110 protein-coding genes (1 of these 110 cut by a window edge) are annotated in these 113,932 nt (G+C 67.4%); 64 read left to right on the plus strand and 46 right to left on the minus strand.

Annotation, left to right across the window (positions count from 1 at the left end; genetic code table 11):
- The 4 genes from E1263_RS01355 to E1263_RS01370 all read right to left on the minus strand — a co-directional run.
- Positions 1–692, minus strand: a 692-nt coding sequence (locus tag E1263_RS01355) for an ABC transporter ATP-binding protein (RefSeq protein WP_132164444.1), incomplete at its 3' end; no start/stop codon positions are given.
- Entirely contained in the window at positions 689–1,495 is an 807-nt protein-coding gene (gene modB / locus E1263_RS01360) for a molybdate ABC transporter permease subunit (RefSeq protein ID WP_165956425.1), read from the minus strand. The genes modB and E1263_RS01355, both read right to left, overlap by 4 nt.
- Positions 1,492–2,259, minus strand: coding sequence for a molybdate ABC transporter substrate-binding protein (modA, locus tag E1263_RS01365; protein WP_132164446.1), 768 nt, complete (start codon positions 2,257–2,259; stop codon positions 1,492–1,494). The genes modB and modA overlap by 4 nt, the downstream gene beginning before the upstream one ends.
- The gene (locus E1263_RS01370) at positions 2,259–2,666 is read right to left on the minus strand and encodes a TOBE domain-containing protein (RefSeq protein WP_238161020.1); all 408 of its coding nucleotides are present in this window, start codon (positions 2,664–2,666) and stop codon (positions 2,259–2,261) included. The genes modA and E1263_RS01370 overlap by 1 nt, the downstream gene beginning before the upstream one ends.
- A 96-nt stretch (positions 2,667–2,762) precedes the next feature.
- Between E1263_RS01370 and E1263_RS01375 the strand changes: the two genes are divergently transcribed.
- Both E1263_RS01375 and E1263_RS01380 read left to right on the plus strand, forming a co-directional pair.
- Positions 2,763–4,685 (plus strand): acyl-CoA dehydrogenase family protein, encoded by a 1,923-nt coding sequence (locus E1263_RS01375; protein WP_132164450.1) that lies wholly within the window; start codon positions 2,763–2,765, stop codon positions 4,683–4,685.
- Entirely contained in the window at positions 4,678–5,295 is a 618-nt protein-coding gene (locus E1263_RS01380) for a hypothetical protein (RefSeq protein ID WP_132164452.1), read from the plus strand. Before E1263_RS01375 ends, E1263_RS01380 begins: the two co-directional genes overlap by 8 nt.
- 16 nt (positions 5,296–5,311) lie before the next feature.
- On the opposite strand, the gene E1263_RS01385 is transcribed toward E1263_RS01380, so the two are convergent.
- Positions 5,312–5,515, minus strand: coding sequence for a hypothetical protein (locus E1263_RS01385; RefSeq protein ID WP_132164454.1), 204 nt, complete (start codon positions 5,513–5,515; stop codon positions 5,312–5,314).
- Between the two features lie 463 nt (positions 5,516–5,978).
- On the minus strand, positions 5,979–8,540 hold the full coding sequence (locus tag E1263_RS01390) for a bifunctional FO biosynthesis protein CofGH (RefSeq protein WP_272949634.1): 2,562 nt from the start codon (positions 8,538–8,540) through the stop codon (positions 5,979–5,981).
- Between the two features lie 91 nt (positions 8,541–8,631).
- On the opposite strand from E1263_RS01390, the gene E1263_RS01395 reads away from it, so the two are divergent.
- Positions 8,632–9,174 (plus strand): TetR/AcrR family transcriptional regulator, encoded by a 543-nt coding sequence (locus tag E1263_RS01395; protein WP_132164456.1) that lies wholly within the window; start codon positions 8,632–8,634, stop codon positions 9,172–9,174.
- 94 nt (positions 9,175–9,268) lie between these two features.
- Positions 9,269–11,110 (plus strand): ABC transporter permease, encoded by a 1,842-nt coding sequence (locus E1263_RS01400; RefSeq protein WP_238161021.1) that lies wholly within the window; start codon positions 9,269–9,271, stop codon positions 11,108–11,110.
- Here the strand turns inward: E1263_RS01400 and E1263_RS01405 are convergent.
- The 6 genes from E1263_RS01405 to E1263_RS01430 all read right to left on the minus strand — a co-directional run bounded on the left by E1263_RS01405 (position 11,093) and on the right by E1263_RS01430 (position 17,153).
- On the minus strand, positions 11,093–11,608 hold the full coding sequence (locus E1263_RS01405) for a DUF2867 domain-containing protein (RefSeq protein WP_132164460.1): 516 nt from the start codon (positions 11,606–11,608) through the stop codon (positions 11,093–11,095). The genes E1263_RS01400 and E1263_RS01405 overlap by 18 nt on opposite strands.
- Positions 11,605–12,150, minus strand: coding sequence for a TetR/AcrR family transcriptional regulator (locus tag E1263_RS01410; RefSeq protein ID WP_132164462.1), 546 nt, complete (start codon positions 12,148–12,150; stop codon positions 11,605–11,607). The genes E1263_RS01405 and E1263_RS01410 overlap by 4 nt, the downstream gene beginning before the upstream one ends.
- 32 nt (positions 12,151–12,182) lie before the next feature.
- Entirely contained in the window at positions 12,183–14,636 is a 2,454-nt protein-coding gene (locus E1263_RS01415) for a GH116 family glycosyl-hydrolase (protein ID WP_132164464.1), read from the minus strand.
- Positions 14,637–14,702: 66 nt separating this feature from the next.
- Positions 14,703–15,911, minus strand: a complete 1,209-nt coding sequence (locus tag E1263_RS01420) for an MFS transporter (RefSeq protein WP_238161022.1) — start codon at positions 15,909–15,911, stop codon at positions 14,703–14,705.
- Complete coding sequence (locus tag E1263_RS43455) at positions 15,908–16,345, minus strand: MarR family winged helix-turn-helix transcriptional regulator (RefSeq protein WP_132164468.1); 438 nt, start codon at positions 16,343–16,345, stop codon at positions 15,908–15,910. Before E1263_RS43455 ends, E1263_RS01420 begins: the two co-directional genes overlap by 4 nt.
- A gap of 49 nt (positions 16,346–16,394) precedes the next feature.
- The gene (locus tag E1263_RS01430) at positions 16,395–17,153 is read right to left on the minus strand and encodes a nuclear transport factor 2 family protein (protein ID WP_132164470.1); all 759 of its coding nucleotides are present in this window, start codon (positions 17,151–17,153) and stop codon (positions 16,395–16,397) included.
- Positions 17,154–17,249: 96 nt separating this feature from the next.
- On the opposite strand from E1263_RS01430, the gene E1263_RS01435 reads away from it, so the two are divergent.
- The 6 genes from E1263_RS01435 to E1263_RS01460 all read left to right on the plus strand — a co-directional run bounded on the left by E1263_RS01435 (position 17,250) and on the right by E1263_RS01460 (position 21,906).
- Positions 17,250–18,122 carry a helix-turn-helix domain-containing protein gene (locus E1263_RS01435; RefSeq protein WP_132164472.1) on the plus strand — a complete coding sequence of 291 codons (873 nt, stop codon included), beginning with the start codon at positions 17,250–17,252 and terminating at the stop codon, positions 18,120–18,122.
- 133 nt (positions 18,123–18,255) lie between these two features.
- Positions 18,256–18,384, plus strand: a complete 129-nt coding sequence (locus E1263_RS01440) for a lasso RiPP family leader peptide-containing protein (protein ID WP_132164474.1) — start codon at positions 18,256–18,258, stop codon at positions 18,382–18,384.
- A gap of 71 nt (positions 18,385–18,455) precedes the next feature.
- Positions 18,456–20,075, plus strand: a complete 1,620-nt coding sequence (locus E1263_RS01445; protein ID WP_165956426.1) for an asparagine synthase-related protein — start codon at positions 18,456–18,458, stop codon at positions 20,073–20,075.
- Positions 20,072–20,323 (plus strand): lasso peptide biosynthesis PqqD family chaperone, encoded by a 252-nt coding sequence (locus E1263_RS01450; RefSeq protein ID WP_132164478.1) that lies wholly within the window; start codon positions 20,072–20,074, stop codon positions 20,321–20,323. Before E1263_RS01445 ends, E1263_RS01450 begins: the two co-directional genes overlap by 4 nt.
- Positions 20,320–20,751, plus strand: a complete 432-nt coding sequence (locus E1263_RS01455; protein ID WP_132164480.1) for a lasso peptide biosynthesis B2 protein — start codon at positions 20,320–20,322, stop codon at positions 20,749–20,751. Before E1263_RS01450 ends, E1263_RS01455 begins: the two co-directional genes overlap by 4 nt.
- 21 nt (positions 20,752–20,772) lie before the next feature.
- Positions 20,773–21,906 carry a hypothetical protein gene (locus E1263_RS01460; RefSeq protein WP_132164482.1) on the plus strand — a complete coding sequence of 378 codons (1,134 nt, stop codon included), beginning with the start codon at positions 20,773–20,775 and terminating at the stop codon, positions 21,904–21,906.
- Between the two features lie 61 nt (positions 21,907–21,967).
- Here E1263_RS01460 and E1263_RS01465 read toward each other — a convergent pair whose 3' ends face one another.
- Positions 21,968–22,921 carry an SDR family NAD(P)-dependent oxidoreductase gene (locus tag E1263_RS01465; RefSeq protein ID WP_132164483.1) on the minus strand — a complete coding sequence of 318 codons (954 nt, stop codon included), beginning with the start codon at positions 22,919–22,921 and terminating at the stop codon, positions 21,968–21,970.
- A gap of 214 nt (positions 22,922–23,135) precedes the next feature.
- Here E1263_RS01465 and E1263_RS01470 point away from each other — a divergent pair, with 214 nt between their 5' ends.
- Both E1263_RS01470 and E1263_RS01475 read left to right on the plus strand, forming a co-directional pair.
- A complete protein-coding gene (locus E1263_RS01470; protein ID WP_132164485.1) occupies positions 23,136–24,341 on the plus strand; it encodes a sensor histidine kinase in 1,206 nt (401 codons plus the stop codon).
- Positions 24,328–24,996: a response regulator transcription factor gene (locus tag E1263_RS01475; protein WP_132164487.1), complete on the plus strand. Its 669-nt coding sequence runs from the start codon at positions 24,328–24,330 to the stop codon at positions 24,994–24,996. Before E1263_RS01470 ends, E1263_RS01475 begins: the two co-directional genes overlap by 14 nt.
- A 14-nt stretch (positions 24,997–25,010) precedes the next feature.
- On the opposite strand, the gene E1263_RS01480 is transcribed toward E1263_RS01475, so the two are convergent.
- Positions 25,011–26,642 (minus strand): GMC oxidoreductase, encoded by a 1,632-nt coding sequence (locus tag E1263_RS01480; RefSeq protein WP_238161023.1) that lies wholly within the window; start codon positions 26,640–26,642, stop codon positions 25,011–25,013.
- A 146-nt stretch (positions 26,643–26,788) separates the two neighbouring features.
- Here E1263_RS01480 and E1263_RS01485 point away from each other — a divergent pair, with 146 nt between their 5' ends.
- The 5 genes from E1263_RS01485 to E1263_RS01505 are packed head-to-tail and all read left to right on the plus strand — an operon-like array spanning position 26,789 to position 30,612.
- Entirely contained in the window at positions 26,789–27,391 is a 603-nt protein-coding gene (locus tag E1263_RS01485) for a TetR family transcriptional regulator (RefSeq protein WP_132164489.1), read from the plus strand.
- Positions 27,388–28,941: an MFS transporter gene (locus E1263_RS01490; RefSeq protein WP_132164491.1), complete on the plus strand. Its 1,554-nt coding sequence runs from the start codon at positions 27,388–27,390 to the stop codon at positions 28,939–28,941. The genes E1263_RS01485 and E1263_RS01490 overlap by 4 nt, the downstream gene beginning before the upstream one ends.
- Before the next feature lie 27 nt (positions 28,942–28,968).
- The gene (locus tag E1263_RS01495; protein ID WP_132164493.1) at positions 28,969–29,499 is read left to right on the plus strand and encodes a barstar family protein; all 531 of its coding nucleotides are present in this window, start codon (positions 28,969–28,971) and stop codon (positions 29,497–29,499) included.
- Positions 29,496–30,305, plus strand: coding sequence for a DUF6578 domain-containing protein (locus E1263_RS01500; protein WP_132164495.1), 810 nt, complete (start codon positions 29,496–29,498; stop codon positions 30,303–30,305). Before E1263_RS01495 ends, E1263_RS01500 begins: the two co-directional genes overlap by 4 nt.
- Before the next feature lie 4 nt (positions 30,306–30,309).
- On the plus strand, positions 30,310–30,612 hold the full coding sequence (locus E1263_RS01505; RefSeq protein ID WP_132164497.1) for a thiamine-binding protein: 303 nt from the start codon (positions 30,310–30,312) through the stop codon (positions 30,610–30,612).
- A gap of 286 nt (positions 30,613–30,898) precedes the next feature.
- Here the strand turns inward: E1263_RS01505 and E1263_RS01510 are convergent, their stop codons facing one another.
- Positions 30,899–31,639 carry an SDR family oxidoreductase gene (locus E1263_RS01510; RefSeq protein WP_132164499.1) on the minus strand — a complete coding sequence of 247 codons (741 nt, stop codon included), beginning with the start codon at positions 31,637–31,639 and terminating at the stop codon, positions 30,899–30,901.
- 99 nt (positions 31,640–31,738) lie between these two features.
- Here E1263_RS01510 and E1263_RS01515 point away from each other — a divergent pair, with 99 nt between their 5' ends.
- The 6 genes from E1263_RS01515 (at position 31,739) to E1263_RS01540 (ending at position 37,637) form a co-directional block, all read left to right on the plus strand.
- Positions 31,739–32,605: a helix-turn-helix transcriptional regulator gene (locus tag E1263_RS01515; protein ID WP_132164501.1), complete on the plus strand. Its 867-nt coding sequence runs from the start codon at positions 31,739–31,741 to the stop codon at positions 32,603–32,605.
- A 54-nt stretch (positions 32,606–32,659) separates the two neighbouring features.
- Positions 32,660–33,937, plus strand: a complete 1,278-nt coding sequence (locus E1263_RS01520; RefSeq protein WP_132164503.1) for a ThuA domain-containing protein — start codon at positions 32,660–32,662, stop codon at positions 33,935–33,937.
- A 21-nt stretch (positions 33,938–33,958) separates the two neighbouring features.
- On the plus strand, positions 33,959–35,047 hold the full coding sequence (locus E1263_RS01525; RefSeq protein WP_132164505.1) for a WD40/YVTN/BNR-like repeat-containing protein: 1,089 nt from the start codon (positions 33,959–33,961) through the stop codon (positions 35,045–35,047).
- Complete coding sequence (locus E1263_RS01530; RefSeq protein WP_132164507.1) at positions 35,044–35,862, plus strand: endonuclease/exonuclease/phosphatase family protein; 819 nt, start codon at positions 35,044–35,046, stop codon at positions 35,860–35,862. The genes E1263_RS01525 and E1263_RS01530 overlap by 4 nt, the downstream gene beginning before the upstream one ends.
- Before the next feature lie 229 nt (positions 35,863–36,091).
- Positions 36,092–37,414 (plus strand): C40 family peptidase, encoded by a 1,323-nt coding sequence (locus E1263_RS01535; protein WP_132164509.1) that lies wholly within the window; start codon positions 36,092–36,094, stop codon positions 37,412–37,414.
- 34 nt (positions 37,415–37,448) lie between these two features.
- Positions 37,449–37,637: a hypothetical protein gene (locus tag E1263_RS01540; protein ID WP_132164511.1), complete on the plus strand. Its 189-nt coding sequence runs from the start codon at positions 37,449–37,451 to the stop codon at positions 37,635–37,637.
- A 7-nt stretch (positions 37,638–37,644) separates the two neighbouring features.
- Here the strand turns inward: E1263_RS01540 and E1263_RS01545 are convergent, their stop codons facing one another.
- Positions 37,645–38,610 (minus strand): quinone oxidoreductase family protein, encoded by a 966-nt coding sequence (locus tag E1263_RS01545; protein WP_132164513.1) that lies wholly within the window; start codon positions 38,608–38,610, stop codon positions 37,645–37,647.
- 74 nt (positions 38,611–38,684) lie between these two features.
- Between E1263_RS01545 and E1263_RS01550 the strand changes: the two genes are divergently transcribed.
- Entirely contained in the window at positions 38,685–39,116 is a 432-nt protein-coding gene (locus E1263_RS01550) for a MarR family winged helix-turn-helix transcriptional regulator (protein ID WP_132164515.1), read from the plus strand.
- Between the two features lie 46 nt (positions 39,117–39,162).
- Here the strand turns inward: E1263_RS01550 and E1263_RS01555 are convergent, their stop codons facing one another.
- Positions 39,163–39,651: an inorganic diphosphatase gene (locus tag E1263_RS01555; RefSeq protein ID WP_132164517.1), complete on the minus strand. Its 489-nt coding sequence runs from the start codon at positions 39,649–39,651 to the stop codon at positions 39,163–39,165.
- 50 nt (positions 39,652–39,701) lie between these two features.
- Here E1263_RS01555 and dacB point away from each other — a divergent pair, with 50 nt between their 5' ends.
- The 15 genes from dacB (at position 39,702) to E1263_RS01630 (ending at position 52,771) form a co-directional block, all read left to right on the plus strand.
- The gene (gene dacB, locus E1263_RS01560) at positions 39,702–41,045 is read left to right on the plus strand and encodes a D-alanyl-D-alanine carboxypeptidase/D-alanyl-D-alanine endopeptidase (RefSeq protein ID WP_132164519.1); all 1,344 of its coding nucleotides are present in this window, start codon (positions 39,702–39,704) and stop codon (positions 41,043–41,045) included.
- Positions 41,046–41,094: 49 nt separating this feature from the next.
- Positions 41,095–42,186, plus strand: coding sequence for a zinc-dependent metalloprotease (locus E1263_RS01565; RefSeq protein WP_132164521.1), 1,092 nt, complete (start codon positions 41,095–41,097; stop codon positions 42,184–42,186).
- 49 nt (positions 42,187–42,235) lie between these two features.
- Positions 42,236–43,186, plus strand: coding sequence for a tRNA lysidine(34) synthetase TilS (gene tilS, locus E1263_RS01570; protein ID WP_337590265.1), 951 nt, complete (start codon positions 42,236–42,238; stop codon positions 43,184–43,186).
- A 5-nt stretch (positions 43,187–43,191) separates the two neighbouring features.
- Positions 43,192–43,743, plus strand: a complete 552-nt coding sequence (gene hpt, locus E1263_RS01575) for a hypoxanthine phosphoribosyltransferase (protein ID WP_132164525.1) — start codon at positions 43,192–43,194, stop codon at positions 43,741–43,743.
- A 157-nt stretch (positions 43,744–43,900) separates the two neighbouring features.
- Positions 43,901–45,943: an ATP-dependent zinc metalloprotease FtsH gene (ftsH, locus tag E1263_RS01580; RefSeq protein WP_132164527.1), complete on the plus strand. Its 2,043-nt coding sequence runs from the start codon at positions 43,901–43,903 to the stop codon at positions 45,941–45,943.
- An 81-nt stretch (positions 45,944–46,024) separates the two neighbouring features.
- Positions 46,025–46,597 (plus strand): GTP cyclohydrolase I FolE, encoded by a 573-nt coding sequence (gene folE / locus E1263_RS01585; RefSeq protein ID WP_132164529.1) that lies wholly within the window; start codon positions 46,025–46,027, stop codon positions 46,595–46,597.
- A gap of 164 nt (positions 46,598–46,761) precedes the next feature.
- On the plus strand, positions 46,762–47,910 hold the full coding sequence (locus tag E1263_RS01590; RefSeq protein WP_132164531.1) for a S1 family peptidase: 1,149 nt from the start codon (positions 46,762–46,764) through the stop codon (positions 47,908–47,910).
- 97 nt (positions 47,911–48,007) lie between these two features.
- Complete coding sequence (folP, locus tag E1263_RS01595; protein ID WP_132164684.1) at positions 48,008–48,805, plus strand: dihydropteroate synthase; 798 nt, start codon at positions 48,008–48,010, stop codon at positions 48,803–48,805.
- Positions 48,802–49,269 (plus strand): nuclear transport factor 2 family protein, encoded by a 468-nt coding sequence (locus E1263_RS01600; protein WP_132164533.1) that lies wholly within the window; start codon positions 48,802–48,804, stop codon positions 49,267–49,269. Before folP ends, E1263_RS01600 begins: the two co-directional genes overlap by 4 nt.
- Entirely contained in the window at positions 49,266–49,655 is a 390-nt protein-coding gene (gene folB, locus E1263_RS01605) for a dihydroneopterin aldolase (RefSeq protein ID WP_132164535.1), read from the plus strand. The genes E1263_RS01600 and folB overlap by 4 nt, the downstream gene beginning before the upstream one ends.
- The gene (folK, locus tag E1263_RS01610) at positions 49,652–50,209 is read left to right on the plus strand and encodes a 2-amino-4-hydroxy-6-hydroxymethyldihydropteridine diphosphokinase (RefSeq protein ID WP_132164537.1); all 558 of its coding nucleotides are present in this window, start codon (positions 49,652–49,654) and stop codon (positions 50,207–50,209) included. Before folB ends, folK begins: the two co-directional genes overlap by 4 nt.
- Positions 50,209–50,730, plus strand: coding sequence for a DUF3180 domain-containing protein (locus tag E1263_RS01615; protein WP_132164539.1), 522 nt, complete (start codon positions 50,209–50,211; stop codon positions 50,728–50,730). Before folK ends, E1263_RS01615 begins: the two co-directional genes overlap by 1 nt.
- Before the next feature lie 11 nt (positions 50,731–50,741).
- Positions 50,742–51,182, plus strand: coding sequence for a hypothetical protein (locus tag E1263_RS01620; RefSeq protein WP_132164541.1), 441 nt, complete (start codon positions 50,742–50,744; stop codon positions 51,180–51,182).
- A gap of 42 nt (positions 51,183–51,224) precedes the next feature.
- Positions 51,225–52,025, plus strand: coding sequence for an inositol monophosphatase family protein (locus E1263_RS43460; RefSeq protein WP_132164543.1), 801 nt, complete (start codon positions 51,225–51,227; stop codon positions 52,023–52,025).
- On the plus strand, positions 52,022–52,771 hold the full coding sequence (locus E1263_RS01630) for an NADPH-dependent F420 reductase (RefSeq protein ID WP_238161034.1): 750 nt from the start codon (positions 52,022–52,024) through the stop codon (positions 52,769–52,771). Before E1263_RS43460 ends, E1263_RS01630 begins: the two co-directional genes overlap by 4 nt.
- 111 nt (positions 52,772–52,882) lie before the next feature.
- Here the strand turns inward: E1263_RS01630 and E1263_RS01635 are convergent, their stop codons facing one another.
- A complete protein-coding gene (locus tag E1263_RS01635) occupies positions 52,883–54,082 on the minus strand; it encodes an NADH-quinone oxidoreductase subunit D (RefSeq protein ID WP_132164547.1) in 1,200 nt (399 codons plus the stop codon).
- A 26-nt stretch (positions 54,083–54,108) separates the two neighbouring features.
- Between E1263_RS01635 and E1263_RS01640 the strand changes: the two genes are divergently transcribed.
- Both E1263_RS01640 and E1263_RS01645 read left to right on the plus strand, forming a co-directional pair.
- Positions 54,109–54,597 carry a PH domain-containing protein gene (locus tag E1263_RS01640; RefSeq protein WP_132164549.1) on the plus strand — a complete coding sequence of 163 codons (489 nt, stop codon included), beginning with the start codon at positions 54,109–54,111 and terminating at the stop codon, positions 54,595–54,597.
- Positions 54,594–55,940: a PH domain-containing protein gene (locus E1263_RS01645; RefSeq protein WP_165956427.1), complete on the plus strand. Its 1,347-nt coding sequence runs from the start codon at positions 54,594–54,596 to the stop codon at positions 55,938–55,940. The genes E1263_RS01640 and E1263_RS01645 overlap by 4 nt, the downstream gene beginning before the upstream one ends.
- On the opposite strand, the gene E1263_RS01650 is transcribed toward E1263_RS01645, so the two are convergent.
- Positions 55,937–56,806, minus strand: coding sequence for an SAM-dependent methyltransferase (locus E1263_RS01650; protein WP_238161024.1), 870 nt, complete (start codon positions 56,804–56,806; stop codon positions 55,937–55,939). The two genes, E1263_RS01645 and E1263_RS01650, sit on opposite strands and share 4 nt — an antisense overlap.
- A complete protein-coding gene (locus E1263_RS01655; RefSeq protein ID WP_238161025.1) occupies positions 56,770–57,315 on the minus strand; it encodes a 2'-5' RNA ligase family protein in 546 nt (181 codons plus the stop codon). Before E1263_RS01655 ends, E1263_RS01650 begins: the two co-directional genes overlap by 37 nt.
- Before the next feature lie 83 nt (positions 57,316–57,398).
- On the opposite strand from E1263_RS01655, the gene E1263_RS01660 reads away from it, so the two are divergent.
- The 5 genes from E1263_RS01660 to E1263_RS01680 are packed head-to-tail and all read left to right on the plus strand — an operon-like array spanning position 57,399 to position 62,366.
- Positions 57,399–58,244: a Rossmann-like and DUF2520 domain-containing protein gene (locus E1263_RS01660; protein WP_132164553.1), complete on the plus strand. Its 846-nt coding sequence runs from the start codon at positions 57,399–57,401 to the stop codon at positions 58,242–58,244.
- Positions 58,241–59,068 carry a pantoate--beta-alanine ligase gene (gene panC, locus E1263_RS01665; RefSeq protein WP_132164555.1) on the plus strand — a complete coding sequence of 276 codons (828 nt, stop codon included), beginning with the start codon at positions 58,241–58,243 and terminating at the stop codon, positions 59,066–59,068. Before E1263_RS01660 ends, panC begins: the two co-directional genes overlap by 4 nt.
- Positions 59,069–59,090: 22 nt before the next feature.
- Positions 59,091–60,755 carry an L-aspartate oxidase gene (locus E1263_RS01670; protein ID WP_132164557.1) on the plus strand — a complete coding sequence of 555 codons (1,665 nt, stop codon included), beginning with the start codon at positions 59,091–59,093 and terminating at the stop codon, positions 60,753–60,755.
- Positions 60,748–61,602: a carboxylating nicotinate-nucleotide diphosphorylase gene (gene nadC, locus E1263_RS01675; protein WP_132164559.1), complete on the plus strand. Its 855-nt coding sequence runs from the start codon at positions 60,748–60,750 to the stop codon at positions 61,600–61,602. Before E1263_RS01670 ends, nadC begins: the two co-directional genes overlap by 8 nt.
- Entirely contained in the window at positions 61,602–62,366 is a 765-nt protein-coding gene (locus E1263_RS01680) for a type III pantothenate kinase (RefSeq protein ID WP_132164561.1), read from the plus strand. Before nadC ends, E1263_RS01680 begins: the two co-directional genes overlap by 1 nt.
- Here the strand turns inward: E1263_RS01680 and E1263_RS01685 are convergent.
- Positions 62,363–62,920, minus strand: a complete 558-nt coding sequence (locus tag E1263_RS01685; protein WP_202868670.1) for a carboxymuconolactone decarboxylase family protein — start codon at positions 62,918–62,920, stop codon at positions 62,363–62,365. The two genes, E1263_RS01680 and E1263_RS01685, sit on opposite strands and share 4 nt — an antisense overlap.
- A gap of 93 nt (positions 62,921–63,013) precedes the next feature.
- Between E1263_RS01685 and E1263_RS01690 the strand changes: the two genes are divergently transcribed.
- Entirely contained in the window at positions 63,014–64,312 is a 1,299-nt protein-coding gene (locus E1263_RS01690; RefSeq protein ID WP_132164563.1) for a hypothetical protein, read from the plus strand.
- A gap of 106 nt (positions 64,313–64,418) precedes the next feature.
- Here the strand turns inward: E1263_RS01690 and E1263_RS01695 are convergent, their stop codons facing one another.
- Both E1263_RS01695 and E1263_RS01700 read right to left on the minus strand, forming a co-directional pair.
- A complete protein-coding gene (locus E1263_RS01695) occupies positions 64,419–65,063 on the minus strand; it encodes a DedA family protein (RefSeq protein ID WP_132164565.1) in 645 nt (214 codons plus the stop codon).
- A gap of 62 nt (positions 65,064–65,125) precedes the next feature.
- Entirely contained in the window at positions 65,126–65,683 is a 558-nt protein-coding gene (locus E1263_RS01700; RefSeq protein WP_132164567.1) for an ArsR/SmtB family transcription factor, read from the minus strand.
- Between the two features lie 193 nt (positions 65,684–65,876).
- Here E1263_RS01700 and E1263_RS01705 point away from each other — a divergent pair, with 193 nt between their 5' ends.
- The 4 genes from E1263_RS01705 to E1263_RS01720 all read left to right on the plus strand — a co-directional run bounded on the left by E1263_RS01705 (position 65,877) and on the right by E1263_RS01720 (position 72,064).
- On the plus strand, positions 65,877–67,088 hold the full coding sequence (locus E1263_RS01705) for an MFS transporter (RefSeq protein ID WP_132164569.1): 1,212 nt from the start codon (positions 65,877–65,879) through the stop codon (positions 67,086–67,088).
- Between the two features lie 10 nt (positions 67,089–67,098).
- Complete coding sequence (gene lysS / locus E1263_RS01710; RefSeq protein ID WP_132164571.1) at positions 67,099–68,619, plus strand: lysine--tRNA ligase; 1,521 nt, start codon at positions 67,099–67,101, stop codon at positions 68,617–68,619.
- A gap of 228 nt (positions 68,620–68,847) precedes the next feature.
- Complete coding sequence (locus E1263_RS01715) at positions 68,848–69,177, plus strand: histone-like nucleoid-structuring protein Lsr2 (protein WP_132164573.1); 330 nt, start codon at positions 68,848–68,850, stop codon at positions 69,175–69,177.
- 349 nt (positions 69,178–69,526) lie between these two features.
- Positions 69,527–72,064, plus strand: coding sequence for an ATP-dependent Clp protease ATP-binding subunit (locus tag E1263_RS01720; RefSeq protein ID WP_132164575.1), 2,538 nt, complete (start codon positions 69,527–69,529; stop codon positions 72,062–72,064).
- Positions 72,065–72,149: 85 nt separating this feature from the next.
- Here E1263_RS01720 and E1263_RS01725 read toward each other — a convergent pair whose 3' ends face one another.
- Positions 72,150–73,109, minus strand: a complete 960-nt coding sequence (locus E1263_RS01725; RefSeq protein WP_132164577.1) for a zinc-binding dehydrogenase — start codon at positions 73,107–73,109, stop codon at positions 72,150–72,152.
- Between the two features lie 54 nt (positions 73,110–73,163).
- Here E1263_RS01725 and E1263_RS01730 point away from each other — a divergent pair, with 54 nt between their 5' ends.
- Both E1263_RS01730 and E1263_RS01735 read left to right on the plus strand, forming a co-directional pair.
- Positions 73,164–73,937: a helix-turn-helix transcriptional regulator gene (locus E1263_RS01730; RefSeq protein WP_132164579.1), complete on the plus strand. Its 774-nt coding sequence runs from the start codon at positions 73,164–73,166 to the stop codon at positions 73,935–73,937.
- A 73-nt stretch (positions 73,938–74,010) separates the two neighbouring features.
- Positions 74,011–76,857 (plus strand): AfsR/SARP family transcriptional regulator, encoded by a 2,847-nt coding sequence (locus E1263_RS01735; RefSeq protein ID WP_132164581.1) that lies wholly within the window; start codon positions 74,011–74,013, stop codon positions 76,855–76,857.
- Here the strand turns inward: E1263_RS01735 and E1263_RS01740 are convergent, their stop codons facing one another.
- Together E1263_RS01740 and E1263_RS01745 are read right to left on the minus strand one after the other, a co-directional pair.
- Entirely contained in the window at positions 76,858–77,373 is a 516-nt protein-coding gene (locus tag E1263_RS01740) for a hypothetical protein (RefSeq protein ID WP_132164583.1), read from the minus strand. It lies immediately after the preceding gene.
- Positions 77,370–80,075: a hypothetical protein gene (locus E1263_RS01745; protein ID WP_132164585.1), complete on the minus strand. Its 2,706-nt coding sequence runs from the start codon at positions 80,073–80,075 to the stop codon at positions 77,370–77,372. The genes E1263_RS01740 and E1263_RS01745 overlap by 4 nt, the downstream gene beginning before the upstream one ends.
- Positions 80,076–80,181: 106 nt before the next feature.
- Between E1263_RS01745 and E1263_RS01750 the strand changes: the two genes are divergently transcribed.
- Together E1263_RS01750 and E1263_RS01755 are read left to right on the plus strand one after the other, a co-directional pair.
- Entirely contained in the window at positions 80,182–82,659 is a 2,478-nt protein-coding gene (locus E1263_RS01750) for a kinetoplast-associated-like protein (RefSeq protein WP_238161026.1), read from the plus strand.
- A gap of 72 nt (positions 82,660–82,731) precedes the next feature.
- Positions 82,732–83,682: a DivIVA domain-containing protein gene (locus E1263_RS01755; RefSeq protein ID WP_132164589.1), complete on the plus strand. Its 951-nt coding sequence runs from the start codon at positions 82,732–82,734 to the stop codon at positions 83,680–83,682.
- A 133-nt stretch (positions 83,683–83,815) separates the two neighbouring features.
- On the opposite strand, the gene E1263_RS01760 is transcribed toward E1263_RS01755, so the two are convergent.
- On the minus strand, positions 83,816–84,709 hold the full coding sequence (locus tag E1263_RS01760) for an HhH-GPD family protein (protein ID WP_420323366.1): 894 nt from the start codon (positions 84,707–84,709) through the stop codon (positions 83,816–83,818).
- Positions 84,710–84,723: 14 nt separating this feature from the next.
- Between E1263_RS01760 and E1263_RS01765 the strand changes: the two genes are divergently transcribed.
- Positions 84,724–85,386 carry a hypothetical protein gene (locus E1263_RS01765; RefSeq protein WP_132164593.1) on the plus strand — a complete coding sequence of 221 codons (663 nt, stop codon included), beginning with the start codon at positions 84,724–84,726 and terminating at the stop codon, positions 85,384–85,386.
- Here the strand turns inward: E1263_RS01765 and E1263_RS01770 are convergent.
- The 7 genes from E1263_RS01770 to E1263_RS01800 all read right to left on the minus strand — a co-directional run bounded on the left by E1263_RS01770 (position 85,357) and on the right by E1263_RS01800 (position 93,579).
- The gene (locus tag E1263_RS01770) at positions 85,357–86,868 is read right to left on the minus strand and encodes a DHA2 family efflux MFS transporter permease subunit (protein WP_132164595.1); all 1,512 of its coding nucleotides are present in this window, start codon (positions 86,866–86,868) and stop codon (positions 85,357–85,359) included. The two genes, E1263_RS01765 and E1263_RS01770, sit on opposite strands and share 30 nt — an antisense overlap.
- Positions 86,847–87,416: a PadR family transcriptional regulator gene (locus tag E1263_RS01775; protein WP_132164597.1), complete on the minus strand. Its 570-nt coding sequence runs from the start codon at positions 87,414–87,416 to the stop codon at positions 86,847–86,849. The genes E1263_RS01770 and E1263_RS01775 overlap by 22 nt, the downstream gene beginning before the upstream one ends.
- 270 nt (positions 87,417–87,686) lie before the next feature.
- The gene (disA, locus tag E1263_RS01780) at positions 87,687–88,781 is read right to left on the minus strand and encodes a DNA integrity scanning diadenylate cyclase DisA (RefSeq protein ID WP_238161027.1); all 1,095 of its coding nucleotides are present in this window, start codon (positions 88,779–88,781) and stop codon (positions 87,687–87,689) included.
- Positions 88,782–88,961: 180 nt separating this feature from the next.
- The gene (locus E1263_RS01785) at positions 88,962–89,900 is read right to left on the minus strand and encodes a beta-ketoacyl-ACP synthase III (RefSeq protein ID WP_132164599.1); all 939 of its coding nucleotides are present in this window, start codon (positions 89,898–89,900) and stop codon (positions 88,962–88,964) included.
- Positions 89,901–90,247: 347 nt separating this feature from the next.
- Positions 90,248–91,636 (minus strand): DNA repair protein RadA, encoded by a 1,389-nt coding sequence (gene radA, locus E1263_RS01790; protein ID WP_420323367.1) that lies wholly within the window; start codon positions 91,634–91,636, stop codon positions 90,248–90,250.
- 42 nt (positions 91,637–91,678) lie between these two features.
- Positions 91,679–92,374, minus strand: coding sequence for a class I SAM-dependent methyltransferase (locus tag E1263_RS01795; RefSeq protein WP_132164603.1), 696 nt, complete (start codon positions 92,372–92,374; stop codon positions 91,679–91,681).
- Entirely contained in the window at positions 92,371–93,579 is a 1,209-nt protein-coding gene (locus E1263_RS01800; RefSeq protein ID WP_238161028.1) for an MFS transporter, read from the minus strand. The genes E1263_RS01795 and E1263_RS01800 overlap by 4 nt, the downstream gene beginning before the upstream one ends.
- A 90-nt stretch (positions 93,580–93,669) precedes the next feature.
- Between E1263_RS01800 and E1263_RS01805 the strand changes: the two genes are divergently transcribed.
- Entirely contained in the window at positions 93,670–95,094 is a 1,425-nt protein-coding gene (locus E1263_RS01805) for a beta-N-acetylhexosaminidase (protein ID WP_132164605.1), read from the plus strand.
- A 75-nt stretch (positions 95,095–95,169) separates the two neighbouring features.
- Positions 95,170–96,600, plus strand: coding sequence for a WS/DGAT/MGAT family O-acyltransferase (locus E1263_RS01810; protein WP_132164607.1), 1,431 nt, complete (start codon positions 95,170–95,172; stop codon positions 96,598–96,600).
- On the opposite strand, the gene E1263_RS01815 is transcribed toward E1263_RS01810, so the two are convergent.
- The 7 genes from E1263_RS01815 to E1263_RS01845 form a co-directional block, all read right to left on the minus strand.
- The gene (locus E1263_RS01815; protein ID WP_165956428.1) at positions 96,597–99,794 is read right to left on the minus strand and encodes a BTAD domain-containing putative transcriptional regulator; all 3,198 of its coding nucleotides are present in this window, start codon (positions 99,792–99,794) and stop codon (positions 96,597–96,599) included. The two genes, E1263_RS01810 and E1263_RS01815, sit on opposite strands and share 4 nt — an antisense overlap.
- A 90-nt stretch (positions 99,795–99,884) precedes the next feature.
- Positions 99,885–100,388, minus strand: coding sequence for a peptidoglycan-binding domain-containing protein (locus E1263_RS01820; protein WP_202868673.1), 504 nt, complete (start codon positions 100,386–100,388; stop codon positions 99,885–99,887).
- A gap of 184 nt (positions 100,389–100,572) precedes the next feature.
- Entirely contained in the window at positions 100,573–101,061 is a 489-nt protein-coding gene (locus E1263_RS01825) for a peptidase inhibitor family I36 protein (protein ID WP_202868674.1), read from the minus strand.
- 54 nt (positions 101,062–101,115) lie between these two features.
- Positions 101,116–101,601, minus strand: coding sequence for an SRPBCC family protein (locus tag E1263_RS01830; protein WP_132164613.1), 486 nt, complete (start codon positions 101,599–101,601; stop codon positions 101,116–101,118).
- Positions 101,582–101,935, minus strand: a complete 354-nt coding sequence (locus tag E1263_RS01835) for an ArsR/SmtB family transcription factor (RefSeq protein ID WP_132164615.1) — start codon at positions 101,933–101,935, stop codon at positions 101,582–101,584. The genes E1263_RS01830 and E1263_RS01835 overlap by 20 nt, the downstream gene beginning before the upstream one ends.
- A gap of 50 nt (positions 101,936–101,985) precedes the next feature.
- A complete protein-coding gene (locus E1263_RS01840) occupies positions 101,986–102,618 on the minus strand; it encodes a VOC family protein (protein ID WP_132164617.1) in 633 nt (210 codons plus the stop codon).
- A 51-nt stretch (positions 102,619–102,669) separates the two neighbouring features.
- Positions 102,670–103,413: a DUF3109 family protein gene (locus tag E1263_RS01845; RefSeq protein WP_132164619.1), complete on the minus strand. Its 744-nt coding sequence runs from the start codon at positions 103,411–103,413 to the stop codon at positions 102,670–102,672.
- 86 nt (positions 103,414–103,499) lie between these two features.
- Here E1263_RS01845 and E1263_RS01850 point away from each other — a divergent pair, with 86 nt between their 5' ends.
- From E1263_RS01850 to E1263_RS01865, 4 genes are read left to right on the plus strand one after another with little or no spacing between them, the layout of a single operon-like run.
- A complete protein-coding gene (locus E1263_RS01850) occupies positions 103,500–104,432 on the plus strand; it encodes a Ppx/GppA family phosphatase (RefSeq protein WP_132164621.1) in 933 nt (310 codons plus the stop codon).
- 5 nt (positions 104,433–104,437) lie between these two features.
- The gene (locus E1263_RS01855) at positions 104,438–105,328 is read left to right on the plus strand and encodes a sugar phosphate isomerase/epimerase family protein (protein WP_132164623.1); all 891 of its coding nucleotides are present in this window, start codon (positions 104,438–104,440) and stop codon (positions 105,326–105,328) included.
- A complete protein-coding gene (locus tag E1263_RS01860) occupies positions 105,325–105,945 on the plus strand; it encodes a TetR/AcrR family transcriptional regulator (protein ID WP_132164625.1) in 621 nt (206 codons plus the stop codon). Before E1263_RS01855 ends, E1263_RS01860 begins: the two co-directional genes overlap by 4 nt.
- A complete protein-coding gene (locus tag E1263_RS01865) occupies positions 105,942–106,508 on the plus strand; it encodes an HD domain-containing protein (protein ID WP_132164626.1) in 567 nt (188 codons plus the stop codon). The genes E1263_RS01860 and E1263_RS01865 overlap by 4 nt, the downstream gene beginning before the upstream one ends.
- Before the next feature lie 4 nt (positions 106,509–106,512).
- Here E1263_RS01865 and E1263_RS01870 read toward each other — a convergent pair whose 3' ends face one another.
- The 4 genes from E1263_RS01870 to E1263_RS01885 form a co-directional block, all read right to left on the minus strand.
- A complete protein-coding gene (locus tag E1263_RS01870) occupies positions 106,513–107,571 on the minus strand; it encodes a hypothetical protein (RefSeq protein WP_132164628.1) in 1,059 nt (352 codons plus the stop codon).
- Between the two features lie 11 nt (positions 107,572–107,582).
- Positions 107,583–108,083, minus strand: a complete 501-nt coding sequence (locus E1263_RS01875) for a SigE family RNA polymerase sigma factor (protein WP_132164630.1) — start codon at positions 108,081–108,083, stop codon at positions 107,583–107,585.
- 62 nt (positions 108,084–108,145) lie between these two features.
- The gene (locus tag E1263_RS01880; protein WP_202868675.1) at positions 108,146–109,543 is read right to left on the minus strand and encodes a M1 family metallopeptidase; all 1,398 of its coding nucleotides are present in this window, start codon (positions 109,541–109,543) and stop codon (positions 108,146–108,148) included.
- Positions 109,544–110,506: 963 nt separating this feature from the next.
- Positions 110,507–111,541: a DUF695 domain-containing protein gene (locus E1263_RS01885; RefSeq protein WP_132164634.1), complete on the minus strand. Its 1,035-nt coding sequence runs from the start codon at positions 111,539–111,541 to the stop codon at positions 110,507–110,509.
- Between the two features lie 164 nt (positions 111,542–111,705).
- Here E1263_RS01885 and E1263_RS01890 point away from each other — a divergent pair, with 164 nt between their 5' ends.
- Complete coding sequence (locus E1263_RS01890; RefSeq protein ID WP_132164636.1) at positions 111,706–112,635, plus strand: proline dehydrogenase family protein; 930 nt, start codon at positions 111,706–111,708, stop codon at positions 112,633–112,635.
- A gap of 17 nt (positions 112,636–112,652) precedes the next feature.
- Here E1263_RS01890 and E1263_RS01895 read toward each other — a convergent pair whose 3' ends face one another.
- Positions 112,653–113,156 carry a hypothetical protein gene (locus E1263_RS01895; protein WP_132164638.1) on the minus strand — a complete coding sequence of 168 codons (504 nt, stop codon included), beginning with the start codon at positions 113,154–113,156 and terminating at the stop codon, positions 112,653–112,655.
- Positions 113,157–113,259: 103 nt separating this feature from the next.
- On the opposite strand from E1263_RS01895, the gene proC reads away from it, so the two are divergent.
- Positions 113,260–113,932: the 5' portion of a pyrroline-5-carboxylate reductase gene (proC, locus tag E1263_RS01900; protein ID WP_132164640.1), read on the plus strand. It continues 131 nt past the right edge of the window; 673 of the gene's 804 nt are visible here — the first part of the coding sequence; it begins with the start codon at positions 113,260–113,262; its stop codon lies off the right edge, out of view.

Below are 113,932 nucleotides of genomic sequence, written 5' to 3' on the forward strand. Positions count from 1 at the left end.
ACGTAGTTGGTGCGGGGGTGGCGGGCGATGTCGGTGGGGGTGCCGGACTGGACTACGCGGCCGTTCTCGATGATGACCAGGCGGTCGGCGAGGACCATGGCGTCCAGTGGGTCGTGGGTGACCAGGAGGGTGCGGCCGGGGAAGCGGTCGAGGTGCTGGCCTAGTTCGGCGCGGACGTGGAGGGTGGTGCCGGCGTCTAGAGCAGCTAGCGGTTCGTCCAGCAGCAGTACGTCGGGACTGGTGGCGAGCGCGCGGACCAGGGCTACTCGTTGGGCTTGGCCGCCGGAGAGGGCGCGGGGGCGGGTGCGGGCGTAGGAGGAGAGGCCGACGGTCTCCAGCCAGCGGGCGGCCTCAGCGCGGGCTTCGTGTTTGTCGACGCCGCGGGCGCGGAGGCCGAAGGCTACGTTCTCCAGGCAGGTGAGGTGATTGAAGAGCAGGTAGTCCTGGAACACGACCCCGATGGGCCGCCGGTCCGGCGGACGGAAGGTGCGGGGCGGCTCGTCCCACGTCTCGTCGCCCAGGGCGATACGCCCGGCTCCCAATGGCAGCAGCCCCGCTATGGCGCGCAGTGCGGTGCTCTTACCGGCGCCATTGGGTCCAAGCAGGGCGACGACTTCACCAGGGGCGATGGTGAGGTCCACATCGAGGTCGAAGGATCCGCGAGTCACCCGGAGGTCGGCGTACAGGGTCATCGCAGCCCACTGATCCAGCGCTCGCGCAGCGACGCCAGGACGACAACAGACACCAGCAACAACACCACACTCAGTACGACGGCCACATCCGGATCAGTCTCCAATGCCAGGTACACGGCCAGCGGCATGGTCGTCGTACGGCCGGGGAAGTTGCCGGCAAACGTGATGGTGGCGCCGAATTCGCCCAGCGCTCGCGCCCAGCACAACACCGTCCCTGCCACCACTCCTGGAGCTATAGAAGGCAGGGTGACCCGGCGGAACGTCAGCCAGCGACCAGCGCCGAGTGTCGCGGCCGCCTCCTCATAGCGAGGGTCAGCAGCGCGCAGCGCGCCCTCAACAGAGATCACTAGGAACGGCATCGCCACAAAGGCTTCCGCAACGATGACTCCGGCCGTTGTGAACGGCAGCGAGAAGCCGAACCAGGTATCGAGGTGCTCACCGATCAGTCCGCGCCGTCCGAGCACCAGCAGTAACGCAACGCCGCCAACAACAGGCGGCAGCACCAGAGGCACAGTCACCAACGCCCTGATCAACCCGCGGCCCGGAAGCTCACCTCGGGCCAGCAGCCACGCCAGCGGAATCCCCAGCAACAAGCACAGCGCAGTGGCCGCGGTAGCGCAGACCAGCGACAGCCGAAGTGCGGTCCACACATCAGCACTGAACAGTTTGCTCGGCAGCGTCGACCAAGGAGCCTTAGCGAGCAGTCCGATCAGGGGGATCAGCAGAAACGCCAGCCCGAGCAGTGCAGGCAGCAGGAGCACGAGAGGCAGCCGCCCGGTCGTGCTCCTGCTGCGACGACTCACGGCTGGCCGAAACCTGCGGCCGACAGGACAGCCTTGCCCTTGTCGGACAGGATGTAGTCGACGAACGCCTTCGCGCCGGTCGCGTTCGGTGCCTTGCTCAGCGTGGCGATCGGGTACTCGTTGATGGCCTTGTCCGCCTCGGGGAACTCGATCCCGTCCACCTTCTCCTTGGCCGCGAGCACATCTGTCTTGTAGACCAGTGCGGCGTCGACTTCACCGAGGCTGACCTTCGTCAGCGCAGCTTTGACGTCCTGCTCCAGGCTGTCCGGCTGCGGCGTCAGACCGGCCGCCTTGAACACCTTGTCCGCCGCCGCACCGCATGGCACCTGCGCCGCGCACAGTGCGATCTTCTTGTTCTTGTCGGTGAAGTCCTTAAGCCCGGCGATCTTGCCCGGGTTGCCCTTCGGTACGGCGATCTCCAGCGTGTTCTGCACGAAGGTCGTCGGCGTGCCCTTGTCGGTCACCTGGTCCATGTTCTTCGGCGCTGCGGACGCGAACACGTCCGCCGGAGCACCCTGGTTGATCTGCGTGGCCAGGGCCGAGCTACCGGCGAAGTTGAACACCACCTTGACGCCGGGGTTGGCGGCCTCGAAGTCCTTGCCCAGTTGGGTGAACGTGCCGGTCAGCGATGCCGCCGCGAACACGGTGACGGTCCCGGAGACGGAGCTGGAAGGCGACGATGCGGCCGGCTTGTCGGCACCGCAGCTGACCAGGGTCAGGGCGGCAACGGTGGTGAGCGCGGCGAGCGCAGTACGGCGGAACATCAGGCCTCCGGGATTTCGACGACGACGTGCGTGGACTTGATCGAGGCGACGGCGACCACCCCTGGTTCCAGGCCGAGCTCGTCGGCGGCCTCGCGGCTCATCAACGACACGACGCGGAACGGGCCGGCCTGCATCTCGACCTGCGCCATCACGCCGTCCTTGACGACGCGGGTGACGATCCCGCGCATGCGGTTGCGCGCCGAGGCCGCCGTGGTGTTGCCCGGCTCCGGGCTGTCGGCCAACTCCTGGGCGAACGCTGCCAGCGCCTGGCCGTCCACCGCCATCCGCCCGCTGTCCTGGACCGACGACAACCGGCCCTGATCGATCCAGCGCCGGACGGTGTCATCACTCACACCGAGCAGGGCTGCTGCCTCACTGATCCGTAAATTCGGCACGGAGGACAGCATACTGCCGCAACTGCGCCAATCGGGCCGGTGTTTCGAGTTGTCCACAAGCCGTAATTGGTCACCGAAAGTGGGGGCGAATCCGCATATGTTGTTGGCATGGAGACATCGGGGATGCGGGACTACTTGGACGGGCCACACAAGGCGGCCCGCGACGTCGTGCGCGCCGGATTGGCGGCGAACACGGAGTTGTTCGAGTTCGCTGTGCGGCAGCCGCGCGACGAGTATCGCGACACCGTGCTGGAGATGCTGCAGGCGATCACCGCCCAAGGGCATCCGGCGCGCGGTTTCCCGAAGGAGTACGGCGGCGAGGGTGACCTCGGTGGCTATATCGCCGGCTTCGAGACGCTGGCCTTCGGTGACCTGTCGCTGATGGTGAAGGCCGGTGTGCAGTTCGGCCTGTTCGGCGGCGCGATCCTGCACCTCGGCACCGAACGGCACCACGAGGCCTACCTCGCCGACGCGATCGGCGGCCGTCTGCTCGGCTGCTTCGCGATGACCGAGACCGGGCACGGGTCGAACGTCCAGGCGCTCGGGACGACGGCGACGTACGACGCTGCCACCGACGAGTTCGTCATCCACACCCCGACCGCGTCCGCCCGCAAGGACTACATCGGCAACGCGGCCCGGCACGGCCGGATGGCAGCCGTGTTCGCCCAGCTGATCGTCGGCGGTGAGACCCACGGCGTGCACTGCCTGCTCGTCCCCATCCGCGACGAAGCCGGTACGGCGCTGCCGGGCGTGACGTTGTCGGACTGCGGACCCAAGCTGGGGCTGAACGGTGTCGACAACGGGCGGATCGTCTTCGACCAGGTCCGGATCCCGCGGGACGCGCTGCTCGACCGCTACGCGCAGGTCGATGCTGAGGGCAACTATCACAGCGAGATCGAGAATCCGGACCGCCGGTTCTTCACGATGCTCGGCACCCTCGTCCAGGGTCGGGTGTCGGTCGGTGGCGCCGCGATCACCGCGAGCAAGGTCGCCCTGGAGATCGCGATCCGCTACGCGGCGCAGCGGCGGCAGTTCGGGGCGCCGGGGAGCAACGAGGAGACGCTGCTGCTCGACTACCGCATGCATCAGCGACGGCTCCTGCCGCTACTGGCCCGGACCTACGCGCTGCACTTCGCGCAGGGCGAGCTGGTCGACGAGTTCGTCCGGGTCTTCGGTGATGGCAGCAGCGAGCACGACCGCCGAGCGTTGGAGGCGCAGGCGGCCGGGACGAAGGCGCTCGGGACCTGGCACGCCACCGAGACGATCCAGATGTGCCGGGAGGCGTGCGGCGGAGCTGGGTATCTGGCGGAGAACCGGCTGGCGACGCTGAAGGCGGACACCGACGTGTTCACCACCTTCGAGGGCGACAACACCGTCCTGCTGCAACTGGTGGCGAAGGGTCTGCTGACCGACTACCGGGAGTCGTTCGGGAAGCTCGACCCGCTCGGGACAGCCCGGTTCATCGCGGCGCAGGCGGTCGAGATCGCGGTCGAGAAGACGGCGCTCCGACCGCTCATCGATCGGCTGCGCGACGTCGTACCGAATCGGAACGATGCGAATGATCCGGATGCTGGACTCCGCGACGACGCGTACCACTCCGGGCTGCTGCGGTTCCGCGAGCAGCACATGCTGGCCGGTGTCGCGCGTCGGCTGAAGGCGGGGATCGATGCCGGCGACAACGCGTTCGACGTGTTCAACCGCTGCCAGGACCACGTCATCGCGGCCGGCCGGGCGCATGTGGACCGGGTCGTGCTGGAGGCGTTCCAGACGGCCGTCGAGAAGGCGCCTGAGGAGCTGCAGGGCGTCCTGAAGGACGTCTACGACCTGCACGCCCTGTCGGTGATCGAGGCCGAGCGCGCGTGGTACCTCGAGCACGGCCGGTTGTCACCGGCCCGATCGAAGGCGATCACGGCCCTGGTGAACGAGCTGTGTGGCGTCGTCCGGCCGGTCGCGGTCGAGCTCGTGGAGGCGTTCGGCGTACCGGGCGCGGCAGTGGAGGTGCCGATGGTTGTACCGTCACAGCATGAGTGAGTCGATCGAACCCGCCTCGGCTGCCGATGCCGCCCGCGAGCTCGCCCGGGTCCTGCTGGAGCAGGCCGATGCCCTCGACCTGCACGACCTGCGGGCGACAACCGCGATCGAGAACGTGCGCGTCCAGGCCAGAGTGCTGGCCGACGCGGTCAACGAGCGCGGCTGGGGGGACATCTTCCTCGGGATCGACTCCTACGATCCCGACGAGCTGGACGACCTTCCGCTCGGGCCGGACGACTTCGACGACCCGGAGGACTACCGGGAGATCGTTGCCGGAGACGACCTCGACGAGCTCGAAGAGGTGCTGTTGCCGGAGGACGGCGTGCGGGTCAGCTACCAGGCCCGCTACGACTTCGTGGTGACGGATCCTGAGGCGTTCGTCCGTTATGTCCGCAGCCGGGCGCCCGAGGCGCAGAACGACGACGTCGTCGACGACATCGAGGACGCGCAGTCCGCCTTCGAGCTGCTCTGCTACCTCGACGGCCTCGGCTCCAAGGACTACGACCAGTCCGGGCTCACCCCGGCCGGCGGCGAAGAGTCCCACAAGATCGTCGAGTTCTCCCTGTGGGACCTCGATCCGACCCGCCGGGACGACACCTTCCCGTACTGACCGTCGTACTGACTGATCAGAGGCCCTGCAGGCGATCCTGGATGCGCTTGCTCTCCGCCGCCTGCGCGGCCTCGTCGGCAGCCAGCTCCGCAGCGCTCTTCGCGGACTTCTGGCTGGGACTCGCCACGCCGTCCAACGCCTTGCTGATGCTGCGCTGAGTCTGGAACTCCGCGTTCTCGCCGCTCTTGTGCGTCTCGTACGGATTCGGTTCGTTAGCCATGCTGTCAGCGTAGGCAGGACCCGGGGTCTTGTTGTTGCGGAAGGCAACATATCGACGGAGTGTAGTTATAGAAACACTCAGCGTTGCCTTGTCCAAAGGCAATGCAAATGTTTGAACCGAGCAGTAGCCGGTTTTCGGGGGCCCATGACAACGTTCTCTTTGTCAGCGACGGACGGGTCGCCGGCACCAGGCTCCAGGCGGTAACTGACGAAACTCCCGTCCGTAACCGGACTGTACCTCCCCTGCCGGTTACGGAATGAGACGACGGTCCGCCCTCCTTCGGGCCGAACTGCCCTCTCGGGGCAACAGCAGGACGCCGGTCGTGCCAGATCGGTGCCGGTCGCCAGTGAGGTGGCGACCGACACCCGGCACGGCCGGCGTTTCTTATTGCGCAAGGTCGCAGAGCCGAAGTCCGGCGTACTGGTGCAACTGGGGACCAGTACGCCGGACAAGGTGCGATCGGCTAGGCGAGTTCCAGCAGGGTGTTCGAGCGCTGCTTGACCTCGCCGTACGTCGTAGTGCGCTGGCGGGCCGGGCGATTCGCGGCGGTAGCCATCGCGGTGAGCTCCTCGATGGACTTGCGCGAGCCATGCTTCGAGCCAGCCATCCGGCTGATGGTCTCTTCCATCAGGGTGCCGCCGATGTCATTGACGCCGCCGTTGAGGACCGCGACGCAGCCGTCGACGCCGAGTTTCACCCAGGAGCACTGGATGTTGTCGATCCGGCCGTGCAGCATGATCCGCGACATGGCGTGCACGGCGCGGTTCTCGTCGTACGTCGGGCCCGGGCGGGCGACGCCGGCCAGGTAGATCGGCGAGTTCTGGTGGATGAAGGGCAGTAGGACGAACTCGGTGAAACCACCGGTCTGGTCCTGTACGGCGGCGATCGTGCGCAGGTGCTGGACCCAGTGGTGCGGGGCGTCGACGTGGCCGTACATCATCGTGGAGCTGGAGGGCAGCCCGACCTTGTGAGCGGTACTGATGACCTCGATCCAGCTTGCCGTCGGCAACTTTCCCTTGGTGAGGATCCAGCGGACGTCGTCGTCGAGGATCTCGGCGGCGGTGCCGGGGATGCTGTCCAGCCCGGCCTCCTTGACCGAGATCAGGAACTCCTCGATGGACAGGCCCGTCCGGACCGAGCCGTTCAGAACCTCCATCGGCGAGTAGGCATGGACGTGCATCTCCGGAACGCGGTCCTTGATCGCACGGACGAGATCCGCGTACGCCGTACCGGGCAGGTCAGGGTGGATGCCGCCCTGCATGCAGACCTCGGTCGCGCCGATCACCCAGGCCTCTTCGGCGCGCTGGGCGACCTCGTCCATCGACAGCGAGTAGGCGTCGGCGTCGGTGCGGCGCTGGGCGAACGCGCAGAACCGGCAGCCGGTGTAGCAGACGTTGGTGAAGTTGATGTTCCGGTTCACGACGTACGTGACGTCGTCGCCGACGACCTCCTTGCGCAGGTCGTCCGCAATCCGCGCCAGCTGGTCGAGCGCCGGCCCGGTGGTGGTGATGAGTGTCAGGGCCTGCGCGTCCGAGAGCCCTGCCGGGTTGTCTTCGGCAGCGGCCAGCGCGGCCTTCACATCGGCGTCGATGCGGACCGGCGCCGACTTCCCGAGGCCCGCGTCGATCGGGAGCGAGGAGCCGGCAGCGCGCCGAGCGGCGACATCCTCCCGTACGACGTCCCAGTCGCCATAGGCAGCGTCGAAGTCCGAACGCGTCTCGGTACGACGGCCTTCGGTGTCGATGGCGGTGTGCAGGTCGGTGCGCCCGACGCTGTCCCAGCCGCCGTCAGGCTCCTGCCAAGGCAGGCCGACAGGCATCGCGGCTTCGTTGGCGAGACCGGTCTCGGGATCGACCAGGGCCTCGACGTGCGAGATCAGGCGCGGGTCGAGCCAGGGCTCACGCAGGTACTCCGGGTGAGCCGTCAGCCGCTCACGCAGCTCGAAGCCCGCGTCGGCGGTGATCTTGGTCAGGTCGTCGATCTGCGGCCAGGGCCGCTCCGGGTTCACGTGGTCCGGGGTCAATGGCGAGACCCCGCCGAAGTCGTCGACACCCGCATCGAGCAGGGCGCGGCACTCGGCCAGATCGACCAGGTTCGGCGGCGCCTGCACGCGCATCCGCGAGCCGAGGACGACCCGGGTGACGGCGATCGCGGCCAGCCACTCGTCCAGCGGCACGTCGGCGTCGTTCCGCATCGCGGTGTCCGGCTTCACGCGGAAGCCCTGGATGATGACTTCCTGGATGCCGTTGTACTGCCGGGCGATCTTGCGCAGCGCGAAGATCGAGTCGGCGCGCTCGGCCAGGTTCTCGCCGATGCCGATCAGCAACCCGGTCGTGAACGGGACGTTCGAGCGGCCCGCGTCCTCGAGCACCCGCAGCCGGATCGCCGGGTCCTTGTCGGGGGAGCCGTAGTGCGGCTGGCCCTTCTCCTCGAACAGGCGGCGCGAGGTGGTCTCCAGCATCATGCCCATGCTCGGCGCAACCGGCTTGAGCCGCTGCAGGTCCTGCCAGGACATGACTCCGGGGTTCAGGTGCGGCAGCAGCCCGGTCTCTTCGAGTACGCGGATCGACATCGCCCGGACGTAGTCCAGCGTGGTGTCGTACCCGGCCTCCTCCAGCCAGACCCGCGCTGCGTCCCAGCGCTTCTCCGGAGCGTCGCCGAGAGTGAACAGCGCCTCCTTGCAGCCCATCGCTGCGCCCTGCCGCGCAACCTCGAGCACCTCGTCAGGCGACATGAACGGCGCGTGCACGCGGCCCGGTGTCGTCGCGAACGTGCAGTAGTGGCAGCGGTCCTGGCACAGCCGCGTCAGCGGGATGAAGACCTTCTTGGAGTACGTGATGATCCCGGGCCGGCCGGCGTCGGCCAGGCCCTGGTCGCGCACCCGGGCCGCGGTCGCCATCAAGGCCGTCAGCGCGGTTCCCGAGGCGGTCAGCAGCACCTCCACCTCGGCCTGGTCGAGGGTCTTCCCGTCGTCGGCCCGCTTCAGTGCGCGGCGCATCGCCGTACTCAGCTCGTTGGTTGTCACGTCACCAAAGCCTAGGGGCCAGAACCCGGCCGATCCCGCGATTCCGGGATCCAAAAACAATCCGTACAGACGTCCTGGTAGTTTGCGAAGTATGACCGCCGATGGCCGCCGCCTGCGTGGCAACCTGCGGCGGAATGAGCTTCTGCAGGCCACCGTCGAGGTGATTCGATGCGACGGAGTCGCATCTGTGAGCCATCGCTCGGTCGCGGCGAAGGCCGATGTCTCGGTCGCTTCGATCACCTATCACTTCGCGACGCTCGACGATCTGCTCGTCGCCGCGCTGACCTGGGCCGCCGACGACCTGGCCGCCGAGCTGCACGGCTGGGGCAGCGAGCTCGGCCCCAGGCCGACCGACGAGCTCGCCCGCCTGATCGAACACAACCTGGTACGACGCCGCGGCCGCACGCTCGCGCTCTACGAGCTCTACCTGTACGCCGCCCGTCGCCCCGAGCTCAGATCCGCCGCAGCCGCGTGGCTGGAGCCGATGACCGATATCGCCCGCACCTTCACCGCGGACCCACGGAAGGCGCAGCTCCTCGTCGCCGCACTCGACGGTCTCCTGATGCAGTGCCTGATCGGTGCGCGCGAGGTTGACCGCGCTGACATCGCAGCTCTGCTCGATGTACTCCGGTAGCGCACGAGCTACCCCGGCCGGGGTGTGTAGGCCAGCGCTAGCCAGCCGCTGACGCTGTTGGCTGGACAGCACGCTCAGGTTGTCGGTCGGTGCAGTGCGGGACAGATGGCAGTTGTACGCCGGTGCGATCGTTGCGGTCGCTCTCGGTGTCGGACTGGTCCAGTCGGGTCTGCAGATGCTCGCAGCAACCGGCAAGCCGGTGCTGCCGGCCGGACTGTCGGCGTACGAGCGTGCACAGATCCGTGAGGGCTATGTGGGCGCCGGAACGCTGCTGGGGATGTCAGTGATGCTTGCGGTCTTTCTGACGGTCTTCATTGTCAGTACGACGTTCGGCTTCACCGTGGTGCAGCGTCGTCGGGAACTGGGGCTCCTGCGACTGGTCGGCGCACAGCGCGGCTACCTGTGCCTGATGCTGGTCTGCGAAGCCGCACTGCTCGGCGTAGTCGGCACGGCGATCGGTGTGCCGATCGGACTGCTCGCAACATCGGCTCAGTCGGCCCTGATGATGAAGCTCGGCATGCTGCCGGACTGGTTCGCCGCACCGTGGAGCCAGGGTGCCATGTGGGCCGCCATGGTCGTCGGCGTCGGTACGGCGCTCACTGGCGTACTCGCGGCGGCGTGGCGCGCCTCCCGGGTCAACGCACTGGAGGCGCTGGCCGAGAGCCCGGCCTCGCAACGTGTGATGACCGGGTGGCGGTGGTTCTGGGGGCTGTCGTCTGCGGCGGCCACTGTGGCCATGGTGATCACCGCCCAGGCCGCCCGGGACTTCGTAGCCGGTCTGCTGATCGGACTGATGGTGCTGATCAGCGGCTCGATCGCACTCAGCCAGCTCAGCCCCATCGTCGTGCCATTGGCCGGGAGGCTTCCTGCGGTCGTCCTGCGCGGTCACCTGATCGCGGACCTCGCCCGCGCCGGCGTCCTGCATGCCGTACGACGCAGTGCGGCGACTGCGGCTCCGTTGATCGTGCTGGTTGGTCTGGTGGTCGGTCTCTGGGGAACGTTCGGTTCGCAGGCGAAGGCGGTCGGGGTCGAACAAGAGCGGCTGATCACGGCCGATCTGGTGGTCGACCGGGCGGTCGCGGCCGGGCCTGGAATCGCAGTCGTTTCGCGACAGACCGCCGTACCGGTTGTTGTTTCCAAGGGGAAGAGCACGGTGTATTCGGAGGCGGTGGGGATTGATCAGGCTGCCTATCAGCAGACGCATGCGTTGCGGCCGCGGAAGGGGTCGCTGGACAAGCTGACCGGGCAGACGATCGCCATCGGTCCGGGGATGGCGGCCGAGGGCTACAAGCTCGGGTCGACGTTGACTGTTGCGATGGGCAAGAAGAAGGTCGCGGTGAAGGTGGTCGCGATCATGCCGGAGACGCTCGACGTGAGCGAGAACTTCTTCGTGCCGCTCTCGTTGCTCCCGGCCGGAGGTCGCACCGAAACTCTGGTGAAAGTTGCCCCGGGCATCGATCCGGCAACTGTCGCGGCGAGGTTGCCGGGTGAGGTGCAGACCGTGAGTGAGTGGGCGAAGGGGCGTGGTGATGCACAGCAGCGCAACAACACCGGGCTCTTCGCTGCCTTGATGGGGTTGGCCGGCATCTTCACCGCCGTCGCCGTTGTCAATGCAGTGGTGATGTCGACGGCGGACCGTCGCCGCGAGTTCGCCCTCGCCCGGATGGCCGGTCTCACCAGGCGCCAGGTCATTGCCGTCGCCCTGACCGAGTCGGTCACGGTCGTCCTGACCGGCGTACTGCTCGGGTCGGTGGTAGCCGGCGCTGCCCTCGCCGGCATCGCCGCCGGCCCCTACGGACTCGCCGGAGTGGCGATCCCCTGGCGCCTACTCGGCCTGATCCTCGGCGCCGCCCTCATCGTGGTCGGGGCCGCCTCCGCGCTCACCGCCCACCAAGCCACCAAACACCGCCCCATCGCCCTACTGGCCGCCCGCTAGCCCCAGATCCTTCCCGCCAAATGTGGTGAGGCCGGCGGTGCACATGCTGCGGACTACGAGGTGGTGGAACGGCTTGATCGCGCGATAGTAGAGGCGGCCGGCGGGGCGTAGGTACTGGACGAGGGTGACGACGGTGAAGGTTGCCGGCTGGTAGTTGTCGGTGATGAATGCCAGGTAGGCGACCAGGTGGTTATCGGAGACCTTGATGAGGAGGTAGTGGTCCTCCTCGCCGCGTTCGACGGTGAAGAACGAGGCGGGGGCACCTGGTGTGAAGCTGAGGGTCTCGGGGCGGAGGTTCTTGGGGTTCGGGATGCCGACGTAGCCGAGCCGCATGACTGTGGCGAGGACGACGCGGACGCCGTACAGGCTCTTGAGCCACCAGGGGTTGAAGGCCAGTGCGCCCGCGGTGAATTCGCGCAGGGTGACGGGACCGTGGGCGGTCTTGACGTCGATTTCGTCGGCGGTCGGTAGCAGGTCGTCCAGTTCGGGAAGGTTCATCCCAGGTCTCCGTGTCCGGTGGCGAGCCGAAGGGTCATGGCATAGATGTCGCGTAAGGCGTCGCTCGGCATCGTGGGAAGCACTTGCTCGGCGCCGATCAGAATCAGATACAGCAACTCGGCGAAGCGATCCGGGTTCACATCGAGCTCAAGCTCGGCGCACAACGCTTTCAGGTACTTCGTCCGGGCCTCGTCGACCCGGGTCTGCGCGGCGCGAACCTCCGCGTCCTGCAAAGCCCAAGCCCGTACGGCGATCTCCAGCCGCGCGCTCGCCGGGTCGGCGAGCACGAGCCGCAGCAGGTGCAGCAGCTTGTTGTCGCCCGCCGGCTCGGCCTCGACGGTGTCGATCAGGCGAGTGGTGAACTTCGCTTCGAAGTGTTCGAGGAGCGCTGTCCGATAGCCCGCGGCGCCCTTGAAGTGGTGATAGTACGAGCCCTTGGTGACGCCGAGCGTGCCGGTCAGCCGCTCGATCGTCACCGCGGGCGCGCCTTCGTCGGCGAGCAGGTCGAGACCCGCCTCCAGCCATTCGGTCCGTGTCACCATGCCACGGAACATACCATACTGTTTGGTATGGTTCAGTCGAACGGCAGCGTGGAACCGGCGGTCAGGGTGTCGGCGGTGGTGGTGATCGGGGGCTGACCGGGCAGGCTGAGCGAGGTGAGGAAAAGGCTGCCTTCGCGGACGTGCAGGCCATTCGCGTCGAGGGTGCCGAAGGCGTTCCCGGTGGACCAGAAGTGGGTGCCGGGCGCGGTGAACCGCATGGCGCCGGTGCGGCCGTCGTAGTCGAAGCCGGTGAGGGCGACGACTGCTCCCCAGCTTGCCATGGCGCGGGCATAGTGATGACCGCATTCGGCTTCGTCGTACGGGTTGCGGCGCTCGCCGTCGTACCGGGCTCTGATGTCGGTGATGACCTGCAGGCCCTCGTCGACCAGGCCTTCCTGGATCAGTCCGACGGCGAGGATGTGCTCGAAGCCGGTCATCACTTCGGTGAAGTAGGGGAAGGGGCGTTCGGGGCGGTTGCCGAGGGGATAACTACACATCAGTACGGCGGTCTCGTCGCCGAGAACATAGCTGCGCATGTGGTTGAAGTGGCCGTGGAAGCCTTCGCGGCGGTTGTGCCGGAGGATGCTTTGCAGCGTGGTCCGGACGTGTTCGGGGTCGAGAAGTGAGTCCAGGCTGGCGGTTCGGGCCAGGTGCTGGCCGGCCAATTGGTCGATCAGGCAGCCGTCGCCTAGTTGGAGTTCGGGGTGGGCAGGGTCGGCGGCGCCCATGGATTCGCGCAGGCCCTCGGCGATCTGGTCCATGGTTTGCGGGCGGATCTCGTGGCGGTAGTACTCGCCGTTGAAGAGGTGCTCGTCGGTCCAGGCGCTGCCGAGGTCGAAGAGACGGCGGCACTCCGTGGCGAGGTCGTCATCGCCTTGGTGGCGGGCCATTTCCTCGGCGGCGCGAAGGGCGGCGAGATACCAGGACTGCATTTGCGGATTCGGGCCGTAGTACTCGACGTCCATCGTGTTGTGCTGGCAGCCCTCCATCACGCCATCGCGGTCGGCATCCCAGCCGCCGTCGATCCAGCAGAACTCCAGTGCACGCTTGGCTGCCGGCCAGAGTGCCTGAAGGAGTTTGTCGTCACCGCTGAGGCGCCAGTCGCGATAGAGCTTCACCAGGCAGCCGAGCTGGCCGTCAGCCGCCGCCACCCGGAAGTCCTGTGCGCTGGTTTCGAGAGGGAGGCCGACGCGGAAACTCATCAGGCCGCGGTCGTCCGTGGCGTGGGCGAACTCGACCTCGCGGAGTGAGCGCGCGATTTCGCCGAAGAGGTAGGGGGTGGCTTGCTCGTAGTTCCAGACGTGGGTGCAGCTTCCGAAGCAGCTGCCGTCAAGGTCGGAACAGCCTTCCCAGCCGAAGAATCTGCCGTCCGGTGTGCGGAAGACGGTCTGCGTGCGCAGCGTGCTGAGGTTGAAGAGCGCGGCCTCTTTCACCTGCTCGGGCAGGTCGCTGGCCAGAAAGTCTGAAACGAAACCGACGGTATGGCGTTCCAGTTCGTCGAGCTGGCCGGCGAATCGGCAGACCGTGGTCCACGCGTCGTCGGTCAGCGTCGTGTAGTGGTTGCCGACAGCATCGGGTTTGTCCCAGGCCAGGCGGTTGGGGAAGTGCCAGCCGAGCAGGAACGTGAAGCGCTCAGTCGTGTTGGCGGGAACAGTCCGGCGATCGGCGACGGACGCGATCGGGGTTGCGGACTCACTGGAGCGCTCGTCAAGCCGCCCGTCCTCGCTGAAGTCGTCCCAGAAGTCGAGCAGGCTGTCGCCCCAACTCCGATCCGCCCAACCGGTACGACGAGTCACGTCCTGCCCGTCGAGCACCGCCAACGCGATAGTCCCGAACTGCTCCGCATTGGTCGGCACCCCTCGGCTGCCCAGCAACACCCCGTCAATGTCGACCCTTGGGTTCCCGTGTGCTCCGGTCGCGCCGGTGTTGTAGTTGCCTGCGGCAATATCCACGGTTCCGTCGCGGCCGATGAAGTTTTCCAGGGAACCGGCTAGGGAGACGGTGATTGGCTCGTCGGTGGGGTTGGTGACGGCGAAGCGGAGGACGGCTACTGGCCAGGAGCTCGCTTCGACGTTCGTGGGGACGAACGGGGTGAACGCCTCGACCGCGAGCTCCACCGGGACGTCGTCGTCGGATAGCGAGAGTCGCGCGAATGGATACGCCGTACTGAACTCTGCGTTGCGGAAGCGGGGGAGGCCGTGGCTTTGGGCGGGGCTGCCGTGGGCGCCTTCGTAGTCGACCAGGTCGAGTGGGCCCTCGGCGGCGCGGGTGGTGATCACCCCGTCGGCCGATTCGGTACGGATCGCGAAGAACGCCGTACCGGGGTGGAAGCCTTTGGCTGGGCGGTTGACGACTTCCCAGTCGCGGAGGTTGCCGCGGCCGCCGAAGCTGACGGTTCCGGTGCCGATTCCGCCGAGCGGCAAGGCGATCCGGCGGAGCTGCCGCCCCGTGTAGGTACGAAGCAAGGGCCACGGTGAGGTCGTCATACCCATCGACCCTAGATGCCGCAGCCCCCTGCCGGGAATGGACTTTTGACTAGGTTATTGGACCAATCACGCGTCGGCGACTGTGAGCGCTTCGGCTTCGGACTTGGAGTGGTTGGCGGGGATGCGCAGGTGGGCTAGGGGTTTCCAGCCGGTGGCGAGGACGCCGACTGCGAGGAGGGCGGCGAAGGCGCCGACGTAGAAGGGCAGTTGGACGTTGACCTCTTCGCCGAGCTTGCCGGCCAGCCATGGGGCGACGGCACCGCCGGAGAAGCGGACGAACGAGTACGCCGCGGACGCCGTACCGCGCTCGACCGGGGCGGCTCCCATCACGGCCTCGGTGATCAGGGTGTTGTTCACGCCGAGGAAGAGGCCGGCCACGACCACGCCGATCGCGAGGACTGCCTTGTGGTGGGCGAAGACTCCCATCACGGCGAGGTCGGCGCCGAACAGCAGCAGCGACGCCATCACCACGGGCAACGTGCCGAACCAGCGTTGCAGCCGCGGCGCGACGAACACCGAGGTGAACGCGAGCCCGATACCCCAGCCGAAGAAGATCAGCCCGATCTGCCGCGCCGACATCGCCAGCGGGAACGGGGTGAACGCGAGCAGGGTGAAGAAGCCGAAGTTGTAGAGCAGCGCAGTGACAGCAACCGTCGCGAGTGACCGGTGCCGCAATGCCTTCAGGGGCTCAAGAATCGACGTACGGCGGGCTTCGGGCGGCGTCGACGGCAGCAGGAAGGCGGTCGCGGCCAAGGCAATCGTCATCAGGACGGCGACTCCGAAGAACGGGCCGCGCCATGAGATCGTGCCGAGCTCACCACCGACCAGCGGGCCGGCCGCGATCCCGACCCCGAGGGCAGCCTCGTACAGGATGATCGCCTCGGCGACCGAGCCGGACGCGGAGTTCACGATCGTGGCGAGGGCGGTCGCGATGAAGAGGGCGTTGCCCAGACCCCAGCCGGCCCGGAAGGCGACGATCATGCCGATCGAGTTCGACAGGCCGGCCAGCGCGCTGAACACTACGATGATCGCGAGACCGATCAGTAGCGTGCGCTTCGCGCCGATCCGGCTCGAGACCGCGCCGGTGATCAGCATCGCGAGACCGATGACCGCCATGTAGCTGGTGAACAACAGCGACACCTGCGACGGACTGGCGTGCAACTGCTCGGCGATCGGCTTGAGGATCGGGTCCACCAGGCCGATGCCCATGAACGCGATCACACAGGCGAAAGCGACCGCCCAGACGGACTTGGGTTGCTTCAAGAACGAGCTCACTGGGGAGCATCCTCCAGAACTTCGAGGGTAAGAATCTTGTGCATCACGACGGCCGCGTTCTCGAGGGTCTCGAGGTCGGCCGCCGGAAGGTGGCGAAGTCTGGCCGCGATCGCAGCACCCGCCTCCTGGCGGGCGTGCTGCAGTTCGGTCAGGCCTGTCTTCGTGAGGCTGATCAGGCTGGCGCGCGAATCCGATGGGTCCGGCTCGCGCCGCACCCATCCCTGCTCCTCCTGCCGCTGCACCAGCGTGGACATCGTCGGCTGCGAACACCGATCCGCCTTCGCCAGATCACTGATCCGGGTCGGCCCGAGCTCGTCCAGCCGCCCGAGCAACCGCATCGCCGCATGCGGCAACGCACTCACATCCCGGCTCGCCAACCGCGTCAATCTGGCAGCGGCGACCACGACATCAACACCCAGCTCGGTCAGGTCCACGCCTCCCAATATACATAGGAATGCTATGTATCGCCAGGTGAGCCGGATCTCAGAACAGGCCGTTGGCGTGCGGCAGTTCGGCGGGGATCGGGGTGATGGCGTCCCAGTGCTCGACGATCTTGCCGTCGGCGACGCGGAAGAGGTCGTAGTAGGCGACCGGTACGCCGAACTCGCCCTCGGACTGGAGGAGGACGAACTCGCCCTCGGCGATCACGCGGTGGATCGTCTTGTAGGTCAGGAGTTTGCCGGCCTCGGCCCAGGTCGCGGCGGCTGCGCCGAAGCCGGCCAGACCGTCGGCGGCCTCGGGGTTGTGCTGGTCGTAGGTCTCGGTGGAGATGTAGTCGGTCAGGATCGAGTAGTCGGCGCCGATGAGGACACGTTCGGCGAACTCGGTCACCAGTGCGCGGTTGGCGTCGGTCTGCGCGGGGTTGGTGACAGTGGTGGGGCCGTCGGCCTGGGAGCGGCCGGAGGCGGTCTCGCGGATCTGCGGGGTCAGGGCGTCCCAGTGCTCGGCGAGCTTGCCTTCGGCGTCGACCCGGAAGATGTCGAAGCCGACCAGCGGCTCCGGGCCGAAGCCGTGATAGGTGCCGTGCAGGGCGACCAGGTCGCCATCGGTGAGTACCCGGGCGCCGTCGTACCGGACGTCGTCGCCGAGGCTGCTGACGAGGCCGCGCAGGCCTTCCGGGCCGTCGGGGGCGAGGGCGCTGTGCTGGCGATAGCCGGCGGCGACCCAGCGGTCGACCGCGGACGGGTCCTTGGCACCGAACAGTTCGGTCGTCGCCTGGATCACGATCTTCTTGGCAGACATCGGAAACTCCTTATGCTGTGATGGTCCTTTTAGGACGCTGATAGTTGAAATCTAGGAGCTGTTCACCGTCGAAGCAGGGGAGGATTGCGACCGCAGATGGTCAAAATCGGACACAAGATCCCGGATCTGCTGTTCGCCGCGCCCCCGGGCACGCCGGTCGGGGTCCAGGTGATGTCGCTGACCAAGCTCGCCGGGCGGGTGGCGCCGGAGCGGCTCGCGCGACCGCAGCGGCCGGCCTTTCACCAACTGATCACGGTCACCGGCGGATCGCTGCGGCAGACCGTCGACTTCCATCCGTACGTCGTCGAGCCGGGTGCCTGGCTGTGGATCAGGCCCGGGCAGGTCCAGCAGTGGGGTTCGCTGACCGGCGTGACGGGGGATCTGGTGTTGTTCCAGCCGAGTCATCTGGACGCCGCCACGGCGAGCCGGGTCCAGCTGGACGATCCGTATCTGCCAGTTCTTCGGCAGACCGACGATGCGGCGGGGGTGCGAATGGCGCTCGATCACCTGGCCTACGAGTTCGGTGCGCTCGGGCGGATGCCCCTGGAGTCGCACACTGCGGCGCTCCGGCATCTGCTGGCGGTTCTCGTCCTGCGGTTGACCTATCTCGCCGTACCGGTCATCGATCACGCGGCGACGCCGGATGCGGCGTACCTGCGGTTCCGGTCCGCGGTCGACAGCGACTTCATGCGGACCAGGCGCGTCGAGGACTACGCGCGTTCGCTGGGCTATTCGACGAAGACGCTGGCGCGGGCGACCCAGGCAGCAGCGGGGGTCAGCGCGAAGGAGTTCATCGATCGCCGGGTGGTGCTCGAGGCGAAGCGACTGCTCGCCCACAGCGACCAGAGCGCCGTACAGATCTCGCAGCAGTTGGGGTTCCGGGCTCCGACCCAGTTCGCCAAGTACTTCGCTCAGCGCACCGGTCAGACGCCAATGGCGTTCAGGTCGGCCGTAGCAGGACAGGGTTGACCACCTCGCCCGACTCCGATCGACGCGGGCGCGATTCTGGCAAGGGTTTCGGCGGTGCTGGAAAGGACCGTGACGGCAGCGCGGGCGACGGGTAGAACGGGGTATTCATGTCGTCGGAGATGCGGAGAAACCTATGCACGACGAGACGGAAAAGCAGGAGTACGAGCGGCCGACGTTGACCGCTCACGGTGAGTTCGGGGCGGTGACCGCCGGCAAGATCGGCGGCCGCAGCGAGCCGGGCGGCGGCCGGTTCGGGTTCTGAGCACATCAGAAGTTGGCGAGCAGCCTGTCCGGGGAACCGGGCGGGCTGCTCGTGCTGCTTCGTGGTTTGTGGTGCTGCCGGATGTCGAGGCAGCGCGCGGGATCGCGGAGCGGCTGCCGGCGGAGCAGACGCTCCGGCATCCGTCGGGACGTCCTTTGGTGCTTGGCCGTTGGGACTCCTTCAGTGAGCGGAACGGCCGAGTCGAGATCGGTGAGGTCGGGCTCAGTGCGCATGTGCTGGAGTCCGTGGGTGATCGCGTGCGGGTTCGCGGTACGGCGTCTGGGTTGCGGCGAGTGTTCCAAGCGGTCGTTGACGGCGTGGTTGTCGCGTCGGATCGGGCGGACGTGCTGGCCGAGCTGATCGGCGCCGGTCCGGATCCGCTGGGGATCGCATTGCGGTTGTTGCTGCCGGGAGCGCCGTGGCCGTTGGCCTGGCATTCGGTGTGGTCCGGGGTGAGCGCTGTACCGCCGGGGTATTGGGTGGAGCTGCCGTCCGGTCGGCATGAGCGGTGGTGGACGCCGCCTGCGCCGGACCTGCCGCTGGCGGACGCGGCGGTCTTGCTGCGGGAGGCGTTGGCTGACGCAGTGTCGATTCGCCAGCAGGGTAAGGGGAAGGTCGCTTGTGATCTCAGTGGGCTGGATTCCAGTTCGCTGTTCGGGCTGGCGGTGCAGGGTGGTCCGGTCGTCGCATTGACGTATCAGACGGACGATCCGATGGATGGCGATCTTGCGGTCGCTCGGTACTTGGTCGAGCATTTCGGAGCGTCGCATGACGTGCTCGCGGTTGAGGGTGCGCCGTTGCCGCTGCACGGAATGGCGACTGACCCTGGGCCGTTTGATGAGCCGACGTGGGTGTCCGGGCACCGCGCCCGGATCGGTACGGCGAGCGCCCGGGCCGCGCGGCATCAGGCCGAACTGCGGTTGGCGGGACACGGCGCGGACGAGCTCCTGCTGCCGCCGCCGGTGTGGCTGAACGACATCGCTCGGCGGAATCCGTTGCGGGCGGCGCGAATCGCACGCCAGGTGCAGGCGAAGTACCGGCTGCCGGGGCGCACGATGACCCGCCTGCTGACGGACCGCACGTCGTACGGGGAGTGGTTCGCCAACAGCCTGGATCGCTCGTCGGGGTGGGACATCGTGGACTGGGGGACGCCGCCGGGGGTGCCTGGGTGGCTCTCTGGTGCTGCGGTTGAGCAGGTCCGGGATGCGATGGCGGGGACAGCGGGGGAGCCGCTGGCCGAAGCGCGCGGGATGCACGCGACGCTCGCGGTGGTGCACGTCGGCGCGCTCGGGGCGCGGCATGTCGCTCAGCTGGGCGAGGCGGACGGCGTACCGGTGGCGATGCCGTTCTTCGACGACCGCGTGTTGGAGGCATGCCTCGCCGTACGGCCGGAGGAGGCGATCGACCCGCGCCGCTACAAACCGCAGTTGGTGGCGGCGATGGCGGATGTGCTGCCCGCCCAGGTGCTGACGCGGACGGACAAGGCCGACTTCGCGATGACGATCGGCAGGGCCTGGCGGGCACATCGTTCGGAGCTGCTGGAGTTGCTCGACGACTCCGAGCTCTGGCGGCTGGGGCTGGTCGACGTCGACGCCGTACGGCGCGTTGTGCGCGGTCCGTATGTCGAAGACACCGGTGGACCGGTGTGGCAACTGCTCGAGGTCGAAGCCTGGTTGAAGGGACTGCGATGAAGCTCAGAACTGCGGTGAGGCTGGTCGAGACCGACTACGGCTGGGTGCTCCTGGACGAATCCAGTGGCGGGTTCTTCAGCCTCAACCCGTCCGGCGTGCTGGCCGTGCGGACGATGCTCGACGGTGGCGGGGTGGACGAAGCCGTCACGTCGATCACCGATCGGTATGCCGTCGATGCCGGTACGGCGCGTGCCGATGTGGAAGAGCTGTTGGGCGAACTCGACGCAGCGAAGCTGGTGACGCGATGAGCGCGAGTGGCGTGATCACCTTCGACCCGAACGCGGTCTCGTGGCGATGGCGGGTTGCCGTGTGGTTCGTCGTACCGATTGCTCGGGTGCTGGCAAAGCGGCCGCCGGGTCAGCTGCGGAGGGTGATGTCCTTGCTCGCCAAGGGCTCCCGGCCCGCGGGTGAGCAACTCACCACGCGAGCGCGGGGCGCAGTTGTTGCGGTCAGCATCCATTGCTCCGGACCGCAGGGCTGTCTGCCGCGGTCGATCGCCACGGCCTTGTTGTGCCGGGTGCGTGGGCAGTGGCCGCTGTGGTGTGTGGGCGTCCGCCGGCACCCTCCGTTCGGTGCGCATGCGTGGGTCGAGGCCGCGGGAGTAGCCGTCGGGGAAGAACATCCGGCCGACTACTACTCACGGCTGTACGCGGTAGGTCCTGCGGAAACAGGCTGACCTCCGACGCCGGATGACCCCGTGGAGTGGTTGGCTCGGGCGGTGAATGCCACCGTCTCTCGCCGGGTTGTACTGTCGGCCGCCGCCAGTGGGTTGCTGGCGACAGGGTGCAAGCCCGCTGCGGATACGACGACCCCGCCGCTACCGGTCCGAGCAGCCGGTGTCTACGTGTTCAGCGGCAGCCTCGACGGCGAGGCGCCGCCAGCCGGCGATGGAGTGCTGAGGACACCGCACTCGACGCACTGGCTTGAATCGCTCGCACTGCGGACCGAGGTGCGAGAGCCGGAGGCACAGCAACTCGGGATCCCTGCGTTCTCGGTGGAGCCGGGCCAGGAGATCGTGATTGCGAGCTTCAAGGTGCCAGGCGCGCCGGCGTACTCCGGGAAGACCAAGGCGACGGCGCTGGTTGCCGCTGGCAAGCAGACGCATCCGGTCGACCTCTTCGGGGCCTACGACCCGGTTGCCGAGAAATATCGGGTCTCTGACTCGCAGACGGTCGTCGCCTGTGTGCCGATCGGTACGCAGGTTGAGCTACGCGCTACCGACGCCGGCCGGACCGTGTCACTCGACCTCCGGACCGGAAAGCGAGGCGCCGGCGCGGCCCTCCCCTCGGCGTACAACGCTGCTCCGGCGCTCGGTGATGACTACCAGGCCACTGGCCTCCTCATCACCCAGCCACGCGGGAAGTTCGAGGTCGATAGCGGAAGTTACGACCTGAAGGTCAGAATCCGCTCCGCGGCCTTCGGCCTCACACCGTGGACTCCCACGCGAGGCTGGGCTCCACGCGGTACGACGTGGGCCGTGCTGAGCGGGCTCGCTATCACTGCTCAGACCGCCGACAGCACCGGTCCGAAGCGCAACCTCTTGTTCGTCACCGCCGTGCTCGACCTGGCGTCGACATTCCAGCTGACGCCGGCCGGAGGTCGTCGCCTCGCGGCGCCGTCCGCCAGGTTCAAGGTCCCGAGCATCAGGACGCCGAACCACAGCACCGACGTACCGGATCTGGTGTGGGCGGTCCCCGACACATTCACCCGCGGCGTGCTCCGCATCGCGCCCCACGGTTCTCTGACTGTCGACTACGCCAACGCGAGCGTTCCCGCCGCCTGGAAGCAACTCCCCGAGGCCCGGGAGTTCCAGGTCGCCCTCAAGGCGTAGGTACCGGCACCACCTGAAGCCATCTGAGATCCAGCGGATCACTGCTACTGCCACTGCTGGGTCAGGGGAGCGATGCTGAGGCGCCGCCGTCGATCACCTGGGCCGATCCGGTCATGAACGGGTAGCGGTCGGAGGCGAGGTCGACGACAAAAGCGGCGACCTCCTCGGGCTTGCCGATTCGCCCGGCGGCAGGTGCCCGGGAGCGGGCGACGACGGCGATGCCCGCGCGGTAGACGCTCTCAGGGACGCCATCGGTACCGGAGACCTTGCGGACCATTTCCGTGTCGACGATCCCCGGCAGGACGGCGTTGACCCGGATGCCGTCGGCACCGTAGTCGAGGGCTGCGGCCTGCATCAGACCGAGGAGCGCGTGTTTGCTGGCGCCGTACGACGCGAACCCCTGCCGGACGGCCAGCGAGTTGATGGACGCGGTGATCACCACACTGCCGCCGCCTGCTTCGAGCAGATGCGGGATGGAGTGTTTGAGGGTGAAGAACGCGCCGCGGACATTGGTGATCTGGATGTCGTCCCACTCGGCTGTGGGGACTTCGTGAAGCCGATTGACGCCATGGATACCCGCGTTGCTGAAGACCACGTCCAGCCGGCCGTAGCGGCTCGCGATGCTGTCGGCGAAGCGGCGTACCTGGTCTTCGACCCGGACGTCGGCCCGCAGATAGGTCGCTTCGTGGCCGGCTGCCCGGATCTCTTGTTCCACCTGCCGCCCGCGGTCCTCCCTTCGCCCGCAGAATCCGACCTTGGCGCCCTCGGCGGCGAAAGCGAGTGCGGCCGCGCGCCCGATGCCCGAAGTCGCGCCGGTGATCAGGACCACCTTTCCGGCGAATCTCGCGCCGGCGGCCGGGGCCGCGGTCATCCGCGGGCCGGTATCCGCAGTGAGCCGGCCACCGACGGCACCCGCCGCGCCGGCCACCAGTGCACCGGTCGCAGCCGCGCCGACCATGGCCCGCCGGCCGTATCGTCGCGCCGGCTTATCGGTCTCTTGCGGGTTGTCAGTCATGTGCCCAGGCCTCCCACTCGGTTCCGGCCTCGTAGTCGGCCGGTCAACTCCTGCAGCGTAGGAACGGCGGTACCGCTCCGGCATCTGCCGGCCGACCGGTCTTGCCCTGTCGCTCGTCCGCCCGTACTGCGACCTCCGGCCTAGGTCGGAGGTCGGGGCGGGTGCGGCCCGGTGTCTGATGACGACCCTGGTGGTGCTGTGCTCCACTTGAAACGTGCAGACCCACCGGCCGTCGCTACCTGCCTCCACCTGGATGACGGTGCTGGTCGGCATCAGTTGCCTGCTGATGGCGATCAGCCGCAGCTTCAGTTCGTTGACCTGGGCAACCGTCGTACTGGTGGTTGCTCCGGCGGGGCTACTGATCCTGCAGATACTGATCGGTCGGCAGTACGGCGATCGGCCGCCGGCGGCTCTCGCGGCCGGTGCCATCGCCGCCCAGCTCGGCATGATCGAACTGATCTCGCAGCTGGACGGGCAGAGCATTGCTTCGCTGCTCTATTTCGTGCTGCCGTTTCCGGCAGTGTTCTGGCTGGGTGCTCGTGCAGGTCTCATCGTCAGCGCAGTCGTCCTGAGCCTCTTCACCGTCAGGTTCGCGGCGGCCAAGCCGTTGTGGCGGACGGATTCGGACGTCTTGCACAGCTACATGCTCTTCGCGATCGCTCTGGTGCTCGTCACCACCACCGCCGTGCTGGTCCGGCGGGAGCGAACCAGCAGGGAGCAGGCCGAGCGCTTGCTCCGTGACCTCAGTGCTTCCCATCGCCAACTGGTCGAGTCCCAAGGCCGCGTCGCCGAGCTGGCCACGATCGAGGAACGCAACCGGCTGGCCCGCGACATCCATGACAGCCTGGGCCACTACCTCACCGTGGTCAGCGTCCAGCTGGAGAAGGCCCAAGTGCTGGTCGCCGAGGATCCCGCGGCCGCCTCCGCTGCGGTCGCCAATGCGAAACGGCTCGCGGATCAGGCCCTCTCCGACGTCCGGGAATCGGTTGGTGCGCTCCGGAGAGACGAGGCCCCGTTCCTGCTGGAGCCGACTTTGCGCAGCATGGTGGAAGACCTGCGGGTGCTGCCGTTCGACCTCAGCCTGCAGGTCACCGGCGACGAGCAACACTATTCGCGACAGCAGTTGCTGGCGCTGTACCGGGCCGTCCAGGAAGGCCTGACGAACGTGCAGCGCCATGCCCGGGCCAGTCGTGCACGGGTGGTCGTCGAACTCACCGAGGCGACCGCCTCGGTGACGGTGGACGACGACGGAATCGGTCCGCCGGCCGGTGCTGGTGACGGTCTGCGCGGAGTGCGGGAACGGCTGGAACTGGTCAGTGGCAGGCTGGTGCTGACGAACGCACCAGGCGGAGGTACGCGGATGGCGGTCACGATTCCCCGGACTCGGGTGTGGAAGGCGTTGGCCGATGGAGACCAGTGAGAACGTCCGGCTGCTGATCGTCGATGATCAGGAACTGATGCGGGACGGGCTGACCGCCATTCTGGAGCGGCAGCCCGGGATCGAGGTCGTGGGCACTGCCGCGGACGGCGCCGAGGCGGTGCGGCTGGTGGCCGAACTCGCGCCCGACGTGGTCCTGATGGATGTCCGGATGCCGGTTCTGGACGGCGTACAGGCCACCGCGGAGATCGTTCGCAGTTGGCCGGCCGTCAAGGTCGTCGTGCTGTCTACCTTCGATGACGACGATCATGTGACCCAGGCGTTGCGTGCTGGTGCCACCGGCTACCTGCTGAAGAACCTGCCGGCCCAGGATCTCGCGGAAGCCATAAGACTGGCCTGCCGGGGTGTGCTGCAATTGGCCCCGGCGGCCGCGGCCAAGGTGGTCGCCGCGCTGTCCGCTGCGGCGGGCGGATCGCCTCCGGCCGAGCCGCCCGCCGAGCTCGCCCGCCTCACCGACCGGGAGCGTGAAGTGGCGCGACTGGTGGCGGCCGGTTCGAACAACCGGGAGATTGCCCAGGACCTGGTGATCTCCGAAGGCACGGTCAAGAGCCACATCTCCAGCATCCTGAGCCAGCTCAACCTCCGGGACCGGACCCAGCTGGCGGTCTTCGTCCACCAGCACCTCCCCGGTCGCTGAATCGGACCCGCCGGCTATCGGCGCTTGAGGTCGCTGGCGAGAACTTGCGCGATGTTGCGCTCGGCCAGCGCGGTGATGGTGACGAACGGGTTGACGCCGAGGCTGCCTGGGATCAGCGAGCTGTCGGTGACGTAGAGGCCGGGATGGTTGCGGACGCGGCCGTAGTTGTCGGTGGCCTTGCCGAGCAGCGCGCCGCCGAGCGGGTGGTAGCAGAAGTCGGCGGCGAAGGCGCGGTTGCCGGTGAACAGATCGCGCCGGTACGTCGTACCGATCGCTTTGTTGATCTTGTCGAACAGGAACTGGGCCGAGCGGATCGAGGGGGTGCTCTGGTGGGCGCCCCAGTGCAGATCGGCGCGGTCGGTGTTGTGGTTGTAGGTGAAGCGGCCGCGCTCGGGGTTGACCGTGATCGCGAGGTAGAGGCTGGCGAAGGTCTCGATACCGACTGGGAGCGGGGCGATCTCGGCGAACGACGGGTACTTCGGGTGGTTCCAGTTGTCGATGGCCAGGGTCGGGATGGTCGACTGGAGGGAGCCGGTCGGATCCCAGAGGTGGTTGGCGCGAGCTGTCATCACGTTGCCGTTGGTTCCCCAGCCGGCGCCGATCGCTGCGGGGAGATCGGGCAGCGTTCCGGTTTCCCTTGCTCGCAGCAACAATTCGGTGGTGCCGACGCTACCGGCGCCGAGGAACAGTGAGCCGCAGGAGATCTCACTGCGGCGGATCACCTTGCCCCAGGCATCGATCTGTTCGAGACCGACCAGATAACCCTTACCCTGCTGGTGAATCGTCGTCACGCGAGTGAGGGTACGGATCGTGACGTTGCCCGTGCCGAGAGCGTCGGCGAGGTAGGTCTTGTCCAGCGACTGCTTGCCGTGGTTGTTGCCGTAGATGACCTCACCGGCCAGCGCGGACCGCGGCACCTGCTTCTTCTCTTCGCGTTGCAGGTACTTGAAGTCGTAGACGTTCGGGATGACGGTCGTCTTGAAACCGGCCTGATGAGCGTGCCGCCGGGAGACCCGTGCGAACTTGTAGATCGGAGTCTTCTCGAGATAGTGCGGGTCGATCGAGTTGACCCCGAGCATCCGGCGGGCGAGCGGGAAATAGCGCTTGTACATCGCATCCGCGTCCACCTGCGGCAACATCTTCTCGAAGTATGCGCGCTGCGGGGTCGGCGCCATCCCGCCGTTGACCAGCGAACCGCCGCCGACGCCACGGCCGACGTACACGCCCATGTTCGGGAAGTCGATCCGGTCGAGCACGCCGGCGTACGGCGTACCGATGTCGCGGTTGACCACGTCGAGCCAGAGGAAAGTGTCGAGCGGTGCCTTGGTCTTGCGGTTGAACCACATCGACCGGCGGTCCGGGCTCAGGGTCGAACAGAAGACCTTGCCGTCCTTGCCGGGAGTGGTCCAGAGCTGGCCCATCTCGATCATCGTGGTCTTGATCCCGGCGGCGCCGAGACGCAGCGCGGTGACGGCGGCGCCGTACCCGGTGCCGACGACGAGAGCGGGAACGTACGGCGGCGCGGCCGTGTCCGATGCATCGGCCGGCCCGATCCGGGTGAGGCCGGTCGCGGCGGCCGCGGTGAGGGCGGTCAGGCCGGCGAAGCGGCGGCGAGTCAGGGTGGACGGAAGAGTCTCGAAAGTCACTCACGCACGGTAATTGATCAACTACTTCGCTGCAGTCGACCCGGCATGTCGCCTACGGTCACCGGGTGTTTGCTTCTCGTGCACGACTGCAAAGATGCAGAACTAATAGTTTGCAGTAGGTGCAAGAATCTGCCTACCCTCGTGCTGTGAAGCAGGCAGAGGGTGGGTTGCGGGAGCGGAAGAAGCTCCAGACCAGGGCGGCGCTGACCGAGGCCGCCCTGCGGCTGGCGCTGGAGAAGGGGCCGGACAACGTCACGGTCGACGAGATCGCCGAGGCGGCCGACGTCTCGGTGCGGACCTTCTTCAACTACTTCCCGCACAAGGAGCACGCGATCCTCGGGCGCAATCCTGCGCACCTGGAGCGCGCGCTGGAGCTGATCAGAACGGCGCCGGACGAGCAGTCGCCGCTGACCACGATGTGGATGATCGTGCACGACGTGCTGCAGGAACTCCTGAGTGAGGGATCGCTGACCCGTCGCGGCGAGCTGATCATGACCTCGCCGAGCCTGCTGTTCCATCTGATGCTCTCGAGCATGGATGACGAGCGGCAGCTGTCCGAGGCCCTGACCGAGCGGATCGGTGACCCGCTCCGCGCCAAGCTGATCGTCACCTCCGCCGGGACCGCCTGCCGGGTCGCGGTCGAGCTACACAAGACCACCCCGGACTCCGCCCCCGGCGACCTCGTCGACGCCGCGTTCCAACTACTTGCTCAGGGCATCGATCCTGACTATCAGAAAGGCCAAGTATGACGACCACCTCGGCCGAGGGGACCGGTTCCGTCGCGGCGCTCACGCCGCGGCAGACCGTGCAGGCCATTTCCGGTCTGATGATGGGGCTGTTCGTGGCGATCCTGGCCGGCACCGTGGTGTCGACCGCGCTGCCGCGAATCGTCCACGATCTGGGGGCGAGCCAGTCGTCGTACACCTGGGTCGTCACGCTCGAGCTGCTCGCGATGACGGCCACCGTGCCGCTGTGGGGCAAGCTCGCCGACCTCTACAACAACAAACTCCTGCTCCAGCTGTCACTGAGCTTCTTCGTGGTCGGCTCGCTCGTCGCCGGTTTCGCGCCGAACATCGAGGTCCTGCTGGGAAGTCGTGTGCTGCAGGGTCTGGGCGGCGGCGGTCTGACGGCGCTGGTCCAGATCGTGATGGCAGCGATCATCCCGCCGCGTGAGCTCGGCCGGTACTCCGGAATCTTCGGTGCCGTGTTCGCGTCGGCGACCGTTGGTGGGCCGCTGCTCGGTGGCTTCCTGGTCGACTCGCCACTCGGTTGGCGGGCGTGCTTCCTGATCGGCGTGCCGTTCGTGCTCGTCGCGATGTTCCTGCTGCAGCGCACCTTGCATCTACCGACAGTGCGTCGAGAAGCGAAGATCGACTGGTGGGGTGCGTTCCTCATCACGGCCGGCGTGAGCACCTTGCTGGTCTGGGTCACCTTTGCCGGCAAGCGCTTCGACTGGGTCTCCGGCTGGAGCTTCCTGATGGTCGGAGCCGCCGTACTGGCGCTGGTGATCGCCGTACTGGTCGAGCTTCGGCACCCGGAGCCGGTCATCCCGATGGACCTCTTCCGCAACCGCACGGTCGCGCTGGCGATCGTGGCCAGCGCGCTGGTCGGCGTGGCCATGTTCGGTGGCTCAGTGTTCCTCGCGCAGTACTTCCAGATCGCGCAGGGCTATTCACCGACCGCCGCCGGCCTGATGAGCCTGCCGCTGATCATCGGCATGATGGGCGCTTCCACCGTCGCCGGTGCCCTGATCACCAAGACCGGCAAGTGGAAGATCTACCTGGTCATCGGCGGCATCCTGCTCCCGATTGGGCTCGCCCTGTTCGGCACGATCCAGGCGGACACCTCGAAGTACATGCTGTGGGCGTTCATGCTCGTCCTCGGTATCGGCATCGGCCTGGTCATGCAGAACCTGGTCCTGGCCGCGCAGAACGACGTACCGGCTCGCGAGCTGGGCGCGGCCACCTCGGCCGTCAGCTTCTTCCGCAGCCTCGGCGGCACCATCGGCGTCAGCGTCCTCGGCGCCATCCTCGCCAACAAGGTCCTCGAAACCCTCAACCCCGGCGGAGGTGCATCGGGCGGCGGCGCCGTACCGAACGTCGCCGAACTCCCCCCGGCTGTCCGCTCCGTAGTAGAAAACGCCTACGCCGGCGCCACCGCGGACCTCTTCATGATGTCCGTCCCCTTCGCCGTACTGGCCCTGGTGGCGGTCGTCTTCATCAAGGAGAAGCCCCTCCTCACCACCACCGGCGCCGAACGCCGAGCGGACGAGGAAGCCGCAGGAAAACAAGACGCATAACCGTTCGAGGGGTGGGAGAGTTCTGCCATGGCCGTCTACGACCGTGAAGCAGAGCGCTCCCACCCACTGGACTATTGCCTGGCAGTAGACGGTTTCGTGAAGTTGTTCTGGAGCCCGACCGTGCTGGCCAAGTCGGTTGCGTGGCTCGACGAACACGGCTACCGCATCGTGCGAGCACAAGCCTCGAACTGGCACATCGACTCGGACATGCACAACGAGCTCGCCGTCTTGCTCGACTTCCCCGAGTGGTACGGCGGCAACCTCGATGCGCTGAACGATGCTCTGTTCAGCGTCTCCCTGGGCGACTTCGGGCTGGCGGAAGAGGATGCCGGGTTGGTCCTCGTCCTCGACGGCTTCGACCAGTTCCTGCGGCGCAACAGCGATCTCGCCTGGGCACTGCTCGACATCTACGCGGCACGCGCCCTCCGCGCCGCCTTGACCGGCACCCGCATGCTCTGCCTGATCCAGTCCGACGACGCACACATCGATATCCCCGACATCGGAGCCCAGCCCATCCGCTGGAACGACGCCGAGTTCTTCGAAAAGAAGCGGCGATGACGGACGACGGTATTCACTGGCCCTTGCGTGCTGTGGTGACGGGGCCGTGTGACGAGGTCCAAGTGATGGATTCCACCTGGCAAGATGCGCCGGTTTGGCGGCCGGGCGACAAGTGGGTGGCGACGTACGCGCCCTGTCTTACCTACCCGGGCCCACCGCATCCAGGACTCCTGCTGAGAGTCGGTCTCGCCGCGGGCGACCACCTCGAGCTGACGGTTGCCCGCGAGGAACCTGACGATGACCTGCGCTGTGTGTTCAGGAGCGAACTGACCAACGGTGGCGACGGCCTGGCCGTCTTCCCGGGCTTCGTGGACGACCTCGTACTGCCTCGGGGCACCTACCCGGTCAGCGTCTGGGTCGACGCCGACCAGCCGAACGCCGTACGGCGCTGTGTCATCGTCCTCGGTGACCAGGAGCCCTTCAGACTTGGCAGATCTATGCTCGTGTGGGTCGATGGGTGGCAGATGGAGTGCTGCGGTGAGCCGTTCACGGTGGGTTCACGCGTGGAGTGGACTCTCTATGAGGTGTCGAGTCGGGACTGGCTGGACTCGGTGCTGGGTGAAGAGTTCGCGGAGGAAGTCACTCATGGCGAGGAGCATCACGGTGGCGCGGCCGACGGCGCGCCGACAACTGTCGGTCTGGTGCGGCGGATCAGGGCTGTGGTCAGCAAGGTCGGGGTGGGTCAGCTCGGTGCCGGTGCCACCCCGATTCCTGCGACTGGCAGGCTGGTCGATGTGACCGATGCCGACGGCCCGTACCAGGACCTCATTGGCTACCTCGTCGATCTTCGACCAACGGAGGAATAGAGCAATGCTTGTTGCGTTTTCGGTTGCGCCGGCTGTTGCCACCAGCGAGGACGGGTCGGTGGCTGAGGCGGTGGCGGCGGCTGTTCGGGTAGTGCGGGAGTCGGGGCTGCCCAACCAGACTGACTCGATGTTCACCACGCTGGAAGGTGAATGGGATGAGGTGATGGCTGTCGTCAAGGCTGCGGTTGAGGTGGTGGCTGCTGTTTCGCCTCGGGTCAGTCTCGTGCTCAAGGCGGATATTCGGCCGGGGTACACAGGTCAGTTGACGGCCAAGGTGGAGCGGATCGAGCGGGCGCTCGCGGAGTAGCCGCGGCGACGCCGAGTGGAAGGACTGTGCTGCCGGATATCGATTACCGGCGGCACGGTTGTTCCACTCGGCATCGGCGGGGGGCTCTTGTCCCGGCGAGTGAACCCACCGGGCGGCTGGGGCGGTGATCGTTGCGGGCTTGGGGAGTCCTGCATGTCGATTCCGGTGCGAAAAGCTCCCCAGCCTGCGTTGATCCACCGTTGCGTCCGAGAACATGCCGACCAGGTCCTCGGATCCTTCGGACGTTGTGGTGGCGAATCAGGTATGGCAGCCAACGGACAGGTCCTCAGTGGGAAGCGTTGAGGATTTCCAGTACCTGGGCGTGGCGGTTTTCGCGTTCGGCGGCTCGGAGGAAGTGGACTCGGTCTACGAGGATCTCTTCGACGTCCGGGTGCTGCTGGAGGATGGCGATCGACTCGTCGGTGTATTCGTCCAGCGGCATGAAGGACGGGTCGGGGTTGGCGCCCATCAGGTTGGTTTGGACTGCCGGGGGGACCAGTTCGATGACCTGTACGGCGGTGTCCGCCAACTGCAGGCGGAGGCTTTGGGTGTAGCTGTGGATGGCGGCCTTGGTGGCGCTGTAGGTGGGAGTGAGGGCCAGGGGGACGAAGGCCAGGCCGGAGGAGACGGTCATGATCACCGGGTCGGTCTGCTCTTGCAGGTAGGGCAGGAAGGTGGTGATGGCGCGGATTGTGCCCAGGAGGTTGATGTCGATCGTCGCCTCGCTGGTGGCGAGGTGCGCCGGGTCCTGGAGGTTTTCGGGCTGCATGATGCCGGCCATGGTGATGAGGACGTTGACGTTGTGGCGGGCCGTCACGTCCGTGAAGGCGGCGGTGATCGAGGCCGGGTCGGCGACGTCGAGGACGATGCCTTCGATGCGGTCCTCGGCGGCGATCTGGTCGAGGAGCTCCTTGCGGCGGCCGCTGATGATGACGGTGTTGCCGAGGTCGCGGAAGCGGCGAGCGAGTTCGAGGCCGATCCCGGAGGTTCCGCCGGTCATGAAGATGGTATTTCCCGTTGTTTTCATGGCTCCAGCTTGAAAGCTGATGCCGTGGGCAACCAGGCTTGGTGGAACCACTGCTCGGCAAGCAGTGGCTAACTTCGCTCCGACGGGGACACTGGAGTCATGGAGTACGCCGAGCTGTCCGATTTCCTCCGCAAACGCCGCGAGGCGCTGCAGCCTGAGGATGTCGGCATGCCCCGCGGCCGACGACGCCGTACGCCGGGGTTGCGCCGCGAGGAGGTCGCCGTACTGGCGTCGATGTCGACCGACTACTACAGCCGGCTCGAAGGCGGCAGGGGACCGCAGCCGTCGGTGGAGATGCTCGGTGCGATCGCGCGGGCGTTGCGGCTGACGTTGGAGGAGCGGGATTATCTGTTCGTGCTCGCGGGGCACGGGACGCCGCCGCGGACGACGCGAGCGCGTCATGTCGATCCGGGGATGCTGCGGATCATGGACCGGCTGCAGGACACCCCGGCGCTGTTGCTGAACCGGTGGGGTGAGGCGGTCGCGCAGACGCCGGCCCATGTCGCGTTGGCCGGTGAGCTGACGAGCTTCGAAGGGATGGAACGCAGCGAGCACTACCGCTGGTTCACGGACCCGGAGTCCCGGATCCTCTATCGCGAGGACGAGGTGGACCGGCACAGCCGGCTGCTGGTTTCGATGCTGCGGATGACCGCCACCACCGACGGCCCGAAGTCGTACGCCGCCTCGATCGTGGCCGCGTTGCAGAAGGCCAGTCCGGAGTTCGTGGCGATCTGGGAGCGGCACGAGGTGATTCCGGCGCACAGCCGCACCAAGCATTTCCGGCACCATGCGGTCGGTGAGCTCGACCTGTACTGCGAGCTGATCAACAACGCCGACCAGCAGCAGCTCCTGGTGGTTTTCACCGCGGAGCCGGGCAGTGAGAGCGCGGAGAAGTTGCGGCTGCTGAGTGTTTTGGGAAGTCAGTCGATGAGCTCTGGACAGGACTTTCGTAGGGAGTTAATTTAAGCCCTGGATCCTGGAATGCCCATTCCGGATCGACTCCCCGGAAAGGACCGCCCCATGCCTTCCGATCGCTTCCGCCTGCCCGCTTTCGTCCTCGCCCTGCTCCTACTGGTGGCCGGACTGACCAGTACGGCGACGGCTCAAGTTCAAGCGACCTTCAACGTGCTGGCCTTCTACGACGGCAATACCCAGGACGCGGCGCACAACGACTGGGTGAAAGAGGCCAACCAGCGGTTCCCGCAGTTCGGCGCGCAGAACGGTTTCACCTACACCGCGACCAACGACTGGAACCGGCTGAACAATCTGCAAGCCTCGCAGTACCAGGTGGTGATGTTCCTGGACAACCGGCCGTGGGCCTCGTCGCAGATGACGGGGTTCCAGCGCTACATGGAGAACGGCGGCGCCTTCTACGGCTTCCATGTGAGCAACTACAACGACTCCAGCCAGGGCTGGCCGTGGTTCAACAACACGCTGCTCGGCACCGGCCGGTTCAACTCGAACACCTGGCTGCCGTCCGCGGTCACCGCGCGGACCGAGAACCGCTCGCACCCGTCACTGGTGAACACGGGAGCGACGTTCCGGACGTCGGTCAGTGAGTGGTACAGCTGGCAGAACGACCTGCGGCAGAACCCGAACATCCAGGTCCTCGCCTCGATCGACCCGTCGAGCTTCCCGGTCGGCAGCCAGCAGGGCAACATCTGGACGTCGGGCTACTACCCGATCGCGTGGACCAACAAGAACTTCAAGGTCATCTACGCGAACTGGGGCCACAACGGGATGAACTACCAGACCAACACCCGGACCTCGTCGACGTTCGACAGCGCGGCCCAGAACCAGTTCATGATGGACTCGCTGAAGTGGCTCGGTGGCGGTGGCGGGACGGTGCCGCCGGTCGAGCAGCCGGAGCCCGGCACCTGGTACTCGGTCGCGAACAAGGCCAACGGAAAGTGCGTCGACGCCCGCGCCGCAGCATCCGCCAACGGCACGGTCATCCAGCAGTACAGCTGCAACGCGACGACGGCGCAGAACTTCCAGTTCCAGCCGACCTCGGACGGCTTCACCCGGGTGAACTACCGCAATGACGCCACGAAGGTGATCGACGTGGCCAATGTCGCGACCACCGACAACGCCCCGCTGCATCTGTGGACGTACGGCGGCGGCACCAACCAGCAGTGGCAGGCAGTCTCCGAAGGCGGCGGCTATTTCCACTTCGCCGTCCGGCATACCGGCAAGTGCCTGACCGTCCCCGGTGGCTCGACTGCTGACCAGACCCAGTTGGTCCAGTCCGCCTGCAATGGCGGCACGGCGCAGTCCTTCAAGCTGACGGCAGCCTGATCCTCGCCTAAGGTGCGGCCCATGAGAATCCTGCGTGTGGCCGCACTTGCGGCAGGAGGTCTGCTGGTGATGGGTCAGCTCACACCGGCTCAGGCGACTGGCGGAGCGTCGTACCGGTGGGAAGTGACGCCGACGGGAAGTACGGCGCAGTTCCGCGGGTTGTCGGCGGTCAGCAAGGATGTCGCCTGGCTCGGTGGTAGCGCGGGCCAGGTGCTGCGCACTGTCGACGGTGGCAAGCACTGGCAGAACGTCAGCCCGCCCGGTGCGGAGACTGTGCAGTTCCGCGATGTGCAGGCGTTCGACGCGCAGCGCGCGGTGATCCTGTCGATCGGGCCGGGGACGGACTCCCGGATCTACCGGACCGTGAACGGCGGCAAGAACTGGACCGAGACGTTCCGCAATCCCGATGAGAAGGCGTTCTACGACTGCATCGCCTTCAATGCGGGCGGCAACGGGCTGGCCCTGAGCGACCCGGTGGACGGCAAGTTCCGGATCGCGGCCACGAGCGACGGCGGCAAGTCGTGGAAGGTCCAGCCGAACGCCGGGATGCCGGCCGCGCTGCCCGGTGAGTTCGCGTTCGCCGCGAGCGGCACGTGCCTGGTCGCCGGACCTGCCCGTACGGCGTGGTTCGCGACCGGCGGCGGTGATCGGCCGCGCGTGTTCCGCACGTTCGACGGCGGCCGGCACTGGACGGCGTCCGATTCGCCGATGGCCAGTGGTGAGGCGGCCGGCATCTTCAGCCTCGCCTTCCGCGGTTCGCTGTTCGGCGTGGCTGTCGGCGGCGACTTCCTGAAGCCGACGGAGGCCGTCAAGGCCGCCTCGGTCACGCACGACGGCGGCCGCACCTGGAAGCTGGTGCCGGCCGACAAGGCACCGAAGGGCTACCGGAGCGGATCGACGTTCCTGCCCCCGTCGGTCTCCCGGTCGCTGACCACGGTGATCGCGGTCGGCCCGTCCGGCAGTGATGTCAGCCGCGACGGCGGGCGGAGCTGGAAGCAGTTCTCGGACGGCAACTTCGACAGCGTCGAGTGCGGCGGGTACGGCGTACAGGCGGGGTGCTGGGCATCCGGCGCCAAGGGCGCGGTCGCACGGCTGGTCGTCGGCCGATGAAGCGCGGACTCGTCGTACTGGTCGCGTTGCTGATGACTGTTCCGGCGGTGGCTGCTGCGGTACCCGAGCGGGGCCGGAACGTGACGGTGATGAGCTACAACATCCACCATGGGGCGGGCGTCGACGGCGTCCTCGATCTCGAGCGGATCGCCGTACTGATCGAGCAGAACGGCGCGGACGTCGTCGGGCTGCAGGAGGTCGACCGGCACTGGAGCGAGCGCAGCAACTGGGTCGACCAGCCGGCCTGGTTCGCCAAGCGGTTGAAGATGCACTACGCGTACGCCGCGAATCTCGACCTGCCGCCGGTCAAGCCGGGGGAGCCGCGCCGCCAGTACGGTACGGCGATCCTGTCGAAGTACCCGATCAAGGATTTCCAGAACACGCTGCTGCCGCTCTACCCGACCGGTGAGCAGCGGGGACTGGCCGTTGCCACGATCAAGGTCCGGGGCGCGGAGTTGCGGTTCGCGAATACGCATCTGACCAGCAACAACAATGCCGAGCGGCTCGAGCAGGCGCGGAAGGTTGTTGAGCTGTTAGGACTGTCTCGACCTGATCAGGTGCGCAAGGCAACATTGTTGGTCGGTGACTTGAATGCGCGACCGGATGCGCCGGAGATCAAGACGCTGACCGGGGTGCTGAACGACACCTGGGTGGAGGTCGGTGAGGGGCCCGGCTACACGATCGAGGCGAGCAATCCGACGGCCCGGATCGACTACCAGCTGCACAGTTCGCAGTTGGAGCCGCTGAAAGCTGCAGTCCCTGTGACCTTGGCGTCCGACCACCTGCCGGTCGTTGCCTCGTTCACCCTTCGCTGACCGTCCCTCAGCGCTCAAACACCCGCTCGACTTCGGTCGGGCGGGTGTTTTTGTGGAATTACAAGCTTGTAGTTTGTCAAGTCGACACGCAGGTGAAACAAAGATACTTGTGTGATTAGTGTTCCCAATGGGGCTACAGGCAACTAGTGTCTCGTATGTGGTCCAGGAGGACCAAAAGCGCTCACGGGGCCAGGGAAGGGCACTGTGACCGGGCGGAAGGAAGATCCAGATGCGCAGCACTGGGAAGACCGGTAGAGCAGGGCTCTCCGGTGTGCTGGCGGTCTGCCTGGCCGGTGGGATGCTGATGGTTCCGGCCGAGGCGCAGGCCAAGCCGAATCCGCCGGTCATCCCGTCCCAGGCTGCTGTTGAGCGGGCGAAGAAGGCCGCCGCCGACAAGGCGGGCCAGGTCAAGGCGATCGAGCAGCAGCTGGCCGCGGCCGAGGCCCGGCTGGAGCAGCTCGGGATCCAGTCCGGAATTGCCGACGAGGCCTACAACGGTGCGGTCTACCGGCTGGAGCAGGCGAAGAAAGACGCTGCTGCCGCTGCCGATCGCGCTGCCAAGGCCCAGAAGTCACTGACCACGCAGCGACAGCAGATCGGCCGGTTCGCGGCCGCGAACTACCAAGGTGGCGGCGACCTCGCGAAGCTGGCGCCGCTGCTCACTGCGGACGGCCCGCAGCAGTTGCTCGACTCGGCCGGTGCGTCGCACTCGGTGTCGAGCGCGATGCAAGGTTCGTATCTGCGGTTCTCGGCAGCCCAGGTGGTGACGAACCTGTTCAAGGTTCAGGCCGACCAGGCCGTCGTCAAGGTGAAGCATGCGACCGAAGAGGCCGCCAAGGCGAAGAAAGCGGCCGAAGCCGCCGAGGCCGCGCAGTCGGCCGCGGTGACCGCGATGGGTGTCCAGCGACAGAAGTCGATCGCTCAGCTGGCCGTCCTGCAGAACACGTCCGTACAGGTTGCCAACCGACGGCAGCGGGGGCTCGAGGAGCTTGCGCGACAGCGCGCCGCCGCACTTGCCGCGAAGAAGGCAGCCGAACTACGCCGCAAGATCGAGGCCCGGGAGGCCGCCGAGCGCGCCCGGGAACGGGCCGAAGAGGCTCGCGAACGCGAGCAGGGCAAGAAGCATCCGCGGAAGAAGTCGCCGAAGCCCCGGCCGGGCAGCGGTAACGACGGCGGCAGCTCGGGCCGCGGCGCGAGCTCCGCGATCAGCTTCGCCCTGTCCCAGCTGGGCGAGATGTACCTCTGGGGCGGCACCGGCCCGTCCCGCTGGGACTGCTCGGGCCTGATGATGGGCGCCTGGAAGCGGGCCGGTGTCCAGCTCCCGCACTACAGCGTTGCGCAGTACGAGCAGACCAAGCACATCGACGAGGACGAGCTGCGGCCCGGCGACCTGATCTTCTGGGCGCTCAACCCCAGCGACCCGGGCACCATCCACCACGTCGCGATGTACCTCGGCGGCGGCCGGATGATCCACGCCCCGCGCACCGGCAAGCCGGTCCAGATCCAGAGCGTCTACTACTGGGAGCCCCCGGACTTCTTCGGACGGCCCTGAAAGTACTGAACACTGCAGGACGGGGATGCAAGTGATGAAGACATTGCACGGCAAGACGATGCTCGCGACAGCGATGTCGTGGGTCCGGCCGACCGGTCGCCGGGAGGCGCGCGCCACGACGCTTCCGGTGCCTGTGAACCCGGTCGTCGAGCCCGCGCCACCAATGGTTGCCAAAAGCAACAACGAGCGCGAGGTCACGTCGTACTCGCTGATCGGCTGGTAGCAGGCACTCAGGGGATGGCGACGAGGCGTCCGAGCGGCGTCCGTGCGTCGAGTTCCCGATGCAGATCCTGTACGGCGGCCAGTGGGTAGCGGGCGTGGACGGCAGGGTGCAGGTCGCCGGCTTGCCAGCGCCGGGTGACCTCGGCGATGTCGGCCCGGGCCAGGTCGGGGCGGGCGGCTCGCCAGCCGAGCATCGAGACGCCGGTGACCGAGCGCATCCCGAAGAGCGCTTGGGCCGGGATGGTCGGGAGTTCGCCGGTGATGGCGCCGTACGTGACCATCGTGCCGAGCGGCCGGACCAGTTCGAGGCCCTGGTCGAAGACCGTGCCGCCGACCGAGTCGAGGACTGTGTCGACGCCGTTCGGAGCCAGGGCGCGGACCCGGTCCGGCCAGTCGGGGTCGGTCAGGTCGACCGCCTCGGCGCCGAGGGAGCGGATGAAGTCGAGCCGGGCGGGCGCGGACGCCGTACCGATGATGAGTTCGGGCTGGAGCGAGCGGGCAAGCTGGACGGCCAGGTGGCCGACGCCGCCCGCGGCGGACTGGATCAGGACGCTGCCGCCGACGGGGACCCGGCCCGCTTCGAGCAGGCGGAGGGCGAGCGGTCCGGTCATCGACATCATGGTCGCCGGCCCGGCTTCAGCCTCGTCGGGGATGGTCGCGAGGAAGCTCGCATCCAGTACGGCGTACTCGGCGAAGGCGTCCTCGGACAGCCCAGCGACCCGATCGCCGACTGCGAGGCCGGGCGGGGTGTCCGGACCGAGCTGGGTGATCCGGCCGACGACGTCGCCGGTGAGCTTGCCCGGCAGCGGGCGGGGCCACGGGCTGGTGCCGGACCGGAAGAAGGCGTCGATCGCGTTGGCTCCGATCGCCTCGACCTCGACCAGAACCTCGCAGGTGGCGGGCGCGGGGATCTCGGTCTCGTCGAGATGCAGAACCTCCGGGCCGCCGTGGGAGTGATAGCGCGCTGCACGCATGAAGTGCTCCAGATCGTGGGAACTATAAATAATGGGTGTGACCCACGATAGCTGAGAAGTCCTAGAGTGAGCAGGTGCAGAAGTCGCCGAACCATCGCCTCTCCGACCGGGTGCTGTGGGCGTTGGGGCGGGCGAGTCAGCAGTCGCAGCGGCTGGTGCGCCGGCACATGGTCGAGGCCGGCGTGCGGACGCAGCACTACCACGTACTGGCCAGCCTGGATGCCGACGGTGCGGCGGCCCAGGCGACGCTGGCCGACCGGATCGCGCTCGACCGCAGTGACCTCGTGACAGTGCTCGACGAGCTGGAAGAGGTCGGGTACGTCGTCCGCCAGGTCGACCCGGACGATCGGCGGCGCAAGATCGTCGACCTCACCGCGGCCGGCCGCAAGCAGTTGGTGGTGATGGACCGGCTGATCTACGCGGCCGAGGACGAACTGCTGGCGCCGCTCACCGCGGCAGAGCGCAAGGTGCTGCTCGGGCTGCTCAGCCGGGTCGGCGGGGAATGAGAAACCGCCGGCGCCGCAGTCGCGGGCCGGCGGTCAGGTGCTGCGGTCAGTGGCCTTCGGTCTTCAGGCGCTCGAAGGAGGCCCGGACCTCGGCCTCGGCGTCGGCGCGGCCGACCCAGCTGGCGCCTTCGACGGACTTGCCCGGCTCGAGGTCCTTGTAGACCTCGAAGAAGTGCTGGATCTCGAGGCGGTCGAACTCCGGCACGTGGTGGATGTCGCGCAGGTGCTCCTGGCGCGGGTCACCGGCGGGGACGCAGAGGACCTTGTCGTCCGGGCCCTTCTCGTCGGTCATCCGGAACATGCCGATCGCCCGGGCCTTGATCAGGCAACCGGGGAAGGTCGGCTCGGAGAGCAGCACGAGCGCGTCCAGCGGGTCGCCGTCCTGTCCCAGCGTGTCCTCGATGAACCCGTAGTCGGACGGGTACTGAGTCGCTGTGAACAGGGTGCGGTCGAGCCGCAGCCGGTTCGTCTTGTGGTCCAGCTCGTACTTGTTACGAGTGCCCTTGGGGATCTCGATGAAGACGTCAAACTCCATACGGCAGATACTGTCACGGTTCGGACCGATCAAATGACAGGAGTAGCCCGGTGGCCCGTCCTCCTCGTGCGGCGTTCGTCACGCTGCTCGCCTCAGCGCTGTGTTTCGGCTTGGCGGGTGGAGCAGGAGCCGTGCCGGCAGTTGTCGAGGCAGCGCCGCCTGTACTGACTCCGGCAGCGGCAGAGGGTGCAGCCCCGACTACTAAGGGTGTGCAGCAGGTGCTGGCGGGTGTGCTCGCCGATCCGTCGCTGGGCAAGCACCGGGGCGTCTACGTGTACGACGTGTCCCGCGACAAGCTCGTCTTCTCGACCGGTACGGCGACGCCGTACACGCCGGCCTCCACGCTGAAGCTGCTGACGACTGTGTCGGCGCTGGCCACGCTCGGCTCGGAGCACCGGTTCACCACGAAGGTGGTGAGCGCGGGCAAGGGCTCGATCGTGCTGGTCGGTGGCGGCGACCCGCTGCTGACCTCGAAGCCGTCGCAGAGCGCCGGCTACCCGACGCGAGCCACGCTGGCCGCCCTGGCTGCCAGTACGGCGAAGGCTCTGAAGGCGCAGGGCGTCACCAGCGTCACACTCGGGTACGACGCCTCTTTGTTCACCGGTCCGGCCGGTAACGCTCGTTGGGAGTCCAACTACCTGCCCGAGGGCATTGCGGCTCGTACGTCGGCCCTGTGGGTCGATGAGGGCCGAGTGTCGTCCGGGATGGCCAAGCGGGCGACCTCGCCGGCTGCTGCGGCCACTGCTGTTTTTGCGAAGCTGCTGGCCGCCAACGGCGTCAAGGTCGCCGGAATCGCCAAGCCGAAGGTCGCACCGGCTGGTGCGCAGCAGTTGGCGAAGGTGCTGTCGCCGACTGTCGGTCAGATCGTCGAGTACGTGAACCTGCACAGCGACAACGACGGTGCTGAGGTGCTGTTGCGCCATGTCGGGATCGAGACCAAGAACGGCGGCTCGTACGTCGGCGGTGTCACTGGGGTCGAGGAGACGCTCAGCAAGCTCGGACTGGACGTCGGCAAGGCCCAGATCTTCGATGGCAGCGGCCTGACCCGGACGAACAAGGTGCCGCTGGATCTGCTGGCCGGAGCGGTCCGGGTGGCGGCTTCGAAGGAGCACCCGGAGCTGCGTCACCTGCTGACCGGGCTGCCGATCGCCGGCTTCAACGGTTCGCTCGAGAAGCGCTTCATCGGCGCTAGCGCAGCAGCTGGGACCGGACTGGTCCGTGCGAAGACCGGAACGCTGACCGGAGTGCACAGCCTGGCCGGGATCGTCCGGACGCGGAGCGGCACTGTGCTGGCGTTCGCTGTGGCCAGTGACAGCGTCCCGGTGCCCAAGACACTCGACGCTCGGGCAGCCCTGGACAGAGCGGCCGCCGCGCTGGCCAACTGCGGCTGCTAAGAGGGCGTCTGCGCCCTCTAACGCTTGCCCCTGGGACTAGGGTCGACTCATGAGTACGGCGGAAAGCGGGACCGCGCCCGAGATGGTCGACTGGCAGCTGGCGACCGGTGTGGCGCGCAAGCTGCTGCGCCCGGGGCCTGTGGTCAGCCGGGCCGACGCGGACAAGGTGGTCGCCGAGCTGCGCCAGTTCGCGGCCGACTCCGAGCAGCACGTGCGCGAGTTCACCGGTCTGCAGGCCACGTCGGCCACTGCGCCGGTGGTGATCGTGGACCGGGCCGGCTGGGTCCAGGCGAACGCAGATGGCTTCCGCACTGTGCTCCGGCCGTTGGCTGACAAGCTGCAGGAGAAGACTGGGGCCAGCGGGCTGTCGTCCGCTGTGAGCTCCCGGGTGACCGCGATCGAGGCCGGTGCGCTGCTGGCGTTCATGTCCTCCCGCGTCCTCGGCCAGTTCGACCCGTTCTACCCCGCCGAGCCCGACCCGGCCCGTCCTGATCTGACCGGACGGTTGCTGCTGGTCGCTCCGAACGTCATGCATGTCGAATCCGAACTGGGCGTCGTACCGCGGGACTTCCGGTTGTGGGTGTGTCTGCACGAGGAGACGCACCGGGTGCAGTTCACCGCGGTTCCGTGGCTGCGGGATCACCTGCGGGCGGAGATCGGGCTGTTCCTCGACCAGGCCGAGCTGGACGCATCGGCGTACGCGGCGATGTTCCGTGAGGCCGTGCAGCGGCTGAGCAGGTCGGTGCGCGGTGAGGCCGAGCTGAGCCTGATGGATCTGATGCAGTCGCCGGAGCAGCGTGCGGTGCTGGACCGGCTGACCGCGGTCATGTCGTTGCTGGAGGGTCATGCCGACTTCGTGATGGACGGGGTCGGGCCGTCGGTGATTCCGACGGTGGACGCCATCCGGTCGAAGTTCACGTCGCGGCGCCAGGGTGGGAACCCGGTGGACCAGCTGCTGAAGAAGCTGCTCGGTCTGGACGCCAAGCTGAAGCAGTACAAGGACGGTGCCGCGTTCGTGCGGCGCGTGGTCGAGCAGGTTGGCATGGAGGGGTTCAACCGGGTCTGGACCGGCCCGAACACGCTGCCCACCAAGCACGAGATCGCGAACCCCGATGCCTGGGTCACCCGACTCCACGGCTGAGCGGCCACGAGGCAAGCTGCACCCTTCCGTAGCCAAGACTCGGGAGGCAGTGCGGACTGCCCTGTCCGACCTGCCCACCGGTACCACCGTTCTGGTTGCCTGCTCCGGTGGCACCGACTCCCTGGCGCTCGCTGCTGCCACCGCCTTCGAGGCACCGAAGCTCGGGCTGCGGGCGGGCGCCGTCATCGTGGACCACGATCTACAGCCAGACTCCGCACGTACGGCGGAGGTCGCGGCAGAGCAGTGTCGCGGACTGGGACTCGATCCGGTCGAGGTGCGTGCTGTGCAGGTCGGCACCGACGGCGGCCCGGAGGGCGCAGCCAGAACAGCCCGGTACGACGCGCTGCGGGCGGCAGCCGATGAGTTCGGGGCGGACGTCGTACTGCTGGCGCATACCCGCGATGACCAGGCTGAGACTGTCTTATTGGGGCTAGGACGCGGTTCCGGGGCCAGATCGCTGGCTGGGATGGCCGCGGTCGCCGGACTGCTTCGGCGGCCGCTCTTGGAAGTCCCACGCTCCACCACCGCGGCAGCTTGTGTCGCCGCCGGGCTTCGGCCGTGGCATGACCCGCACAACGACGATCCGACGTACACGCGGGTCCGGGTCCGCCATGAGGTCCTGCCGGTGCTCGAAGAGGCTTTGGGGCCCGGTGTGGTCGAAGCGCTCGCCCGAACGGCCGGATTGCTCCGGGCGGATGCCGACGCGCTCGACATGCTGGCGGCAAACCTCGCAGAGACGGCAGTACGCCGTACTGACGATGAGGTGCGGTGTGAGGTCGGGATGCTGGCGGACGAGCCCGCTGCGCTCCGCACTCGAGTCTTGCGGCAGGCGGCCCTGGAGGCCGGCTCCCGAGCCACCGACCTGAGCGCGGTCCACGTCGCAGCGGTCGACGCCCTGATCACCGACTGGCGAGGCCAGCGCTGGATCGATCTCCCCCAAAGAGTCCGCGCGATCCGCCGGGGCGGATTCATCGTCTTCGGTCCGGATATGACAGGCTGACGCATGTGGATGCGGCGGACATCGAGAAGGACCTGACCCAGATCCATTACACCGAGGACCAGATCCTGGCGAAGCTGCGGGAACTGGCCGGCCGGATCGAGGAGGACTACCAGGGCAAGGACTTGCTGCTGGTGGGCGTTCTCCGTGGGGCGGTGATGGTGATGGCCGACCTGGCCCGGTCGTTCACGCGGCACGTCGAGATGGACTGGATGGCCATCTCGTCGTACGGGTCGGGCACCAAGTCGTCGGGTGTGGTGCGGATCCAGAAGGACCTGGACACCGACATCACCAACCGGCACGTGCTGATCGTCGAGGACATCATCGACACCGGTCTGACGCTGAGCTGGCTGGTCAGCAACCTGGAGTCGCGCAAGCCGGCCTCGCTCGAGCTGTGCACCGCCTTCGTGAAGCCGGGTGCGGCCAAGATGCAGGTCCCGGTGAAGTACGTCGGGCTGGAGCTGCCGGACGAATTCGTCGTCGGTTACGGGCTCGACTACGCGGAGAAATACCGCAACCTGCGCTGCGTGGCCACCCTCGCACCGCACGTGTACTCCTGAACTTGGTGACAGCCTGTACAACGGGTCGTACCGTCCATCGGTGACCCTCGTTGTCGGCAGGCTTGCCCGGCACGAGACACTTGGACTGGTAGTACCGTCTCAAGCCCGAGAATTCCGGGCCTGCCGAGCTAGGAGGGACGGGGCGTAGGCCTCGATCATGGACGTGAAGCGCATCTTCCGCGGACCCCTGTTCTGGATCATCCTCGCCTTTCTGGGCGTGCTGGTGATCGGACAGCTCCTGACCGGCTCGACCGGGTTCAAGGCCGAGCCGACCGGTGAGGTCGTCAAGGTGATCAAGCAGGCCACCGACGCTCCGGCCGGCCAGAAGGTGATCAAGACGATCACCCTCATCGACCCCAACCAGGAGATCCGGGTCGAGAAGGCCGACGGCACCAAGATCCGGGCGTTCTGGGTGGACGGCCAGGCGAACACGCTCGGCACCACGCTGCAGTCGCTCTACCAGGACGGCAAGATCGAGAAGTACAACGTCGAGAACCCGAAGCCGAGCTTCATCGGCCAGGTGTTCCAGACGCTGATCCCGTTCCTGCTGATCGCCGTGGTCTTCATCTTCTTGATGAACTCGATGCAGGGCGGTGGCTCGCGGGTGATGAGCTTCGCCAAGTCGAAGGCCAAGCTCATCACCAAGGACACCCCGAAGACCACGTTCGCCGACGTCGCCGGTTGTGACGAGGCGATCGAGGAGCTCGGCGAGATCAAGGAGTTCCTCCAGGAGCCCGGCAAGTTCCAGGCCGTCGGCGCCAAGATCCCCAAGGGCGTGCTGCTCTACGGCCAGCCCGGTACCGGTAAGACCCTGCTGGCCCGTGCGGTCGCCGGTGAGGCCGGTGTGCCGTTCTACTCGATCTCCGGTTCGGACTTCGTCGAGATGTTCGTCGGTGTCGGTGCCTCCCGGGTCCGCGACCTGTTCGAGACGGCCAAGACCAACGCGCCGGCGATCGTCTTCATCGACGAGATCGACGCCGTCGGCCGGCACCGTGGTGCCGGAATGGGCGGTGGCCACGACGAGCGCGAGCAGACGCTGAACCAGCTGCTGGTCGAGATGGACGGCTTCGACGTCCGCGGCGGTGTGATCCTGATCGCCGCGACGAACCGGCCCGACGTGCTCGACCCGGCCCTGCTGCGGCCCGGCCGCTTCGACCGGCAGATCGCCGTCGACGCGCCGGACCTGCCCGGTCGTGAGCAGATCCTGAAGGTGCACTCGCGCGGCAAGCCGGTGGCACCGGATGTCGACCTGCGGGCGGTTGCCCGCCGGACGCCGGGCTTCACCGGTGCCGACCTGGCCAACGTGCTGAACGAGGCGGCCCTGCTGACCGCCCGCTCGAACATGCAGGTGATCGACAACAAGGCGCTCGACGAGGCGATCGACCGCGTGATCGCGGGCCCGCAGCGTCGGACCCGCTTGATGTCGGACAAGGAGAAGGTGCTCACGGCGTACCACGAGGGCGGACACGCCCTGGTCGCCGCGGCGCTGCCGCACTCCGACCCGGTGCACAAGGTGACGATCCTGCCGCGCGGTCGCGCGCTGGGTTACACGATGGTGCTGCCGGACGAGGACAAGTACTCGACCACCCGCTCGGAGATGCTCGACAAGCTGGCCTACATGCTCGGTGGCCGCGCCGCCGAGGAGATGGTCTTCCACGACCCGACCACCGGCGCCAGCAACGACATCGAGAAGGCGTCGGCACTGGCCCGGGCGATGGTCACGCAGTACGGCATGACCGAGCGGCTGGGTGCGATCAAGTTCGGCTCGGACAGCGGCGAGCCGTTCCTGGGCCGCGACTTCGGCAGCCAGCGCAACTACTCCGAGGAGATCGCCGCGGCGGTCGACGAAGAGGTCGGCAAGCTGATCCTGAACGCGCACCAGGAAGCCTTCGACATCCTGGTCGAGAACCGTGCGGTGCTGGACCACCTGGTCGAGGAGCTCCTGGAGAAGGAGACCCTGGACAAGGCCCAGATCGCCGAGGTCTTCGGCCCGATCGTCAAGAAGGACCGCCGGCCGGCCTGGACCGGGTCCTCGACCCGGATCCCGTCCGACCAGCCGCCGGTGATGCCGCTGCCGGGACGCGCGTCGCAGAACGGCTCGCTGCACGACGTACTGCCGGGTGGTTCGGTCGGCCCGGACGAGAACGTGCAGCCGCCGAACTACGGCGGCGGCCCGACCCCGCCGCTGCCGAGCGAATGATGCTGTGAAGTAGATGATCTAGAGCACCTCAGAAGCCCCGCCCTCCCTCCGGATGGCGGGGCTTCTGCTTACGCTGGCGCCATGACCTCGCCGAAGTTCGACCATGCGCGGGCAGAACGCGCCGTACGGGAGCTGTTGTTCGCGATCGGGGAGGACCCGGACCGCGACGGGCTGCGGGACACTCCGGCCCGGGTGGCGCGCTCGTACGCCGAGATCACCGCCGGTCTCGGCCAGACCGCCGAGGAGGTGCTCAGTACGACGTTCGACCTCGGGCACGACGAGATGGTCCTGGTGAAGGACATCGAGGTCTGGAGCATCTGCGAGCACCACCTGGTGCCGTTCACCGGTGTCGCCCACGTCGGCTACATCCCGAACCGCGACGGCCGGATCACCGGCCTGTCCAAGCTCGCCCGCCTGGTCGACGTCTATGCCAAGCGCCCCCAGGTCCAGGAACGCCTCACCACCCAGGTCGCCGAGTCCCTGATGGAGCTCCTCGAGCCCCGCGGCGTGATCGTCGTCATCCAGTGCGAGCACCTCTGCATGACCATGCGCGGCGTCCGCAAGGCCGGCGCCAAAACCATCACCTCCGCCGTCCGCGGCCAACTCCGCAACCCCGTCACCCGCGCCGAAGCCATGAGCCTCATCGTCGGCTGACCTGGCCCGGGACACGCCGGTGGAGGAGAGCGCGTAGCTCCTTCGGCCTCTCGCTCGTTGGGATTGTGAGCTGGTAGCTGTGGACAATCCGTTGCAGAACGTTTACTTTCCGTAAGGGCGTTCGATCGACGGGGACCGGGCGCCAGCGGTGAGGAGGACAAGGAATGTCGGGGCATTACCGAGTCGGCGCCGCACTCGCCGGCGCTGCATTACTGACCGCTGCCGGATTGGTGGCGGCGAGTTGGGCCACTGCGGACGACGGCAAGAAGCACACCACCGAGGGTCCGCGGGTCGAGCCGACCAAGATGATCGGGAAGCCGACAACCAAGCAGGCCGAGGCGTTGCAGACCGAGTTGGGGTCGCGCGCGATCGGCAGCTACTACGACAGCACGGGCGACTTGATCGTCGCGGTGTCCGATGCCGCCACTGCTGCGCTGGTGCGGTCCGCCGGGGCGGTGCCGAAGCTGGTGCGCTTCACTGCGGCCGAGCTGAACTCTGTGCAGGCTGAGCTGAACCGGCTGGCCGTGAAGTCGCGGCCCGGCAAGGTGCGCTCCTGGTACGTCGATCCGATCAGCGGCACTGTCGTGGTGAGCGTTCCCAAGGGCGCGCACGACGTGTTCACCGAGCGGTTCGTCGAGCGAGCCAAGGAGCACGGCGACCAGGTGACGGTGAAGACCGTCTACGGCAAGGTGGTCCCGACGGCTGACGACTTCAGCCTGCGCGGTGGCTTCCAGGTCGACAAGAGCACCGGGTATGTCTGCTCGCTGGGCTTCAACGCCCGGTCCAGCAAGGGCACCCGGGTCTTCCTGACCGCCGGTCACTGCACCTCGGGCAAGCCGTCGTTCTCGCGCAACGGCTACATCCTCGGCAAGACGCTGACCTCGAGTTTCCCGGGCAATGACTACGGCAGTGTCGACGTCATCGAAGGCTGGGACCAGCAGGGGTACATCGAGGGCTGGGGCGCCCCCAGCGTCGCGGTGCACGGGACTGCGAGCCCCACGGTCGGTTCCGAGCTGTGCAAGTCGGGGAAGAGCACCGGCTGGACCTGTGGGCGGATCGTCGCCAACAACGTCACGGTGAACTACGGCAACAACCGGATCGTCCGCGGCCTGTTCCAGCACACCGCCTGTGTCCAGTCCGGTGACTCCGGCGGCGCCAACATGACCGGCAACTACGCCCAGGGCATCACCAGCGGCGCAGCGCTGATCGACGGCAAGTGCCTGGACAAGTCCAACCGGACCAACGAGTCCTACTCCCAACCCATCGCTGAAGCTCTCCAAGGCACCCAGACCAGCCTCGTACTAGGTAGCTGATTCAGAACCTGTCCGTCCCGCCCACTACGGTGGGCGGGTGGGAATTGGGTCGTGGGGTCACGTGGACGGGCTACCGGTGCTGGACCGGAGCCTTGTCATGGGTGTCGTGAACGTGACGCCGGACTCGTTCTCCGACGGCGGTGAGTGGTTTGAGCCGGCCGCAGCGATCAAGCACGGCCGCGAGTTGCTCGCCGAGGGTGCTGACCTGCTCGACGTGGGTGGTGAGTCGACGCGGCCCGGTGCCGCGCGTCCCGCCCCGGCCGAGGAGATCCGCCGGGTGCTCCCGGTGATCGAGACGCTGGCCGCCGAGGGCGCGCTGATCTCGGTGGACACCATGCGCTCCGAAATCGCCGCGCTCGCTCTGGACGCCGGGGCTGCGATGATCAACGACGTTTCCGGCGGCCAGGCTGATCCGGACATGCTCGCGCTGGTGGCAGAGCGCCGTACCCCGTATGTGTGCATGCATTGGCGCGGGCACTCGATCGACATGCAGAACAAGGCGGAGTACGGCGATGTCGTGGCCGAGGTGATCGACGAACTGGGTGCGCGGATCGAGGCGATGCGGGCGGCCGGTGTCGATCTCGGCCGGGTCGCCCTCGACCCCGGTCTCGGGTTCGCGAAGAACGCCGACCACAACTGGGAGATCCTCCGCCGGCTGCCGGAGTTCGCCGTACTGGGCCGGCCGTTGCTGATCGGTGCCTCCCGGAAGGCGTTCCTCGGTAGGCTGCTCGCCGACGAGCAGACCGGTGAACCCAGACCGGCCGTACGACGAGACGATGCGAGCGCGGCCGTTACCGCCCTGGCCGCCGCCGCAGGTGCCTGGTGTGTCCGGGCGCACGCGGTGGCACCCAGCGTGGACGCGGTCCGAGTGGCGAAGAGATGGGGAACCGTATGACGGACGGATCCGCCCGGCCGGGCGAAGGCGCGCCCGGTGCGACCGTCGAGGACGTGGTGCTGAACGCGAACACCGCGTTCTACAACGCCTTCGAGGCCGGCGATCTGGATCTGATGGCGGCGGTCTGGCTGCCGGAACCGGACCCGGTCTGCATCCATCCGGGGAACGCGGCCATCTACGGCTACTCCGAGATGATGCGGGCCTGGGCGATGATCTTCGCGAACACGCCGTACATCCAGTTCTTCCTCACCGATGTTCAGGTACGGGTAGATGAAGACGTGGCCTACGTCACGTGTACGGAGAATGTCCTGTCGTCGGGTGACGGTGCTCCCGAAGACGGTTTCGCGGGCGGCAAGGCGCTGGCGACCAACGTCTTCCGCCGAACTTCCTCCGGCTGGCGGTTGTGGATCCACCATGCCTCCCCGGTACTGTCGTCTGGGGGTCAACAGGAGGAGGCGGAGTGAGTGATTTTGGCATTCCTTCTGACGTGATCGAGATTCGCGGCATTCGCGGCTTTGGACGCCACGGGGTCTTCGATCATGAGCGGGCCGACGGGCAGGAGTTCGTCGTAGACGTCCGGCTGGAGCTTGACACTCGTCAAGCCGCGGCCTCCGACGACCTGGCCGACACCGTGAACTACGGCGTGGTCGCCGAGCAGGTGCATCAAGCGATCGAGAACGATCCGGTGGACCTGATCGAAACCCTCGCCCAGCGCATCGCCGACCTGTGTCTCGCCGACCGGCGGGTGACAGCGACCGCGGTGACCATCCACAAACCTTCGGCGCCGATCTCGGTGCCGTTCGACGACGTTGTCCTGACCGTGCAGCGCAGAGCCGGAGAATCCTCGTGACCGAGACCCCAAGTCCTTACGTCATCGACGCGGACACCCTGAGCGGTGGCCTCAAGCCGATTCGCCAGGTGATCCTGTCGCTCGGTAGCAATCTCGGCGACCGTGAGGCGAACCTGCAGGGCGCGATCGACGCGCTGCGGGACACCCCGGACGTTGTCGTGGTCGATGTTTCGCCGGTCTACGAAACCCAGCCGATCGGCGGCCCGGACGAGTCCGGCCCGTACCTGAACGTCGTCCTGCTCGCCGACTCGACGCTGTCGGTCGACCTGCTGCTGGATCGCGCCCACGCGGTCGAGCAGGCCTTCGGCCGGGAGCGCAGTGTGAAGGGTGCGCCGCGGACGCTGGACGTCGACCTGATCACCTACGGCAAGAAGACGATCGAGTCCGAGGAGCTGACCATCCCGCACCCGCGCGCCCACGAGCGTGCGTTCGTGCTGGCGCCGTGGCTGGACATCGAGCCGGACGCCGTCCTGCTCGGGCACGGCCCGGTCGCGGAGCTCCTGGAGAAGGTCGGCACCGAAGGTGTGACCAAGCTCGATCTCGAGCTGCAGTAGTGGCCACCGGCGGTCCCGAGTCCGGTCGCGCCCCTGGTTCCGGTAAGGAGCCGCAGCGCCCGGGCTCGGTCCGGCTGACCTCTCGGCGACTGCTGGTGGCAATCGCCGTCCTCGGGGCTGCGATCGGTTACATGATGGTCCGGGCGATCGAGGCCGGCGGCGGAGTTGCGCCGGCGGTCTCGTGGCTGACGCTGGTCGCCTGGGCGTTCCTGGCCGCGCTGCTGTTCGCCGCGGCCCGCAACACCCGGCAACGGGTGCAGGTGCGGCGCGAGCGGATCGAACCGCAGCGTGCCGTCTTCCTGTTGCTGATCGGGAAGGCGAGTGCGTTCGTCGGCGCGTTGTGCACCGGCGTGTACGCAGGGTTCGCGTTATCCTTCCTGGGAGGCGTGAGCGCCTCGGGTCCTCGTAACAGAGTGATCATGGCCGGCCTCGCCGCTGTGATCTCAGTGCTGGTCGTCACGGCCGGATTATTGCTGGAACGTGCGTGTCGTATTCCCGAGGACCCCGACGAGACCCCCTAACATGGCGATCCATGGGGTCAAGGGGTAGCCGCCGTCGAACCAGGACCACCGTTCTCACCGTCGCCAACGCACTGTTAATCGTTGTGTGCCTCGGTGTCAGCGCTGCACTGTTCACTCAGAACACCTGGGTTCTCCGCGCTGCAGCGATTGCTGCGGTCGCGGTGGCGATTGCTGCCTCGGTGCTGTTCCGCCACCAGTTGCTGGTCGAGCGCCTCGCGCACTCCGACGAACGGGCCCACGTCGCGCAGGAGTACTCGCGGATCACCAGCGCCCGCGTCGTTGAGAACGCCGAGTTCGTCGACCTGATGCAGCGCCGCCTGGACAAGATCGACAAGCGCCTGGACAAGATCGACGAAGAGGTCGCCACGGTCGTTGCCGCCGGCGACAAACACTCCCAGGCCGATGCCCCGACCGTGGTGGATCTCAAGCTGCGCGGTCTCGCCGCTTCCTGATCGTTGGCAAGCGCTTGCCGGGCATCAGGTAGGTTGTAGGGCGTGGATCTCGCTCAGCTGCTGAAAGTCGCCCAGGCTGCCGTCGATCAAGGACGGACAGTGACCGACACCCGGGGACCGGGAACGCTTACCTTCAAGAGTGACCGGGACATGGCGTCCGAGGTCGACTTCGCGGTGGAGCGGAAGATCCGCGAGTTCCTGGAGCGGGAGACGCCGGAGATCGGCATCGAGGGCGAGGAAGAGGGCGGCCCTACCGAGGGCACCCGCTGGGTTCTCGACCCGATCGACGGAACGGTCAACTTCGTCCACGGCACGCCGCTGTGGGCGATCTCGCTCGGCCTGATCGTCGACGACCGGGCCGTGGCCGGTGTGATCGACCACCCGCCGCTCGGCACCCGGTACGCCGCGGCCGAGGGCCTGGGCGCGACCTGTAACGGCAAAGCCATCCAGGGCAGCCAGTGCACGACTCTCAACGAGGCCCTGATCGCGATGGGTGACTACGCGATCGGCCCGCACGCCGACGATCACAACCCGCAGCGGACCGCACTGCACAATCTGCTCGTCCCGAAGGTGCAGCGGCTGCGCATGATCGGTACGGCGGCCACCGCGCTCACGTGGACCGCCAACGGCTTCTTCGACGCCACGATCATGTACTCCAACAAGCCGTGGGACACGATGGCCGGCGTGGCGATCTGCCGCGAGGCCGGCCTGCAGGTTCTCGATCTCGACGGCAGCCAGCACTCCCCGGCTTCCCGCGGCACGTTCGCCGTGGCGCCCGGCCTCGCCGGCGAACTCACCGAGCTGATCGCACAATCCGGCGTACGGGGCATCTCCGAGAAATAGGCAGGCCTACTCCTGGGTTGTCTTTGGGTATGACGACCCTGGGCATCATCGGAAGTGGAAATATCGGGACCGTGCTGGCAAAGCTGGCGGTCGCTGCTGGATATGACGTAGTACTGGCCAACTCGCGCGGCCCGGAGAGCCTGCGCGAGAAGGCCGCCGAGCTGGGCGTGCGAGCCGGTACGGCGACCGAGGCCGCGGAAGCCGGTGACATCGTGGTGGCGACCATCCCGCTCGGGCGGTACGCCGAGATCCCGGTCGAGCCGCTGGCCGGCAAGGTCGTGATCGACACGATGAACTACTACCCGAGCCGCGACGGCCGGATCGAAGAGCTCGACACCGAGAAGACCGACACGGCCGAACTGCTCCAGCGGCACCTGCCGGAGTCGCACACGGTCAAGGCCTTCAACAACATCGCTGCGGTCAACCTGCTCAACCTGGCCCGGCCCTCCGGAGCCGCGGACCGTAGCGCGCTGCCGATCTCGGGCAACGACGCAGCGGCCCGGAAGACGGCGGCCGAACTGCTGGACAAGCTGGGCTGGGACGCGGTGGATGTCGGGCCGCTGAGCGAGAGCTGGCGCCAGGAGACGGAGACCGGCGTGTACGTCGACCCCTACATCTCCGAAGGCGGTTCCATGGAGCAGATCATGGGCGGGTACGACGACCCGGGTAAGACCGCGTCGGTCGAGGTGATCGAGAAGGCGATCGCCACCGCGCACCGCCCGCCGGTCAAGGACCGCCAGTTCTGATCCCACCCGCCGTTCCCATTTGATGGGCTGACCCATGAGGTTGTGGGTGAGCCCATCGCATGCGGTTGGCCCACCCACAATGCGGTGGGCTGACCCATCAAATGGAGCGGGTTATTTGTCGATGTCGCCGACGACGAAGAACATGCTGCCGAGGATGGCGATCATGTCGGGGATCATCGTGCCGGGCAGGAGTGCCGGCAACGCGGAGATGTTGTTGAAGCTCGCGGAGCGGAGTTTGAGCCGCCACGGGGTTTTGTCGCCGCGCGAGACCAGGTAGTAGCCGTTGATGCCGAGCGGGCTTTCGGTCCAGGCGTAGGTCTGGCCCTCGGGAACCTTGAGGATCTTGGGCAGCCGGACGTTGACCGGGCCCGCCGGCATCGACGAGAGCTTGTCGAGACAGGCGTCGACCAGGTCGAGGGAGACCTTGACCTGCTCGAGCAGCACCCAGAAGCGGGCGAAGCAGTCGCCGTCGTGGCGGGTGACCACGCGCAGGACGTCCTGGAGCTCGCCGTACGCGAGGTAGGGCTCGTCGCGGCGCAGATCCGCGTCGACGCCTGACGCGCGCGCGATCGGGCCGGAGACGCCGTACTGGGCGACGAGCTCGGGGGAGAGCTTGCCGATGCCGACCGTGCGGCCGCGGAAGATCTCGTTGCCGAGGATGAGGTTCTCGATATCCGGCAGCCGCTTGCGGACCGCGGCGGACGCTTCGGCGGTGCGGCCGAGCCAGCCGTACGGCAGGTCTTCCTTAAGGCCGCCGACCCGGTTGAACATGTAGTGCATGCGGCCGCCGGACAGCTCCTCCATGACGGTCTGGATCGTCTCGCGCTCCCGGAAGGCGTAGAAGACCGGAGTGATCGCGCCCAGCTCCAGCGGGTAGGAGCCGAGGAACATCAGGTGGTTGAGGATGCGGTTGAGCTCCGCCAGCAGTGTGCGCAGCCAGACTGCGCGCACTGGGACCTCCAGCCCCATCATCCGCTCCACAGCCAGTACGACGCCCAGCTCGTTCGCGAACGCGGAGAGCCAGTCGTGCCGGTTCGCCAGCACGATGATCTGCCGGTAGTCGCGGACCTCGAACAGCTTCTCCGCGCCGCGGTGCATGTAGCCGACGATCGGCTCGCAGCCGGCGATCCGCTCACCGTCCAGCGTCAGCCGCAGCCGCAGCACGCCGTGGGTTGCCGGGTGCTGCGGACCGATGTTGAGCACCATGTCGGTGGTCGGCAGCTGTGAGCCGTCGCCGGTGCCACCGCGCTCGAACGCCGGGTCGAATCCAGCAGCTCCCGCGCCGACACCAACCACCTTCTCGGTACTCATAACCCCTATCGTGACAGGCTGGGGTTGTGGACGACCTCTTTGCACCCTCCGATGTCAGCTGGACGCCGGTGTCACCGCAGCTCGCGTCGGTCCGGCGAGTCAGTGCGGCGATCACGGCCGGAGTGTTCGGGATCGCGGCGTTGCTCGCGCTCGGACTCACCCTGGGCTGGCTGTACGGCGTACTCGGGCTGGTCGTGATCGCGGCCGTGTTCGGTTGGTCGTGGGTCCTGATCGGCCGCAACCAGCGCTCGTGGAAGTACGCCGAGCGTGAGGACGAGCTGATGGTCAGCCACGGGATCATGTTCCGCCAGCTGGTCGTGGTGCCCTACGGGCGGATGCAGTTCGTCGATGTGGCTGCCGGTCCGCTGGAGCGGGCATTCGGCATCTCCACTGTTGAGCTACACACGGCCACGCCGGCCACCGACGCCAAGATCCCCGGTCTGCATCCGGACGAGGCCGCCCGGCTGCGGGACCGCCTGTCCGCTCTCGGTCAATCGCAGGCGTGGGGCCTGTGACCGAACCAGCGCCTGAACCGACCGGCCCGGTGCTGGAGAAGACCGGTGCGCGGCTGCACCCCCTGACGCCGTTCGTGAAGGGCTGGGGTTACTTCGCTGTCGCAGCGGTCGCTCTGGTCAACAACGAGGGCTTGCGGAGCAACCTGGAGATTGCTGGGCTCGGACTGATCGCCGTACTGATCGGTGGCATCCTGCTCGGCGCACTGTCCTGGTGGTTCACCAAGTGGCAGCTGACCGATGATGCGATCCGAGTGGACAGTGGCTTCCTGTTCCGGCGGACCCGGATCATTCGCTTCGACCGCATCCAGGCCATCGACGTCGCACAGCCTCTCCTCGCACGGATGCTCGGCATGGCTGAGCTGCGGATGGATGTGGCCGGCGGCGGCAAGAGCGACGGCAAGCTGAGCTACTTCAAGTACGCCGAGGCCGGTGATCTGCGCAGGATCCTGCTGGTCCGGGCCAAGGGAGAGCAGGGCGCTCAGCAGCAGGAGCAAGAGCAGGAGCGCGAGCCGGAGGCCTTGCTCGTCGTTCCGACCAACCGGTTGCTTGGTGCGACGCTGCTGTCCTCGACTGTCGTGGCCAGTGCGGGCGCACTGATCTGGCTGATCGTCGCCACCATGGTCTTCGACTTCCACATCGGTCTGTTCGCCGGTCTGCCGCTGCTGCTCGGTGTGGTCTCACCGATCTGGAAGCAGGTTGTCGGCAACCATGGCTTCACGCTCTCCCAGACCGAACACGGTCTGCGCACCAAGCGTGGCCTGTTCGACGTCCAGCGGCAGACCATCCCGCCAGGCCGTGTGCAAGGCCTGCTGATCACTGAGCCGATCATCTGGCGCCTGCTGGGCTGGGCCCGCGTGGAGCTGGACATCGCCGGTGTCGCGGGCAAGGAGGACGGCGAGGACAAGCTGGAGGGCGCGCAGCTGCTGCCAGTCGGTGAGCGCGGCGAGGTGAACGCCGTACTGTCTCGTGTGCTGCCTGGCTTCCATCTGGACGCCATCGAGCTGCAGCGAGCTCCTGAGCGCGCCAAGTGGCTACGCCCGATCGGCTGGCGCTACCTGGCCTATGGCGCCGACGAGCAGGTCTTTGTGACCACCTCCGGCTGGATCAGCCGCAGTACGTCGATCGTCCTGCACCACAAGACCCAGTCCGTCAGATTGGCCCAGGGGCCGATCCAGCGCCGCCTCAACCTGGCCGACGTCCACATCGACACCCCGGTCGGCCCGACCAACGCTGTAGCGCGACACCGCTCGGCCGAAGAGGCCGCGTGGCTCACGCAGGCGCAGGCGCACCAAGCCCGCCAGGCACGCCAAGCCATCGAGAGCACCCGCCCCGACCAGTCCTAGCTCCTGTGACTGAAGACCCAGCCGAACCCGCCGAGTCCTGACGGATCCAGCAGCTCGGCCGCCTCACCTGCCGCTGACAGAGCGGCCAGGTAGGCGGCCGAGTCAGTGCTGGCGAGCTCAAGCGGCGGGCGCTTCGCTGAGACGCCTAGTTGCATCAGCATGTCGCGCTGGTTGTGCACCTCCCCGCCAAGGGAGTCCAGCGCGACATGCGCTGTGATGTCGCAGCTGCCGTCCAGCACCGGCTCACACTCGCGCCCGGCGCGAAAGCCAGTCAGAGTCCCATACGGCGGCCTGTCGTCGGCTACATGCCCGTAGTCGATGGCCAGAGCGGTCCCGTGCTGGAGGCGTTTGACCACATCGGCCCAAGCGTTGTCACGCGCCAGTCCGATCTCGGCGCGGTCACCCGGCTCACCAGACCACCACTGCTGCAGCCATGCCAGGTCGTTGCCCTCGACAACGTCACCGGGTGTTAGCTCAGCAGTCAGATAGCGCGGTACGCCGTCCTCGTCCCACTCGGCCAGCTCGCACGGGATGTTGTCGAGCCACTCGTTGGCCACGACCAGTCCGGTCAGTTGGTCGGGCAGCTCATCATCCAGCTCGATGTCGAGCACCTTCAGGCCCTCAGCCCGCAGTACCCGACCCAGCTCACCAGAGCCCGCTCCGATGTCGGTCACCTGGTCAGCGCCGACCTGACGCGCCAACCGCGCGATGGCTTGGCCGAACAGCTCGGACGCGTGCACCGACGTACGGAAGTGTGCTGCGGGTCGCTCACGCCGGTAGAAGCCGCCCGGGCCGTAGAGAGCCTGCTGCCAAGCACTGCGGTAGGTGGTCAGCTGCCTACTCCGACCGAGTCGAACTGACTCCACACGCCGTGCTCGTCCTCGCGCCACAGCTCCAGGCCGACGAACTCGATCGGGGGCGGGTACTCGACGGCCAGCGCGGCCTGGGCGTCGGCGAGGACCGCCGGGCCGCCCTGGGCGGACGACGAGATGGTCAGGTGCGGGTGGGGCTCCGGATAGTCGCCGTTGTACGGCGGACACTCGGGGAAAGCGTCGATCACCAGTTGGGTGACGGCCTGCAGGCCCTCGAAGGGCTCCGGGCGTAGCCAGGCCGTTCCGTTGGGGAACTGGCCGGCTTCGAGGAAGCTGATGTCAAAGGCCGGCACCTCGTCGAGGGCGACCCGCAGTCGCTCGATATCGGCTTCCGTCGGCTCGGCGACCCACGGCACCAGCACGGTGATGTGCGGCGGGATCAGCTCGTTCAGTGGGACGTCCGGCCGCATGCTGGTCCGGGACACCGAGCGCCACCGGTCGGTGTAGTCCACCAACTCAGGCGCTGTGATCAGGATCGCGGTCAAGCCAGGCTTCTCACTCACCACACCATCCTCGCATCGCCTAGGCTGACAGCCAGCTCGTCTGGTACCCACCCGTGGGACTGGAACGACGAAGAGAGTGAGCTATGGAACGGATCGGCTTGATCGGAGCCGGCCGGGCCGGAACCGCCGTGGGAGCAGCCTTGGCGGCAGCCGGGTATCCCCTGGTCGCGGTGTCCGCGCGGTCGAGCGCGTCACGTGATCGCGCCGCCCGCCTCCTCCCGCATGTGCCGGTGCTGACGCCTGACGAGGTCACTGGCCGCGCAGACGTCGTACTGGTTGCTGTGCCGGACGATGCGATCGCTGCCGTTGCTCACGGCCTCCCACTGACCACAGACCAGTACGTCGTGCATCTGTCGGGTGCACATGGGCTCTCGCCGTTGCAGGGGCTGGCGGCAACCCCAGTGGCGTTGCATCCGCCGATGACGTTCACGGGTGTGGATGCGGTTGAGCTGCAGGACGTGGTGTTCACTGCGACCGCGCCGGACGCCGCACGGGACGTTGTCGAGCGACTGGTGAAGGCGCTCGGGGCACAGGTGCAGTGGGTGGCGGAGGAGGAGCGTGCGCGCTACCACGCCGGTCTGGTGCACGCTGCGAATCACTTGACCACCTTGCTGGCGCAGGCGTTCGCCGTACTGGAGGAGGCCGGTGTTGCGAACCCTTCGGCAACACTCCGGCCACTGCTGACGGCAACTCTCGACAACACGCTGCGATCCGGTCATCATGCGCTCACTGGGCCGATTGTCCGGGGCGATGTCGACACGGTGGCAGCACATCTGGCGGGACTGCACGGCCGCACGGCGAGCACGTACGCAGAGCTTGCGCGGGCGACGGTGGACCTGGTGGTGGCGGACGGACGGCTGGACGCGGGCACGGCAGCCCGGTTCGGTGAGGTGCTGGAGCGGTATCGGACAGGGGAGGCACCGCGATGAGACTCACGCAGACAAAGGCGGAACTGCGGGCGGCGACGGCGATTCGGCCCCGGGCGGTGGTGATGACGATGGGCGCGCTGCACGAGGGGCATGCAGCGTTGCTGGCCGAAGCGCGTGACCGGGTCGGTCCCGACGGCAGTGTGGTGCTGACGATCTTCGTGAACCCGTTGCAGTTCGGGCCGACCGAGGACTTCGACCGGTACCCGCGCACGCTCGCCAGTGACCTGGCGATTGCGAAGGCCGAGGGCGTGGACCTGGTCTTCAACCCGTCGCGTGACGAGCTCTACCCGAACGAGCCCTCAGTCACTGTGCATCCGGGCCCGTTGGCCGACGAGTTGGAGGGACAGGTGCGCCCCGGCCACTTCGGCGGTGTGCTGACGGTGGTGTCGAAGCTGCTGCATCTGACGTCACCGGATCTGGCGCTGTTCGGTGAGAAGGACTACCAGCAGCTCACCCTGATCCGCGAGATGGTCTGTGACCTGGACTGGAACGTCGGCATCGTGCCGGTACCGACAGTCCGCGAGCCGGACGGGCTGGCGATGTCCTCACGCAACCGGTACCTCGACGAGACCGAGCGTGACGAGGCGCTGGTGCTCTACCGCGCTCTCACGGCCGGTGCGAAGGCCGGTATGAACGGACCGGACGCCGTACTGGCTGCTGCGCACTCCGAGCTGGAGGCCGTGCCGTCGGTGAAGATCGACTACCTGGCGCTGCGTGCGCCTGACCTCGGCCCAGTGATCGGCCCAGGCGAGGCGCGCATGCTGATCGCTGCCCGAGTGGGTCAGACTCGTCTCATTGACAACATTTCCATCACGCTCCGATGAATTCGGTTGATACGGTCACTGAATGACCGCACCTGCAGTCCCGCAACGACTAGCTGCACCTGAGCCGGGTTGGACCGACACAGTCGACGTGGTGGTGATCGGCTCCGGTATCGCCGGGCTGACCGCTGCACTCAAGGCCCGTGAGCTGGGGACGGTGCTGGTGGTGACCAAAGACGTTGTCGCCTCCGGCTCGACCCAGTGGGCACAGGGCGGCATTGCGGCCGCCCTCAGCCCTGAGGACTCTCCGGAAGAGCATCTGCAGGACACTCTGGTCGCAGGTGCCGGCTTGTGCGACCCAGACGCCGTACGGGCGTTGGTGACGGAAGGTCCTGATGCTGTCCGGGATCTGATCGAGCTGGGAGCGCGGTTCGACACCCAGGCCAACGGTGAGATCTCATTGACGCGTGAGGGCGGGCACCACCGCAACCGCATCGCTCACTCCGGTGGAGACGCGACGGGTGCGGAGATCGAGCGTGCGCTGGTCGCTGCGGTGAAGCGGTTGCCGGACATCCGTCTGATCGAGCACGCGCTCGTCATCGACCTGTTGCGGGCCGACGACGGCGCCATCGCCGGTGTGACTCTGCACGTGATGGGTGAGGGCCAGCTCGACGGTATCGGCGCTGTCCGCAGCCGCGTGGTGATCCTCGCGTCCGGCGGGCTCGGCCAACTGTACGCCGCCACTACGAACCCGAGTGTGTCGACGGGTGACGGTATGGCGCTCGCTCTGCGGGCCGGCGCGAAGGTGCGCGACCTGGAGTTCGTGCAGTTCCACCCGACCGTGCTGTGGCTGGGCAAGAGCGCGAAAGGCCAGCAGCCACTGGTCTCTGAGGCTGTCCGCGGTGAGGGCGCGTTCCTCGTCGACCATGAGGGCAAACGCTTCATGGAGGGGCAGCACGAGCTGGCCGACCTGGCGCCGCGCGACATCGTGGCGAAGGCGATCATGCGGCAGATGCTTGCCGGTGGCAAGGATCACGTGTATCTCGACGCCCGCCACTTCGGTGACGAGAAGTGGCGAGTGCGGTTCCCGACCATCCTGGCGTCCTGCCGCTCGCACGGTATCGATCCGGTTCGTGAGCTGATCCCGGTCGCCCCTGCGTGCCACTACTCGTCCGGTGGCGTCTGGACCGACCTGAACGGGCAGACTTCGGTGCCAGGTCTGTATGCGTGCGGTGAAGTCGCCTGCACCGGCGTCCACGGTGCCAACCGGCTCGCATCGAACTCCCTGCTCGAAGGACTCGTGTTCGCCGGCCGCATCGCCACTCATCTGGGCAAGGGCCTTCCTGAGCTGCGAGAGCCGGCTGAGGACACCCGCATCCCCGGTCTGGTCGACGCAGACGTCGTACCGGAGTTGCAGCGGGTGATGACCGTGGGTGCTGGAGTCATCCGGAGCGCATCCGGGCTGGCTGAGGCAGGTGGCGCACTGGGCAAGCTGATTGAGCAGCCGGCCGGTGAGCCGGGTACTCCGGGCTGGGAAGCGACGAACCTGGTGACGGTCGCTTCTGCACTGATTGCCGCCGCAACTGTGCGCGAGGAGAGCCGCGGCTCACACTGGCGCGAAGACCACCCGGATCGCGACGACCAGCACTGGTCGGGCAGTCTGGACCTGACACTGTTCGCTGATGGCGAGCGTGCCCGCCCCGGGACGGACTTCGTCCCACAGAGCAAGGAGAATCGGCAAGATGGATGACACCGTCGACCGGCAGTGGGTCGGTGACCTCGTGCGAGCCACGCTCGAGGAGGACCTCGCCGGTGGTGTGGACGTCACGACGACCGCCACGGTCGACCCGGATCAGGTCTCGGTTGCCGAGCTGGTCGCCCGGGCCGATGGCGTGGTCGCCGGGCTGGAGATCGCCGAACTGGTGATTCGGCAGGTCGCTGCGCCCGGAGAGGTCGAGCTGGAGTACTCCGTCGCTGATGGTGCGTCGGTACGGCGAGGCGACGTGCTGATGACGATTCGCGGCAAGACGCAGCAGCTGCTGACTGCGGAGCGGACATCGCTCAACCTGCTCTGCCACCTGTCCGGTGTGGCCACGCTGACCCGTCGCTGGGTGGATGCTGTCGAGGGCACCGGCGTAGTCATCCGCGACACCCGCAAGACGATGCCGCTGCTGCGGTCGCTGGAGAAGTACGCAGTGCGCTGCGGTGGGGGTAAGAACCACCGCATGGGCCTGTCTGATGCCGCACTGATCAAGGACAACCACGTGGTCGCCGCTGGTGGCGTGGCTGAGGCTTTCAGGCTTGTGCGCAAGGCATTCCCGGACATCTCCGTCGAGGTCGAGGTGGACTCGGTCGAGGATGCCCTGATCGCTGTTGACTCCGGTGCCGAGCTGATCCTGCTCGACAACATGGACATCCCGCAGCTGCGAGAGGCGGTCGAGAAGGTGGCCGGTCGGGCGCGGCTGGAAGCATCTGGTGGTCTGACGCTGGACCGGGCTCGGGAGGTCGCCGAGACCGGAGTGAACTTCCTGGCGGTCGGTGCGCTCACGCACTCCGCGCCGGTGCTGGACATCGCCTTGGACCTCAAGGCGGTCTGATGCTGCTGGCCGTGGCTGTCGAGAACACCAGGACCCTTGTGGGCCTGGTGTTCGAGGGCACGGTCAAACGCCACTGGTGGGTCGGGACGGACCCACGCCGTACGGCGGACGAGTGGGCAGTGCTGATCCAGGGACTGCTCGCTGGCGAGGCCCCGGTGTCCGGGATCGCGGTCTGTTCCGCCGTGCCGCAGGTGCTGCACGAGTTCCGCGACCTGGTCACGCGCTACTACCAGAGCGTGCCCAGTGTGGTGGTCGAGCCGGGTGTGAAGACCGGGCTGCCGGTTCTGGTCGACAACCCGCGTGAGGTCGGCACAGATCGCATCGCCAACGCACTCGCCGCCGTCCAGCTGTACGGCGCTCCCTGTCTGGTAGTCGACGTCGGTACGGCGATCACGATCGACGTGGTCAACCCAGCCGGCGCGTTCGCCGGGGGAGTGATTGCCCCCGGCATCGAAACCGCCACTGACGCGCTGGGGGATGTGGCGGCTCAGTTGCGTCGGGTCGAGCTGGTCCGGCCGCGGGCGCTGGTCGCCAAGAACACCGTCGAGGCATTGCAGTCCGGCGCTGTGCACGGATTCGCGGCTATGGTCGACGGACTGGTCGCCCGGATCCGCGCAGACCAGTCCTTCGGTCCGGACACTCCCGTCGTACTGACTGGTGCTTTGGCGTCGCTACTGCTGCGCGACCTCTCGACACCCGTCCAGCACGAGCCCCTGCTGACGTTGCGCGGCCTGCACTTGGCTTTCGCGCGCAACCACGGCTAGCTCTCGATCGGACGGCCGACCGTCAGCGCGGTCCGCAGTGTCTCCGGGAGTGCGTTGAAGACGGCGTCCGGCTGTGTGCCGGTGCCATCGAGTGTCTTCGAGAAGAAGCAGCGCGCCGCAGCGGCCAGGACAACATCCAGCACGTCGTCGTCGCTCAGCCCGAGTGTCTTGAGCTCGTCCACGTCCGCCTGGGTGACAGTGTCCGCGGCCAGCGCGACCTTGCGCGCGAACGCCATGACTGCACGGTCGACTGGGTCTTGAGCGTTCTCGTCGACGAAAGCGGTCACCTCGTCGGCGCTGTAGAAGTTGTTGGCCAGCACCTGGCCGTGGGCGAGGCTGCAGTAGCTCGACTTGAGCGCAGCGGCCGCAGCGAACGTGGCGATCTCGTAGCGGCGCAGATCCATCGATGCCTTGACCGCAGCGTTGAGCTGGAGCCAGGCCTCGAAGACGGCCGGTCGCGCCGCGAAGACGCTGACGAAGTTGGGCACATGCCCGGCCGGAGCGCGGTACGCGTCGAAGAAGTCCTGGTTTTCGGGTCCTGCGACAAAGGCCACGGTATTCCCCCTTGGTCATCCCCCTGGTGTGGCAGCTTCCACGGTATATCGTGCAGCCGTCGGTTGTGAGGCAGCTGAAGTGAGGTGGTCCTAGTGCGGCGGAAACTCGCCGTGGCACTGGTCATGGTGACCGGTGCGTCCCTGCTGACCGCCTGTACGGCGGATGCGTCGCCGTCCGCGGTGTCGGTGGCGTGGGCGGGCGCTGGGAAGAACTCCGTCCGGGTGACCTGGAAGGACAGCAGCGCTCCGAACCGGATCACCATCGAGGGCGTGCTCAGCGAAGGGCCGTCGTACGTGCACTACCTGCCGGCCGAGCAGGAGAACAGCTGGGACATTCCGACCTCGGCGTTTCCGCCGGACGGCAACTACCGCGTGGTCGTCACCAACGGGACGACGAAGGAAGGGCTGACCGGTAAGCCGGTGAAGTCTCCGGTGTTCGACACTGACGGACCGGTCCGGCCGAGCTCGGCGTTCGCCGTGGCGCAGGGGCGGGGCGTGCTGATCCGCTGGGCAGTGCCAACGCCGCCGCAGGACTTCACTCCGCACGACCCGCTGGATGTGGAGGGGACCAAGGCGCAGAAATACGTGCCACTGGTCGGCAAGCCTGGTGGGCAGCCCGCACCGATCGGCCCGGGGACGACCTCAGCCCGACAGGTGATCAACAGCATCAAGCCGCCGTTCCTGTTCCAACTGCGGACCGAGAACGAGTGGTCGAGCAATGTGGGTGGCCAGGTGGTCGGTCTGACCAGTTCGGCGACGGTCTTCGTGCCGCCGAAGGCGCAGTACAGCCTGCCGCTGCGCATCCGCGGCCGAGTGGTGCTGCAGGAGACCTACTGCGCTGCTGAGACGGACTGTGCGCTGCAGCAGACCACCTCGGCGGGCATCCCGCTGACGGTGCTCACGCAGGTCACACCGACCGCGCGGTGGAGTCCGGTGGCTCGTGGGAAGACCACGGCCGGCGGCCACTACGACATCCCGGTCGTCACAGCTGGTAGTCGCCCGTACAAGGTCGTGGCTGGTCAGTACGCCAAGCCGGGAGTGCTGACGAGCGAGTCGAGCAGTCCGGCCGTCTTCACTCGCGGAGTGGTCCGGCTGCTCGCCGGTGGGTACCTCGGCGGCAACAACAAGAAGCGCGGCGAGATGGTCACCGTGTTCGCCAGAGTGGCCCCGGCGTACACGTCCACTGCGACCCTGCAGCTGTGGAACCGGCAGACCCGAAGCTGGAAGTCCGTGAAGCTCGTGGCACTACGCCGCGGCCAGGCGGTCTTCGGCTTCAAGATCGGTGCTGTCGGCACCTATTCCTATCGCTGGGTGCTCCCGCAGGCGGCGCAGGGCGGGCGCAACATGGACGGTCTGACCACCCCGAAACTGGACCTGCGGATCAGGCCCTAAAGCGGCCTGAACGGTAGCTCTTTGGCTGGCGCAAGGTGGCCGCAACATGGACGGCCTGACCACCCCGAAACTGGACCTGCGGATCAGGCGCTGCGCCAATCGGTATTCAGGCCTCGGCGGACTCGGCCTCGAGCGGGGCCTCCTCGGCGCGATGCCGGTGGCGGAGCCTGTAGTAGGCGTACGCCGCAACGGCGCCGATGCCGATCACAACGAGTGCCCAGACCGACACCTGGCCGAAGATCTTGTCCGCGTTGTCACCGATGTGGAAGGCAACGACTCCGATCGTGGTCGACCAGGCGATGCCGCCGGCCGCGTTCGCGATCAGGAACTTCGGATAGGGCATCCGGAGGGTTCCGGCCATCGGACCGGCGAAGATCCGGAGCAGTGCCACGAACCGGCCGAAGAAGACGGTCCAGACGCCGTACCGGTGGAAGTACTTCTCGGCTCGCGCGATGCGGTCCGGCGAGAAGTGTTTGAACCGGCGGCTGAGCCGGTCGAACAGACTGCGGCCGGCCCGGCGGCCGATGTAGTACCCGATCGAGTCGCCGATGATGGCGCCCGCCGCAGCGGCGCCGATCACCCACTCGATCCGCAGGTCGCCCTGCGACGACAGCAAGGCCGCAGCGATCAGTGTGGTCTCGCCCGGCAGTGGCACTCCCATGCTCTCCACGCCGATGACGAGGCCCACCACCAGGTACGCCACGACAGCCAAACCACCGGTCGGTATCGCGATTGCCAGCGCTTCCCCCATGTACCCATAGTTACATCGGTCGGCAACCAGTTAGCTGACCTGGGAGGTACTTCGGGGGAAAATCAGGGTTGCGGTACCTCTCCGGACGGTACGACGGTGAACATCGTGTGGATCGAACGGGTGTCCGCGGGGTGGTCCGACGCGGTCCGGCCCTTGCGGTAACTGTCGACTAGCTTCTGCAGGTCGCTGCCGAGCTCCTCGGCCTCTTCGCGGGTCAGCCACAGCCGGGAACGGCTCATCGCGCTGACGTCGTCCCACCCGTCGTCGCCGGGGAGGTCGTCGAACAGTTCGAGCATCCGGTCGGTGGCGACCCGCATCATCGCCTGATTGGCCGTCCGGCCGGCCACTGAGGACTGCGACGTGATGATCAAGCCTTGAGCCGGCGCTCGCCAGGGGCGTTCCCGGCCGTCGGCGGACTCGGCGCGCTCAACGATGCCCCAGCGCTCGAGCGCCCGGAGGTGGTAACTCATCGCAGACGGCGTCAGCCCGGCCAGCTCGGCGCACTCGGTCGCGGTCATCACCCGCCCGCTGTACAGCTCGTCGATGACCAGTTGCCGAGCCGGGTGCGCCAGTGCACGAATCGCCCGCGGATCGGTCAGCACCACCTTCTTCTCGGCCACCGCGACAGCCTAGCCGCGCCGCCTTTGAGCACCCCTCAGCCACCCGCGCCCCCGAAAAATGACTGAAGCGTGCTCAAAGCGCGGCGCCCCCTAGGCCTTGAGCACGGCTCAGTCATCTGCGCGGCCGAAAAGAGGCTGAACGGTGCTCAAGGGGGATTGACGCGACTAGGTGTGAAGCATTAGCTTCATAAGTGTGAAGCAAATACTTCAGAGTTCGTTGTGGGCTCATCGGGACGTGCGGCTGGTGTTGCCGGCTCGGGCGCTGTCGTACGCCGGGGATGCGATCGCGATGGTGGCGCTGATGCTCCGGGTGAAGGAGTACGGCGGTACTGGCGCGATCACGGTCCTTTTGCTGGCGTTCGCCGTACCGACTGTGGTGATGATCCCGGTGGCCGGGCGGATCGTGGACAGCTACGACTCACGCGCCGTGCTGGTGTGGGCGACGGCGCTGCAGGCAGTCGCCGGGGTGGCGTTGGCGTTCAGCCACGACCTGGTGAGCACGGTGGGTCTGGTCTGCCTGCTGCAGGTGGGGCAGGCAATCGCCGGGCCGTGCTGGGGTGCGCTGATCCCGCGCATCGTGGGAGAGGGTCTGGTCGGCCGCGCCATCGGAGTGAGCCAGGCGCTGATCGGGGTGGCCATGCTGGTGGGCTCGGCGGTCGGCGGAGTGCTGGTGGAGTGGATCGGCGGCCGCGACGCGCTGCTCGTGGACGCGGCCACCTTCGGTGTGCTCACTGTGGTCGCCGGACTGGTTCGGACTCGCCGTCGGCCAGCGCTTGGGGCAGTCAAGGAGAGCGGCGGGTTCAGTGCGGGTTTGCGCACTCTGCTCGGCGATCCGCTGTTGCGGGTGCTGGTGGTGTGCCTGTGGGTGTTCGTGGTGGTCGGCGAGGCCGTGAATGTGGTTGAGGTCTTCCTGGTCATCGACGAGGTCGGGCTGAATGCTGCGGGCTACGGCTGGGTCTTGGCTGCGCAAGGGGCGGGCGCGATCCTTGGTGCCTGGGGCAGCGGCCGGCTCACTACCTCAGCCCACAGGGCGCGCGCCGTACTGGCCGGGGTGGCCGGCATTGGCCTGGGCATGGTGGGTATGGGCGCGGCGAGCGGCGTGGTCCTGCTGGTGCTCGGGGCCGTCATCACCGGGGCTGGAGGCGGTCTGCTCAATGCCGCCAGCAGCACGTTGATCGTCACTCGGGTTGCCGAGGCGGTGCGGGGGCGAGTGGTTGCGGCGCTCTCCGGGACGGTGCGGGCGTGCAGTTTGGTCGCTCTGCCGCTGGGTGGGCTGCTAGGTGGCGTGTTTGGGCCGCGCGCGACGTTCTTGGGGTGTGGGGTGCTGTGTGTGGTGGGTGCGATGGGCGCTGCGCTACTGGTGGCCAGAACAAAGGATTCGGCTGAGGAGGTGGTCAGTCACTAGCCTTTGGCTTATGACTGATGCACACGTGGACCCTGTGACCCCCGAAAGCGGGCAGGACGACCTGCCTGAGCAGATGCGGGTCCGCCGGGAGAAGCGTGACCGCCTGCTGGCGGAAGGAGTGCAGCCCTACCCGATCTCGGTACCGCGGACCCACCTACTGAAGGACTTGCGTGCGACGTATGACGCGCAGGAACTGGAGGTGGACACCAAGACAGGCGAGCAGGTGTCGGTGGCCGGTCGGGTCATCTTCCTGCGCAACACCGGCAAGCTCTGCTTCGTCCGGCTGCGTGAAGGCGACGGGACCGAGCTGCAGGTGATGCTGTCGCTGGCCGACCTGGGTGAGGAGGAGCTGGCCCGGTTCAAGCAGATCGTCGACATCGGCGACCTGCTGGCCGTCCAGGGCGAGGTCGTGACGAGCCGCCGGGGCGAGCTGTCGGTGCAGGCGACCGGGTGGCAGATGGCTGCCAAGACGCTGCGCCCGCTGCCGAACGAGCACAAGCCGCTGAACGAAGAGGCCCGCGTCCGGCTCCGGTACGTCGACCTGATCGTGCGATCCGAGGCTCGCGACATGGTCCGGATCAAGGCCGCCGTACTGAAGTCGCTGCGGGCCACGTTCGACGCGCAGGGCTTCATCGAGGTCGAGACGCCGGTCCTGCAGCTCACCAACGGTGGCGCGGCGGCCCGGCCGTTCAACACGCACCTGAACGCCTTCGACCAGGAGATGAAGCTGCGGATCGCGCTCGAGCTCGATCTCAAGCGCGCCATGATCGGTGGTGTCGACCGGGTCTTCGAGATCGGCCGGACCTTCCGCAACGAAGGCCTGGACTCCACCCATGCGGCGGAATTCTCGATGATCGAGGCCTATCAGGCGTACGGCGATTACGACACGATGGCCGAACTCATCCAGGACCTGATCCGGAACGCCGGCCGGGCGATCGGCCGGACCACGGTCACCGCGCGCGACGGTTCGGAGATCGACTTCGAGCAGCCGTTCCGGCACGCAACGCTTTTCGGGCTGCTCTCCGAAGCGGTCGGCGAGAAGGTCGATCAGACCACCGATCTGGCCGCGTTGCTCAAGTTGGCCGAGCAGCACGAGATCGAGCTGCAGCCGGGCCGGAATGCCGGCGAGATCGCTGTCGACTTGTTCGAGAAGCTGTGTGAGCACAACCTCATCCAGCCGACGTTTGTCCGTGACTATCCGGAGTCGGCGCGGCCGCTGGCCAAGCCGCACCGGGAAATCCCGGGGCTGGTCGAAGCCTTCGACCTGTTCGTCAACGGGGTCGAACTCGGCGTTGCCTACTCGGAGCTGAACGACCCGGTGATCCAGCGCGATCGCCTGGTGGAGCAGTCGTTGCTGGCCGCCGCCGGTGATCCCGAGGCGATGGAACTCGACGAGGACTTCCTGCGCGCAATGGAGTTCGGTATGCCGCCGGCCGGCGGCATGGGGATGGGCCTGGACCGGTTGATCATGCTCTACACCGGTGCCGGTATACGGGAGACGATTCTCTTCCCGTTGCTCCGGCCGGAGTGATTCTGTAGAGATTTCCCGAAGTGGGCCCCGGTTGCTGCATAGCACAGCCGGGGCCCACTGCATTTTCCGGGGCTATTTGAATACGCAAGGTCACCGGCCCGCTCCGGCGACTTTGTGGGACATTCCGCGCGGAGAATGACAAAGGGGTGGTTAGTACGGTACAAATCAGGTGCAAACAATTCGGCAGGGGATTGTGTCCGGTGACGGGCGCAGGAAGGATTGTCATCGATGGCACAAAGGGTGCAGGTGGTCCTGGAGGACGATCTCGACGGCGGTAAGGCCGACGAGACCGTGACCTTCGGGCTGGACGGGACGACCTACGAGATCGACCTTTCCAAGAAGAATGCCGCCAAGTTGCGCGACGCCCTCGCCGGGTACGTCGGCTCTGGCCGCCGAGTGGCCGGTCGCCGTGGCGCGGTGGGTCGGGCCCGCGGTCGTGGACGGTCCGCATCGGACTCCGCCGACATCCGGGCCTGGGCCAAGGAGAACGGCTACGAGGTCAGCGAGCGCGGCCGGATCTCGGCCGAAGTACGCGCGGCGTACAACGAAGCCAAGTAGTTTCAGCAGGATCTTGCGGTCCCGGTACCCTTGGGGTATCGGGACCGTCCGCATTCCGGTTGTTTCAAGATGCGGACAACCCCGTCACAGGACGACAGTGCCGGATGCCTGACCGGGCAGCCATCAGGGGAAATTCGCTGGTGGCGAACACGCTGTCCGATCGTGGTCAGGCGGGAACACTCTGGAGATCCGGTGGGTTGTTCCCTTGTGATGCCACCCGGGTGTCCGATCCAACAGTGATTGTTTGTTCGCCCAGAGCGAGCTTGTCAGTACCGGGGACTAGCATGCATGTACGGGGGTCGGCCCACACGGCACGTCCGACTCCTCTGAGGCAAGGAGCGCTTTGGCGATGTTTGAACGATTTACGGACCGCGCCCGTCGGGTAGTCGTCCTGGCTCAGGAAGAGGCCAGGATGCTCAGCCACAACTACATCGGGACCGAGCACATCCTGCTCGGCCTGATCCACGAGGGTGAAGGTGTCGCCGCCAAGGCTCTCGAGAGCCTGGGGATTTCGCTCGAGGCTGTTCGTTCCCAGGTCGAAGAGATCATCGGCCAGGGGCAGCAGGCACCGAGCGGGCACATCCCGTTCACCCCCCGCGCCAAGAAGGTGCTGGAGCTCTCCCTGCGCGAGGCCCTGCAGCTGGGCCACAACTACATCGGCACCGAGCACATCCTGCTCGGCCTCATCCGCGAGGGTGAGGGTGTCGCAGCGCAGGTCCTGGTCAAGCTCGGTGCGGACCTGAACAAGGTCCGGCAGCAGGTCATCCAGCTGCTGAGCGGATACCAGGGCAAGGAGCCGACCACCGCCGGTGGGACCACCACCGAGGGGGCGCCGAGCAGCTCCCTGGTGCTCGACCAGTTCGGCCGGAACTACACGCAGTCGGCTCGTGAAGCCAAACTCGACCCGGTGATCGGGCGCGAGAAGGAGATCGAGCGGGTCATGCAGGTGCTGTCCCGGCGCACCAAGAACAACCCTGTCCTGATCGGTGAGCCGGGTGTCGGCAAGACGGCGATCGTGGAGGGTCTGGCTCAGCAGATCGTCCGTGGTGACGTCCCGGAGACGCTCAAGGACAAGCAGATCTACTCCCTCGACCTCGGCGCGCTGGTGGCGGGTTCCCGCTACCGCGGTGACTTCGAGGAGCGCCTGAAGAAGGTGCTGAAGGAGATCCGCACCCGCGGTGACATCGTGCTGTTCATCGACGAGATCCACACCCTCGTCGGGGCCGGTGCGGCCGAGGGCGCGATCGACGCGGCGAGCATCCTGAAGCCGATGCTGGCCCGTGGCGAGCTGCAGACCATCGGTGCGACCACCCTCGACGAGTACCGCAAGTACGTCGAGAAGGATGCCGCGCTGGAGCGCCGCTTCCAGCCGATCCAGGTCGCCGAGCCCTCGATCGCGCACACGATCGAGATCCTCAAGGGCCTGCGCGACCGCTACGAGGCGCACCACCGGGTGACCATCACCGATGCCGCCCTGGTCAACGCCGCGCAGCTGGCCGACCGCTACATCTCCGACCGGTTCCTGCCCGACAAGGCGATCGACCTGATCGACGAGGCCGGCGCCCGGTTGCGGATCCGCCGGATGACGGCTCCGCCGGACCTGCGGGAGTTCGACGAGAAGATCGCGAACGTTCGCCGGGAGAAGGAGTCGGCGATCGATGCTCAGGACTTCGAGCGCGCCGCGGGACTCCGCGACGACGAGAAGAAGCTGATCAACGCGAAGGCCGAGCGGGAGAAGCAGTGGAAGGCCGGCGACATGGATGTCGTCGCCGAGGTCGACGAGGAGCTGATCGCCGAGGTGCTCAGCACCGCGACGGGCATCCCTGTCTTCAAGCTGACCGAGGAAGAGTCCTCGCGCCTGCTCGACATGGAGAAGGTGCTGGCCAAGCAGTACATCGGCCAGACCGACGCGGTGAAGGCGCTGTCGCGCTCGATCCGTCGTACTCGCGCCGGTCTGAAGGACCCGCGCCGCCCGAGCGGCTCGTTCATCTTCGCCGGTCCGTCCGGTGTCGGTAAGACCGAGCTGTCGAAGGTGCTGACCGAGTTCCTGTTCGGCGACCAGAGCGCGCTGATCAGCCTCGACATGTCGGAGTACTCGGAGAAGCACACGGCCTCGCGGCTGTTCGGCTCGCCTCCTGGGTACGTCGGCTACGAAGAGGGTGGCCAGCTCACCGAGAAGGTCCGGCGCAAGCCGTTCTCGGTCGTGCTGTTCGACGAGGTGGAGAAGGCGCACCCGGACATCTTCAACTCGCTGCTGCAGATCCTGGACGAAGGTCGCCTGACCGACGCCCAGGGCCGCGTGGTCGACTTCAAGAACACGGTCATCATCATGACGACCAACCTGGGCACCAAGGACATCTCGAAGGGGGCCCTCGGTTTCTCGCAGACCTCGGACACCTCCGGCTCGTACGAGCGGATGAAGTCCAAGGTGACCGAAGAGCTCAAGCAGCACTTCCGCCCGGAGTTCCTGAACCGCGTCGACGAGATCGTGGTCTTCCACCAGCACAGCAAGGACGACATCGTCAAGATCGTCGACCTGATGCTGGCCCAGGTGGAGGAGCGGCTGAAGGACAAGGACATGGGCATCGAGCTCACGCCGGCGGCGAAGGAGCGGGTCGCGACCCGTGGCTTCGACCCGATGCTGGGCGCCCGGCCGCTACGCCGCGCACTGCAGCGCGACGTGGAGGATGTCCTGGCCGAGAAGATTCTGTTCGGGGAGCTGCGGCCCGGTCAGATCGTCCTGGTCGACGTCGCACCGGAGGGCACGGTCGACGCCGACGGCCTGCCGGAGTACTTCACCTTCACCGGGACGCCGAAGGCGGGTGCCTCCGACCTGGAGCTGACCGACCTCGCCGCCGGTGGGACGGCTGGAGTGCAGGACTCGTAATACCCAGCACTACTCGCTGTGCAAACAGCAGTCGAAGGGCCTCACGCTCAGCGTGGGGCCCTTCGCTTTGGTTGCCCGTGGTCGATCAGGGAATGATGACGACCTTGCCGGTGGCTTGGTCGGACTCCATGTGGCGGTGGGCGGCAGCGATGGCCGTCAGGGGGAAGGTGCGGTCGATGGTGGGCCGGTGGGTGCCTGCCTCGACCTGTTCGACGATGTGCTGAAGGGCCTGAGCGTTGCCCGCTGTGTCTTTGCTGTGGAAGGACGTCAGCTTGGTGCCGGACGGGATGGCGGCGATCGGCTCGAAGTCGGGGATGAGCCAGCCGCTGAGTGAGCCGGAGATGCAGACCGTGCCGCCGCGACGGACGAGCGCCAGGGAGCCATGCGCCGTACTGGCGCCGACCAGATCGAGGATGTGATCGGGGCCGTCGGGCCATAGCGCCCGGACGGCGCCCGCGAGCGACCGCCCGTCGTCGACGAAGGTGTGGTCGGTGCGCAAGGCGGCGGCCTTGGTCTCCTGGCGAGTGGTGGCCGCTGTTTCGACGCCGGCGGCCGCAGCGATCGCCGCGGCCGCCATCCCGACCGACGAGGTTCCGCCGCGAATGAGTAACCGGTCACCGGACGCGATCCCCAGCGCGTCCAGCGAGCCCTGCGCGGTCAGGTAGGACTCGGGCAGCGCCGCCAGCACCTCCCACGGCAGCGTGGTGGTGAGCGGCATCAGCAGTTCGTTCGGCAGTACGGCGTACTCGGCGTAGCCGCCGTCGAACGCGCGGCCCATCTCGCCCATCACGGCCGCGACGGTCGTCCCCGCGGGCAACCGTGAATCGGTGGACTCTCGCACGACGCCGACGCACTCGATCCCGAGGATGCGCGGGAAGGTGACACTCGGCGAATGTCCCTGGCGGGTCCTGAGCTCGGAACGGTTCAGGCCCGCAGCCTTGACCTCGATCAGGCTCCACCCTGCTCGAACGGCCGGGATCGGGACCTTCCGAATCTCCAGCACCTCTGGCCCACCGGCCCGTACACACACCGCGGCTCGCATCATGCATCCACTGTCGTCGCTGCCGATGCTGGCCGACTACCGGTAGGATGCCAAGTTGTGCCTGATGCCCGCCAAACCCCCGAGGCGTCCCGGCTGTGGCCCTCAGGTGGCGTTCACCTTTGGCGCTCGGGCGGTGCCAGTTCGCTGCACTCCCATCCACAGGGCCACCTGGTGTACGCCGCCAGCGGCGTACTGTCCGTGCAAACAGTCCGCGGTACGTCGGTTGTGCCGGCCAATCGGGTTGCCTGGACACCGGCCGGGTTCCAGCACTCCCATCGGGCGCACAGCACCACGGACATGCGAATTCTGTTCCTGCCGGTCTCGCTTGCTCGCAGAGTGCCTGAGCATCCGGTCGTCTTCACCGCCTCTGCTCTGGCCCGCGAAGTCATCCTCGCGCTCACGGGCCAGCAGAGCTATGACAGCGGTGCGGAGTCCCGCCTCCGACGCGTGCTGGTCGACGAGTTGCGGGATGCCGACGAACTGCCGCTGCACTTGCCGGAACCTGTCGACGACCGGCTGCAGGCCATCGCTCGGATCCTGGCCGAGGACCCCGCCGAGAACAGGCCGCTGGCCGAGCTCGGGCGAAGCATCGGAGCCAGCGCCCGGACTCTTAGCCGGCTGTTCCACGATGAGCTCGGTATGACGTTCTACGAGTGGCGAACGCAGATCCGCATCTGTCATGCGCTCGTCCTGCTGGCCGACAGTCGCACCACCACTGAGGTCGCTCATGCCTGTGGCTGGTCCAATCCGAGTGGTTTCATCGAAGCTTTTACCGCCCTGATCGGCACCACGCCCGGCCGGTATCGTGCGGGTTTTCCTGCGAGGTCCTGACAAGACATTCGACGGTGGTCGAAAGGTGTCCGGATCCAGGCTGCGCGGCTATTCCCGCTTCTACACTGCAAAGATGCCGTCGGGGCTCCGGATCGATCTGCTCGGACCGCTCACCGTCCGCAGCGGTGACGCGGAGATTTCGGTCGGCCCGTTACGGCAACAGGCGATGTTCGCCGTTCTCGCGCTGAATGCGGGCCGGGTGCTGACCCCGGAACAACTCCTCGATCTGGTCTGGGACGACGATCCGCCGCCGACCGGAATCAAGGTCGTGCCGACGTACGTGTACCGGATCCGGAAGTCGCTGCCGCCGGGGTCCCGCCTGGAGCGGACGACGGCCGGCTATGTGCTGCGGCTCGATTCGGACGTGCTCGACCTGGAGCGGTTCGAGACGATGGTGCGCGAGGCCGGTCGGAACGATGACCCGGAGCAGGCGTTGGCATTGCACGATCAGGCGCTGGCGTTGTTCCGCGGCCAGCCGCTGAGTGGTTTGCCTGGGCAGTACCTGGCGGGCCAGCGCCGCCGGATCGCCGAACGCCGCGAGAAGGCGCTCGGCACCAGGATCCAGTTGCAGCTCGCCGCGGGCCGGCACGTCGAGGCGATCCCGGAGCTGATCGGGCTGGTCGCCGACCACCCGTTCGATGAGCGTTTCGCCGTCCTGCTGATGAATGCGCTGGCCGGCAGCGGTCGGCAGGCCGAGGCGCTCGAGACCTATCAGCGGGTACGGCGCACTCTCGTCGAGCAGCTCGGTATTGAGCCTGGCCCCGAACTGCGCGCTGCCCAGCAAACCCTGCTTCGGGCCGACGCGCCCACACCGACCGCGCGCAACGAACTCCCGTACGGCGGCGCTGCGTTCGCCGGTCGCGCCGCGGAGCTGGCCGAGGTCGTGGCCGCGCTGCGAACCCCGACCGGATCTGCGCCGCCGGTGCTGGCGATCGACGGTATGGCGGGGATCGGCAAGACGGCTCTCGCGGTCCAGGCCGGGCATCGGCTGGCATCGCAGTACCCCGATGGTCAGTTGTTCGTCGACTTGCACGGGCACACGCCCGGCCGCGAGCCGCTGGGAACCGAGCAGGCGGTCGACCACCTGTTGCGCGGCATCGGCGTACCGGCTGATCAGGTTCCTGGGTGCTTGGAGGATCGGCTGTCGATGTGGCGGTCGAAGTCGTCGCGGCTGCGGTTGCTGGTCGTGCTGGACAATGCGCCGGATGCGGCGACCGTGCGGCCATTGTTGCCGGGGGCATCGGAATGTGCGGTGCTGGTGACGAGCCGGCGATTGCTGGTCGAGCTGGATGCCAAGTGCCGGTTGGGACTTGGGCTGCTGGCGATGGAAGACGCGACGGCGCTGCTGAGCGAGATCGCCGGACCGGACCGAGGCGATGAGGCCGCAGTGCAGGAGTTGGCCGAGCACTGTGGGCGGTTGCCGTTGGCGTTGCGGATCGCCGGCGCGCGGTTGCGGCATCGGCCGTCCTGGTCGATTCAGCATCTCAACGAGCGGCTGCGCGGACGGCGTCGGTTGCGTGAGCTGGATGGCGACGCGAACGGCGTCCGGTCGGCGTTCGCGGTGTCGTACGAGCATCTGCCGCAGGATCAGCGGCGGTTGTTTGCGTGCCTGGGGTTGTTCCCGGGCAAGGACTTCGACGTGAAGGCCGCCGCCGCACTGGCCGGGATCGACGGGCCGACGGCCGAGGCGTTGCTGGAGCACCTGGTCGATGCGAGCCTGTTGCTGGCGCCGCGGCCGGGCCGGTATGAGTTCCACGACCTGCTGCGGGGGTATGCCGTGGAGGTCGCGGATGATGACGCCGCGGTGGGTCGGTTGGTTGAGCATTACCTGGCCGTGGCGGGCGTCGAGCCAGATCTGACGTGGGCGGACCTCGAGCGCTCGAACTTGCTTGCTGCGTTGGAGGTTGCGGAGGATGCGGCCGCGGTTCGGCTCGCGTTGGTGCTGGCGCCGTACCTGCATGGGCGCAGCCGATTGGACGAGTTGGACGTCGTGCTGACCGCGGGGCTGGCTGCTGCTGAGCGACGGCAGGATCCTGAGGGTCAGGCCCGGCTGTTGTTCCTGCGGGGGAACTTTGGGCAGTTCCGTTGCGGGCCGCAAAAGGGATTGTGCGATCTGCGGCGGGCCGCGGAGCTGGCGCCGGAGGACGCGCCGGCGTTGCGGGCGCGCATCCTCGGGTCGCTCGGGTACACCCAAGGCACGCTCGATCCGTCGTCAGATCATGCAGAGCTACTCCGTACGTCGTTGCGTCTCGCTCAGCTGGCGGGAGATCGCCGGGCCATCGTGGAGACGTTGAGTCGGCTGGCTGCGCTGGCAATCCGGCAGCATGGGTTCGCGATGGCGCTGGAGTATTACGAGCGGGCGTTGAAGCTCGCACGCGAGATCGGTGACGAGCGGCTCGAACCTGAACTGCTGAACGGCATCGCGGTTTGCCGCCTGGCCGAAGACGACCCGTTGCCGGCGTTGGAGGCGACCCGCGCGGCGCAACGCCTGGCCGCCGTCCATGAGCTGGATTTCTCGCTGAGCTACGCCCTGTGTCATCAAGGCGAGGCGCACCGCCGTCTCGGCCGCAACAAGCTCGCCGTCGAGATCCACGAGCAGGCCCTGAAGCTTGCCATTGGCAACTGTACGCATCTCGATGAGGTCGACGCGCGGCTGCATCTGGGTCGCAGTCTGCACAGCGCCGGCCGGACCGAGGCTGCCGTCGAGCAATTCGACCTGGCGCTCCGCCTCAGCGAGGATCGCGGCCATGCGTTAGGCGTAGTGGAGGCCCTCACCGGCTTGGCCGACTGCACCCGACTGGCCACCCGCGCCGACCGACTTCTCCGTCAAGCCCACAGTCAAGCCAAAATCGCCGGCTACTCAGCCTTGGCCACTCGCCTCGCAAACCGCCTCGACCACCCCTCGGCCAACCATGGCTGATCAGGGCTCGCGACGCCTGAGGCGGGCGATCGTTCGCGTGATGGCTTCCGGCGTGAGATGAGGGTTGTTGCGATGGGCAAGTAAATGGGCTGCAGTGGTCATGAGCCAGCAGGTGGTGGTGGCCAGGGCTACAGCGGGGCCGGGGCCTAGCCAGGTGTCGCCCAGGGCTTCTAGCTGCCCTGCTTGGTAGGCGCCGGACAGGAAGAGCAGGGTGATGACTGCAGTGATGCCGGCGGCGGCTTGAGCTTTGTGGCCGGGCTTGAGGATCAAGAGAGCCGTTGTAGTGGCGAGACCGGCCAGCCAGGTGAGAGCTAGTTGGGGTTGGGTTTCCACGCCTAGCTGCCAAACGGACAGGCCGAGTCGACGGCTGTAGGTCCAGGGGAGCATCAGGGTGAGGCCGGTGGCCAGTGCGGCGAGCAGTCCGGCGCGGGTGAACCACCTGTGCTCGCTGACGGCCAGCGCCTGTTCAGCTGCAGCCAGGCGAACCGGTAGCTCCTCATCTGGGAGGGCGCTCATCGGAGAACCACCAGGTCGTTGCCGAGCCGGAAGTACAGCGCCTGACCGATCACTGTCACCTCATCTGCAGCCTGTGGCACGCCCTGCGTCGGACCGGCGACCACACTGATCCGTCCGGCGTCGAACCGCAGCAGGTGCAGGGCGTCGTACCCCCAGAGCTTTCCGTCGGGTCCGGCGAACCACATCCCGACGGTGTCGTCGAGCAGGCGGCCGGTGACGAGAAGCTGGGCAATCTGGTCGGGCCTCAGATCTCCCTTGACCGCAGTACGTCGTACGCCGCCTGGTTCGTAGAAGTTGTACAGGCCGCCACCGATCGCGGTCACCAGCCGGTCGCCCGCAGCCGCAGCGAACTCGGCCTTCGGGTTGTCGGGCAGCGGCTGGAGGTCGCGCTGAGCAGTGGCCCGGCCGCGCACGAGGTGTACGGCGCGTTCCGGCCCTGGCTGATCCGCCAGCGTCCACCACACTCCGCCCTGCCCATCGGGCGCCCAGCTGCGCGCCGCCAACGGCAGCCGGATGTGTGCGAGCTTCCCACTGGCATCTAGTCCGAGCTGCGAGCTCACGCCGGGCGCACCCTGACCAGGATCCACTGTCTCGACCGGCGGGAGCACGGTCGCCTGGAAGTCCGTCGTACCGTGCACTGGCTTGCGTCGGTCGCACTGCGGTAGCGGGTCTGGAGCGGCCGGGTACGTCGATGCTGAGGCTGCCGCATCGGGGATCTGCAGGATCTGGCTGCCGCCTCCCGGTGAGGTCCCCAGTAACACCGAACCGTCCGGGCGCGCCTCGATGCTGCTGATGCCGTCGGCTCCACCGGGCAGCTTCCGCAGTACGCCGTCCGGCGTGATCACCGAGGTCGGTGCACCACCACCCAGCCAGACGTTGCCTCGCACATCAACTGCGAACGCATCAACAGTCATCGATGAGCTGGCCGCATCACTACTTAAGAGACAGCCAGCTGGTGCCACCCCGGTCAGCTGCAGCACAGGGCCGCCGCGGCGAGCCATGGCGAGCCCGGTCTCACTTGTCCGCCACACCGTCGTACCGTCCGGTCCGCTGGACACTGCGTTGCCTGGCGCACCAGCTCCGGGATTCACTTGGAAGTCCTGCAAGCGCATGCCGGGGCGAAGCTGGTTGGCTGGGAACTGCCAGGTGGTAGCAGCACCCCACAGCACGATCGACCGGTCCGCATTGCGATGGCTGAGACCCGGTCCGACTCCTGAGGCGAGCACCTCGACCCCGGGCGTCACGTAGTACTTTCCGTCGGGGTCCTTGTGGCTGAGGCTGATGTCCGCCTGCGAAAGATCCAGGGGGACAGACAGGATTGCCCACGGCTTTCCGCCCGCACCACCGGCCAGCAAGACCAGATGGTTGTCGGCGACACCCCACAGCGCCGGGGCGGTCGCGCCATGGTTCAGCGTCACCTGGGGGAGCGCGACACCGTCGTCGTACGCGAAGACTGTCGAGCTCTCCGAACCTGTCCGGCCTAGCAGCCACTGTCCGGGCGAACCGTCCAGCGCGCTCGCATAGGAATCCAGTGGGTCAGATGTCCCGATAGCGACCCGCATCCCGAGCCGGTCGAGCAGCTGCCCGCCGCGCAGGTCCAGTAGCCGGTGCGGCACCCCCGCAGTCGTCTCCGGCCGGTACGGCGAACTTGTCGCCGAGGGCACCAATAGTCCGACCACTGCGCCGGCCGCGCCCAGCAGAATGATCAGGCGGCCACCGATCAGCCCGGCGACGATCAGAAGCACGCCCAGCGCCAGAGCGGTCCATGCGCCGAGCGCGGGGCGGTAGCCGACGCCGTTGGGCAGCAGCGGCGGCAGCCACAACAGCTGAGCCGCCAGCCCAGCGACAGTCGCAGAGCCACACGCGACCGCCGCAAGCCGCCGTACGAGCCCACGGGTCGCCAGCGTCGCCACGGCGAGCGCACCGAAGATCAGGGCCCAGCTGCGAGCCGACGGGACCTCCCAGAGCTGCACCCGGATCAGCCCGGCATCCGCCAGACTGACCGAGACCGGATCCCGGAGTTCGCGCCACGGCAGAACAGTTGAGAGCAGAACCAGTACGGCGAGCGTCCCGGTCGCGAACGGCATCAGCCGGACCCGAATCGGAGCCAAATTCTCGGTCCGATCGATCATTCGGACAAAGAGTGCCCGCAATTCGGACTGATTGAGCGGCTCAGCGGACGCGTTGGGCGAGTCGTCTCCAGGAGTTGGTTCAGGCGTCATCGGAGGCCGAATCAACTGGGTGGCCCAGTAGCCCGCAACGGTGGTGGCCAGGGTCCCGCAGACCAGCGTGCCGATCACAGCCGGTGAGAAAGAACAGCTCGGCCGACCCTGCTGGACGAATCCGGTCCAGGCCACCATGGTGACCACCACGAGTACTGCCGTACCCCAGCCGCGGACCTGCCGCCGGAGGCTGAAACTCTCGGCAGACAAGCGATCCGCGAGGATCAGCAGCACGATTGCGACCGGCAGCGCGAGGGCCGCCGTACGGCCGCCGACCGGTTGGCTGGTGGCTCGCCAGAGGTAACAGCCTGTGCCTGTTTGACCTGGTACGAGTACGGCCAGCAGGGCGCCGGCGGCGAGACACGAAAGTGCAAGACCGGGTTTGCCAGTGCGCCGTAACGTCTTACGATGCGTGAGCGATTCGGTACGGATCAGTGCCGCTGCTGCCTGCGATTCGGTGGGGAGATCGCGCAGCGGCATGAAAAAGAAGTTACCTGGCACCCCCCTACCGCGTTGTAACCCTGTGAGCACGTTGGTGGGACCCGGACTGTCGGAAAGGGGGCCGAGGATGGAATCATCTCGTCGCATGGACGCGCCGCGTCTGCCCCTGACCCAAGAACCGGTCGCTGACACCGGTTCTTTTGGCGTGCGGCAAGCGGGCGGCGTCCTCGAGCGGGCGCAGCGGATCGCGGACACCCTGCGCGAGCAGGCGGAGTACGAGAACGACCTGGCCCGCGAGGAGGCCGAGCGCGCCCGGACGGAGACCGAGCAGCTCCGCGCCGCCGCTGAGGCCGCCGCGCAGAAGCTGCGCGGCGACGCCACTTCGTCGGCCCAGCGACTGCTGAACGACGCCGAGCGTGCGGCCGAGCAGCTGCGCGCCGAGTCCGTGGCCCAGGCCGACCGCGTCCGCTCCGAGGCGCAGGACACCGCTGAGCGACTGCAGGCCGAGTCGACTGCCGAGGCCGAGCGGGTGCGGCGGGAGGCGGCGGAGACCGCTGAGCGGCTGCGTGCGGAGTCGACGGCGGAGGCAGCGCGCGTCACGTCCGAGGCGTCCGCACTGTCCGAGCGGCTGACCGCCGGTGCCGAGCACGCTGCTGAGCAATTGCGCGTGACGGTTGCGGATGAGGTGGCCAGGCGGCGCAGCGACTCCGAGTCGGTTGCCGAGCAGCTGCGGACCGAGAGCCAAGCGACTGCTGACCGGTTGCGTGCCGAGTCGCAGGCCGCGGCCGACCGCCGGGTCCAGGGCGCCGAGACCGAAGCCGCCCGCGTCACGGACGCCGCCGAGTCGGAGGCGGCTCGGCTGAAGGCTGAGTCCGAGTCTGCGGCCGCTGAGCTGAAGGAAGCCTCCGAGACTGAGGCTGCCCGGTTGAAGGAAACGTCCGAGGCTGAGGCTGCCCGGGTCACGCAGGAGGCCGAGGCCGAAGCCACCCGGTTGAAGGAAAGCTCCGAGGCCGAAGCCGCCCGGGTCACGCAAGAAGCCGAGACCTTGGCTGCGCAGTTGAAGCAGGCCTCCGAGGTCGAGGCGGCCCGGGTCAAGGAAAGCTCCGAGGCCGAGGCCGCGCGGATCACGCACGAGGCTGCGACCGCGGCTGCTCGACTGAAGCAAGAGTCTGAGGCGGCGGCTGCCCGGTTGACGGCAGAGTCCGAGGCTGCGGCGGCGCAGCTGAAGCGAGACTTCGACGGCGAAGCTGCGCGGGTCAAGCAGGAGTCCGAGACTGCCGCGGCCCGGTTGAAACAAGCTTCTGAGGCCGAGGCCTTGCGGGTGAAGGAAGAGGCCGACGAGCTGCTGGTCGCGGCTCGCGAAGCCCGCGAGGCCGCCGAGCTGATGGTCGACCGCGCCGGCCGCGAGGCCCAGCAGTTGGTGACCGATGCCGGTGACCAGGCCGCGCTGGTGTCGCAGGCCGCCGTACAGAACGAAGCCGAGCTGATTGCTCGTTCCGAGACCGAGGCCGCCGAGCTGCGAGCCGCGGTCGAAGTCGAGGTCGAGGCAGCGCGGGAGAAGTCCCGGGCCGAGATCGCTGAAGGACATGCCGAGATCGAGCGGCTGCGCGGCGAGAACCGCGCCGAGCTGGAGCGCCGTACGGCGGAGCTCGCGGAGACCGAGCGAGCCAAACTGGCCGCGATCTCGCTGGAGATCGACAAGCTCCGGACCGAGGCAGTGGCCGAGATCAACGAGCGCAAGGCCGCGGCCGAGCTGTCGAACGAGCGCCTGATGGCCGATGCGCGGGCGCAGGCCAAGCTGGTCGTCGACTCGATCGAGGCCGACCGGCGGAACGCGTCCGGCGAGGCGCAGCGGATTCTCGACGACGCGAACAAGGCGGCCGAGACAGCGCTGGCCGAGGCCGAGAAGCAAACGCTGTGGAGCAAGAAGACGGTCGACGACCTGATCGGTACGGCGGAGGCCGAGGCGCAGGCGATTCGCGAGCAGGCCGCAGCCCAGGCAAGCAAGCTGTTGGTGGAGAAGCGGGCGCACCTGCGACGCGTGGTCAGCCGGTCGACCAGCCGGCTCAAGCAGACCCAGGAAGCGATCGCCAAGGAGAACGCGGAGTTCACCGCGCTCGCCGAGAGCACTCTGGATTCCGCCGCGACCCAAGCCGAGGCGACGCTGTCCGCAGCCAGGCAAGAGGCCGAGAAGGTGACCGCGCAGGCGCAGCTGCGGGCCGATCGGCAGAAGACGGCGGCCGAGCTGGAGGCCAAGGAGATCGTCGACCGGGCGACCCGGCGCGAGACCGAGGCACAGTCCAGCACGCAGGTGCTGCGCGAGCGCGCGGCCAAGGATCTTGCCGACGCGCAGCGGCAGTCCCACGAGCTGATTCGCAAGTCCCGCGCCGAGGCTCAGCAGCTCGAAGCGCAGGCCCGTGAGCAGGCGGACGAACTGCGCGCCCAAGCCCGTAAGCTTCTCGCCGATGCCGAGGCGAGGGTCGCGGCACTGAACCAGCGCCGTGACGAGATCACCAAGGAGCTCACCCAGCTTTCGGGTGTGATCGAGGCACTCGCTGTACCAGGGTTCCGTCCAGGTGGTGGAATGTCTGCCAGCGAGGGTTCCACGGGGGAATCAGGATGAGGACGTGACAGTCAGATCCTTGTCAGTGACAATGTGTGATCCACCCACCCAATTAAGTGAGTATCGGAAAACATGAGCAGTGAAAGCCCAACCCCGTTCCGTACCGTTCTGCGTGGCTACGAGCCCGCTCAGGTGGATCAGCACATCCGTGAGCTGACCACCTCGCTGACCGCGCTGCAGCAGCAGTCGGAGCAGCTCCAGCGGCACGTGCAGGAGCTCCAGCAGCGCACCGACGCCGCGGAATCGGCCGTCATCTCCGCCCAGGAGGACAACAAGGACCGCGCCCCGACGTTCACCGAGTTCGGTGAGCGGGTCGCGAAGATCCTGTCGCTGGCCGACGACGAGGCCCGCGATCTGGTGACCCGTGCGCGGACCGACGCGGAGGCCATCGTCGCCGACGCCGAGGCGCACGCGAAGAAGGTCCGCAAGGAGGCCGAGCAGTACTCCCTGGACTGGAAGAGCGAGGTCGACGCGGAGGCGGCTCGCATCCTGGAAGAGGCCCGCACGCAGGCCGACGACATGCGCGACGAGGCCGAGCGCGACGCGAACGCCCGCCGGTCCGAGGCGCAGGCGCTGTACGAGCAGGAGCGCGCCAAGTCCGCTCAGGCCGCGGCTGCCTTCGAGACCACGCTGGCCGAGCGTCGGGGCAAGGTCGAGCAGGAGTTCGCCGCGCGCACCGCGCTCGCCGAGCAGCAGCTCGCCGCCGTCACCGATCGCGCCGCCCAGGTGCAGCGCGAGGCCGACCGGTCCCGTTCCGAGGCCGAGCGCCTGGCCCAGCAGCAGCTGGCCGACGCGAACCGTCAGGCCCAGGAGATCGTCGCCGCCGCGAAGGACAAGTCCGAGCGGATCCGCGCCGAGTCCGAGCGCGAGCTCGCGGCCGCGACCCAGCGTCGCGACAGCATCAACGCGCAGCTGACCAACGTTCGCCAGATGCTGGCGACGCTGTCCGGCACCCCTGCGTTGCCGCTGGACCTGCTGGCCGACGACAACGCCGACGCCAGCACGGGCAGCAAGAAGAACTAGACGAAGGCGATGGGCGACCCATGCCCGCGGAACGCGCGGGCCGGTCGTCTTCATCGTGTTGTTTGGCGGCGCTTCGCTTGGGCACGACGTCAAAGGCCGGCTCGCGTGTTGCGAGCCGGCCTTTAAGCGTTTCCTAGGCAGGGAGCCGGTAGCGGTTGCGGGGGAGCGGCTCGACGAGGCCGTCGGCAACCAATCCGTCGAGGGCGCGTTCGCGTTGGACCTGGTCCGGCCAGCACGCGTCAAGAGCCTTCTTCGGTACGGCGTCCTGCTCGGAGCGCAGCACGGCCAGCAGGCGACCGCGGACCTGGCGATCCGTGCCCTCGTACGTCTGGCCCTTCCGCGGCGGACCGTCGTACGGCGGACTGCCGGCTAGCACCCACGCGCACTGGCTTCGGATCGGGCAGTCGGCGCAGCGCGGCGTACGGGCTGTGCAGACCAGCGCGCCCAGCTCCATCGACGCAACTGCCCAGCGGGCTGCTGTGGCCTCGTCTGATGGCAGTGCGCTGACGGCGAGCCGCAGGTCGGCCGCAGTGGGGGAGATGGTCGGCTGTGCGACGCCGGTGATGGCTCGCGCGAGCACTCGGCGGACGTTGGTGTCCACAACCGCGTGGCGCTGGCCGAACGCGAAGGAGGCGATCGCAGCGGCGGTGTAGGTGCCTACGCCCGGCAGGTCGAGCAGTGCGGCGTGGTCGTCCGGCACCTCTCCACCATGGCGCTCCACGATCGCCTGTGCTGCCGCATGCAGCCGTAGGGCGCGGCGAGGGTAGCCGAGCCGGTCCCAGGCCCGCACAGCCTCACCTGGAGGCTCTGCGGCCAGGTCTGCCGGAGTGGGCCACCGCTCCATCCACCTCTGGTACGCCGGGAGCACGCGGGCGACTGGTGTCTGCTGGAGCATGAACTCGCTGACCATGACTGCCCAGGGACCCGCGCTGGGGTCTCTCCAGGGCAGTACGCGCGCGTTGACGTCGTACCACTGCAGAACGGGGGCATGGAGCGGCGAGCCTGACTGGTGGAGCACAGAGCCGATATTAAGGTGCCAGCATGAGCAGCCTGCTCCATCCGGTCGGGCATCTGCCCGCCAGCGTCTACTGGTTCCGTCGTGGACTGGTGCTGTTCGTCCTGCTCGTGCTGTTCTTCCTGATCTTTCAGTTGTTCCCGGGTGGTGATGACCCGAAGAAGTCAGCGGCGGTCAACGACCCGCAGAAGACGCAGACCCCACCGCCGTCCGACAAGCCGTCGAAGACGCCCACTCCGACTCCGAAGCCGAGCGACAAGCCGACGGGCAAGCCGAGTGAAACGCCGTCGAAGACGCCTCAGGACGTGAAGTGCTCCGGCTCGAACGCCAAGGTCGAGGTGCTACCGGCCGTCCGCAAGGTCGCGTCCGGCGCGACGCTGAACTTCGTGGTCCGGCTGGACGCGGTCTCCGATGAGTGCAAGGCGACCGTCGACCCTGACTCGCTGACCGTCTCGGTCACGTCCGGTGCTGACCTGATCTGGACCACAAGCCATTGTGGGCAAGCGATTCCGAAGGCGACCCTGGTCGTTGCCAAGGGCAAAGATGCGGTCAGCACGGTGGTCTGGAACGGGCACCGGTCCGGCCCCGGCTGCCTCCCTGGACAGCCGGTGGCCAAACCCGGCACCTACGTGGTCAAGGCCGAATTCTCCGGCCAGGCATCACCCGCGCAGGCCTTCACGATCTCCTGATGCCGCAGCCGCGGTCGGCGGCTGCCGCCGTACCGGCTTGGTGAACATCAGGGCTGCGATCAGCCCGATCACGAGAATTGCTGCCGGCAGCAACAAGGCCTGGGCCATCGCGTCGCTGAAGCCCTGGTGCAGCGCTTCTGGCAGCTTCCCGCCCATCGCGCCTTCGCCGCTGGGAGCTCCACCGGCGATAGCCGGCAGGTTGTGTGCGAGCCGCGACTCCATCAGTACGGCGATGCCCGCGGCACCGAGAACCGCGCCGACCTGGCGGGTCGTGTTGTAGACGCCTGCTCCCGCGCCGGCCTGGTGCATCGGCAGGTTCCGGGTGGCGGTCGTACCGATCGGTGCCCACATGAAGCCGTTCGCGACCCCCATCAGCGCCATCGGCAGCAGGAGCTCCCAGATCGGCACATCAGGAGACATGATCTGGCTCAGCCAGAACAGCGCGACCACGTTGCAGGCCAACCCGAAGCCGGCGATGAAGCGGGGCGGCGTGGTGTCGACCAATCGCCCGACGAACGGCGCCAGCGCGCCGGAGATGACCGCCATCGGCGCCAGCAGCAGGGCTGCCTTGGTCGGGCTCAGGCCGCGGACCGACTGCGCGTAAAGCATCAGCGGGAAGGCCATCGAGGTCACCGCGAAACCGACGGTGGTGATGGCGATGTTGGCCAGTGAGAAGTTCCGGTCCCGGAAGAGGGCCAGCGGCAACAAGGGCTCGTTGCGGTTGCGGGACTGCCAGAATACGAACGCCCCGAGGAAGAGGATCCCGGCGATGATCAGCCCCCAGACCGAGATCGGTCCGGTGATCGTGCCCCAGTCGTACTTCTGGCCTTCCTGGATGCCGAACACCAGCAGGAACAGGCCGATCGTGCTCAAGGCGACGCCGAGCAGATCGAACTTGTGCTGCTGGGTCGGCAGGTTCGGGACCAGCCGCATCGCCAGCACGAAACCGATCACACCGACCGGGACGTTGACGAAGAAGATCCACTGCCAGCCCAGTCCATCGACCAGGACACCGCCGAGGATCGGGCCGACCAGGACGGCCACGCCGGCCGTCGCGCCCCACAGACTCATCGCCTTACCGCGCTGGTCCGGCGGGAAGATCCGGGTGATCACGGCCATCGTCTGCGGGGTCACCATCGAGGCGCCGAGACCCTGGACGACGCGGGCGACGATCAGCATCGCGATCGAGTTCGTCAGACCGCACCACAGCGAGGCCAGGGTGAACACGGTCAACCCGGTCAGGTACATCTTCTTCGGGCCGATCCGGTCACCGAGACGGCCGGTCACCAGCAACGGGACGGCGTACGCGAGCAGGTAGGCGCTCGTCACCCAGACCACGCTGCCGACGTCGGTCCCGAACTCGTTCAGGATCGACGGGGTCGCGACCGACACGATCGTCGAGTCGACCAGGATCATGAAGAACCCGACGACCAGCGCCCAGAGCGCCGGCCGCGGCCTTGCTACTTCTTGCGGGGATGCCATGGCAGATCCTTGCTCTCTATCCGTTCGATGGTGGTGGTGAGCCAGTCGCGCTCGGCGATCAGCTGGGACCGCAGGTAGCCGACGGTCAACCAGTACGCCTCGGGGACTTCACGCGAACGCAGATCGGCGTCGGTTGCGTCGTATTCGGTGATCAGCCGGTCGAGTTCCTCGATCCGGCGGCGGAAGCGTAGGAGCGCGTCGGCCCGCTCCAGGTTGTGCGCCTCGGCCAGGACGACGGGGAAGAGCGGGTACTCGTTGGTGTACGTCTCGAGCCCGGTCTCCACCCGAAGCCGCAATGCCGCGGCGCCTGCTTCGGTGAGCTCGTACGTCGTTCGTTCGGGCCGGTTGCCCGCCCGCTCGGTCCCGGTGGCGCGGACGAATTCCTGCCCGGCCAGCCGTTCGACGGTGTGGTAGAGCGAGCCCGGCCGGGTCTTCACAATCCGGTGGTTATGCCGGTGCAGCAGCACTTGGTACATCTCGTAGGCGTGCATCGGCCGCTCGTGCAGCAACGCCAGCACCGAGATCGCCAGCGGTGTCAGCTCAGCCATGATCCTCCATCCGGAATGTTCCATCTGGAGTATTACTCGCGCGCACCGGAGAAAGCAAGCGGCCCGCACCTCGTGGTGAGGTGCGGGCCGCTCGGAGTGCAGGGTTAGGGCGTGTTCCTCGAGCCCTCGCCTACTGCGCTGCACTCGGCACGGCACCTCGCCGCACTGGAGGAAAGGCCACGATGGAAAAGCATCGAGGCCTTCCCTCCAGCACGCCGAGCTACCGCACCGAGCACATGCTCGCTACGGCGCGGACTCAAGGAACACGCCCTAGACGTAGCGTTCGAGGATGCTCGACTCGGCGAGCCGGGACAGGCCCTCGCGGACGGTCCGGGCGCGGTTCTCGCCGACGCCCTCGACGGTCTGCAGGTCGTCGATACTCGCCGCCAGCAGCTTTTGCAGGTGACCGAAGTGCTCGATCAGACGGTCGATCACGGCACCTGGCAGGCGCGGGACCTTGGCCAGCAGCCGGTATCCGCGTGGGGTGACAGCCGCATCGAGCTGCTCGGCGCCGCCGAGCTGCAGGGCGCGGGCGACCTGGCCGATGTCGAGCAGGTCGGCCGGGCTGACCGCATCCAGCTCGAGCAGGACATCCTCCGCACCCTTGGCACGACGACCGCCGGCCGGCGGCAGATAATCCCGTACGACGAGCTCCCGCTCACCGGCGACACCGGCGACGAGCTCGTTGAGCTGAAGGGTGAGCAGGCGGCCGTCGGTGCCGAGCTCGACCACGTAGCCGTCGATCTCGGTCGCGATCCGGCGCACCATCTCGAGTCGCTGCGCCACCGCGGCGACATCGCGAACCGTCACCAGGTCCTCGATCTCCAGCGCGGAGAGCGTGCCGGAGACCTCGTCGAGCCGCAGCTTGTACCGCTCGAGGGTGGCCAGCGCCTGGTTCGCCCGGGACAGGATCGCTCCGGAATCCTCGAGCACGTAGCGCTGGTCATCGACGTACAGGGCGATGATGTGCATCGACTGCGAGACGGAGATGACCGGGAAGCCGGTCTGCCGGGCGACGCGGTCGGCGGTGCGGTGCCGCGTGCCGGTCTCGTCGGTCTGGATGGACGGGTCCGGCATCAGGTGCACGGCTGCCCGCATCAGCTTGGTCGCATCGCGGTCGAGGACGATCGCGCCGTCCATCTTGCTGAGTTCGCGCAGACCGGTCGCGGTGAACTCGATGCCGATCTCGAAACCACCGGTCGAGATCGAGTCGACGACCTTGTCGTTGCCCAGGACCAGCAGGGCGCCGGTGCGCCCACGCAGGATTCGTTCCAGGCCTTCACGCAGTTCGGTACCGGGTGCCACCGCCGCGAGGGTCGCGCGCATCCGGGAGCCGGTGCTGTTTTTGTTGGAGTTCGGGGCCACGGAAGGTGAGTCTATGCGGTTGTGCACCGGTCATGGGTGCTAAGTCCCTGCGGACGGCTGCTGCAGGGACTTCTGATCCGGTGCCACTTGCACCTGCGCGTGCACGCGCTCGTGCATCTGGACCGTGCAGTTCCGGATCCCCGTGTGAATGCGATCCGGACGCGGGTGACGCCTGCTGTGTCAGGGGGTGCGGACGACCTGTCCGGCGTACGAGAGACCGCCGCCGAATCCGAACAGCAGTACCGGCGCGCCGGATGGAATCTCACGCTTTTCGACCAGCTTCGACCAGGCGATCGGGATGCTCGCGGCCGAGGTGTTCCCGGACTCGACCACATCTTTGGCGACCACCGCGTTGACCGCGCCGAGGCGCTTGGCCAGCGGCTCGATGATCCGCAGGTTGGCCTGGTGCAGGACGACGCCGCCGAGCTCCTCGGGCTTCAGCCCGGCCTTCTCGCAGGCCTGCTTCGCGATCTCCGGCAGCTGCGTGGTGGCCCAGCGGAAAACGCTCAACCCGGCCTGCTGGAACTTCCCGTCCCGGCCCTCGATCCGGACGGCGTCCGACATCTCCGGCACCGAACCCCACACGACCGGCCCGATCTGCGGCTCGTCGCTCGCCACCAGTACGGCGGCGCCCGCGCCATCGCCGATGAGCACGCAAGTGGTGCGGTCGGTCCAGTCCGTCCAGTCGCTCAGCTTCTCGACGCCGATCACGATCGCCTTCGTCGCGGCACCGGCCCGGATCGCCTGGTCGGCGGTCGCCAGTGCGTACGCGAACCCCGAGCAGGCGGTGTTGATGTCGATCGCCGCCGGGTGGCCGAGGCCGAGGCGGTTCGCGACGCGGGCCGCGATGTTCGGTGACCGGTCGATCGCCGTACAGGTGGCGACGACGACGTAGTCGATCTCGCCGGCGTCGATCCCCGCGTTGGCCAGCGCCTTGTCGGCCGCCCGCCACGCCATCTCGTCCACCGACTCCTCCGGCGCCGCGATCCGGCGCTCCTTGATGCCGACGCGGCTCTGGATCCACTCGTCGTTGGTCTCGACCATCGTCGCCAGTTCGGCGTTGGTCAGCACCCGCTCCGGCTGGTAGTGGCCGAGCGCGACAACTTTGGATCCGGTCATCTGATGCTCCTGCAGTCATCCGGCATCCGCCGGGCGGGGCGCGGGCTCGGCACTGAACCCGGCACGTTGTTACCCCAGCGTACGTTCCCGCCGGACCCGGCGTGCAGCCCGCGTCTCACGCCTGGCTCAAGCCTCGCCAGGCCTGTGGCCAGGAACACAACTCCGCGCCCCGCACATCCCATCCGCCGGAACATTGCCCGCGCACCGTCCCCATTTGATGGGCTGGCCCATCCCGTTGTGGGTTGGCCAACCGCATGCGGCTAGCCCACCCACACTCCGGTGGGTGGGCCCATCAAATGGGGGTTCGTCGAAGACGGCTGACCTGGGCGGTTTGAGCCGTGCGGAGGTCAGGCCAGGCCGGCGGCGAGGAGGGCTGCGCGGATGTCGGGGGCGGCGAAGGTGCGGAGGCCGTATTTGGCTTGGATGTCCATCGGCTTCAGGTCTTTGGTCCGGTTCGGGATGTCGGCGGGGACGATCGCCTTGGTGAAGCCGAGGCGAGCGGCTTCGGCGAGGCGTTTCTCGAGGCCGCCGACGCGGCGGACCTCGCCGGCCAGACCGACCTCGCCGATCGCGACCAGGCCGGGGTGGATCGGTCTGTCCATCTCCGAGGAGGCGACCGCGATGGCGACGGCCAGGTCGGCGACGGGTTCGGTGATCTTCACGCCGCCCACCGTGGCGACGTACACCTCTTTGTCGTGCAGTTTCAGGCCCGCGCGGTTGCCCAGGACGGCGAGCACCATGGCGACGCGCTGCGATTCGAGACCGGACGTCGTACGGCGGGGTTGGGGTGCTGCGGAGGGGCCGACCAGGGCCTGGACCTCGGCGAGGAGTGGGCGGCGACCCTCCATCATGACGGTGACGCAGGTGCCGGCGACGGGCTCGGCGTGCTCGGAGACGAACAGGCCGGTCGGGTCGGTGACCTCGATGATGCCGGTGTCGACCATGTCGAAACAGCCGACCTCGTCGGACGGGCCGAACCGGTTCTTGGTGGCGCGGACCATCCGGAACCCGGAGTGCCGGTCGCCGTCGAACGCGAGCACCACGTCGACCAGGTGCTCGAGCATGCGCGGGCCGGCGATGGCGCCTTCCTTGGTGACGTGACCGACCAGCACGACGGCGATGTGCCGTTCCTTCGCCAGTCGCACGAGCGCGCCGGTGACCTCGCGGACCTGGGTGACACCACCGGGCGCACCGTCGACCTCGGGATGCGCCATCGTCTGCACCGAGTCGATCACCACGAAGGTGGGCTCGACCGAATCGATGTGGGCGACCACCGCGCCGAGGTCGGTCTCGGCCGCCAGATACAGGTCGTCGACGAGCGCATCAGTCCGGCCCGCGCGCATGCGCACCTGGGCCGCCGACTCCTCGCCCGACACATACAACGTGCGCTGCCCACTGCGCGCGGACTGCGCCGCGACCTCCAGCAACAGCGTCGACTTGCCCACGCCCGGCTCACCGGCCAGCAGGATGACCGCACCCGGCACCACTCCACCGCCGAGGACCCGGTCGAGCTCACCGATCCCGGTCGGCCGCGACTCGGCCTCGACCGCCGACACCTTGCCGATCGGCAGCGCCGGCGACGTCACCGCTCCGGCCGTGATCCGGGCCGCCTTCGCTGCCCCGACCTCCTTGACCGTCCCCCAGGCCTGGCACTCACCACACCGGCCGATCCAGCGCACCGAAGTCCACCCGCACTCCGAACACGCGAACGCCGATTTCCCCTTCGCCGTAGCCACCTTCGCCATACCGAGCAACCTATAGCCCGGCTCGGACAAAACTCAGAAGGTCTTGGACCAGAGGTTGATGGCGTAGTCGACTTCGGTGCCGGTGTGGGAGGCGATGATGCGCTCGGCGTCGGCCGGGGCGAACTCGATCCGGATGACGGCTTCGAGGTCCGCGCGGGAGTCGAAGCGCCAGCCCATGTCGAGGGGCGTGCGGTTCCAGCCTTGGGCGGCCCAGAAGCGTTCGACCTCGTCGGCCTTCACGGTCGGGTAGCACTCGCGGAACCAGCGGCCGAAGGTGGAGCGGCTGCCGTCGTTGTCGATGACGAACGCGGTACCGCCGCGGCGCATCACGCGGGCGAGTTCGGCCAGGCCGGGCTCGCAGCCGGGGCCGAAGAAGTAGGCCCAGCGGGCGTGCATCACATCGACCGACGAGTCCGGCACGGGCAGTCGCTGAGCGGTGCCTTGGCGGACCTCTACGTTCGGAAAGTCCTTGGTACGGCGCTGCGCCGCCTCCGCGAGTGCTCCGTGCGGCTCGACCCCGACCACCTTGCGAGCAGTCGCAGCGAAGCGCGGGAGGTGGAACCCGGTGCCGCAGCCGATGTCGAGCACGTTGGCATCGGCCCAGTCGTGGATCGCCCGCATGGCCGGCTCGATGACGCCGTCCGGGTCGACCGCGTGGTTCTCGACCTCGTACACCTTCGGGTGGTGCCAGATGTTGGGGCTGGGGATTCCGCCGTCCGCAATGCTCACGCAGTAGAGCGTATTGACTGTTTGGTGGTGGCAGCGAGCAGGGCGACCGGGATCAACAGCAGACCGCACAGTACGGCGAGCCAGTGGAACCCGAACTGAGCCAGCACCGGACCGGCCGCCGTACCGGAGAGGGACGCCAGCACGCCCATCGTCAGATCGGACAGGCCTTGTGCGGACGTCCGAATGTCCGCAGGGACCGAGCTGGACAGCAGAGTGGATCCAGACACCAGACAGGCCGACCAGCCGAGCCCCAGCAGGATCAGCGCCACTGCGGTGAGGCCGTGCGCCTCGTCGGCTGCCAGCGCAGCCACAGTCATCGCTATGGCGAGTGTGGCGAGGCCGAGACCGATGGTGGGGATGGGACCGAGCCGGTCGGCCAGCCAGCCCATCACCGGAGACAGTGCGAACATCCCGGCCACGTGACCGCTGATGATGAAGCCGACAATCGTCAGAGAAGCGCCATGGTGCTGCAGGTGGACCGAGGTCATCGACATCACGCCCACCATCACCGCGTGAGCGGTGGCGATCGCCAGCAGACCAAGACGAGCGTGGGGGATCGCCATGACGCGGCGGAAGGTCACTGCCAGCGGCTGGCGTTCGACCGACGCAGTCTGCGGGCGAGGCAGGCGGCGGAGTCCGAACCAGACGGTGACGAGGCTCAGCACCAGTGCGACCACGGAGAACACGTACGGGCCAGCCAGCGGCAGTACGCCGAGTGAGTCGCCGACTCTGGCGCCAGCACCGGTCAGATTAGGCCCGATCACGACGCCGATCGTGGTGGCCCAGACGACCAGCGACAGTGCCCGGGCCACATGTGCGGGGTCGGCCGCGTCAGTAGCGGCGTACCGGGATTGCAGGTTGGCCGCAGTGCCGCTGCCGAAGAGGCAACCAGCCAGGAGCAGCAGTGGGAGTGAGCTGACCTGTGCGGCGACGATGGTCAGGACAGCGCCCACCGTGCCGATCACATAGCCAACAGTCAGCGCGAACCGGCGCCCGCGTGAGCGGGCGAGCCTGGCCAGCGGTACGGCGAGAGCCGCGGCCCCGATCGTGGTCGACGTGGCGACCAAGCCGGCCGTCGAGGTGGACCCGGAGATGCGTTCGGCGAGCAGTCCCGCGACGGCGAACCCACTGGCCATCGCCACCCCGCCGAGCACATTGCTCGCCACTAGCACCCGGACGGTCGTTCGCTGCAGGTCGGCGGTCACCTGGTCACTGTCTCATCTACCTGACAGATCAGCTGTAACAATTTTAGAATAGGGTTGCGTAAATCCCCTGCCTGCTTTTGGAGCCTCCAGATGCCCGACATCGCGATCGTCCCCGCGCCGCGCGAACTCACCGTGAACGACGCTCGCTGGATCTCCGCGGACCCCGCCGGTGAGGCGATCCGCGACGTGGTCGAGAACCTCGGCGCGACCGAGTACCGGATCGACGTGACGCCGGACGGTGCCCGGCTGACGGCCGGTTCCGAGGAAGCGCTGCAGCACGCAGAGACGACGTACGGGCAGTTGCTTGACGCTGTTGAGCCGGCCGAGGACGGGAAGGTGTCCGTTCCGGCGGTGCACATCGCGGACTCACCGCAGTTCGCGTGGCGCGGCGTGATGCTCGATGTCGCGCGGCACTTCATGCCGAAGGACTTCGTGCTCAAGGTGCTCGACGTGCTCGCGCTGCACCGGATGAACGTGCTGCACTTCCACCTCACCGACGACCAGGGCTGGCGGGTCGAGATCGAGGCCTACCCGAAGCTGACCGAGGTCGGTGCGTGGCGCAACGAGAGCATGGTCGGGAGGATGACTCACGAGCAGTCCGAGTTCACCTACGACGGTAAGCGGCACGGCGGTTTCTACACCAAGACCGACCTGCGCGAGATCGTCGAATACGCCGCCGAGCGCGGCATCACCGTCGTACCGGAGATCGATCTGCCGGGGCACATGCAGGCGGCGATCGCGGCGTACCCGGAGCTGGGGAACTTCCCGCAGCACCAGTTGGGCGTCCGGCAGGAGTGGGGGATCAGCGACGACGTCCTGAACGTCAACGACGAGACTGTCGAGTTCGTGCGGACGGTGCTGCGCGAGGTGCTGGACATCTTCCCGAGCCCGTACGTCCACCTCGGTGGCGACGAGTGCCCGTCGGTGCAGTGGCATCTCGCGGAGAAGGCGCAGAAGCGGCAGGCCGACCTCGGGCTTGAGCACGCCGAGCAGCTACAGGGCTGGTTCACCGCCCAGGTTGCGATCGTGCTGGAGGAGGCGGGCCGGCGGCTGGTCGGATGGGACGAGATGGTCGACACCGACTGCCCGAAGGACGCCGTCATCATGGCGTGGCGCAGTGCCGAGCGCGGCGAGATCGCGGTCAAGGCCGGCCATCAGACGGTGATGACGCCGAGCGAGTCGGTCTACTTCGACTACTACCAGGGCGACCCGGCGACGGAGCCGTTGGCGATCGGCAACTTCATCCCGCTGGAGAAGGTCTACGACTTCGAGGTGATCCCGGCCGGCCTCTCCGACGACGAAGCCGCGCTCATCATCGGCACGCAGTGCAACGTCTGGACCGAGTACATGCCGGACGAGCAGCAGGTCGGTTACATGCTGCTCCCGCGGCTCTCTGCCCTCGCCGAGCGTGCCTGGGGTTCCCCCAAGGTCTCGTACGACGAATTCCTCACACGGCTGCGTCCGCACCTGGCGCGGATCGAGGCTTTAGGTGTGAACTACCGACCGTTGGACTGATCTTTCAGTTGCTGAGGGGATAACAAAAATCCCCTCGGCACTGTTAGCTGAAGTAGACGGGGAGCGGAGGTGCTCATGACCGCAGTGGGACCACTCGACGCAATGTTCCTGCTCGGCGAGAGCCGGGAACAGCCGATGCATGTCGGCGGCCTGATGCTGTTCGAGCTGCCGGAAGGCGCTGGGCGGGATCATGTCTTCCCCGAAGGGACGCGAGATTTCGTGTCCCGGCTGTACCACGACATCCTCGATGCGCCGCAGGTGAATCCGGTCTTCTCGCAGCGGGTTCGGAACCGGGCGCTCGACCTCGGCTACTGGTCCTGGGAGCAGGACGACGCCATCGATCTGGAGTACCACGTCCGGCTGTCCGGACTGGCGCGGCCGGGGCGGTACCGGGAGCTGTTCGAGCTCACCAGTCGGCTGCATGGGACGTTGCTGGACCGGCATCGGCCGCTGTGGGAGATCCACCTGATCGAGGGGGTGGAAGGGCGCCGGTTCGGCGTCTACAGCAAGATCCACCACTCGATGATCGATGGCGTGACCGCGCTGAAGTGGATGCAGGACACACTCACCACAGATCCGACGAAGACAGGTATGCCGGCGACCTATGCCCTGCCGGCCAAGTCCTCTTCAGGTGTCGCTCCGGGACTACCGACCGCATCCGAACTGCTCACAGCTCTCGGCCGTACGCCGGGCCGCGCGGCGAGCGCGGTCGGCGGCACCGCCCGGATGCTCGCGGACATCGCAGGGCTGACCCCGGTGGGGCTGAAGAGTTTGGTGAACGAGCATTCCGCCGTGGCGTTTCAGGCGCCGCGGACGATCTTCAACCAATCGATCACCGGGGCTCGCAGGTTCGCAGCGCAGTCGTGGCCGATCGAGCGGCTGGAGAAGGTGCGGGCGATCACCGGCGCGACACTGAACGACGTACTGCTCGCGATGTGTTCCGGTGCCCTGCGCAACTATCTGCTCGAGCAGAACGCCTTACCTGACAAGCCTTTGACGGCGATGGTCCCGGTGTCATTGCGAGGTAAGGACGATGCGCCCGGCGGCGGCAACGCGTTGTCCACGTTGATCGCGGACCTCGCGACCGACGAGGCCGACCCCGAGCGGCGGATCAAGCGGATCACCGCATCAACGACGTACAGCAAGGGTGTGTTGTCCGGGCTCAGCCCGTTGCAGAACCTGATGGTCGGAGCACTCGGCTTCGCCGTCGCCGGCCCGTCCGCGGTGCTACCAGGTGTCGCCGGGCTCACCAATCCGCCGTACAACCTGGTCATTTCGAACGTGCCTGGCCCGGCCGAGAGCCCGCTGTACTGGAACCGATCCCGCCTGCTCGGCATGTATCCGGCGAGCATCGTGATGAACGGGCAGGCGCTCAACATCAGCGTCACCAGCTACGACCATCAACTGCACTTCGGCCTCGTGGGCTGCCGCCGGACCGTCCCTCATCTGCAGCGGCTGCTCACCCACCTCGAGACTTCCCTGTCCGAGCTGGAGAACATCCATTAACGAGCGGATGGGTCTTCGACCAGACGAAAGCCGCAAGCGGCAGCAATGGCTGCCGCCTGCTCAGCGGCCTCGGTCGCGGCCGCCTGATCACCGGTGAGCTGACGGGCAGCGGACAACGTGATCAGCGCTTCGGCCTCCAGATACGGGTACGTCGTCCGCGCGAGCGGGAGACAGGTCTCCACCCACTGAACGGCGGCGGGCACATCGCCTAGAGCGAGGTGTACATGGGCCACCGTCGAGGCAGTTTGGGCCTGGGCCTTCGGGTCACGGACGGCGATCGAGAGCTCGTAGGCCCGCAGGGCCGCTTGCAATGCAGCCGGTCCATCCCCGCGCTGGGCATACAACTTGGCCATCTCGTCCAGCGTGGAAAGCTCGCCCCGAAGGTACGAGCGGCGGTGGTAGGCATCCAGTACTTCGTTGAGCAGGGCAGCTGCGCGGTCGGCCTCGCCCAACTGACGGACGGCGCTCGCCAGATTTCCCCGGATGGTGAGCGTCGCCCACTCGGGCCCGGAATCGCTGGTCTGCAGGGCGGCGCCGAACAGGTCGGCTGCCTTCTGGAGCTCGCCCTGATACAGCCGGGTCATCCCGAGGCTGTTGAGCACGATGGCGCGGAGGTGGCCATGGTCGTTCTCGGTCAGATCGAGCGCGCGGTCGTTCCACAGGTCCGCGTCGGCGAGTTTGCCCCGCAGTTGGTGAAACCATCCGATCAGATAGGCCAGGTAGGCGGCAGCTGCGGGCCAGCCGATCTCCACCGCGAGGCTGTAGGCGGTCAGAGCTTGGACCAGTCCTTCCTCGTCCCGTCCGAGGGCTCCGACGGCCTGGCTGTGGTTGATCAGCATCGCCACTCGAGCGGCATCGTCCCCGGCCGCTTCGGCAGCCGCCAATCCGGCCTGTGCCGACAGTAGCCAGCCGTCGACATCCCTCCGGAGTAGGAAGTATCCCCGGAGCTGGTCGACGATCCGCCAGGACAGTGACCGGCTGTCGGAGTGGCCTGGGTCTTTCACGACCGCCAGCAGTGCGGGCGCTTCCGCGTCGAGCCAAGCGAGCGCGTCGGCCTTCGACCTGAAGAAGGTCTCCGGTGCGGGATGGGCCTCGAGCCGCACGAGTTGTGGGTGTACGAGGTTGATCGCGGCCGTCACCGCCTCGACGTACCAGGCGTTCAACCGGGTTCGTGCAGCCGCGCCCTCGGCATCCTCGGCGAGCAGCCGGCGCGAGTAGAGGCCGAGCAGATCGTGGAACCGGAAGCGGTCCTTCGTGTGCTGCAACAGCATGTTGGCCTCGAGCAGCACCTCCAGCACCCGATCTGCGGCAGCCACCGGGATGCCGAGCAGAACTCCGGCGCTCTCGGCGCTGAAGTCGTCGCCAGGGTGGAGGCTGCACAGCCGGAACGCGCGTTGTGCGTCGGCGCTCAGGTCTGCGTAGCTCAGGTCGAAGCTGCTGAGCACGCTGGACTCGCCCAGGCTGAGTTCGGTGAGCTTCCGGTTGCCGTCCTCCAGCCGGTTGGCCAGATCGGCGACCGTCCATTGCCGCCGGGTGGCGAGTCGTGCGCCGGCGATCCGCAGTGCGAGAGGAAGCCGGGCGCAGGCCTCCGCGAGGGCGCTCACACCCGATCGATCGCCATCGAGCCGCCGGGTTCCAGCGGTGGCTGTGATCAGCAGGACCGCGTCGTCGTGGGGGAGAGGCTCGAGGTCCACGACGTAGGTGGTGGCGAGGTCCGGTAGTCGCCGTCGACAGGTGACGAGCACGTCGCTGCCGCCGGCCCCCGGGAGCAGCGGCCGGATCTGAGCCGCGTCCTGGGCGTTGTCGAGCAGGATCAGCATTCGACGGTCGGCAAGTTCGCTGCGCAGTAGCGCGGACGCCTCGGCTGCGTCGGTTCCGATCCGCCGTCCTGGTACGCCGAGTGCGCGGAGAAAGCGGCCGAGGATCTGGATGGGCTCGGGGGTGATCGCGTCGGCGCCGCGCAGATCGGCGTACAGCTGACCGTCCGGATACTGCGCCCGCAGTTGATGGGCGGCCGCCAGCGCCAAGGCGGTCTTACCGACCCCGGCGATACCGTTGATCAGTACCACTCGGGAACAGGTTGCACCGGGCCGGCCGAGCGCCGTACCGATCGTTGTGAGCTCGTCCGCGCGCCCCACGAAATCCGGCGGTGCGGACGGCGTCTGCTGGACGACCGCCAGTCCTGGTAGCTCCGGTGCCCCAGGCCGGAGCACCTCGAGATGGGCAGCGCGGAGGCCTTCGCCGGGGTCGACGCCGAGCTGGCCGGCGAGTGCAGACCGGATCCGGTCGTACGTCGCGAGGGCCTCTGCCTGCCGATCCGCGGCAGCAAGGGTCCGGATCAGCTCGACGTGCAACGGCTCGTCCAGCTCGCGCTGCCCTGCCAGGTTTCGCAGGGCGCTCAGCGCCCGCTCCGGCTCACCGAGGTCGCGCGCCAACCCGGCCAGGTCGCGGACGGTAGCGGCGTACTCGTTGGAGATCGCGACGTACAGCGGGCTGCTGTCGATCACCTCGACATCGATGAGCCCGCGCCACAGTTCCACCGCCTCGGCAAGCTTGCTCAAGGCAACCTCAGGATCATCCCGTACGGCGTCGGTCGTGAGAGCGCGGAACGCCAGCAGGTCAAGGCTTTCGGCGGCTGCCGCCAACCGGTAGCCGGATGGACTCCCGACGATCACCTCAGGGGCCGCGCCGCCTGTCTCGAGTAGTCGCCGCAACCTGGCGACGCGGGTCTGCAACAGGTTCGCCACGTTGTGCGGAACGTCGTTCGGCCACAGGAGATCGATCAGTTCGGCCTGACTCACCGTCGTACCGGCCGCGAGGGCAAGCCTGGCCAGCAAGATGCGCTGCGGACCGGCGCCGATGGGCACGGAGACCTCGCCATGCCGAACGTCGAGCGGGCCGAGCACACGAATGCGCAACGGCCCATCGACATCGGTGGTCGTGGAGGTTGTGACGGCTCGGCCAGCTTTGACAGCCGTCCTGAGCTTCTCGGAGTCCTCGCTGTTCAGTGCGAGGGCGGTGGTGATGGCCTCGATCGAGTCCGGCTTCGGGCCACGGCTCCGGCCTTGTTCCAGGTCGCGGATTGCCCCGGTACTGAGTCCGGCGAGGTCCGCGAGCTCCCGCTGAGTCTTCCCTGCGTCCTGACGAAAACCGCGCAACAACCCACCGAAGTCGCTCTCCCGGGGCGTGGGCACAGCCAACATCCTACGCACCACAGGAGGTCCGGGCAGCCGGTCAGTGGACCGGCTGCCCGTTATCAGGTGCTCAGCCGCAGGCCCGGTGACTCAGATCCCGCTGTAGTTCCAGCACTCGTAGATCGGGATGTAGTCCCCCGAGGAATTGGTGTGGTGCATCGGCCACATCATGGCAGCGCGGGTGGCAGGCCCGTAAACGCCATCCCTGTTGCTCCCCTTGAATCCGAAGCGGTGGACCTGCAACCAGAGAACAGCCTTGGCTGTGCCCTCGCCGTACTTGCCATCGACCCCGCCGCTGGCAGAGATGTAGTCGCTGGCTGGGGTGTCCCAGTAGCACCTCTTGATGGCGTCCTGCAGGGCCATGACCGCGGACTTGGACCCCTGCTGCTTGCCCATGTAGCAGTGCATTCCGTTGCCTGTGCGAACCGGAACCTTTGTGTACTCCCAGAGACCGACCGTGCTGGCGACGCGCCAGCTGGCCGAGTTGCACTCGCCGTACGCCGCCTCCGCAGGCAAGGTCGCCACCACGGTCAGCGGCGCTGCAGTCAAGATCAGGGTCAGGGACGCAAGTAGTGCACGCTGTCGACGTTTCATGGCACGCATGGTGTGTTCGCTCCGAGTCTTGGTGTCTTGATTGACAAGACTTGGACTCTAAGAACCACCACGAACGCCTCGCTGCCCGTACCGCGCCCGTACTACCCGCAGAGGCACATCCTGCGTGCTGCCAAGGTCCGAGCGGCCGGTCGGCGATTCGACCGGCCGCTCGTTTCTCAAATGCTCAGCCGCACGCCCCGGTTTCCCACTTGTGTGACTTGAGGAAGCGCTCGTTGCGCAGTGTTCCGCGCCCGCCGCGCGGAATGCAGCCGACGGAGTCGTCGCGGTCCTGACCAACTTGGTCGTAATAGCGAACGCCGTTGTAGGCGGTGCTGGTCCCGTTGTTCTTCACCGATTTGACGGTGGTTCTCGCGGACCAAGAACAGGTGACTGAGCCCCTCTGCCAGTCGTCGTCGTTGCCTGACCAGTGGCACATGTCGCCAGTTCCGGCTGGGCCGGAGTAGAAACAGACATCGCCGGTGTTGCAATCCCAGCGTTCTACGAGCTCCTGCTTCTGCTCGTCCCAGACCCGTCCGGTCTGCTCGGCGATCTGCACCATCTCTGCGTTGGTGGGCTTCTTGTCGATGGGCGCGGCATTGGCCGGTGCGGACAGCACCAGCACGGTCGCAACGGCGCCCAGAACGGCGATCAAGGATTTCCGGAAAGTATTCATGCCCCAGACGTTACGAACCGCGATCGCGCGTCACTGTCCGTACTTCACCCGTACTTAGCTCGCCAGCAGGGCGTCCATCTGGCCGACCGAAAGTGTCAGGCCCTCGTCCATGCCCATGCTGATCAGCTTCTCCATCTGCTCGGTCGTGTCGAACACGGACCGCAGTTCCATCCGCGTGCCGCCGTCGTACGGGCTGAAGGTCACCGTGGTCGTGTTGGTGGGCATGGTGTCGACCGGGTTGCCGTCGGCGTCGGCGAACCCGTCCACGAACTCCAGTGACTTCGGCTCGTTCACCGCGATGAACCGCCACCAGGCGTGGTGCTGGTCGCCCTCGGGGCCGGTCATGTAGTAGGTGACCTCGCCGCCCGGCGTCAGGTCGTGCTCGACGACAGTGGCCGGGTACGTCGGCGGGCCCCACCACTGCTCGAGCTTGCGCGGGTTCGCCCACAGCTCCCAGACCTGCTCGGTGGTCGCGCTGAACTCCGCCACCAGCGTCAGAGTCAGTGCATCGAGGTCCTTGTCAACGCTCTTCACGCTCATGCGTATCGCCCTTCGGTTCGTTCAAGAGATCGGTCATCCGGTCCACGCGGGCGCGCCAGACCGCTTCGAGCTGGTCGATCGCCGTACGGGCCCGGCGGACGGCTTCGACATCGGTCCGCACGAGCTGCTCGCGTCCGCTGCGTTCCTTGGTCACCAGCCCGGCCTGCTCCAGGACGGCGACGTGTTTCTGCACGGCCGCGAAGCTCATCGGGTACTGCTCCGCGAGCCGGGACACGGACGCCTCGCTGACCAGGCAGCGCCGGACGATGTCGCGCCGCGTGCTGTCGGACAGCGCGTGCAACAACCGATCGACGACTTCTTCACGTACAACCATTTGGTTGTACGTTAGGCCGACAAAGGGACCAGGTCAAGCCCAGGGTGAATTCAGATCCGTACGACGCCGTTCGGCGTCTCGAACTGAGCCGCGATCAGCCCCGGCTGCCCGTTCGGCCCGGCCCACTTCACGTCCAGGTCGTCCAGCAGATGATCAGCCGGATGTCCGAGCCAGTCCGTCACGCGAACCGGGTCACCGGCGATCTCCAGCGCGGTCAGCCGCAGGCCCTTGCCGCCCACCGAAGGGTGCTCGCCGAGGTCGTCCCAGTGGATGAAGAACGGCAGTTGCGGGTCAGCGATCAAACCCTTCACGCCGATCTGCCGCCAGGTCAGGTTCACGCCGTCGGGCCGGTGCCGGTTGCCTGGGACGGACTCGCGGCCGAGCCGGCGCTCCATCCGGACCATGTCGCGGATCGCGACCACCCAGCCGAGCCAGCCGCCACCGAGCTCCTTGCGAGCCCGGACCGCCTGCCCGAACGGCGCCTTGTCGGACGCCGGGTGGTCGAGGACGTCGACGACCTCGATATACCGGTCGTTCTCCAGCGGCAGGATGTAGTTGATGGTCCCGAACCGCGGGTGCACACCACCGTCGACGAAGTCGGCTCCGAGCAGCGCCGACAGCCGTTCAACAGTCGCCAGACACCCATCGGGGCCGGCCGCGTACGACAGATGATCCAGACGCATGCCAGCATTCTTGCCCCAAACCCCGCCGATAGTGGGGGACCTGCGTGTCGTTCAGCGTGAAGCCGGGTGCGGCAGCACCGGGCGGGCCGCCTCGAGACGCTGCTTGCAGAGCTCGGCGAGGACGTCGTACGCCTTGAGGCCCATCAGGGTCTGCAGCTCGACCTTGCTCGACTCGAAGACCGCCTCGACGGCGATGTGCGCCTCGGTGTTCCCCGTGCAGTACCAGTTCAGGTCGTGGCCGCCAGGGCCCCAGCCGCGGCGGTCGTACTCACCGATGCCGACCTCCGTGTACGTCGTCCCGTCCGGGCGCTCCACCTCGCGGAACGTGCGGCGGATCGGCAGCTGCCAGCAGACGTCGGGCTTGGTCTCGACGAAGTGCACGCCCTTCTGCAGGGCCAGGCCGTGCAGTGAGCAGCCGCCCATACCGCCGTTGAAACCGGGGCGGTTCAGGAAGATGCACGCGCCTTCCCAGACGCGGGTCTTGCGGTCGCCCTCGTCGTCGGTCTCGACCCAGCCGTTCCGCTTGCCCTCCTTGCGGAACTGCCAGTCCTCCTTGGTCATCAGCTTCACGTACTCCTTGACGCGGTTCTCGTCCTCGTCGTCGGAGAAGTGCGCGCCGAGCGTGCAGCAGCCGTCGTTGGGCCGGCCCTTGTAGATGCCGGCGCAACCACCACCGAAGATGCAGCTCCAGTTGGACGTCAGCCAGGTCAGGTCACAACGGAACACCTGGTCCGAATCGTCAGGATCGGTGAACTCCACCCACGCACGGGGAAAATCAAGAGAAACCTCAGGCACCCGTGCAGCGTACGCGCCTGTCGTCAAGAACTACGAACGGCAACTCCGAAACAACTGATACACCGGGAGTGAAGTAGTTTGTTGATATGCGGCTCGGCGTACTAGACGTAGGTTCCAACACCGTCCACCTGCTCGTGGTGGACGCGCACCGCGGTGCCGCGCCGTTGCCGGCGTACTCGCACAAGACCGAGCTCCGGCTGGCCGAGCACCTGGACAAGGACGGCAAGATCGCCGACGCCGGTGCCGACGAGCTGGTCGCGTTCATCTCGGAGGCCGCCGAGCTGGCCGAGGACAAGGGCTGCGAGTCGGTGATGGCGTTCGCGACCTCCGCGCTGCGGGAGGCCCCGAACGGCGAGAAGGTGCTGGCGCGGGTCCGGGCCGAAACCTCGGTGGACCTCCAGGTGCTGAGCGGTGTCGACGAGGCGCGGCTGACCTTCCTCGCCGTCCGGCGTTGGTTCGGCTGGTCGTCGGGTCGGCTCGCGGTGTTCGACATCGGCGGCGGGTCGCTGGAGATCGCGGCCGGGTCCGACGAGGAGCCGACGGTCGCGGTGTCGGTGCCGCTCGGTGCCGGGCGGCTGACCCGCGAGGGCGTTCACCAGGACCCGCCGGACAAGGACGAGATCCGTGCGCTCCGCAAGCGGATTCGCTTGGAGATGGCCTCGGTTGCCGGTGACGTGTTGCGGGCCGGTAGGCCGCAGCGTGCGGTTGCCACCAGCAAGACCTTCCGGTCGCTGGCCCGGATCTGTGGCGCGGCTCCGTCCGACGACGGCTGGTACGTGCCGCGGTCGATGAGCCGCAACGACCTGGCCGAGTGGACGCCGAAGCTGATCAAGATGTCGTCGGCCGAGCGCGCCGAGCTGCCCGGCGTTTCCGCCAGCCGTTCGTCGCAGCTGGTCGCCGGTGCGCTGGTTGCGGATGCGGTGATGGACCTGTTCGACCTGCCCGCACTCGAGATCTGCCCGTGGGCGCTGCGTGAAGGCGTCATCCTGTCCCAGCTCGACCAGCTCCAGCCCCGGTGACCCCGATGCCCTCTCGCACCGCTGGAAAGCTCAGCACTGCCAAGATCGGCTTGTCGACGGCGTCGGTCTACCCCGAGACGACCGCGAGCTGCTTCGAGCTGGCCTCCCGGCTCGGGTACGACGGGGTCGAGGTGATGGTCGGGATCGATCCGCTGAGCACCCAGATCGATGCGATTCAGCGACTGGTCGACTACCACCAGCTGCCCGTGCTGGCGATCCACGCGCCCTGCCTGCTGATCACCCAGCGGGTCTGGGGGACCGATCCGTGGGAGAAGCTGGAGCGTTCCGCCGCAGCCGCGAAGGACCTCGGCGCGGACGTCGTCGTCGTACACCCTCCGTTCCGGTGGCAGCGCGACTACGCCCGCGGATTCGTCGAGGGGATCGCGCGGCTCGAGGACGAGACCGGCGTGATCTTCGCGGTCGAGAATATGTATCCGTGGCGTGCACCGGGCAAGGGCCTGCAGGCGTATGCGCCGAGCTGGGACCCGACCGAGCAGAGCTACGCACACACCACGCTCGACCTGTCGCACTCGTCGACCGCTGAGCAGGACTGCGTCGAGCTCGCCGAGACGATGGGCCGAACGCTCAAGCACGTCCACCTCACCGACGGGACGGGCTCGGCCAAGGACGAGCACATGGTGCCCGGCCGCGGGACGCAGCGGGCCGCCGATCTGCTGAACAACCTGGCCAACCAGGACTTCCGCGGGCACATCATCATCGAGATCAACACCCGGCGCGCGGCCAGCCGCTCCGAGCGTGAGATCGACCTGATCGAGTCACTGGAATTCACCAAGAAGCACTTCGTCAAAAATAGACACAGCGCGCGTACCTCTTCGCGTCGTTCGTCGTCGTTCGCGGTCACCCCGGAGGGGGAGATCTCGGAGCTGACTCCGTGACAGACCCCCGTACGACGCCTGGCCCTCATGCGACGGAAGGCCCGCGTCCCGGGCGCCGTCCCGGCGGACCGGACACCCGCGGCGAGATTCTCGACGCGGCCCGGAAGACCTTTGCAGACAAGGGATTCACGGCAACGTCGATCCGCGCGGTGGCCCGTGAGGCCGGGGTGGACGCGGCGCTCGTGCACCACTATTTCGACAGCAAGGACTCGTTGTTCATCGAGTCGATGGCCTTGCCGGTCGACCCACGGCAGATCGCCGCCGCCGTGCTGGACGGTCCGCGCGACGAGATCGGCCGACGGCTCGCGACCGCGTTCCTCGAAGTGTGGGAATCGGCGGACGGGCAGCAGCGGATGCGCGCGATCCTCCGCAGCGTCGTGGCCAGCGACGAGGTCGCTCGGGCGATGCGCGAGGGGATTACGCAGCTCGTCCTGCAGCCGGTGTCGAAGGCGTTGGACGTTCCTGATGCTGAGCTTCGGGTGAGTCTGGTGGCCACGCAGCTGATCGGTTTGGCGATGGTCCGCTACCTGATCGAGCTCGAACCAGTCGTCTCGGCCGACCTGCAGATCCTGGTCGACCGACTGGCCCCGGTCCTGCAGCACCACCTCACCGGGTGATCCCGACCGAGCGCGAGATCCTCGCCGTACACAAGGATGCGGCACCTTCGCGGGAAGCGTTCGAGCTGGTCTACGAACACTGTCAGATCGTGTGGTCGGTGGCCTCGCAGTTCCTGACCGGGCTCGATGTCGACGGCGATCTGGTACGAGCCGGTGCATTGCTTCACGACGTCGGCGTCTACCGAGTCGGTACGACGGCCTACATCCGGCACGGGGTGCTGGGCCACGAATTGCTAGCAGGGCTTGGGTTTTCGGAGCCGATTTGCCGATTCGCGTCGCACCACACGGGCGTCGGGCTGACCCGGGACGACGTACTGCAGCAGGAACTCCCGATCCCGGTGGCGGACTATCTGCCGGAGACTCGGGAGGAGGAGCTGGTGCTGTATGCCGACAAGTTCCACAGCAAGCGGACCCCGCCGGTCTTCCTCAGCGGCGACACCTACGAAGCCACCGTCGCCCGCTGGGGCGCCGACAAGGCCGGCATCTTCGCCGACCTCAGACGCCGGTACGGCGACCCCGTGCTGGACGCGTTGACCGCCAAGACGGGGTACGCCGTGATCTGAGCGCTCACCCAGTGGTTCTGAGGACGCGGACGACCTTGCCGTCCTTGTCGTACGCCGTGATCGTCAACCTCTTCTTCGTGTCCAGGGCGCCGGCTCGGAACCAGGCCATCGCAAACCAGCCGTCGGTCACCTTCACCTCGTGTCCGGGGCCGGGGCCCCGTTCCAGCTTGACGGTGGTCGCATTGGCTGCCGCGCGACCCCAGCCGACCGCCGAACTGCCTTCGCTGCACTGGTAACTCTCACATCCGTAGGCGCCGGTCGCGACCCGCAGCAGATCCGGCCGTGCCGCTCCTGGAACGGGCGGCAGTACGGGAGCGTCCATCTTGTCCGTCTTGACGGCGTTGATCTCCGACTCGCTTTGCGGTACCCACATCCTGCTGTTGCCGAGCTGGCAGCTGATCGCCGTACGTCCGGATGGCGAGACCGCGACCAGCCACGCCTCCTTGAGCTTGGCCGACTGATCGAAGGCCTTGATCTGCCAGGTGGTCATGTCGGTCCAGGCCGCGACCGAGCAGTTTCGCAGCCGGTTCGCGTCGGTGGTCGGCAGCGGGTCCGCTTTCGCGGCCGCGATCAGCACCGCCGACGGCCGGTCGCCGCCGGGGATGAGGCAGGCCATGCGCTGGGGCTGGGCCGAGCCGCCTGCTGTCTTGTCGAAGGCGTAACCGATCGGGCGGCCCGAGATGAAGCGAGTGGTGGTGGCGCTCAGCGGCCGCTTCTCGCCCGGGTAGCGCAGGCTGCAGCGGCGCTCGGTCTCCGCCCGCGAGAGCTTCTGCGCGACACCGTCCTCACCGCGCGGAACCCCCGGTACGGCGCTGAACTGCGAGTTCTCCTGCTGGTCGCCTGCCACCGGTGGTTTGCCACCGGCGTGCAGGCTGCCCGACAGGAACGTGGCCACGACGGCGGCCGCTGCCACCCCGGTGACGGCTCCACCGATGGACAGGTACTTACGGCGCCGGCGCGTCGTCCGGCCGCGGTTGAGGACGGCTGCAGTGTCGAACGGGGTCAGGGGCTGGTCGTCGGCGATCCGGTGCAGCTCGGCGCTGACCTCAGGGTCGTTGTACATCGGGTCCTCCTTCACAGCGCCGGGCTTGATCGGCGGGTCATGGCTTTGCGGAGAGTTTCGAGACCACGAGCCGCCTGGCTCTTGACCGTGCCTTCCGCGCACCCGAGCACTTCGGCGGTCTGCTCGACCGTCATGTCCTCGTAGTACCGCAGCACGACACACGCCCGTTGCCGCGGTGCGAGCGTGCGCAGCGCCTCCAGGACCTCGTCACGGCTGGCGTGACCTGCACTGAAGTCCTCGACGGTGCGCTCGGGCACGTCAGCGCTCGACACCTCACGCCGCCACGGCTTCCGCCCACCGTCGTACGCGGCGTTGACGACCATCCGGCGCGCATAAGCGAACGGATTCCCGACCCTGCTGATCTTCGGCCAGGCCAGATACAGCTTGTACAAGGCGTCCTGGACGATGTCGTCCGCCTTGTGCCGGTCCCCGCTGATCAGGTACGCCGTTCTTCGCAGCGACGGGTTCGCCGTCTCCACGAACTCGACAAACGCCTGGTCCCGCTCGCTCATCCGTGTCCTCCACTCTCCATGTCCACCCCAAGACGGAAAGCGGCCTCAGCCAGGTTGCACCCTCAGAGGGCCGGTTTTCCCGGCTGGTAGACCCAGGCCTGGAAGAACGCGCCGAGATCGCGGTGGGTCTGCCGCTCGACGTACCGGATGAAGTCCTGCGTCGAGACGACACTGTGCCGGTGGGTGGTCGGCCACTGCTTGAGCAGCCGGAAGAAGGCGCGGTCGCCGATCTTCAGCCGGAGCGCGTGCAGAGTCATCGCGCCGCGGTTGTAGACGAGGCCGTCGAAGATCTGGTCGCGGCCCGGGTCGGCCACCTTGCCGCTCCAGTCCTTCGTGCCGGCGTAGGTCTCCTTGAAGGTCTGTTGCGCTGGGATTTTGTTGAATTTCTCGTCGTAGAGCCACTCGGAGTACGTCGCGAAGCCTTCGTTGAGCCAGATGTCCGCCCAGCGCGACGGGGTGAGGCTGTCACCGAACCACTGATGCCCGAGCTCGTGCGCGAGCAGCCCACCGCTGACATTGCTGGAGCGCTGGTCATAGACCGGCCGCCCCTGGCTCTCGAGCGCGTAGTGAACGCCCAGATCGCCGATGATCCCGCCGGTCGACTCGAACGGATAACGCCCGTACACCGACGACTCCCACTGCACGATCTGCGCGGTCGTCTCGTTGAACACCTTGCCCTGCCCGGCCTTGGTGTCCACCGACTTCCCGATCGCCGTGATGTTCGGCAGCCCGTCGGCCGTCGTACTGCGGGTGACGTTGTAGTCGCCGATGGCAATCATGCTGAGCTCGCTGGCCATCGGCCGGTTCATCCGCCAGCGGAACGTCGTCTTCCCGCCGTGCTTGGTGGTCGGGCCGGGCTCACCATTGGACAGCGCGGTCAGGCCGGTCGGCACCGTGATGCTCTGGCTGTACGTCGCCTTGTCGCGCGTGGTGTCGTTCACCGGAAAGTAGGTCGCCGCGCCGATCGGCTGGTTGAGCGCGACCGCACCGTCCTTGGTCGCGGCCCAGCCGGAGATCCCCAGCGCCGGATCATCGATCTTCTGCGGGACGCCTGAGTAAGTCACGGCGACGGCGAAGCTGCTACCCCGCCAAAGGCCTCTCGGTGGCGTGATCACCAACTCCTGCGCGCCAGTGCGCTTGAAGGACGCGGCCCGCCCGTTCACCGTCAGCTTGCTGATCTTCAACGGCCCCTGGAAATCCAGATCGAAGCGCGAAAGGTTCTGGGTTGCCTTGGCGAGGATCGTCGTGGTCGCACTGATCGACTTGGTCTTCGGATCGAACGCAAGGTTGATGTCGTAGTGCCCGACGTCGTACCCGCCGTTCCCCATATCCGGGAAATACGGATCCCCGGCGCCTGCCGCACCCGGCGTGAACAGCGGCGCGGCATGTGCCGTCGCCCCCGAAACCCCCACCAGCGCCAAAGCCAAGATGACCGACCCAAAACCGCGACGACGTCCCACAAGTCCTCCTCTAGACATGCACAGCACACTAAGCGACCGACGTTTCAACGACACGAGGCATGCGTCCCTCCCACCGACCACGCCTAGCCGATTCGCCTGCCCACCCCGCGCCTTTGTGGACTCGTTTGGGCGCTGAGCGCCGTTGGGGTTCCACAAAGGTGGGTCGCCCCGGGTGGAGGGCGGTTTGCGGATGTTTGCTGCCTCTATTTGGCAGTAGTCCTCCGCTGATCCGCCGCTTTGGGGTTGGTTTCGGTACGGCGGGGTGGTTGCTCGCCGCTGCGGATGCGGCCGGTTCGGTACGGCGTTTGGTTGCTCGCCGCTGCGGCCGATTTACAGTGAGGGGGTGGCTGGGGTCGGCGCGTGGCTGAGGGACTGGCGAGGTCGGCGATCGCGTGGCCGCCGCTTGAGGTACCCGCTACGGCTGAGGCCCAAGATCTCCGCTAGTCGGCAATAAAGGGTCGCCATTTGAGAAAAAGTTACCGACCAACGACCGCGGCGGATCGGAACGCGGGTCTGCTCGCGCTCACTGTGAGTTGTGGGGACTCGGTGGCGAATCCGCCGATCGGTGCGGTGGTCTGGACCGGCCGGGACGTTCGCGTTACGCCGGTCCATCGCGATCACTTGGCGCGGAGCACATCTATCCACCGTCCAGCCGCGCGAGCATCCACTTTGAGAACCCATCAACCATCCCAACGCGCTTCCCGTGGTTGGTGCGTACCCAAAGATGCGAACCGTGCCCAAAGATGCGAACCGTGCCCAAAGGTGCGAAGCGTGCCCAAAGGTGGGTCGGCTGCTCTTTGGGCGCGGAGGTGCACTTTGGGTACCCATCGACCGTTTTGGCGCGCTCTCGATGGTTGGTGGGGCCCCAAAGATGCGATGCGTTCACAAAGATGCGATGCGTTCACAACGGTGCGCCGCGTGCACGAAGAGGTGATGCGTGCACAAAGTGATCGGGGCGGAGGGTTACCCCGAGAGGTGGGAGACGTTTTCCCAGGCGGGGTCTTGGGTGGTGGTGACGGCTACTTTGCCGTGCGGCCAGCCGGGGGTGGCGGCTTGGAGTTGGGCGGCGGCGGGCGTCGTACCGTCGGTGTAGTAGTGGAGGAGACGGGTGCCGGCGGAGGTTTCGTGGGCCAGCAGATTGCCGGAGCCGCCCAGGCGGTCGGTGAGGTGGTCTTCGAAGGCTCGGAGTTCGTCGAGCATCTCGGATTCGGGGAGGCCGTCGTCGCGGGTCACCGGGTAGCCGACGGAGATTTCGACATGGGTGTCGAGGTGCGGGCGGCGGATGGAGCGCAGGGGGTATTCGGCGGTCGCGATCAGGCGGTGCCCGTCGCGGGTGCCCTCCAGCATTTTCCAGGCGGGGCTGCCGTCTTCCAGCGTGTGTTCGGCGGCGAAAGCAGCCACGGCCGGCAGTAGCGTGGTGATCGGCCGAGCCTCAGCCGGTACGGCGTCCAGGGTGTCGATCGCGCCGATCCACGTCTCGACCATCTCTTCGCCGAGCACCAGATCGAGGATCAGGAATGTCACCCGCTGCCGCACCTCGACCGGCAACTCGGGAAACGCCGGGTGATAAACCCCGACATGGATCGACGACGCGTCCGGGTCCACCTCGACCACCGACTGCTCGATCGGTACGGCGGGCAAGCCCTCGAACTGGATCGTGCTCACCGGCCCCGGCCGCCGCAGATCGGCGTACTCCCAGACGCGGTCGGACGCAGGCGCGGACCGCAGCCAGCGCCGGGCGATCGCCCGCCGGCTCGGATTCCCCGCGGCGGTGACGATCAGCGCGTGCTGAGCGTGCAACCCCGGTCCAAGCTCCCAGTCCAGCTCCGGGTGGACCCGGTTGACCCACTCGCTCAGCGTGGCGCCGACGTCGGCGGGCTGTTTCCGGGCGACTGCGTCCGCGACGAGTTCGGAGCCGACCGAGGTCCACCAGGTCCAGAACGCGCCGATCGGGTCGGCCTCCACAACGGCCGCCTTGCGACGCTTGAAGATGGGCATACGTCCTATCCTCCCTCGCCCAGGGTGCGGACACACAGCGTAATCGGACCAGTACGCCACTGGTGTGGTTCCGGCCACAGGATTATGGAGCGCCGTGTTCAGGCGCGTAGCCTGCTGACACCACTGGCATACGGGGCCGGGTGGCTTCGAGGAGGAGAACAGAAGTGCTTCGCCGAGTCCTGCTGGGCATGTCCCGCAGCCCCCAGATCAAGAAGGCCGTCTCGGCCATGCCGGTCTCCAGTGGCATCGTGTCGCGCTTCGTGGCCGGTGAGACTGCTCCGGAGGCCGTGCTGGCCACCGAGAAGCTGGTCGCCAGTGGCCTGAACGTCACGCTCGACCACCTCGGTGAGGACGTCACCGACCTGGCCGCCGCGTCCGCCACCGCAGACGCCTATCTCAAGGTCCTCAAGCAGCTCTCCGCGGCAGGCCTCACCAAGAACGCCGAGGTGTCGGTCAAGCTCTCCGCCGTCGGCCAGGCGCTGCCGGGTGACGGCGAGAAGATCGCCCTCGAGAACGCTCGGACGATCTGCCACGCTGCACGCAACGCCGGTACGACGGTCACTCTCGACATGGAGGACCACACCACCACCGACTCCACGCTGGGCATCTTGCGCGAGCTGCGCCAGGACTTTCCGGAGACCGGTGCGGTGCTGCAGGCCTACCTGCGCCGTACCGAGGGTGACTGCCGCGACCTGGCGCACGCCGGTTCCCGGGTCCGGCTCTGCAAGGGTGCCTACAAGGAGCCCGAGTCGGTCGCGTTCCAGGACAAGCGCCAGGTGGACAAGGCGTACGTCCGGGCGCTGAAGATCCTGATGAACGGCACCGGCTACCCGATGGTCGCCTCGCACGACCCGCGGCTGATCGCGATCGCCGGCTCGCTCGCCGAGCGCGCCAACCGCCTCCCGGGCACCTTCGAGTACCAGATGCTGTTCGGCATCCGCCCCGAAGAGCAGCTCCGGCTGGCAGGACTCGGCCACACGATGCGCATCTACATCCCGTACGGCGAGGACTGGTACGGCTACCTTGTCCGTCGCCTGGCCGAGCGTCCCGCCAACCTGCAGTTCTTCGCGCGGTCCCTGATCAGCAAGAAGTAGGGATCAGCAAGAAGTAATCAGCACAGGGAGCCGTACTCCGTGCCGTACCAGTTGCTCCAGACGGTGAAGTTTCGCGTGGTGCCGTTCTTCAGCTCGTAGAAGCGGAACCGGACGCACTTGCCTTCCTTGTGGTCGAAGTCGCAGTAGTCCCAACCCTGGGCGGCGGGAAGCGACTGGCAGTAGTTGTCCTTGCCGTAGTTGGTTTGCACGTGGACGACCGTGGCCCAGCCGTTCTCCTGAAGGTCGCGCACCCACTGGTTGTCACCGACCCACTGGAAGCAGGTCTCGCCCCAATAGGTGCCGAAGAATCGGCACTTGGTGGTATCGGGCCCGGCCTGGGTCTTTGCGGCGAGCGGCCTGGCGGTGGCTGCGGCGGTGACGGTCATGGCGGGGTTGGTCATGGTGCTGGTGTCGGGGCCGTCGGCGTCCTCGTCCGGTACGGCGGCGTACGCCGTACCGATGCTCCCGGTGAGCAGGAGCAGGGCAGTGGCGGCAGTGGCGAAGGTGCGGCGAAGTCGCATGGGCGGTCCTTAGGGCGAAGGAGGCTATGACATAGGACATCCTATGTCCTCCGCGTGGACAAATTGCGCGCGATGCGTGGCGGATCGTCAGTACTGTGTGGGCATGACTGACCAGGTGGCCATTCTCGGGGCCGGTGTGATGGGCGAGACGTTGTTGTCCGGGCTGATTCGGGCCGGACGGCGACCGGAGCAGTTGCTGATCACCGAGCGGCGGGCGGAGCGGGCGGCCGAGCTGCGCGAGCGGTACGGCGTCGATGTCGTCTCGAACCTGGATGCCGCAGCGAAGGCCGACACCCTGGTGCTGGTCGTGAAGCCGCAGGACATGCCGGAGCTCCTGGCCGAGATCGCGCCGGTGGTGAAGCCCACCCAGACAGTGGTCTCGCTGGCCGCGGGTATCTCCACGAGCTTCATCGAGTCGCGGCTGCCCGAAGGCGTGGCCGTCGTTCGGGTGATGCCGAATACGCCGGCTCTCGTCGACGAGGGCATGGCGGCGATCTCCCGTGGCGCGCATTGCGACGAGAGCCACCTCGCGCTGGCCGAAGGCCTGCTGTCCGCGACCGGCCGGGTGATCCGCGTTCCGGAGAAGCAGCAGGACGCGGTGACCGCGATCTCCGGGTCCGGTCCGGCGTACATCTTCTTCGTTGTCGAGTCGATGATCGAGGCCGGTGTCCACATGGGCCTGCCGCGCACCACGGCCACCGACCTCGTCGTACAGACCGTTGTCGGTTCGGCCAAGCTGCTGCGGGAGACCGGTGAGCACCCGACCGTTCTGCGGG

Origin of the sequence: Kribbella antibiotica (genome assembly GCF_004349055.1) — a bacterium.
GTDB lineage: Bacteria > Actinomycetota > Actinomycetes > Propionibacteriales > Kribbellaceae > Kribbella > Kribbella antibiotica.

Excerpts from the sequence above, each read along its gene's own strand:
- E1263_RS01725 (WP_132164577.1), bottom strand. The coding sequence starts at position 73,109 with ATGATGCGAGCCGCGGTGTGTGTACGGGCCGGTGGGCCAGAGGTGCTG.
- E1263_RS01820 (WP_202868673.1), bottom strand. The coding sequence starts at position 100,388 with ATGAAACGTCGACAGCGTGCACTACTTGCGTCCCTGACCCTGATCTTG.
- E1263_RS01370 (WP_238161020.1), bottom strand. The coding sequence starts at position 2,666 with ATGCTGTCCTCCGTGCCGAATTTACGGATCAGTGAGGCAGCAGCCCTG.
- folP (WP_132164684.1), top strand. The coding sequence starts at position 48,008 with ATGGGTGTCGTGAACGTGACGCCGGACTCGTTCTCCGACGGCGGTGAG.
- E1263_RS01565 (WP_132164521.1), top strand. The coding sequence starts at position 41,095 with ATGAGTACGGCGGAAAGCGGGACCGCGCCCGAGATGGTCGACTGGCAG.
- E1263_RS01805 (WP_132164605.1), top strand. The coding sequence starts at position 93,670 with ATGCCCGACATCGCGATCGTCCCCGCGCCGCGCGAACTCACCGTGAAC.
- panC (WP_132164555.1), top strand. The coding sequence starts at position 58,241 with ATGAGACTCACGCAGACAAAGGCGGAACTGCGGGCGGCGACGGCGATT.
- E1263_RS01840 (WP_132164617.1), bottom strand. The coding sequence starts at position 102,618 with ATGCGTCTGGATCATCTGTCGTACGCGGCCGGCCCCGATGGGTGTCTG.
- E1263_RS01825 (WP_202868674.1), bottom strand. The coding sequence starts at position 101,061 with ATGAATACTTTCCGGAAATCCTTGATCGCCGTTCTGGGCGCCGTTGCG.
- ftsH (WP_132164527.1), top strand. The coding sequence starts at position 43,901 with ATGGACGTGAAGCGCATCTTCCGCGGACCCCTGTTCTGGATCATCCTC.
- E1263_RS01755 (WP_132164589.1), top strand. The coding sequence starts at position 82,732 with ATGAGCAGTGAAAGCCCAACCCCGTTCCGTACCGTTCTGCGTGGCTAC.
- lysS (WP_132164571.1), top strand. The coding sequence starts at position 67,099 with ATGACTGATGCACACGTGGACCCTGTGACCCCCGAAAGCGGGCAGGAC.
- E1263_RS01500 (WP_132164495.1), top strand. The coding sequence starts at position 29,496 with ATGACGGACGACGGTATTCACTGGCCCTTGCGTGCTGTGGTGACGGGG.
- E1263_RS01555 (WP_132164517.1), bottom strand. The coding sequence starts at position 39,651 with ATGGAGTTTGACGTCTTCATCGAGATCCCCAAGGGCACTCGTAACAAG.
- E1263_RS01680 (WP_132164561.1), top strand. The coding sequence starts at position 61,602 with ATGCTGCTGGCCGTGGCTGTCGAGAACACCAGGACCCTTGTGGGCCTG.
- E1263_RS01590 (WP_132164531.1), top strand. The coding sequence starts at position 46,762 with ATGTCGGGGCATTACCGAGTCGGCGCCGCACTCGCCGGCGCTGCATTA.
- nadC (WP_132164559.1), top strand. The coding sequence starts at position 60,748 with ATGGATGACACCGTCGACCGGCAGTGGGTCGGTGACCTCGTGCGAGCC.
- E1263_RS01895 (WP_132164638.1), bottom strand. The coding sequence starts at position 113,156 with ATGCGACTTCGCCGCACCTTCGCCACTGCCGCCACTGCCCTGCTCCTG.
- E1263_RS01435 (WP_132164472.1), top strand. The coding sequence starts at position 17,250 with ATGGTCAAAATCGGACACAAGATCCCGGATCTGCTGTTCGCCGCGCCC.
- E1263_RS01465 (WP_132164483.1), bottom strand. The coding sequence starts at position 22,921 with ATGACTGACAACCCGCAAGAGACCGATAAGCCGGCGCGACGATACGGC.
- E1263_RS01870 (WP_132164628.1), bottom strand. The coding sequence starts at position 107,571 with ATGTACAACGACCCTGAGGTCAGCGCCGAGCTGCACCGGATCGCCGAC.
- E1263_RS01410 (WP_132164462.1), bottom strand. The coding sequence starts at position 12,150 with ATGGTGACACGGACCGAATGGCTGGAGGCGGGTCTCGACCTGCTCGCC.
- E1263_RS01720 (WP_132164575.1), top strand. The coding sequence starts at position 69,527 with ATGTTTGAACGATTTACGGACCGCGCCCGTCGGGTAGTCGTCCTGGCT.
- E1263_RS01415 (WP_132164464.1), bottom strand. The coding sequence starts at position 14,636 with ATGACGACCTCACCGTGGCCCTTGCTTCGTACCTACACGGGGCGGCAG.
- E1263_RS01455 (WP_132164480.1), top strand. The coding sequence starts at position 20,320 with ATGAGCGCGAGTGGCGTGATCACCTTCGACCCGAACGCGGTCTCGTGG.
- E1263_RS01670 (WP_132164557.1), top strand. The coding sequence starts at position 59,091 with ATGACCGCACCTGCAGTCCCGCAACGACTAGCTGCACCTGAGCCGGGT.
- E1263_RS01745 (WP_132164585.1), bottom strand. The coding sequence starts at position 80,075 with ATGCCGCTGCGCGATCTCCCCACCGAATCGCAGGCAGCAGCGGCACTG.
- E1263_RS01385 (WP_132164454.1), bottom strand. The coding sequence starts at position 5,515 with ATGGCTAACGAACCGAATCCGTACGAGACGCACAAGAGCGGCGAGAAC.
- modA (WP_132164446.1), bottom strand. The coding sequence starts at position 2,259 with ATGTTCCGCCGTACTGCGCTCGCCGCGCTCACCACCGTTGCCGCCCTG.
- E1263_RS01785 (WP_132164599.1), bottom strand. The coding sequence starts at position 89,900 with ATGACCGGATCCAAAGTTGTCGCGCTCGGCCACTACCAGCCGGAGCGG.
- E1263_RS01525 (WP_132164505.1), top strand. The coding sequence starts at position 33,959 with ATGAGAATCCTGCGTGTGGCCGCACTTGCGGCAGGAGGTCTGCTGGTG.
- E1263_RS01375 (WP_132164450.1), top strand. The coding sequence starts at position 2,763 with ATGGAGACATCGGGGATGCGGGACTACTTGGACGGGCCACACAAGGCG.
- E1263_RS01850 (WP_132164621.1), top strand. The coding sequence starts at position 103,500 with ATGCGGCTCGGCGTACTAGACGTAGGTTCCAACACCGTCCACCTGCTC.
- E1263_RS01885 (WP_132164634.1), bottom strand. The coding sequence starts at position 111,541 with ATGCCCATCTTCAAGCGTCGCAAGGCGGCCGTTGTGGAGGCCGACCCG.
- E1263_RS01535 (WP_132164509.1), top strand. The coding sequence starts at position 36,092 with ATGCGCAGCACTGGGAAGACCGGTAGAGCAGGGCTCTCCGGTGTGCTG.
- E1263_RS01750 (WP_238161026.1), top strand. The coding sequence starts at position 80,182 with ATGGACGCGCCGCGTCTGCCCCTGACCCAAGAACCGGTCGCTGACACC.
- E1263_RS01855 (WP_132164623.1), top strand. The coding sequence starts at position 104,438 with ATGCCCTCTCGCACCGCTGGAAAGCTCAGCACTGCCAAGATCGGCTTG.
- E1263_RS01600 (WP_132164533.1), top strand. The coding sequence starts at position 48,802 with ATGACGGACGGATCCGCCCGGCCGGGCGAAGGCGCGCCCGGTGCGACC.
- E1263_RS01545 (WP_132164513.1), bottom strand. The coding sequence starts at position 38,610 with ATGCGTGCAGCGCGCTATCACTCCCACGGCGGCCCGGAGGTTCTGCAT.
- E1263_RS01495 (WP_132164493.1), top strand. The coding sequence starts at position 28,969 with ATGGCCGTCTACGACCGTGAAGCAGAGCGCTCCCACCCACTGGACTAT.
- E1263_RS01490 (WP_132164491.1), top strand. The coding sequence starts at position 27,388 with ATGACGACCACCTCGGCCGAGGGGACCGGTTCCGTCGCGGCGCTCACG.
- E1263_RS01875 (WP_132164630.1), bottom strand. The coding sequence starts at position 108,083 with ATGAGCGAGCGGGACCAGGCGTTTGTCGAGTTCGTGGAGACGGCGAAC.
- E1263_RS01775 (WP_132164597.1), bottom strand. The coding sequence starts at position 87,416 with ATGGCTGAGCTGACACCGCTGGCGATCTCGGTGCTGGCGTTGCTGCAC.
- E1263_RS01660 (WP_132164553.1), top strand. The coding sequence starts at position 57,399 with ATGGAACGGATCGGCTTGATCGGAGCCGGCCGGGCCGGAACCGCCGTG.
- E1263_RS01740 (WP_132164583.1), bottom strand. The coding sequence starts at position 77,373 with ATGAGCGCCCTCCCAGATGAGGAGCTACCGGTTCGCCTGGCTGCAGCT.
- E1263_RS01770 (WP_132164595.1), bottom strand. The coding sequence starts at position 86,868 with ATGGCATCCCCGCAAGAAGTAGCAAGGCCGCGGCCGGCGCTCTGGGCG.
- E1263_RS01440 (WP_132164474.1), top strand. The coding sequence starts at position 18,256 with ATGCACGACGAGACGGAAAAGCAGGAGTACGAGCGGCCGACGTTGACC.
- E1263_RS01735 (WP_132164581.1), top strand. The coding sequence starts at position 74,011 with ATGCCGTCGGGGCTCCGGATCGATCTGCTCGGACCGCTCACCGTCCGC.
- E1263_RS01620 (WP_132164541.1), top strand. The coding sequence starts at position 50,742 with ATGGGGTCAAGGGGTAGCCGCCGTCGAACCAGGACCACCGTTCTCACC.
- E1263_RS01510 (WP_132164499.1), bottom strand. The coding sequence starts at position 31,639 with ATGAAAACAACGGGAAATACCATCTTCATGACCGGCGGAACCTCCGGG.
- folE (WP_132164529.1), top strand. The coding sequence starts at position 46,025 with ATGACCTCGCCGAAGTTCGACCATGCGCGGGCAGAACGCGCCGTACGG.
- E1263_RS01530 (WP_132164507.1), top strand. The coding sequence starts at position 35,044 with ATGAAGCGCGGACTCGTCGTACTGGTCGCGTTGCTGATGACTGTTCCG.
- E1263_RS01765 (WP_132164593.1), top strand. The coding sequence starts at position 84,724 with ATGAGCAGCCTGCTCCATCCGGTCGGGCATCTGCCCGCCAGCGTCTAC.
- E1263_RS01395 (WP_132164456.1), top strand. The coding sequence starts at position 8,632 with ATGACCGCCGATGGCCGCCGCCTGCGTGGCAACCTGCGGCGGAATGAG.
- E1263_RS01450 (WP_132164478.1), top strand. The coding sequence starts at position 20,072 with ATGAAGCTCAGAACTGCGGTGAGGCTGGTCGAGACCGACTACGGCTGG.
- E1263_RS01380 (WP_132164452.1), top strand. The coding sequence starts at position 4,678 with ATGAGTGAGTCGATCGAACCCGCCTCGGCTGCCGATGCCGCCCGCGAG.
- E1263_RS01515 (WP_132164501.1), top strand. The coding sequence starts at position 31,739 with ATGGAGTACGCCGAGCTGTCCGATTTCCTCCGCAAACGCCGCGAGGCG.
- E1263_RS01430 (WP_132164470.1), bottom strand. The coding sequence starts at position 17,153 with ATGTCTGCCAAGAAGATCGTGATCCAGGCGACGACCGAACTGTTCGGT.
- E1263_RS01540 (WP_132164511.1), top strand. The coding sequence starts at position 37,449 with ATGAAGACATTGCACGGCAAGACGATGCTCGCGACAGCGATGTCGTGG.
- E1263_RS01715 (WP_132164573.1), top strand. The coding sequence starts at position 68,848 with ATGGCACAAAGGGTGCAGGTGGTCCTGGAGGACGATCTCGACGGCGGT.
- E1263_RS01520 (WP_132164503.1), top strand. The coding sequence starts at position 32,660 with ATGCCTTCCGATCGCTTCCGCCTGCCCGCTTTCGTCCTCGCCCTGCTC.
- E1263_RS01810 (WP_132164607.1), top strand. The coding sequence starts at position 95,170 with ATGACCGCAGTGGGACCACTCGACGCAATGTTCCTGCTCGGCGAGAGC.
- E1263_RS01475 (WP_132164487.1), top strand. The coding sequence starts at position 24,328 with ATGGAGACCAGTGAGAACGTCCGGCTGCTGATCGTCGATGATCAGGAA.
- E1263_RS01405 (WP_132164460.1), bottom strand. The coding sequence starts at position 11,608 with ATGAACCTTCCCGAACTGGACGACCTGCTACCGACCGCCGACGAAATC.
- E1263_RS01835 (WP_132164615.1), bottom strand. The coding sequence starts at position 101,935 with ATGGTTGTACGTGAAGAAGTCGTCGATCGGTTGTTGCACGCGCTGTCC.
- E1263_RS01505 (WP_132164497.1), top strand. The coding sequence starts at position 30,310 with ATGCTTGTTGCGTTTTCGGTTGCGCCGGCTGTTGCCACCAGCGAGGAC.
- E1263_RS01635 (WP_132164547.1), bottom strand. The coding sequence starts at position 54,082 with ATGAGTACCGAGAAGGTGGTTGGTGTCGGCGCGGGAGCTGCTGGATTC.
- E1263_RS01830 (WP_132164613.1), bottom strand. The coding sequence starts at position 101,601 with ATGAGCGTGAAGAGCGTTGACAAGGACCTCGATGCACTGACTCTGACG.
- E1263_RS01695 (WP_132164565.1), bottom strand. The coding sequence starts at position 65,063 with ATGGGGGAAGCGCTGGCAATCGCGATACCGACCGGTGGTTTGGCTGTC.